The organism is Paenibacillus sp. UMB7766-LJ446 (assembly GCF_030226665.1).
GTDB classification, from domain to species: domain Bacteria; phylum Bacillota; class Bacilli; order Paenibacillales; family Paenibacillaceae; genus Paenibacillus; species Paenibacillus vandeheii.
The window spans coordinates 403,699-519,041 of record NZ_JASOYM010000003.1 but is presented as its reverse complement, the minus strand read 5'-3'; the positions used below and the strand labels follow the sequence as shown (position 1 = coordinate 519,041).

General features: G+C 47.6%; 101 protein-coding genes and 2 pseudogenes (2 of these 103 only partly in view). 75 read left to right on the top strand and 28 right to left on the bottom strand.

Annotated elements, in window-relative coordinates; genetic code table 11:
• Nucleotides 1-339 carry the 3' portion of a hypothetical protein gene (locus QP794_RS10365; RefSeq protein WP_285076202.1) on the top strand. It extends 243 nt beyond the left edge of the window, so 339 of the gene's 582 nt are visible here — the last part of the coding sequence; its start codon lies beyond the left edge, outside the window; it ends in the stop codon at nucleotides 337-339.
• A 219-nt stretch (nucleotides 340-558) separates the two neighbouring features.
• Here QP794_RS10365 and QP794_RS10360 read toward each other — a convergent pair whose 3' ends face one another.
• Entirely contained in the window at nucleotides 559-1,476 is a 918-nt protein-coding gene (locus tag QP794_RS10360) for a phosphatidate cytidylyltransferase (protein WP_079348210.1), read from the bottom strand.
• A gap of 97 nt (nucleotides 1,477-1,573) precedes the next feature.
• Here QP794_RS10360 and QP794_RS10355 point away from each other — a divergent pair, with 97 nt between their 5' ends.
• From QP794_RS10355 to QP794_RS10345, 3 genes are all read left to right on the top strand, one after another.
• On the top strand, nucleotides 1,574-2,134 hold the full coding sequence (locus QP794_RS10355; RefSeq protein ID WP_024629665.1) for a hypothetical protein: 561 nt from the start codon (nucleotides 1,574-1,576) through the stop codon (nucleotides 2,132-2,134).
• 360 nt (nucleotides 2,135-2,494) lie between these two features.
• The gene (locus QP794_RS10350) at nucleotides 2,495-3,790 is read left to right on the top strand and encodes a GntP family permease (RefSeq protein WP_285076200.1); all 1,296 of its coding nucleotides are present in this window, start codon (nucleotides 2,495-2,497) and stop codon (nucleotides 3,788-3,790) included.
• A gap of 23 nt (nucleotides 3,791-3,813) precedes the next feature.
• Nucleotides 3,814-4,962, top strand: a complete 1,149-nt coding sequence (locus QP794_RS10345) for a glycerate kinase family protein (RefSeq protein WP_285076198.1) — start codon at nucleotides 3,814-3,816, stop codon at nucleotides 4,960-4,962.
• A gap of 107 nt (nucleotides 4,963-5,069) precedes the next feature.
• Here the strand turns inward: QP794_RS10345 and QP794_RS10340 are convergent, their stop codons facing one another.
• Entirely contained in the window at nucleotides 5,070-6,116 is a 1,047-nt protein-coding gene (locus QP794_RS10340) for a CdaR family transcriptional regulator (RefSeq protein ID WP_285076196.1), read from the bottom strand.
• A 528-nt stretch (nucleotides 6,117-6,644) separates the two neighbouring features.
• Between QP794_RS10340 and QP794_RS10335 the strand changes: the two genes are divergently transcribed.
• Nucleotides 6,645-10,238 carry an S-layer homology domain-containing protein gene (locus QP794_RS10335; RefSeq protein ID WP_285076194.1) on the top strand — a complete coding sequence of 1,198 codons (3,594 nt, stop codon included), beginning with the start codon at nucleotides 6,645-6,647 and terminating at the stop codon, nucleotides 10,236-10,238.
• Nucleotides 10,239-10,484: 246 nt separating this feature from the next.
• Here QP794_RS10335 and QP794_RS10330 read toward each other — a convergent pair whose 3' ends face one another.
• Nucleotides 10,485-11,051, bottom strand: coding sequence for a GbsR/MarR family transcriptional regulator (locus QP794_RS10330; RefSeq protein ID WP_079348198.1), 567 nt, complete (start codon nucleotides 11,049-11,051; stop codon nucleotides 10,485-10,487).
• A gap of 194 nt (nucleotides 11,052-11,245) precedes the next feature.
• On the opposite strand from QP794_RS10330, the gene QP794_RS10325 reads away from it, so the two are divergent.
• The 7 genes from QP794_RS10325 (at nucleotide 11,246) to QP794_RS10295 (ending at nucleotide 18,466) form a co-directional block, all read left to right on the top strand.
• Nucleotides 11,246-12,121, top strand: a complete 876-nt coding sequence (locus QP794_RS10325) for a carbohydrate ABC transporter permease (protein WP_094937380.1) — start codon at nucleotides 11,246-11,248, stop codon at nucleotides 12,119-12,121.
• Nucleotides 12,121-13,035 (top strand): carbohydrate ABC transporter permease, encoded by a 915-nt coding sequence (locus QP794_RS10320; RefSeq protein ID WP_285076190.1) that lies wholly within the window; start codon nucleotides 12,121-12,123, stop codon nucleotides 13,033-13,035. Before QP794_RS10325 ends, QP794_RS10320 begins: the two co-directional genes overlap by 1 nt.
• Before the next feature lie 34 nt (nucleotides 13,036-13,069).
• A complete protein-coding gene (locus QP794_RS10315) occupies nucleotides 13,070-14,449 on the top strand; it encodes an ABC transporter substrate-binding protein (protein ID WP_079348194.1) in 1,380 nt (459 codons plus the stop codon).
• Between the two features lie 87 nt (nucleotides 14,450-14,536).
• Nucleotides 14,537-15,304 carry an HAD family hydrolase gene (locus QP794_RS10310; RefSeq protein ID WP_285076187.1) on the top strand — a complete coding sequence of 256 codons (768 nt, stop codon included), beginning with the start codon at nucleotides 14,537-14,539 and terminating at the stop codon, nucleotides 15,302-15,304.
• The gene (locus QP794_RS10305; protein ID WP_053782535.1) at nucleotides 15,301-15,636 is read left to right on the top strand and encodes a DMT family transporter; all 336 of its coding nucleotides are present in this window, start codon (nucleotides 15,301-15,303) and stop codon (nucleotides 15,634-15,636) included. The genes QP794_RS10310 and QP794_RS10305 overlap by 4 nt, the downstream gene beginning before the upstream one ends.
• Entirely contained in the window at nucleotides 15,636-16,643 is a 1,008-nt protein-coding gene (locus tag QP794_RS10300) for a metallophosphoesterase family protein (RefSeq protein WP_285076183.1), read from the top strand. The genes QP794_RS10305 and QP794_RS10300 overlap by 1 nt, the downstream gene beginning before the upstream one ends.
• A gap of 362 nt (nucleotides 16,644-17,005) precedes the next feature.
• Nucleotides 17,006-18,466: a carboxylesterase/lipase family protein gene (locus QP794_RS10295; protein WP_285076181.1), complete on the top strand. Its 1,461-nt coding sequence runs from the start codon at nucleotides 17,006-17,008 to the stop codon at nucleotides 18,464-18,466.
• 173 nt (nucleotides 18,467-18,639) lie between these two features.
• Here QP794_RS10295 and QP794_RS10290 read toward each other — a convergent pair whose 3' ends face one another.
• On the bottom strand, nucleotides 18,640-19,794 hold the full coding sequence (locus QP794_RS10290; protein WP_285076179.1) for a VanZ family protein: 1,155 nt from the start codon (nucleotides 19,792-19,794) through the stop codon (nucleotides 18,640-18,642).
• A 260-nt stretch (nucleotides 19,795-20,054) separates the two neighbouring features.
• On the opposite strand from QP794_RS10290, the gene QP794_RS10285 reads away from it, so the two are divergent.
• From QP794_RS10285 to QP794_RS10255, 7 genes are all read left to right on the top strand, one after another.
• Nucleotides 20,055-20,396 carry a zinc ribbon domain-containing protein YjdM gene (locus tag QP794_RS10285; RefSeq protein WP_285076177.1) on the top strand — a complete coding sequence of 114 codons (342 nt, stop codon included), beginning with the start codon at nucleotides 20,055-20,057 and terminating at the stop codon, nucleotides 20,394-20,396.
• Nucleotides 20,397-20,589: 193 nt separating this feature from the next.
• Entirely contained in the window at nucleotides 20,590-21,147 is a 558-nt protein-coding gene (locus tag QP794_RS10280) for an RNA polymerase sigma factor (protein WP_285076175.1), read from the top strand.
• Entirely contained in the window at nucleotides 21,104-22,765 is a 1,662-nt protein-coding gene (locus QP794_RS10275) for a DUF4179 domain-containing protein (RefSeq protein WP_285076174.1), read from the top strand. Before QP794_RS10280 ends, QP794_RS10275 begins: the two co-directional genes overlap by 44 nt.
• Nucleotides 22,766-23,258: 493 nt before the next feature.
• Nucleotides 23,259-24,071 (top strand): class I SAM-dependent methyltransferase, encoded by an 813-nt coding sequence (locus QP794_RS10270; RefSeq protein WP_285076172.1) that lies wholly within the window; start codon nucleotides 23,259-23,261, stop codon nucleotides 24,069-24,071.
• A 128-nt stretch (nucleotides 24,072-24,199) separates the two neighbouring features.
• Nucleotides 24,200-24,457, top strand: a complete 258-nt coding sequence (locus tag QP794_RS10265) for a hypothetical protein (RefSeq protein ID WP_079348175.1) — start codon at nucleotides 24,200-24,202, stop codon at nucleotides 24,455-24,457.
• Nucleotides 24,454-24,846 carry a retropepsin-like aspartic protease gene (locus QP794_RS10260; RefSeq protein WP_079348173.1) on the top strand — a complete coding sequence of 131 codons (393 nt, stop codon included), beginning with the start codon at nucleotides 24,454-24,456 and terminating at the stop codon, nucleotides 24,844-24,846. The genes QP794_RS10265 and QP794_RS10260 overlap by 4 nt, the downstream gene beginning before the upstream one ends.
• Before the next feature lie 145 nt (nucleotides 24,847-24,991).
• On the top strand, nucleotides 24,992-26,053 hold the full coding sequence (locus QP794_RS10255) for an LLM class flavin-dependent oxidoreductase (protein ID WP_285076168.1): 1,062 nt from the start codon (nucleotides 24,992-24,994) through the stop codon (nucleotides 26,051-26,053).
• A gap of 245 nt (nucleotides 26,054-26,298) precedes the next feature.
• On the opposite strand, the gene QP794_RS10250 is transcribed toward QP794_RS10255, so the two are convergent.
• Together QP794_RS10250 and QP794_RS10245 are read right to left on the bottom strand one after the other, a co-directional pair.
• Nucleotides 26,299-28,059 carry a cellulase family glycosylhydrolase gene (locus QP794_RS10250; protein WP_285076166.1) on the bottom strand — a complete coding sequence of 587 codons (1,761 nt, stop codon included), beginning with the start codon at nucleotides 28,057-28,059 and terminating at the stop codon, nucleotides 26,299-26,301.
• A 106-nt stretch (nucleotides 28,060-28,165) separates the two neighbouring features.
• Complete coding sequence (locus QP794_RS10245) at nucleotides 28,166-28,633, bottom strand: DUF4385 domain-containing protein (RefSeq protein ID WP_285076164.1); 468 nt, start codon at nucleotides 28,631-28,633, stop codon at nucleotides 28,166-28,168.
• A gap of 122 nt (nucleotides 28,634-28,755) precedes the next feature.
• Here QP794_RS10245 and QP794_RS10240 point away from each other — a divergent pair, with 122 nt between their 5' ends.
• From QP794_RS10240 to QP794_RS10225, 4 genes are all read left to right on the top strand, one after another.
• Nucleotides 28,756-29,004, top strand: coding sequence for a DUF1877 family protein (locus QP794_RS10240; protein ID WP_285076162.1), 249 nt, complete (start codon nucleotides 28,756-28,758; stop codon nucleotides 29,002-29,004).
• A 63-nt stretch (nucleotides 29,005-29,067) separates the two neighbouring features.
• Nucleotides 29,068-29,241 carry a hypothetical protein gene (locus QP794_RS10235; RefSeq protein ID WP_285076161.1) on the top strand — a complete coding sequence of 58 codons (174 nt, stop codon included), beginning with the start codon at nucleotides 29,068-29,070 and terminating at the stop codon, nucleotides 29,239-29,241.
• 217 nt (nucleotides 29,242-29,458) lie between these two features.
• Nucleotides 29,459-30,964 (top strand): copper amine oxidase N-terminal domain-containing protein, encoded by a 1,506-nt coding sequence (locus tag QP794_RS10230; protein WP_285076159.1) that lies wholly within the window; start codon nucleotides 29,459-29,461, stop codon nucleotides 30,962-30,964.
• Between the two features lie 243 nt (nucleotides 30,965-31,207).
• Nucleotides 31,208-32,128 carry a GNAT family N-acetyltransferase gene (locus QP794_RS10225; protein WP_285076156.1) on the top strand — a complete coding sequence of 307 codons (921 nt, stop codon included), beginning with the start codon at nucleotides 31,208-31,210 and terminating at the stop codon, nucleotides 32,126-32,128.
• Between the two features lie 120 nt (nucleotides 32,129-32,248).
• Here QP794_RS10225 and QP794_RS10220 read toward each other — a convergent pair whose 3' ends face one another.
• The 3 genes from QP794_RS10220 to pdxR are packed head-to-tail and all read right to left on the bottom strand — an operon-like array spanning nucleotide 32,249 to nucleotide 35,087.
• Nucleotides 32,249-32,707 (bottom strand): GNAT family N-acetyltransferase, encoded by a 459-nt coding sequence (locus QP794_RS10220; protein WP_285076154.1) that lies wholly within the window; start codon nucleotides 32,705-32,707, stop codon nucleotides 32,249-32,251.
• Nucleotides 32,704-33,624: a D-alanine--D-alanine ligase gene (locus QP794_RS10215; protein WP_285076153.1), complete on the bottom strand. Its 921-nt coding sequence runs from the start codon at nucleotides 33,622-33,624 to the stop codon at nucleotides 32,704-32,706. Before QP794_RS10215 ends, QP794_RS10220 begins: the two co-directional genes overlap by 4 nt.
• An 11-nt stretch (nucleotides 33,625-33,635) precedes the next feature.
• The gene (pdxR, locus tag QP794_RS10210; RefSeq protein WP_285076151.1) at nucleotides 33,636-35,087 is read right to left on the bottom strand and encodes a MocR-like pyridoxine biosynthesis transcription factor PdxR; all 1,452 of its coding nucleotides are present in this window, start codon (nucleotides 35,085-35,087) and stop codon (nucleotides 33,636-33,638) included.
• A gap of 673 nt (nucleotides 35,088-35,760) precedes the next feature.
• Between pdxR and QP794_RS10205 the strand changes: the two genes are divergently transcribed.
• The 12 genes from QP794_RS10205 (at nucleotide 35,761) to QP794_RS10150 (ending at nucleotide 54,876) form a co-directional block, all read left to right on the top strand.
• A complete protein-coding gene (locus QP794_RS10205) occupies nucleotides 35,761-36,117 on the top strand; it encodes a nucleotide excision repair endonuclease (protein WP_024629700.1) in 357 nt (118 codons plus the stop codon).
• A gap of 262 nt (nucleotides 36,118-36,379) precedes the next feature.
• A complete protein-coding gene (locus QP794_RS10200; protein ID WP_024629701.1) occupies nucleotides 36,380-37,129 on the top strand; it encodes a Bax inhibitor-1/YccA family protein in 750 nt (249 codons plus the stop codon).
• A 264-nt stretch (nucleotides 37,130-37,393) separates the two neighbouring features.
• A complete protein-coding gene (locus tag QP794_RS10195; protein WP_285076149.1) occupies nucleotides 37,394-38,611 on the top strand; it encodes a helix-turn-helix domain-containing protein in 1,218 nt (405 codons plus the stop codon).
• A gap of 49 nt (nucleotides 38,612-38,660) precedes the next feature.
• Nucleotides 38,661-39,713: an ABC transporter substrate-binding protein gene (locus QP794_RS10190; RefSeq protein ID WP_285076147.1), complete on the top strand. Its 1,053-nt coding sequence runs from the start codon at nucleotides 38,661-38,663 to the stop codon at nucleotides 39,711-39,713.
• Between the two features lie 307 nt (nucleotides 39,714-40,020).
• Nucleotides 40,021-40,881: an alpha/beta hydrolase gene (locus tag QP794_RS10185; RefSeq protein ID WP_285076146.1), complete on the top strand. Its 861-nt coding sequence runs from the start codon at nucleotides 40,021-40,023 to the stop codon at nucleotides 40,879-40,881.
• 162 nt (nucleotides 40,882-41,043) lie between these two features.
• Nucleotides 41,044-41,829: a 2,3-dihydro-2,3-dihydroxybenzoate dehydrogenase gene (locus tag QP794_RS10180; RefSeq protein WP_285076144.1), complete on the top strand. Its 786-nt coding sequence runs from the start codon at nucleotides 41,044-41,046 to the stop codon at nucleotides 41,827-41,829.
• Between the two features lie 23 nt (nucleotides 41,830-41,852).
• A complete protein-coding gene (gene dhbC, locus QP794_RS10175) occupies nucleotides 41,853-43,187 on the top strand; it encodes an isochorismate synthase DhbC (protein ID WP_285076143.1) in 1,335 nt (444 codons plus the stop codon).
• A 3-nt stretch (nucleotides 43,188-43,190) separates the two neighbouring features.
• On the top strand, nucleotides 43,191-44,804 hold the full coding sequence (locus QP794_RS10170) for a (2,3-dihydroxybenzoyl)adenylate synthase (RefSeq protein WP_285076141.1): 1,614 nt from the start codon (nucleotides 43,191-43,193) through the stop codon (nucleotides 44,802-44,804).
• 78 nt (nucleotides 44,805-44,882) lie between these two features.
• The gene (locus QP794_RS10165) at nucleotides 44,883-45,932 is read left to right on the top strand and encodes an isochorismatase family protein (protein WP_285076139.1); all 1,050 of its coding nucleotides are present in this window, start codon (nucleotides 44,883-44,885) and stop codon (nucleotides 45,930-45,932) included.
• Nucleotides 45,929-53,167 carry an amino acid adenylation domain-containing protein gene (locus QP794_RS10160; RefSeq protein WP_285076137.1) on the top strand — a complete coding sequence of 2,413 codons (7,239 nt, stop codon included), beginning with the start codon at nucleotides 45,929-45,931 and terminating at the stop codon, nucleotides 53,165-53,167. Before QP794_RS10165 ends, QP794_RS10160 begins: the two co-directional genes overlap by 4 nt.
• A 12-nt stretch (nucleotides 53,168-53,179) precedes the next feature.
• The gene (locus QP794_RS10155) at nucleotides 53,180-53,416 is read left to right on the top strand and encodes an MbtH family protein (protein WP_285076136.1); all 237 of its coding nucleotides are present in this window, start codon (nucleotides 53,180-53,182) and stop codon (nucleotides 53,414-53,416) included.
• Entirely contained in the window at nucleotides 53,413-54,876 is a 1,464-nt protein-coding gene (locus tag QP794_RS10150; protein WP_285076134.1) for an MDR family MFS transporter, read from the top strand. The genes QP794_RS10155 and QP794_RS10150 overlap by 4 nt, the downstream gene beginning before the upstream one ends.
• Nucleotides 54,877-54,971: 95 nt before the next feature.
• Here the strand turns inward: QP794_RS10150 and QP794_RS10145 are convergent, their stop codons facing one another.
• Both QP794_RS10145 and QP794_RS10140 read right to left on the bottom strand, forming a co-directional pair.
• Nucleotides 54,972-55,655 carry a 4'-phosphopantetheinyl transferase family protein gene (locus tag QP794_RS10145; RefSeq protein WP_483311897.1) on the bottom strand — a complete coding sequence of 228 codons (684 nt, stop codon included), beginning with the start codon at nucleotides 55,653-55,655 and terminating at the stop codon, nucleotides 54,972-54,974.
• An 83-nt stretch (nucleotides 55,656-55,738) separates the two neighbouring features.
• On the bottom strand, nucleotides 55,739-56,611 hold the full coding sequence (locus tag QP794_RS10140) for an arylamine N-acetyltransferase family protein (protein WP_285076131.1): 873 nt from the start codon (nucleotides 56,609-56,611) through the stop codon (nucleotides 55,739-55,741).
• Between the two features lie 242 nt (nucleotides 56,612-56,853).
• Here QP794_RS10140 and greA point away from each other — a divergent pair, with 242 nt between their 5' ends.
• A complete protein-coding gene (gene greA / locus QP794_RS10135) occupies nucleotides 56,854-57,330 on the top strand; it encodes a transcription elongation factor GreA (protein WP_024629715.1) in 477 nt (158 codons plus the stop codon).
• Nucleotides 57,331-57,405: 75 nt separating this feature from the next.
• Here greA and QP794_RS10130 read toward each other — a convergent pair whose 3' ends face one another.
• Entirely contained in the window at nucleotides 57,406-58,755 is a 1,350-nt protein-coding gene (locus tag QP794_RS10130) for a hypothetical protein (RefSeq protein ID WP_285076127.1), read from the bottom strand.
• A 400-nt stretch (nucleotides 58,756-59,155) separates the two neighbouring features.
• On the opposite strand from QP794_RS10130, the gene QP794_RS10125 reads away from it, so the two are divergent.
• From QP794_RS10125 to QP794_RS10080, 10 genes are all read left to right on the top strand, one after another.
• On the top strand, nucleotides 59,156-59,812 hold the full coding sequence (locus QP794_RS10125) for a response regulator transcription factor (RefSeq protein WP_285076125.1): 657 nt from the start codon (nucleotides 59,156-59,158) through the stop codon (nucleotides 59,810-59,812).
• Between the two features lie 3 nt (nucleotides 59,813-59,815).
• Nucleotides 59,816-61,258, top strand: a complete 1,443-nt coding sequence (locus tag QP794_RS10120) for a sensor histidine kinase (RefSeq protein ID WP_285076123.1) — start codon at nucleotides 59,816-59,818, stop codon at nucleotides 61,256-61,258.
• Between the two features lie 62 nt (nucleotides 61,259-61,320).
• Nucleotides 61,321-62,001 carry a hypothetical protein gene (locus QP794_RS10115; protein WP_285076122.1) on the top strand — a complete coding sequence of 227 codons (681 nt, stop codon included), beginning with the start codon at nucleotides 61,321-61,323 and terminating at the stop codon, nucleotides 61,999-62,001.
• A gap of 316 nt (nucleotides 62,002-62,317) precedes the next feature.
• A complete protein-coding gene (locus QP794_RS10110) occupies nucleotides 62,318-63,742 on the top strand; it encodes an ABC transporter substrate-binding protein (protein WP_285076121.1) in 1,425 nt (474 codons plus the stop codon).
• Between the two features lie 24 nt (nucleotides 63,743-63,766).
• A complete protein-coding gene (locus QP794_RS10105) occupies nucleotides 63,767-64,669 on the top strand; it encodes a carbohydrate ABC transporter permease (protein ID WP_285076118.1) in 903 nt (300 codons plus the stop codon).
• Nucleotides 64,670-64,687: 18 nt separating this feature from the next.
• Nucleotides 64,688-65,557, top strand: coding sequence for a carbohydrate ABC transporter permease (locus QP794_RS10100; RefSeq protein WP_285076117.1), 870 nt, complete (start codon nucleotides 64,688-64,690; stop codon nucleotides 65,555-65,557).
• 27 nt (nucleotides 65,558-65,584) lie between these two features.
• The gene (locus QP794_RS10095; protein WP_285076488.1) at nucleotides 65,585-66,697 is read left to right on the top strand and encodes an efflux RND transporter periplasmic adaptor subunit; all 1,113 of its coding nucleotides are present in this window, start codon (nucleotides 65,585-65,587) and stop codon (nucleotides 66,695-66,697) included.
• Nucleotides 66,698-67,120: 423 nt separating this feature from the next.
• Nucleotides 67,121-68,485 carry a sodium-dependent transporter gene (locus QP794_RS10090; protein WP_285076114.1) on the top strand — a complete coding sequence of 455 codons (1,365 nt, stop codon included), beginning with the start codon at nucleotides 67,121-67,123 and terminating at the stop codon, nucleotides 68,483-68,485.
• A gap of 178 nt (nucleotides 68,486-68,663) precedes the next feature.
• Nucleotides 68,664-69,758, top strand: a complete 1,095-nt coding sequence (rlmN, locus tag QP794_RS10085; RefSeq protein ID WP_285076112.1) for a dual-specificity RNA methyltransferase RlmN — start codon at nucleotides 68,664-68,666, stop codon at nucleotides 69,756-69,758.
• Between the two features lie 4 nt (nucleotides 69,759-69,762).
• Nucleotides 69,763-69,945, top strand: coding sequence for a hypothetical protein (locus QP794_RS10080; RefSeq protein WP_285076110.1), 183 nt, complete (start codon nucleotides 69,763-69,765; stop codon nucleotides 69,943-69,945).
• A gap of 155 nt (nucleotides 69,946-70,100) precedes the next feature.
• Here QP794_RS10080 and QP794_RS10075 read toward each other — a convergent pair whose 3' ends face one another.
• A complete protein-coding gene (locus QP794_RS10075; RefSeq protein ID WP_285076108.1) occupies nucleotides 70,101-70,541 on the bottom strand; it encodes a GNAT family N-acetyltransferase in 441 nt (146 codons plus the stop codon).
• Between the two features lie 208 nt (nucleotides 70,542-70,749).
• On the opposite strand from QP794_RS10075, the gene QP794_RS10070 reads away from it, so the two are divergent.
• The 3 genes from QP794_RS10070 to QP794_RS10060 all read left to right on the top strand — a co-directional run bounded on the left by QP794_RS10070 (nucleotide 70,750) and on the right by QP794_RS10060 (nucleotide 72,813).
• Nucleotides 70,750-71,190 (top strand): MarR family winged helix-turn-helix transcriptional regulator, encoded by a 441-nt coding sequence (locus tag QP794_RS10070; RefSeq protein ID WP_285076487.1) that lies wholly within the window; start codon nucleotides 70,750-70,752, stop codon nucleotides 71,188-71,190.
• 179 nt (nucleotides 71,191-71,369) lie between these two features.
• Nucleotides 71,370-71,918, top strand: coding sequence for a hypothetical protein (locus tag QP794_RS10065; protein WP_285076106.1), 549 nt, complete (start codon nucleotides 71,370-71,372; stop codon nucleotides 71,916-71,918).
• 166 nt (nucleotides 71,919-72,084) lie between these two features.
• Nucleotides 72,085-72,813 (top strand): class I SAM-dependent DNA methyltransferase, encoded by a 729-nt coding sequence (locus tag QP794_RS10060; RefSeq protein ID WP_285076104.1) that lies wholly within the window; start codon nucleotides 72,085-72,087, stop codon nucleotides 72,811-72,813.
• A gap of 306 nt (nucleotides 72,814-73,119) precedes the next feature.
• Here QP794_RS10060 and QP794_RS10055 read toward each other — a convergent pair whose 3' ends face one another.
• Nucleotides 73,120-73,899, bottom strand: a complete 780-nt coding sequence (locus QP794_RS10055) for an ABC transporter ATP-binding protein (protein WP_285076102.1) — start codon at nucleotides 73,897-73,899, stop codon at nucleotides 73,120-73,122.
• An 84-nt stretch (nucleotides 73,900-73,983) separates the two neighbouring features.
• Nucleotides 73,984-75,185: pseudogene (locus QP794_RS10050) on the bottom strand (MFS transporter).
• Nucleotides 75,186-75,326: 141 nt separating this feature from the next.
• On the opposite strand from QP794_RS10050, the gene QP794_RS10045 reads away from it, so the two are divergent.
• The 7 genes from QP794_RS10045 to QP794_RS10015 all read left to right on the top strand — a co-directional run bounded on the left by QP794_RS10045 (nucleotide 75,327) and on the right by QP794_RS10015 (nucleotide 82,895).
• Complete coding sequence (locus tag QP794_RS10045; protein WP_285076100.1) at nucleotides 75,327-76,220, top strand: helix-turn-helix domain-containing protein; 894 nt, start codon at nucleotides 75,327-75,329, stop codon at nucleotides 76,218-76,220.
• An 83-nt stretch (nucleotides 76,221-76,303) separates the two neighbouring features.
• On the top strand, nucleotides 76,304-76,456 hold the full coding sequence (locus QP794_RS10040) for a hypothetical protein (RefSeq protein ID WP_285076098.1): 153 nt from the start codon (nucleotides 76,304-76,306) through the stop codon (nucleotides 76,454-76,456).
• On the top strand, nucleotides 76,453-77,529 hold the full coding sequence (locus tag QP794_RS10035) for a pectinesterase family protein (RefSeq protein WP_285076097.1): 1,077 nt from the start codon (nucleotides 76,453-76,455) through the stop codon (nucleotides 77,527-77,529). The genes QP794_RS10040 and QP794_RS10035 overlap by 4 nt, the downstream gene beginning before the upstream one ends.
• 375 nt (nucleotides 77,530-77,904) lie before the next feature.
• Nucleotides 77,905-79,476, top strand: a complete 1,572-nt coding sequence (locus QP794_RS10030) for a chitinase (protein ID WP_285076095.1) — start codon at nucleotides 77,905-77,907, stop codon at nucleotides 79,474-79,476.
• Nucleotides 79,477-81,576: a glycosyl hydrolase family 18 protein gene (locus tag QP794_RS10025; RefSeq protein ID WP_285076093.1), complete on the top strand. Its 2,100-nt coding sequence runs from the start codon at nucleotides 79,477-79,479 to the stop codon at nucleotides 81,574-81,576.
• A gap of 274 nt (nucleotides 81,577-81,850) precedes the next feature.
• On the top strand, nucleotides 81,851-82,645 hold the full coding sequence (locus QP794_RS10020; protein WP_285076091.1) for a hypothetical protein: 795 nt from the start codon (nucleotides 81,851-81,853) through the stop codon (nucleotides 82,643-82,645).
• 40 nt (nucleotides 82,646-82,685) lie between these two features.
• The gene (locus QP794_RS10015) at nucleotides 82,686-82,895 is read left to right on the top strand and encodes a hypothetical protein (RefSeq protein WP_285076089.1); all 210 of its coding nucleotides are present in this window, start codon (nucleotides 82,686-82,688) and stop codon (nucleotides 82,893-82,895) included.
• Between the two features lie 215 nt (nucleotides 82,896-83,110).
• On the opposite strand, the gene QP794_RS10010 is transcribed toward QP794_RS10015, so the two are convergent.
• Both QP794_RS10010 and QP794_RS10005 read right to left on the bottom strand, forming a co-directional pair.
• Nucleotides 83,111-83,956 carry an aldo/keto reductase gene (locus tag QP794_RS10010; protein ID WP_285076087.1) on the bottom strand — a complete coding sequence of 282 codons (846 nt, stop codon included), beginning with the start codon at nucleotides 83,954-83,956 and terminating at the stop codon, nucleotides 83,111-83,113.
• Nucleotides 83,957-84,158: 202 nt separating this feature from the next.
• Entirely contained in the window at nucleotides 84,159-85,358 is a 1,200-nt protein-coding gene (locus QP794_RS10005; protein WP_024629738.1) for an MFS transporter, read from the bottom strand.
• A 161-nt stretch (nucleotides 85,359-85,519) separates the two neighbouring features.
• Between QP794_RS10005 and QP794_RS10000 the strand changes: the two genes are divergently transcribed.
• Genes QP794_RS10000 through QP794_RS09990 form a run of 3 tightly spaced genes read left to right on the top strand, consistent with a single transcriptional unit; the run spans nucleotide 85,520 to nucleotide 87,148 of the window.
• On the top strand, nucleotides 85,520-85,915 hold the full coding sequence (locus QP794_RS10000; RefSeq protein WP_024629739.1) for a winged helix-turn-helix transcriptional regulator: 396 nt from the start codon (nucleotides 85,520-85,522) through the stop codon (nucleotides 85,913-85,915).
• Nucleotides 85,912-86,589 carry a TIGR00266 family protein gene (locus tag QP794_RS09995; protein WP_024629740.1) on the top strand — a complete coding sequence of 226 codons (678 nt, stop codon included), beginning with the start codon at nucleotides 85,912-85,914 and terminating at the stop codon, nucleotides 86,587-86,589. The genes QP794_RS10000 and QP794_RS09995 overlap by 4 nt, the downstream gene beginning before the upstream one ends.
• Before the next feature lie 25 nt (nucleotides 86,590-86,614).
• On the top strand, nucleotides 86,615-87,148 hold the full coding sequence (locus tag QP794_RS09990) for a MarR family winged helix-turn-helix transcriptional regulator (protein WP_285076082.1): 534 nt from the start codon (nucleotides 86,615-86,617) through the stop codon (nucleotides 87,146-87,148).
• Between the two features lie 152 nt (nucleotides 87,149-87,300).
• On the opposite strand, the gene QP794_RS09985 is transcribed toward QP794_RS09990, so the two are convergent.
• Nucleotides 87,301-88,275, bottom strand: a complete 975-nt coding sequence (locus tag QP794_RS09985) for an aldo/keto reductase (RefSeq protein WP_285076080.1) — start codon at nucleotides 88,273-88,275, stop codon at nucleotides 87,301-87,303.
• Nucleotides 88,276-88,385: 110 nt separating this feature from the next.
• Here QP794_RS09985 and QP794_RS09980 point away from each other — a divergent pair, with 110 nt between their 5' ends.
• A complete protein-coding gene (locus tag QP794_RS09980) occupies nucleotides 88,386-89,426 on the top strand; it encodes an LCP family protein (RefSeq protein ID WP_350338857.1) in 1,041 nt (346 codons plus the stop codon).
• A gap of 106 nt (nucleotides 89,427-89,532) precedes the next feature.
• Here the strand turns inward: QP794_RS09980 and QP794_RS09975 are convergent, their stop codons facing one another.
• The gene (locus QP794_RS09975; protein WP_285076078.1) at nucleotides 89,533-90,153 is read right to left on the bottom strand and encodes a P-loop nucleotide/nucleoside kinase family protein; all 621 of its coding nucleotides are present in this window, start codon (nucleotides 90,151-90,153) and stop codon (nucleotides 89,533-89,535) included.
• Nucleotides 90,154-90,439: 286 nt separating this feature from the next.
• Between QP794_RS09975 and QP794_RS09970 the strand changes: the two genes are divergently transcribed.
• The 5 genes from QP794_RS09970 to QP794_RS09950 all read left to right on the top strand — a co-directional run bounded on the left by QP794_RS09970 (nucleotide 90,440) and on the right by QP794_RS09950 (nucleotide 96,544).
• Nucleotides 90,440-91,237 (top strand): IclR family transcriptional regulator, encoded by a 798-nt coding sequence (locus QP794_RS09970; protein ID WP_285076077.1) that lies wholly within the window; start codon nucleotides 90,440-90,442, stop codon nucleotides 91,235-91,237.
• A 48-nt stretch (nucleotides 91,238-91,285) separates the two neighbouring features.
• A complete protein-coding gene (locus tag QP794_RS09965) occupies nucleotides 91,286-91,930 on the top strand; it encodes a bifunctional 4-hydroxy-2-oxoglutarate aldolase/2-dehydro-3-deoxy-phosphogluconate aldolase (RefSeq protein ID WP_285076075.1) in 645 nt (214 codons plus the stop codon).
• Nucleotides 91,931-92,193: 263 nt separating this feature from the next.
• Nucleotides 92,194-93,510 carry an MFS transporter gene (locus QP794_RS09960; RefSeq protein ID WP_285076073.1) on the top strand — a complete coding sequence of 439 codons (1,317 nt, stop codon included), beginning with the start codon at nucleotides 92,194-92,196 and terminating at the stop codon, nucleotides 93,508-93,510.
• Between the two features lie 211 nt (nucleotides 93,511-93,721).
• Entirely contained in the window at nucleotides 93,722-96,310 is a 2,589-nt protein-coding gene (locus tag QP794_RS09955; RefSeq protein WP_285076071.1) for a DUF2339 domain-containing protein, read from the top strand.
• Between the two features lie 69 nt (nucleotides 96,311-96,379).
• Nucleotides 96,380-96,544: a hypothetical protein gene (locus QP794_RS09950; protein WP_285076070.1), complete on the top strand. Its 165-nt coding sequence runs from the start codon at nucleotides 96,380-96,382 to the stop codon at nucleotides 96,542-96,544.
• A gap of 158 nt (nucleotides 96,545-96,702) precedes the next feature.
• On the opposite strand, the gene QP794_RS09945 is transcribed toward QP794_RS09950, so the two are convergent.
• On the bottom strand, nucleotides 96,703-96,858 hold the full coding sequence (locus QP794_RS09945; protein ID WP_285076068.1) for a hypothetical protein: 156 nt from the start codon (nucleotides 96,856-96,858) through the stop codon (nucleotides 96,703-96,705).
• 221 nt (nucleotides 96,859-97,079) lie between these two features.
• Here QP794_RS09945 and QP794_RS09940 point away from each other — a divergent pair, with 221 nt between their 5' ends.
• The 3 genes from QP794_RS09940 (at nucleotide 97,080) to QP794_RS09930 (ending at nucleotide 99,388) form a co-directional block, all read left to right on the top strand.
• On the top strand, nucleotides 97,080-97,751 hold the full coding sequence (locus QP794_RS09940) for an FHA domain-containing protein (RefSeq protein ID WP_024629750.1): 672 nt from the start codon (nucleotides 97,080-97,082) through the stop codon (nucleotides 97,749-97,751).
• A 316-nt stretch (nucleotides 97,752-98,067) separates the two neighbouring features.
• A complete protein-coding gene (locus QP794_RS09935; protein WP_285076065.1) occupies nucleotides 98,068-98,643 on the top strand; it encodes a hypothetical protein in 576 nt (191 codons plus the stop codon).
• Between the two features lie 166 nt (nucleotides 98,644-98,809).
• Nucleotides 98,810-99,388, top strand: a complete 579-nt coding sequence (locus QP794_RS09930) for a class I SAM-dependent methyltransferase (RefSeq protein WP_285076063.1) — start codon at nucleotides 98,810-98,812, stop codon at nucleotides 99,386-99,388.
• A gap of 45 nt (nucleotides 99,389-99,433) precedes the next feature.
• Here QP794_RS09930 and QP794_RS09925 read toward each other — a convergent pair whose 3' ends face one another.
• Nucleotides 99,434-99,979 (bottom strand): TetR/AcrR family transcriptional regulator, encoded by a 546-nt coding sequence (locus QP794_RS09925; protein ID WP_094939008.1) that lies wholly within the window; start codon nucleotides 99,977-99,979, stop codon nucleotides 99,434-99,436.
• Nucleotides 99,980-100,203: 224 nt separating this feature from the next.
• On the opposite strand from QP794_RS09925, the gene QP794_RS09920 reads away from it, so the two are divergent.
• Nucleotides 100,204-101,109, top strand: coding sequence for an alpha/beta hydrolase (locus QP794_RS09920; RefSeq protein WP_285076061.1), 906 nt, complete (start codon nucleotides 100,204-100,206; stop codon nucleotides 101,107-101,109).
• Nucleotides 101,110-101,194: 85 nt separating this feature from the next.
• Here the strand turns inward: QP794_RS09920 and QP794_RS09915 are convergent, their stop codons facing one another.
• Genes QP794_RS09915 through QP794_RS09905 form a run of 3 tightly spaced genes read right to left on the bottom strand, consistent with a single transcriptional unit; the run spans nucleotide 101,195 to nucleotide 105,036 of the window.
• Nucleotides 101,195-103,519, bottom strand: a complete 2,325-nt coding sequence (locus QP794_RS09915) for a carbohydrate-binding domain-containing protein (RefSeq protein ID WP_285076059.1) — start codon at nucleotides 103,517-103,519, stop codon at nucleotides 101,195-101,197.
• Nucleotides 103,520-103,541: 22 nt separating this feature from the next.
• Nucleotides 103,542-104,225: a DUF4956 domain-containing protein gene (locus QP794_RS09910; protein WP_024629755.1), complete on the bottom strand. Its 684-nt coding sequence runs from the start codon at nucleotides 104,223-104,225 to the stop codon at nucleotides 103,542-103,544.
• Nucleotides 104,218-105,036 (bottom strand): polyphosphate polymerase domain-containing protein, encoded by an 819-nt coding sequence (locus QP794_RS09905; RefSeq protein WP_024629756.1) that lies wholly within the window; start codon nucleotides 105,034-105,036, stop codon nucleotides 104,218-104,220. The genes QP794_RS09910 and QP794_RS09905 overlap by 8 nt, the downstream gene beginning before the upstream one ends.
• Nucleotides 105,037-105,287: 251 nt before the next feature.
• Between QP794_RS09905 and QP794_RS09900 the strand changes: the two genes are divergently transcribed.
• From QP794_RS09900 to QP794_RS09890, 3 genes are all read left to right on the top strand, one after another.
• A complete protein-coding gene (locus tag QP794_RS09900) occupies nucleotides 105,288-105,965 on the top strand; it encodes a response regulator transcription factor (protein ID WP_094939004.1) in 678 nt (225 codons plus the stop codon).
• Nucleotides 105,965-107,266, top strand: a complete 1,302-nt coding sequence (locus tag QP794_RS09895) for a sensor histidine kinase (RefSeq protein ID WP_285076055.1) — start codon at nucleotides 105,965-105,967, stop codon at nucleotides 107,264-107,266. Before QP794_RS09900 ends, QP794_RS09895 begins: the two co-directional genes overlap by 1 nt.
• Before the next feature lie 117 nt (nucleotides 107,267-107,383).
• Nucleotides 107,384-107,635 carry a hypothetical protein gene (locus QP794_RS09890; protein WP_029880845.1) on the top strand — a complete coding sequence of 84 codons (252 nt, stop codon included), beginning with the start codon at nucleotides 107,384-107,386 and terminating at the stop codon, nucleotides 107,633-107,635.
• 158 nt (nucleotides 107,636-107,793) lie between these two features.
• Here the strand turns inward: QP794_RS09890 and QP794_RS09885 are convergent, their stop codons facing one another.
• Nucleotides 107,794-108,561 (bottom strand): SDR family NAD(P)-dependent oxidoreductase, encoded by a 768-nt coding sequence (locus QP794_RS09885; RefSeq protein ID WP_285076053.1) that lies wholly within the window; start codon nucleotides 108,559-108,561, stop codon nucleotides 107,794-107,796.
• A gap of 197 nt (nucleotides 108,562-108,758) precedes the next feature.
• Here QP794_RS09885 and QP794_RS09880 point away from each other — a divergent pair, with 197 nt between their 5' ends.
• Entirely contained in the window at nucleotides 108,759-109,397 is a 639-nt protein-coding gene (locus QP794_RS09880) for a TetR/AcrR family transcriptional regulator (protein WP_285076050.1), read from the top strand.
• 17 nt (nucleotides 109,398-109,414) lie between these two features.
• Here the strand turns inward: QP794_RS09880 and QP794_RS09875 are convergent.
• The 3 genes and pseudogenes from QP794_RS09875 to QP794_RS09865 all read right to left on the bottom strand — a co-directional run bounded on the left by QP794_RS09875 (nucleotide 109,415) and on the right by QP794_RS09865 (nucleotide 111,350).
• Nucleotides 109,415-109,904 (bottom strand): annotated as a pseudogene (locus tag QP794_RS09875) (acyl-CoA thioesterase).
• Nucleotides 109,905-110,074: 170 nt separating this feature from the next.
• A complete protein-coding gene (locus tag QP794_RS09870) occupies nucleotides 110,075-110,542 on the bottom strand; it encodes a hypothetical protein (protein WP_285076048.1) in 468 nt (155 codons plus the stop codon).
• Between the two features lie 184 nt (nucleotides 110,543-110,726).
• Nucleotides 110,727-111,350, bottom strand: a complete 624-nt coding sequence (locus QP794_RS09865) for an acetate uptake transporter (protein ID WP_024629763.1) — start codon at nucleotides 111,348-111,350, stop codon at nucleotides 110,727-110,729.
• Nucleotides 111,351-111,481: 131 nt separating this feature from the next.
• Here QP794_RS09865 and QP794_RS09860 point away from each other — a divergent pair, with 131 nt between their 5' ends.
• Together QP794_RS09860 and QP794_RS09855 are read left to right on the top strand one after the other, a co-directional pair.
• Nucleotides 111,482-111,676, top strand: coding sequence for a hypothetical protein (locus QP794_RS09860; protein ID WP_285076045.1), 195 nt, complete (start codon nucleotides 111,482-111,484; stop codon nucleotides 111,674-111,676).
• 36 nt (nucleotides 111,677-111,712) lie between these two features.
• Nucleotides 111,713-115,343, top strand: the 5' portion of a protein-coding gene (locus QP794_RS09855; RefSeq protein WP_285076043.1) for a rhamnogalacturonan lyase family protein. It continues 1,565 nt past the right edge of the window; 3,631 of the gene's 5,196 nt are visible here — the first part of the coding sequence; the start codon lies at nucleotides 111,713-111,715; its stop codon lies beyond the right edge, outside the window.

Below are 115,343 nucleotides of genomic sequence, written 5' to 3'. Positions count from 1 at the left end.
TCTGCTGATGCGGAAGGACAGGTCATGATCGTGATTGACCAGACGGACAAGCCGTCCGAAGGCAACAGCTTTGATTTTGCGATCAAACAAATTCCTGAGGGTTACGCTTTAACCGAGATGCGTTGGACGTCCAACACGGTAACGATTGTGAATTCTTATAAGGAAGCAATCGAACATGGCGCGAATGGGAAAGAAGGATTTTATATCAGTGGTGATGGGCAATTCTCCGGATTTATTTATTCGGATGAGATGAAGGGTGAACGCGGCAAAGCGACGTTTGTCTTTACCAATGATGAGGGGAAGGAAGTCACCTCGGAAAAAGAAATTAAATTAAAATAAGCAGGCGAATTATTGCTGTGTGCCACTTCTTCTTCTTCTTCTTCTTCTTCTTCTGTTGATCAAATGGAGAATGGAACCGGCGCACTGTGCGTGCGTCTTCAATTCAGCCCTGAAGATAAAAAGCAGCCTTCATGGCTGCTTTTTAGTGATTCCGTAATGTCATACCACATACTGGTCGATCGTGCGGCGTTCAACTTTGTGTCTTAGCGGGTGCTCCTCCTACATAAAGTCGAAGAAATAACGTACCACATGGAACATAACCGGAGAGGTGTACGTCAGGCTGTCGACTCGGCTCAGGTAGCTTTTTTTCAGCGCATCGAACTTATTGTCATCTCCGATTAACAAATCCCGTTTCAGAACAGAAACCGTAAGGCTCCCGAAGAACCCAGCCAGAGCGATTAACACACCGATGAACAGCGCGAAACGTGCATCAAACGGGGTCAGGTAGGGATGAATGTAATAAGAGGCAGCGGTGGTGACAACGAATGCACAGGCGAACCCTTCCCATGTCAAAAAAGGATTAGCGGTCGGCACCACTTTGCGTTTGCCCAGATAGAGCGAGGCCAGATAATGCACGACATCATTCAACTGGGTTAATACGACAAGGAACAGGACCAGCTTGGCGCCATATTCCGGTGTTGCAAACGGAAAGTAGGCCAGATGACTAAGTCCAAATACCATCAGCATCAAGCCCCACTGCGTCGAGCTGACACTGCGCAGGAAACCGACCGTGCCTTTATTAATCAAGCGTGGCAGAGGTAGTACAAGGAAGACATATAGCGGAATAAACACGATAAACATCCCATACCATCCAATATAGATCCAGTAGAACTGGACCGGAATCGCCAGATATGCCCATAGAAACAGCCTGCGGTCTGCTTTGCGGGTGCTGCGGATCATGGAGAAGTACTCCTTCAGCGCGAAAAAGGTAAGTACCATGAGGGAGATCAGGGAGACAACCGGATTGAAGAGAGTGGCGAGACAGAAGATGACAAGCATGCCCCACCAGGTTTTGATTTTGTTGCCAATGCCCGAATAATCCTTGTCCGGCTGAAGCTTCGTAATGATTTTATATACGATATGTATGACCAGTAAGGCGATGAAAATCAGTGTTAAAGTAAAGAGCGAACTGCTCATGTACAGACCACCTGCTTATCTAGAAGTGAGATTTCAATATAGGGTACCTATGTTATTATGAAGGAATAGTGCGAACTTGATAAGGGGAAATTTCGTTATGACAGCTGAACGCTCGATCTACATCCTGCTTACGAACACAGGAACATTGTTTACTAAGGTTATTCAGAGTTACACCAGAGCGCCATACAATCATGCCTCCATCTCATTTGACCGGGAACTATCCGAGCTGTACAGCTTTGGTCGCAAGCATCCGAGTAATCCGCTGAACGGCGGGTTCGTGAAGGAAGATATTCAGACAGGTACATACAGTAAATATCCAAATACCACATGTGTCATTTATGAGCTTCAGGTGACGGAGCGTGAAGTGGAAAAAATGAAACGGGTGCTGCATATCTTCATCCGCAGCCGCCAGAAATATATGTACAATCTGCTTGGTGTGATTGGCATTACGTTGAAGGAGCCAGTGGAGTTCAGCAACTCCTACTTTTGCTCACAATTTGTTGCCGAGATTCTGCAACGCTCAGGTATTAAGCTGTGGAACAAGCTGCCTGCGCTGGTGACCCCGGATGATTTTCGTCAAAGTGAACAGCTACAGCTGGTGTATGAAGGGAAGTTAAGTGCGTATAAGCCAGAAATTGAAGGGCAGAAAGAAGAGTAAAAGTAAGAGGCGTCTGAGACCTCTCTTGGCCCTGGTTTGGATCTCAAGAAATAAAACCATGAAGCAGCCTGCTGCCACGGATTTCCGAGCAACAGGCTGTTCTGTTTGTGTATTGTTAGATCAACGGAGTGGATGAACGGTCCAAATTAACCTCTTCAAGAAATTCGATTACTTCACCATTCGGACTATGCACTACCGCATTTCGAACCTGGAGCAGAGGCTCACCAAGTGAGATCCAATCGGGCTGAACATAAGGTTATGCATATGCACAATGAATTTCGTCTGTTCATCAATATTTATTTAGCTCGCCAGCAACTATAATGAAAGCGTGTTCAACAAGTGCATGGGGGGCAATGGACAATGGAACCTTTAACAATTAGCTGGATCGGCGCACTGGCAGGACTCGCAATTGCGATTATACTGATTCTGAAGAAGCTGAATCCGGTCTACTCTTTATTTCTGGGCGCAATTGTAGGCGCTTTAATTGGCGGAGCTAACCTGGAAGAGACCGTAAATATACTGGTGAACGGCACGCAAAGTGTCATGGGTACCGTGCTCCGCGTATTGGCTGCCGGGGTACTGGCCGGTGTCATGATGGAGTCGGGGGCGGCAGAGACGATTGCCCAGGCCATTGTGCGAAAATTTGGCGGCAGCAAGGCCATTCTGGCTTTGGCGCTGGCAACGATGATTATTACAGCCGTTGGGGTATTTATTCCCGTGGCCGTCCTGATCGTAGCGCCAATTGCGCTGTCTGTCGGTAACAAAATGGGCATATCCAAGCTGGCTCTTTTATTAGCTTTATCAGGTGGAGGCAAGGCGGGCAATATTATATCCCCGAATCCGAATACGATTGCTGCGGCGCGGGGGTTCGAGCTGGATCTCAGCAATGTCATGCTGGCTGGTGTGATTCCAGCCATCTGCGGATTAATTGTAACCGTTATCGTAGCTTCAATGCTCAAAAACAAGGGTGTAATGGTAACCGATCAGGAAGCAGAGCAGGGTGAAGTGGACACGTCACTATACCCACCACTGAAGAAGGCGATTGTGGCACCGTTGGTTGCGATCATCCTGCTGATGATTAATCCGATCGGCTCTATTACAGGTATCGAGGCATTGTCCACATTCAAAGTGGATGCGATGTACATTCTCCCGATTGCAGGTATTATCGGCATGCTGGCAATGGGCCAGGGCAAAAACATTGTGAAATACACGACTTCCGGATTAAATAAAATGACTGCCACCGTGCTCATTCTGATCGGTGCCGGAGGCATTGCAGGACTAATCTCTGCATCCGATCTGTCTGGTCAAGTTGTTGGACTTATTGAAGCGTCCGGGATATCCGGCACCTTCCTGGCACCGATTGCCGGGATTTTAATGGCAGCAGCGACGGCTTCCACCTCGACAGGGGTTATCCTTGCTACTGGTTCATTTGGCGATGCAATTCTGAACATGGGGACTGCGCCACTCGCAGCGGCTGTCATGGTGCACACGGGTGCGACAGTTATTGATTCCCTGCCACAAGGCAACTACTTCCACGTTTCAGCAGATAGCATGAAGATGACGATCAAGCAGCGGATGGGCGTTATTCCGTATGAAGCGATTGTGGGTGGAACGATGGCAATTGTAGCAACGTTAATCTATGGATTTATCCTTTAATAACACGGATGGGGTGGGAGAAGATGAGAGAGACGACATTTGTACTGGCACCGGATTCATTTAAAGAGAGCATGACAGCGAAAGAAGTATGTGTAGCTATGGAAAAAGGATTACGCAAAATCTACCCTACCGCGAGCTATATTCATGTACCGATGGCTGACGGAGGCGAAGGTACCGTGCAATCGCTGGTGGATGCTTCTGGCGGTGTGATTCACCAGAAAGAAGTGAGTGGGCCGCTGGGGCAGCCCGTAATTGCTCAATATGGCATTCTGGGTGATGGGGTAACGGCGGCAATTGAGATGGCATCGGCGAGCGGCATTCATTTGGTGACGAAGGAAACCAGAGATCCGCTTCGTACGACAACCTATGGTACGGGAGAGCTGATTCGGGCGTGTCTGGATCAGGGCATTCGCAAAATCATTATCGGAATCGGCGGCAGTGCGACCAATGATGGGGGTGCAGGCATGGCCGAGGCCCTTGGTGCAAAGTTTCTGGATGCAGACGGCCAACCACTTGCACGTGGAGGCGGAGCGCTTAATCAGTTGGCTCATATTGATGTCTCCAGCCTGGATGAACGATTGCAGGACGTAGAGCTCATTGTGGCCTGTGATGTAACGAATCCATTATGCGGAGAGCATGGCGCCTCACGGGTGTTTGGGCCGCAGAAGGGAGCTACACCGGAGACGGTGCAGCTACTGGATGCGAATCTATTCCATTATGCGGATGTGGTGAAGCAGCAGCTGCACAAGGATATACGTGATGTGCCGGGGGCAGGTGCAGCAGGTGGTCTGGGCGCAGGGCTTTTGATTTTTACACAGGCTGTGTTGCGCAAAGGCATTGAAATTGTCATTGAATATACAGGTCTGCGTGACAAGCTCGAACATGCGGATGTAGTGTTTACAGGCGAAGGTGGTATTGATTTTCAGACAAAATTTGGAAAGACACCATACGGAGTGGCGCGGGCAGCCAAGGAAGCAGGTAAACCGGTTATCGCCATCGCGGGGTGCGTTGGTGAAGGAATAGATACGTTGTACACGGAAGGCATTGATGCGGTGTTCGGGATTGTACCGGGTGCGGCTGAACTGGAACGACTTCTGGACGAAGGTCCACAGAATGTGGAACGTACAACCGAGAATATTGCAAGAGTGCTGAAATTGGGTCTGATTTCTTAAAATTCTGTTGATCCGATGATGAGGGAATCCGCAGCATAAAGAGACTGAATGGGACGCCGTCCGCATGGATAGGGGCATTCCTGTGCAGTCTCTTTTTGTATTGGGGTCTACTGATATGATGCGAGTAGTCCGTGGGTAAGTTCAATGAGCTCCAGCCAATTGTGTGGGTCCTTGCCTGTAAGGGTTTGGATCCGTTTGAGCCGATATTGCAGCGTATTGCGATGGATGTTGAGCTCTTCAGCAGTCGTTGACATGCTGCCATTGTGTTGAATGAAGCTGCGAAGGGTGTCCAGCAGATCTGCTGTGTCCTCCAACTTACTGACGATGTTGTTATGACGGGTAAGGTTGGTAGTGCTGAAGCGCACCAGAAACTGGACATCATCATAATGGATCAGTGGTGCAGCAGGGCGGAGCGCGAGCAAGATGTTCATCGCAGATCTCGCCTGTTCATAACAGACGGCAATGCTGGCTTCACGTTTGCTAACAGAGATGAAAGCTTGAGGCTGCTCCTGATGTACAAGCTGAGCTATTGAATCAACGTCCGATTCGCTTTGAATCAGAATGATCTGCGCAAGACCATCCTCCTCTACAGAGAAAGAAGGCAGCTGTAGTAATAACCGGCTAGTCTCAGGGCTGAATTCAGGGGATTCATGGGGAAAGCGGATGTATAGAAGAACCGCCGGCAGCTGCAGATCGATATGGTACTGCGCCGCTTCCTTCCTGATCTTCTGTGAATAGGAACCGGAGTGGGCAAGCAGCCGTTCCAAAAAGGCTTTTTTTCGAGAAGCCTCATGCGCCAGATTTTCCAATTGATTGCGTTGTTCGATCAGGAGAGATACGGTTGTGCTTACAATGTTGCAGAACGGACGAACTTCATCCGGATGCCCGGATATACCGATGACTCCGACATGCTGATGATTGATCCTGATCGGCTCGTTGGTGCCCATCTTCTCCAGTCTGCCATCCTGCCAGACTTCGACGCGGTCCCCGGTGGTCAGGGCACGGACTGCTCCCTGATGTACCGTACCTACGCGTTCCTTCTGTCCACTTCCAATGATAACGCCCTGCTCGTTCATGATGTTGATGTTGTAGGGAATGTCCTGCATCATTTTATCGACAATATCCTGTGCCTGTTTTTCCGAAAGCTGCAGCATTAGAGGTCCTCCTTCTTCGGCTGTTTCAACAAGGTGCAAGTATTTTGGTCTAATATGTCTGTTCAGTCTTGTCTATCCATTGTGCATCTGAACGAAATTATAGCTGACGCGCCTCTCTTAAACAAGTTTGTTAACTAAAGGGTGGAGGGGTTGCCGTATTGTTGTATTTTGCTTTCGCTTAGTTATGGAATTCCTCTATTAACTTATCCACATTATTCATCTGCTTGGTTCCGTTCAAGTATTCCAGATGCGCCTTGCCCCAGCAACAGATGCCATCCAAGGAGAATGGTGAAAGAGTGAAGCGAAGGTATAGGTATCTATCTTGAATTTTGTAAAATGTAGGTCTCTATAATTACTCGTACATGTAAAAATGATGAATTATGACGAAAAAAATTTGAGATCCGGCCTGTTTTTCACCTACAGGAAGGGTCTTTTTCCATTTTATAGAGCGATTGTTCAGAATTCGTTCAGAGTTGCGTAATACACTAGGCCTATATTTCGAGAAGCTAGATGAGGGAGGAAAGGTTAATGCAATACAGGAAATTAATTAGCATGTTGCTCATTTTGGTGTTGGTAGGTCCTTGGTTGGCAGCACCAGCAGGAAAGGTAAATGCAGGGGCATCGTATCCAGTACCGGGAAATAATGGTCTATTAACAATAAAGTATGTGGACGAGAAATCAATTGAATTACAATGGGTGTACGCACAATCCGAGTCCTCTTCCCCACCTGATGTAAATTACCAAATTTACATATCCAATGCTCCTGATATTGCAGACATGCAACAAATCAGCGGAACATCAGGTCATCCCTACGGTGATCCGATTAATGGTTTAGAAGCTTCAAATGGTACATTTTCAGAAATAATCACGGATCTTATCGAAGGAGATACGTACTATTTCAATGTAGTAGTTAAAGATAAATACTTGGAAACTGCGTATCAAATGCAATCTATTGAATTTACTGTGCAGCTGAGTGAGCTGGATCAGTTCAACGATATTAAAAAAAGAAATGAGCAGGGCGAGAACACTAATTTCATACCGGCAGTGATTGAGTTGCTTAGTAATGAACAATTCATAGCTGAGCCTAATTTCAAATCGTTGTCTGAAGAAGATCAGTCGGACATCGCAGCATATTTGCTGCGTATAGATCCACCGAAAACCGATGGATATGAGGACAAGAAACAAATTCAATTTCTGGTGCAATTAGCTCTCAAAGCCCTTGAAGTGACTCGCCAAATCGGAGGACAAAATGCATTAGCTACGCTTGATGACCTATATGCGAAGCAAGCAGAACGAGTGCAGTTTTTTGAGTATCCAGCCGCTGGAAGCCAATTCTATCAATTGGTTGATTTGTATCTTGAATCATCCGCAATTGAAAAACGTATGACAGCTTATTTATATGAGTTTAGACTCAAAAGAAGCCCTTCTATTTCACGTGTTCTGTCTTATATGGATACAGCAGTAATGGACACACCTTTAATTAATAAAAAGGCGGAGACGACAGAAGAAATGTTGTCATCGTTGGAGAATCTGCTTAAGCTTCAGGGGGATATCAAGTCATACAATACGGCTAACTCGGAAAACCCAATGGAGAGCTTGTCTCTAGATATCAGCAAAATGGATAACTTGACGCCAGAACAGAAGGAGCAGTTGGCTGATCATATGCTTACTGAAAGACCGATTGGTGGATATGCAAGTTTGGAAGACATTCAGACTGCATTTAACAAATTTTTCTCTGGTAATGAAGTTGATGCGTTGGCTGCTGTAAATGCTGCAAGGGTTGACAAAAATATAGACGCTATGCGTCTGGCTATGGAGAACCAGGAATTAGGCATTGATTTCCCAAATGAATACGGTTCTTTATCTAAAAACGTCAAAGATTATGTGGCTGGGTTCCTGATTGATAATATCAAGAAGAACTATGAAAGTAAGGAACAGGTTCAATATATGATTGAGCTTGCTGTCCAGGCTCAGTTGATCTGGGAGCAAAGGGAGCTGGGCGTACTTCAGGGCAAGCTGGACCTATTTGCTCAGAAACTGTCTGAAGGACCCGATCATTTTAAAGACCCTGAGACAGATATGCTTCGTCAAGTTGGAGATCATCATCTACAATTAAGCGAGGTAAATAAACCAATTTTCGCTTTTAAGTACCTGCATTTATTGGGAGTGGAACGAATTGCAAAACAGGCTCAAGTAGAGATTGCCGATCCGCGCTTTCTTCTGGGACTGCTATCAATGCCTTTCCAGCCTCTTGAGGAAGCCACCACTATAGATCAAATGGATCAGTGGCTTGAGACAACTATGAATGAACAGTTTAACGGACACAATTTCTTTGACCAATACAAATTCAATCTTTCAGGTGCCCTTGATTTGTCCAAAAGAGCAGAACTCAACCCGGAAGGCCGCAAGGAACTAGCTGAATGGGTGCTTAATGAACAAGACAGCTATGAAGATGTTGGAAATCTACAATATGTAATCAACCAATTCTTCACGGCCCCGAATGTAACGGGAAATGACATCAACAACACTATAACCGGCTTGGATGATACGATGGAGATCTCCTTTGATGGTAAACTGAACTGGCTTGATGTTGCCTCCATTCAGCGTCTTGATTTTAGCGGTGACAAAACCGTATGGGTTCGTTATAAAGCGATTAGTGATGAATTGCCAGGACGCGCCGTGAAGATTGTTTTTACAGCAAATGGCGATAGCAACAACGGCAATGGTTCAACTCCTAACCCGGGTGGAAGCACAGGGGGTGGATCGTCAGTGACTACACCTGTTACGACTACACCAACAACCAAGCAGGAACAAATCGTCGTGGATGTGAACGGGGTTAATGGAACTAATCTGACCAAAACGCCAATTACACGTACAACCGAGGCGAATGGTACGATTAAAGATCTGGTGAAGATGTCTGAGGCAATAGCCAAGGAATCGGTGGAAAAAGCAAAACAACTGGGTCTGAATACGGCACGTATTATCATCCCGGATGCTAAAGATGCCGTGTCAGAGACGCGCATTGAGTTGCCAAAAGCAGCGGTGAAACAGCTGAATGATGGTGAGCTTAATCTTGAAATTTCTACAGAGAACGCAGTCATCTCGGTTCCAACGAAGTCGATTGCCGGATTCGACCAAGACTTGTACTTCCGCATCGTACCAATGAAGCAGGAGTCGGAGCGCAAGGAAGTGGAAGAACGTGCGAAGAAGGAGCAACTTATCCAACAAATTGCTCCAAATACCAACGTAAAAGTACTGGCTCGTCCAGTTGAAATCGAAACAAATATGCAAAGCCATGAAGTCACACTGACATTGCCGCTGCGTGACAGCCTTCCAACCGATCCTGCTGCCCGCCAGCAAGCATTGGATAACTTGGCTGTTTACATTGAACACAGTGATGGCACAAAAGAGTTGATTCAAGGTAAACTCGTGAAGCTTAGCGACTCCAGTGAAAGCATCGAGTTTACAGTCAACAAATTCAGCACGTTCACCCTCGTTGTAGTGGATGGACTGAAAGCATCGCAAAGCTCGCACAACCCCTATATTAACGGCTTCGGTGCAGATTTCCGCCCGGATGCATTCGTAACCCGTGCGCAAATGGCAGCGATGCTGGCTCGTAATCTGACTGATGAAGCGGGAACCGACTCCGCAAATGGCGTCAGCTACGCCGACGTATCTGCAACCCATTGGGCAGTAAGCGATATTCAAAAAGCGCAATCCGCAGGCATCATGAATGGCATGAGCGCCACTCAATTTGCACCAGAGGGTTCGATTACGCGAGCACAAATGGCAACCATTGCGTACCGCTGGATGCAGCAGCAAAACGCAGACGTGACAAGCAACAACACATCGCAATCAACGGTTGGTGCTGTATTTACTGATGTATCTTCTGACCAATGGGCTTCCGATGCAATTGCCTACATGCAATCCGCTGGTCTGATGACCGGATACAATGACGGAACGTTCAAACCGGACAGCAAACTGACTCGTGCTGAAGCCGTGAAAGTACTGAACATATTGTTTAATCGCGCTCCATTAACAGGCGTAACCACGCCATTTTTTACAGACGTACCTGCAACACACTGGGCTTATGCAGACATTGAAGCTGCGGCACAGAAATAAGATAACAGTATCTATAACAACAAAGGGGAGCCCCAACCATGAAAACATGGTGGGGCTCCCCTTTTTGGTCTCTAAAATCAGCACAAGTCCTGCAACCATCGTCGCTCGCTGAGCTGGCTTTTTTAGTTTAACGAACGTAGTGAATACTATTCATAATAAGACGTATATGATTTCTTAACGAGCTGAACATAAGAATATAAGTGTTAAAGTGAAAATCCCTTTACAGCCTCGCAAACGTGCGATGCGTTAATCACTCTCATGTGGGGCATCTTTGTAAAATACACCATCCCGCAGTTGGTCTACAAATCCCTGCAACCACTCATAATACTGGTCGGCATGCTGAAGCTTATGCAGATCACGCAAAGCTTCCTCCCTCTCTTCCGGCGGAGTTGTTTTGGCAAGAATGATCTCCGATAACTCCGGAATGACCTCGCGAAGGCTTTCTTGCATCACATCAATCTCCCGTTGGAGTTTAGCCCCGAAGAAGTTCTGAAACGTAGTGAAAAAGTTGGTTTCTGCCAAATACAGATCCTGGCGTTCCCGCTTTTCCTCCAATTTATAAATCATCTGAGATTCGGTAAGAGAACGTACGGCGTAACTCATATTACTTTTGCTCATGTTCATGGACGTTTTCATCTCTTCCAGCGTCATGGGTTGATCCTCGAAATACATAATGCCATACAGTTGGCCAAATGAATGATTGACCCCGTATAAGTCCATTGTATTGGCAATCGCGTCAATTACTTTCTCCCTCAGCTCAGGCCGATAGGACAACGAAGAACGATTTTGGTCCTCGGCAGCTTCTTTTCCCACAATCTCACCTCTAGTATATGGATGGGACTCTCTGTTTCATATTTTACATGACATCCCGTTATTTTAACATAACCCGGAATTAGTTTTTTCAAATGTATTATACAATCATTTTTGTACGGAAGTGAAAAACAAATAGATTTAAGGGGATTATGCACTATCGTTAAAAAAAAATTGAACAATGAGGAGTGTGCGAATTGCGTGTGAAACTATGGAGGGAGACAGAAGCAGTTCTGTTCACCCTACCTGCCCTTATCCCATTACTCATTTTCTGGTTGGGTCCCTTGGGATACATTGTATATCTGAGTTTTACGGATTGGGACTTCATGAGTCCTGACAAATTGTTTGTTGGTTTGGACAACTACAGCTATCTGCTAACTAACTCGGAATTTTACCGTTCATTGAAAGTTACACTACTGTTCGGTCTTGGAAGTGTCGTGCCCACGATTGTTGGTGGATTGGCGCTGGCGCTGCTCATGAACAGCAAGATTAAATCGTCTGGTTTGTTTCGGACATTGCTGTTCTCACCATGGGTCACACCGACGGTTGCTGTCTCCATTGCATGGTCCTGGATTTTCGAGCCGGAAGTGGGGCTTGCCAATCTGTTGCTTGGCTGGGCTGGGATATCCCCGATTGGCTGGCTGAGAGATGCAAACTGGGCACTTGTGGCTGTTCTCATCGTTACGCTGTGGAAATCGATTGGCTGGTCCATGGTATTCTACCTGGTTGCCTTGCGCAACCTGCCATCCGACCTGCTTGAAGCAGCATCCATTGATGGTGCAGGCAGTTGGGACAAGTTCCGGAGTATTACGCTGCCGTTGATCTCACCAACCACGTTCTTCCTGTCCATTATCCTGACGATTCAGTCGCTTCAGGCCTATGACCAGATCAACGTGATGACCCAGGGGGGACCGGCTGGATCAACAAGGACGCTGCTCTATATGTATTATCAGTCTGCATTTGAATCCTTCAATGTGGGCGAGGCTTCTTCCATCGCCGTTGTTATTATTCTGATCTGCGTTCTGCTGTCAGGGGTATCCTTCCTGCTCGGCCGACGCCTGGTGCACTACTGATGAATATGACCGCTTTAAGTAAACAAACAAGAAAAGATAATAGTCGTGAGCAAGCACAAAAACGGAAGTTCCCTGGTGGAGGAAAAGGATTTGGTACCGCGCTCCGATATCTGCTGCTTGCCCTGATCAGTTTGACAATGGCATTTCCGTTCTATTGGATGGTTATCAGCGGTTTCAAGACCAATGACGAGATTTGGCAGTTTCCGCCAACCTTCTGGCCCAAAACGTTCCGCTGGAGCAACTATGTGGATGCGTGGCAGTCTGCACCATTTTTCCGCTACATTTTGAACAGTACAGGGGTAGCGGCAGCAATCTGTCTGATCCAGGTCATCAACTCCAGCATGATGGCTTATGCACTTACCCATATGCGTTTTCGTATGAAAGGGGTGCTCACCGGATTGATCCTGGTAGGCTACATGATTCCGAGTACCGCCGTTTATCTGCCCAGTTATTTGGTGCTCAGCGAGCTTAAATTACTGGATTCCTATACCGGACTAATCGTGTCCAACTGTGTCAGTGTGTTCTCCATCTTCCTGATCCGTCAGGCATTCATGCAGGTGTCTCACGAGCTGGTGGAGGCTGGGCAATTGGATGGAGCGTCACATTTCCGCATTCTGTGGACCATTATGACGCCGCTGGTTCGATCATCTTTTGCCGTGATGGTGCTGATTACATTCATCGACCAGTACAACAACTATTTCTGGCCGATGCTCATTACCAAAGACCCGAATCTGCAATTGGTATCGGCAGGCCTGCGCAGCTTTTTCGTGGAAGGTGGAGCCTATGGTCTGGCATGGCCGCAGATTATGGCCGCCAGTGCATTTACCATCGCACCGCTGCTCATTCTATTCCTGTTTACGCAGAAGACAATTATGCAGAGTGTAAACATTACTGCAGGCGTAAACAAAAACTAATTTTTACAACACACTTTATATGGGAGGAATCAAAATGAAATTGAGTCAAGCGAGTATGAAATGGCGGAACAAATTAAAGCTTAGGTGGAGAGGCGGCATGTCACTGGTACTGGCCGCAAGTTTTGCCCTGATCACAGCGTGTGGTTCCTCAGCAGATAGCGGCTCAGGCACAGGTTCAGACGCAGCTGCAGCCAATGGATCTGGTTCTGCGCCAAGTAGTCCAGTTGAAATTGAATTCTGGTATGGCCTGGGTGGGAATCTGGGAGATAACATGAAGAAAACGATTGATGCCTTCAATGCATCCCAGAGCGAAGTTGTTGTGAAAGGGATTGTACAAGCCGATTACACGGAAACCGAACAGAAACTGCAGGCAGCCATTGCCTCGAAAAAAGTACCAGCCGCTGTATTAAGCTCCAATATCGACTGGGCGCGCAAAGGGTATTATGCACCGCTCGATGAGCTGATCGCTGCGGATCAGGACTTTAATCAGGCAGATTACGTTCAGACCTTCCTGGAGCAGGGAAAAGTAGACGGCAAGCAGTATTTCTTGCCAATGTACGGAACAACTCAGATCATGTATTACCGTATGGATGCCCTTAAAGAGAATAATATCGATCCTGCTACTCTGACGACATGGGAGGCACTTGCTGAAGCGGCAGCGAAGATGAGCAAGCAGGAAAACGGCAAAACAACCTTCTATGGCTGGGAGCCAATGTGGGGTAGCGATAACATGATCGACGCCGTGCTTGGTAAAGGCGGGAAGATCCTGAGCGATGATGGTAAGACCGTAACGATTGATTCACCGGAATGGGTAGAGACATGGGAATTGTTCCGCAAGTGGATTAATGAGGACAAGACCATGGGTATTCATTTTGGCGGTCAAGGTTGGGAGTACTGGTATAAAACAATTGATGATGTCATGAAAAATAAAGCAGCTGGATACACCGGTTCGAGCGGTGACCAGGGCGATCTGGACTTTAGTATTGTCGCAGCGATGCAACAGCCTGGTTGGGAAGGCGTCGGTGAAGGCAAACCTGTAGCGAGCGCAATTATGGCAGGTATCCCTGCTGAAGCGAGCCCGGAACAGCAGCAAGCAGCCTATAAGTGGCTGACGTATTTCTCAGAAACTGCGAACACAGCAGCTTGGTCCATGAACACAGGTTACATTGCGGTTCGGCAATCTGCTCAGGAAGATCCTGCATTCAAAACGTTCAGTGAAAAGAACCCTCAGATCACGGTTCCACTGCAGCAGGCTTCCCATGCGTCGGCTCCATTCCAGGATCCGACTGGAGGCAAAATCAATGATGCGCTGAAGGATGCAGCAGATCAGGTACAGATTAATAACATTCCAGCGGCACAAGCGCTGAAAGAAGCCAAAGAAAAAGCCCAAAAAGAATTGGATCGCGTGAAATAACAAGTGAAACAAGCTGAACTTGGAGAAGCGGTGCAGTCATGTACCGCTTTTCTGACATAGTAATTCAGCAGACAAGGAGCGTAACCGATGCCTGAATTGAACCTGGGGAGCCTGTCTACCCCGATAGAGGCTATTTTGTTCGATAAGGATGGAACTTTGCTTGATTTTACGGCCATGTGGGGTTTCTGGACCCATTGTGTGATGGATAATTTTCGGGAGGAGCTTGCTGCCCGTGGCCTTCAGTTCAATGCTGCAGACATCCCTCATATCTGGGGAACATTCCATGATGAGCAGGGGCGAATGAACGGCTATGATGTGCGGGGGCCCCTCGCCATGGGGACGATGGAGGAAGTCTACGCCGTATTAACTTGGCATGGCTATCGTGCAGGATTAAGCTGGGCGGAAGCGAAAATTATCGTGAGGGAATGTTTGCTACAAGCAGAATACGCGATGAATAAGGAACGCCCTGCTCAGCCTCTCCCCGGCGTCCTTGCCTTTCTTGAGCAGTGTCGCAACAAGGGACTGAAAATGGGTGTCGTCACAGCAGATGAGACGGAAAATGCTCTAAGCCATCTAAAGTGGATGGGTATTGAATCCTTTTTCTCCGTAGTTGTAGGAACAGATCAGGTTGGAAGGGGAAAGCCGTTTCCTGACATGTTGTTGCTGGCGTGTGAGCGTCTGGGTGTACCTGCTGCAAGAGTTGTCGTAATCGGCGATACGGATGGTGATATGGAGATGGCTCGCGCTGCGGGGGCTGCCTGGAAGATTGCTGTCGGTGACCCTGCTCATATCAAGCTTGCGGATCTAACGGTGCGTTCGTTTCATGAATTGTTGGAAGTCGAGGTAACCCGATGACGAATCATTCGTATACCGGATGGATATTGCTTGCCCTAGCGATTGGATTAGAGCTGAGCGGTACGATTCTGATGAGGGTGTCGGATGGTTTTACCCGATTGTGGCCTTCCCTTTTTATGTTTCTTTGTTATGGAGCGAGCTTTACCCTGTTGAATTTTGCTGTGAAGTATATGCCACTGGGTGTTGCTTATGCCATCTGGTCGGGCGTAGGTATTACTTTGATTGGTATCGTGGGACATTACTTTTTGGGAGAACGTCTGAAGGCGATGTCGATCGTCTGGATGGGCTTTATTCTGATTGGCATTATTGGACTGAAATGGAGTGATTCCTGATGCAAAGTGAAAATAAATTTGAACAGCCGATAGTCAGCTTCCAGGTGATTACAGACACACATGTACGGGATCAGGCGGACCATATCCATAACCGTCATCTGGAGAAAGCGCTGGAAGACATGGCAACATATAGCCATGGCAGCAGCGGAATCATGCATGTAGGCGATGTTACCGATCGTGGTCTACCGCAAGAATATCAGGAGTTACAGCGTATATTGGAGGCTCAAGGCAATTCACTGCCTCAAATACGTTACACCGTAGGCAATCATGATATTGGAGCGATTCTATGGGGAGATCCACCGTTGAACTTGACCACAATGACCCAGCATGAGGTGGGTGAGGTGTTGGGGCATTCAGAGGATACGGGTCAAAGAGAAGCTCAAGATATCGAGAAACAGGAATCAGTTTCAATTGAGGAGTTATGGCAGAAGCGGTTAAACGATTTTACAGCAATCACAGGTATGAGCGGATCGTACCACGACCACTGGATCAACGGTTATCATTATATCTTCCTGGGTACGGAGCAGCCTCATCCGAAAGATTGTGATATGTCTGCCGAACAACTGGATTGGTTGGAAACGACACTGTCTGAACAAGCTTCTTCTGAGCAGCCCATTTTCGTCTTTCTCCATCAACCATTGATGGATACAGTGGCGGGTTCCATGAAGGAACAGGGCTGGTATGGCGTGAATCAGGACACCGCATTAAAGGCTATTCTGAGTCGTTATCCGCAGGCAATCCTCTTCTCCGGGCACACCCATTGGCAATTGGAGGCACAGCGCACCATATACGAAGGTGGCGGGCAGATGCCAACGATGTTTAATGCCTCCTCTGTGGCTTATCTCTGGACAGATGAGGATGAGCATCTGGAGGGCAGTGAGAGTTTACATGTAGATGTGTACCGTGACCGCGTTGTCGTTAAGGGTCGTAATCATGTGACGGGCAGCTGGATTGAAGGGGCAGAATATACGGTTCATTATCCGGTAAAAGTAAACGGCGCTGATTGATCCTGACATCGGGAAAAGTATTGATGGGATACAGGGAGCAAAGTGAAATGTCATCTTTTCTTTTCAGCGTTGGATATTTTATACACGGCAGAATAATAGACTTCGCTCGTTAATTGAAGCGGAGTCTTTATTATGGCTGTAAAAGTTCCACGTGAAACGTAGCTGTGGCGGGTGAATTTGGACAAACTTGTAAATGGGTCTTGCTGGGATTTATACTCAAATAAGTGGAAATGCGCCTACCATTACGTAACAAAAAGGCGTTGAAGCAGTACAAGTTATTTTTCGTGAAAGTTACATTCGGATCTGAGCAACACCAGTCGTAAGCTGGAACTATCGATCAGTAGAGAGGATGTATAGAACGCATGAGAGAACTTCAAGTGAACACCCGATTCGGTACGGTTCAAGGAGAGCTTCTGCATGGAGCGAGCGTATGGAAAGGTATCCCTTATGCCAAGCCCCCTGTGGGTGAATTGCGCTTCCAGGCTCCCGTTCCACCTGAGACTTGGGATGGAGTCAGAGAGGCGAAGCAATTCGGTCCTGAAAATATACAGCCAAGAAATCCCCAAACTGAGGCGATATCCGGACAGCCTCCGGTGGAATCGGAAGATAGCCTTTACCTGAATATCTGGGCTCCTGAACAAGAAAGCAGGGACCCACTTCCAGTTATGGTATGGATTCATGGCGGATCATTCGTATCAGGTGCTGGCAGCCAGCCGATGTACGATGGAACTCAACTCGTTCTCCGGGGAAACGTTATCGTCATAACGATCAATTACCGCCTGGGGCCACTTGGTTTCTTGCATATGGCTCCGCTGGGAGAGGGTTTTGCATCCAATGTAGGTTTACTGGATCAGATTGCTGCACTGCAATGGGTGCAGGACAACATAGAGGCTTTTGGCGGTGACTCGCGTAATATCACTGTTTTCGGAGAATCTGCGGGCAGTATGAGTATTGCGGCTTTGATGGCGATGCCGGCTGCCAAGGGATTGTTCCATCGGGCCATTATGCAAAGTGGAGCTTCACAAGTTGTGCCAGCAGAGCAGGCTTCGGCCATTCGTGATGGCATGCTGAAGGTTCTGGGTATATCGGCAGACGAGCTGCAAAAACTCAAAACCATTCCCGTAGAGCAAATCATTGCTGCTGGCGAGACGGTCAAACAACAAAGCGGAGCAGGCATGGCCTTGTTGTTCCAGCCGGTACTGGATGGAGTTACACTTCCGAAGGCACCACTTCAGGCGGTAGAAGAGGGTGCGGCACAGGACATCCCTGTACTTATCGGAACCACTTTACATGAAGGCTCGTTGTTCATTCAGCCTCATGTGCCTTACTCTGAAGAGATCAACATGGTGAAGGCTGTTGATTTTATGACACCTGATCTGGAGAACCGGGCTGCGATTGCGGACAGTTATCCCAAGACTGCAGATGGTCAAGCCCAAGTGATGACTGATCTGTTCTTCTGGCGCTCGGCAGTGCAATATGCGGCTGCGCAGCAGAAGCATGCACCTGTATGGATGTATCGGTTCGATTGGGTCATGCCGGAGCATCCACTGCTGCAAAAATCGATTCATAGCATTGATATTTTCTTTGCTTTTAATACATTGCCTGTGCTGAAATTTATGAATGCGGAACCAGATGCCGCAGCAGCAAAACTTGCGGGTAAGGTGCAGGATGCCTGGATTTCATTCGCCAAGCAGGGCAAGCCTGAAACGGCGGGAGTGAATTGGCCTGCCTACGAAGACGGTCGTGCTACGCTTATTTTCAATCATGAAGTGCAGTTGGTCCATGACCCGGAAGCTTCCAAACGTGAGCTGCTAGGGCTATAGTTTAATCCCATCGGATCTTCATTATTCAACAATTAAAAGGTGTGGCTCGTCATTGGATGACGAAGCTACACCTTTTTTTAAGATGAATCGAACCTGCCGACTTTAACGGCGATTTGCTATGGTACTATTTTTCGCCATTACCTGCTGTGTTGTAAGTGGTGTGAGTCCAGAGTTTATTTTCGAGATGCTCTTGTATTGGATACATCATCACAATAGAAGGCTCGCTTTCCTCGAGAGAACAGCACCAGCATGACATGAACGAACAATACCAAGAGAATAAGTCCATGCAGACCAAAGATTCCGACAGAGATCCATACCTTATAAGGTTCCAGCATCGCGTTTTCGTTCAGAAAGGCATAATTCGTTATGAGTTGAGCAAAGGTGAAAAAAAGCCAAGGGACGTAAAGTGCAAGTAACCTTTTGAAAAGGGATGTGCTGGAAGGTTCGCCAGTTTTCCGGTTAACATATCTGAATCGCATCAGAGCTGACCCTGGAGTCTTGCCATCTCGCAATGAGGGAATAAAGAAAAATACAAACAGCATGGCGATCATCGTATTTAGCGTGCTGATGATGGCATTCGTATTGCTCCAATTGAAAGTAGACATCAGATTGGATAGGAACACGACAACTACACCATCAATGATAAGCGCAATCAATTGAGGTACAGGATAGACCTTGTTTTGTTCCAAGATCTGCTCGCTCTTCGCCTGAATGCTCGCACGAGATGGGAATAAGGCAAGTATGATGGGTGCCGCGAAAAATCCAAGTACCGTTCCTGAAGTATTCAGCAGCAGGTCATCCACGTCAAACAGCCGATACGGGCAATCGTAATAACCGTAGAAGCCGGTGATTTGGGTAACCTCAAAGAACAGGGACAAGCCAAATCCGCTTAACAAAGCCTGTTTCCAGTAGGATCTTTTTTGCCAAAAATACCGGATATACACGCCAAGTGGCATGAGAAGCATGACGTTGAACAGAACCTGCAGAAAAGCTCTGCCCTGAATCATTCCAATATAGCTGGCAGGCTGAGACCACACGATCGGTGTTTCTTTCATAATATCTTTCACAAAGGTGAATGGAACAAGGTTGTAATATACGGTATCCGCTGCCTGCTGCGCACATGTGTTACGAGTGGTCGGGAAAGGAAGAATAACCAGACAATAAGCAGCCAGCAGGTAAAAAATAAATGAAAAGCTGACGGCAAATCGCGACCAGCTAAAAAATCCATCTTTCCGATATCCGTAGATTAACCAGGGCACCAGCAGAAACATGGCGATAATGACAAAAATCAGGAATGCCGTTTGGACAGGAAAAACATAGGGTGACATAGCAGAAACTCCTTTTATCGGAAATGTATATGTGTATGTGTACAATTCGTGTGAGATATGACTTTGAATCGTATTATTTTCGTGGTGATACTCCAGAATGTTTCTTCTTGAACTTAAGTATAAGGAGCTTTCCTTAAATCAGGGGGCGTCCTAATCTTAAATTTAGTTTAAATTCATTAACCTCTTCCTATGTGGAAGAATGGACTGTATTCCCGTATACTTGCGAGAAAGCCACAAAATGAATGGAGAGTTTAATACATATGTCTAATTTGCCTAACTGTCCCAAATGTAATTCCGAATATACTTACGAGGACGGTAATTTGTTGGTGTGTCCAGAGTGTGCGCACGAATGGGCGCCAGTGTCTCAACAAGAGCATGCGGAAGAAACGAAAGTAGTACGCGATTCGAACGGTAATGTCCTGAATGATGGCGATACCGTTACGGTCATTAAGGATCTGAAGGTGAAAGGCAGCTCGCTGGTGGTTAAGCAGGGCACCAAAGTCAAAAACATCCGTCTGATTGACGGTGACCATGACATCGACTGCAAAATCGACAGCCTGGGCGCGATGAAGCTGAAGTCCGAGTTTGTGAAAAAAATCTAGCAAATCTGGATTATGCAACGCTGGCTAGCAAGTTACGGCCTGATCTTAAGCCATAAAGAACGTTCATTTCTGCAATGCTGTGGAAGTGAAGGTTCTTTTTTGTTTTGTGGAGAAAGGGTAAGAATGAACCTTTGAAGGATCGGCTTTGTCTATAGATTTGAAAAGGCTGATGCAGAGAGAGGAGGTAAAGCTTTTGAACGAAAAGGAATTGTTTGAAATGTACAACAAGGATGTGTACCGAACCTGTTACTACATGCTCCATCATGCTCAGGATGCAGAAGATGTATGCCACGATGTCTTTATTACGGTATTTCGTCAGGATTGGCAGAAGGTTGAGTACATGAAGACATGGCTGATGAGAATTACGGTGAATCATTGTCTTAACTTTCTGAAGAAGGAACGCACAGCCAAGCAGCGGGAGAAAAAGCAGTTTATTCTCACTCCTCAACGAACCGCTGATCCGGTTGATACGTTAATCGAGCATGTCGAGGAGTCCGAAGTCTGGGCACAATGGGTTCATGAGCTGCCTGAGAAAATACGTTCAGCGATTCTGCTGCGTTATATGAATGAATTAAGTTTATCCGAAGCTGCAGAGATTCTGGGTGTACCACTGGGCACGGTGAAGTCAAGAGTTTATAAGGGAATTCGATTGCTTAGGAAAAAATGGGATCAAGCCAGAAAGCAACATCAGAAAGGGGAAATGTACAGTGAAGCATACGGAAAATCTGTTGTCTCGTCATCTGAAAAATGATGCGGATATTCGCTATCCCGATTTCGATGCCATGTGGGATCAGATTCGACAGGATCAGGAGCGTTGCCCTGAACTTCATGTATCAGAGGGTAAAGTACATGTGCCACAACACTTCAAATGGAAAAAGACTGCACTGATCGGAACCGCTGCAGTTATTCTCATGGCGACGCCGGTATATGCAGCAGTCCACTTTAATTGGGGTGATCTTTTAAATCACCGCAGTGGTATCCAGAATGCTCTGCATAAGGGACTTGGACAGAAACTGAATCAGTCCGTGACAGTAAAAGGGGTAACATTAACTCTGGATACAGCCTTTTCCGATGATAATCGCACGGTTATTTTGTATACCCTGAACCCTGGTAAGTTTGAAGGTGATACCGTAAGATTCCCTTCTATTGGCCTGCGGGATGAGAGCGGCAAGCTGATCGAAGGCAGGTACTATCATGTTCTTGATCAGACCGATGGAGAGTTTAAGGGTTATTTTGAGACAGAGTGGACACCATCAGGAAATGAAGCGAATGTTAACTTCACGGTAGGTGGAATCCAAATATTAGTTCCCGAAGAGAAAGAAATTACCTTAGATCTTTCTCAGCAGCATTCACAAGTTTTCAATATCAACAAGGATGGTTTGGATACACTTGTAGTGAGTGCATTCAACGAGAAAGAAAACAAGATGATGTTGTCTACATCATTAACCTTTGATCAGCCGGAGGTTCGTGACTATGCCTTTCCTTATTTAAAGATATACGATCAGAAAGGACAGACGTTGGAGGGGAATTCAGCGGGCATACATGGCAAGCCGGGAGAACATGGTGAATATATATCAGAACAGTTCTATAACCTGGAGACGTTGAAGCAACAAGCATCATCTTATGTATTGGCTTACAGTAAAGAAGAGGGCAAAATGGATCAATCGCTTGATATCGATATACGTCTGGATAAAACAGAGATGCTTAGTGGTACGAGTAAAAGAGTACTGAATATCCCTCTGGATCAGCAATCGGATAGAGTGATCGTTAAGGAAGCCATCATTACACCTACCCAAATCAGGTTGACCCTTGCTCATAATGAAAAGTTCTTGCAACTACCCTATTTGAGATACACACTTGATGTGAATGGCGCCCAGCTAGATGGAGGAGTATGGCTGTCAGAGGATTCGAAGCATGAAACGGAACTACGTTTTGAAGTGAGCGCTGGTCTGGAAATTAATCTAGATACACCAATGACCCTTTATGCCCATCATAAAGTCAATTATTTTGAGGGTGAATTCGAGCCAGTTACGTTATCAGCGATTAGTGAAAAACCACAGTACCTTGATTCAAATCTGGGCGGTTCTATAATCCATTGGACATATTACCGTAAGGACGGTGATTTGTACGTGGAGAGATATAGTGATGATCTGCATTTTGGTGGAATTAATCAGACTTATACGATCCAGAAAGGAAAACGAAGTTATGGTACTCCGGCCAAAACTCAATTTGCTGGTGACGGAAAAAACCTGGGTATTGATCGCTATGAGAAGTACACATCGGATACGGCAATCGTATATCCATGGATGTACAGCACAGAGGAACCTGAACGTGAAGTGGCTGTTCAACTGGAAGAGAAAAAGAAATAGAGCTGCTTGGCGTATTTGAGGCAAGAAAAGATCTGTAACTCATTGGAAAATAAGAATTGACAGGAAATATTTAGAAGTACTATACTAGTTAAAATTTAACAGTCAAACGCAATGATCAGGAGTAATAAGGCTCAAGGTTTGGTCCAGAGAACTGTCGCTATGGTGCAAGGCAGTCCAACCTTCCCCCAACTCACCTGTGAGCAGCAGGGTCGAATCGTAGTTACGTAAGTATCATCATTGTTCAGCGCACGAAGGGCTGGATGTTGAAAATGATGCTATATCTCTGACTTCGTGTAGATTCTGACGGTTAACCTCCGTCATCAGGTCCTGAGATGCTATGGCAGAATAGGTTGGAGAATGTTGTTTCCAACCCTGTTCATTGATCAAGAAGAGTGGTACCGCGAAGGTCAGACCTGTCGCCTCTTAGTTGAGGTGGCAGGTTTTTTGTTTTTTTATATGGCCTTTAATGTTGAGAAAAGGCAGGTGCAGAATCATGGAAAGATCGCGTGTGATTGACTATTATTCCAGATTTGACGAGTGGGGAAGGTTGGACCGGGAACCGCTGGAGTTCATCATTAACATGCATTATATCCGAGCGTCACTCCCGGCAACCGGACTTGTGCTGGACAACGGTGCAGGACCCGGAAAATATGCGATGGAACTTGCCAAACTCGGATACCGTGTCACGCTGTCAGACCTGACCCCTGGATCTGTTGATATAGCTCAGCAGAAGGCGAAGGAATTGGATCTGACAAAGCAGTTTGACGGATTTCACGTATTGGATGCGACCCATCTGAACGGTATTGCAGATGAGGCATATGATGCCTCTTTGATGCTGGGACCGTTATATCATTTGCAGGTGGAAGAAGAACGAGTGGCTGCGGTAAAGGAGCTGCATCGGGTTACCAAGCGTGGAGGAATCGTCTTTGTAGCGATGCAGAGCCGAACGCGAATGGGCATTACTTCTTTGCAATTCCCGCAGCAATGGAAACCACATGACCACATGGAAGCTATCCGGTCTTTTGTGGAAAAGGGGACGTTCGATCATCCGGATCAGGGACGGTTTACGGGGGCGTACTATTTTAACATTCAGGATATTAACCCATTTATGGAGCAGAACGGATTTGAGACGGTAGACCTGATTGGATCGTCCAGTCTGAGAGCTATGCTCACGGAAGAGCAGCAACAATATTGGAAAGAACGTGCGGAATACGATGAGCTGATCCAGTACATGATTGAGGCGGCCAAAGACCCGTCGATATTGGGAATCTCGTCGCATCTGCTGTACATCGGTAGAAGAAAATAATCATGAAATCATTGGATTTTGAGAAGAATGATTGCTCTTTATAAATGGAAAAGGGAGCGTACCATTTCAATTGGATTGATCATGGAACATGGTATAATGGGATCAAATAGCGTGCTGGAGGTGTCACTATGCAATGGAAGGAAGTTCAGGATCGATTCCCTAACGAATGGGTCGTTTTTGAGGCAACCAAGGCACATTCTAGGGAAGGCCAGCGTTATATTGAAGAGATGGCGGTTATTGATTCATTTGATGATTCCACACAAGCATTAAAACGATACAGTGAATTGCATCAGGAAGATCCGAGAAGGGAATATTGTTTTTTTCATACTTCTCGTCCAGAAGTTGTGGCGAGAGAGCGGTACGTTGGGATTAGAGGTCCCCGATGAAAATCTCGGAGATATATGGTCTGCCTTTTATAAGCTTACAGCTTACGTTTAGAGGAGAAGTGCTCTATTTAGAGAAAGTCCTGCTCGACACAGGATCAGCCAGTACATTACTAAATGCAGACATTGTCCAAGAAATAGGTATGGTTCCTGAAGAGAATGATGAGGTTGATATTATTAGAGGCGTAGGTGGAATAGAGTATGTTTACACCAAGTTACTGGACTCTATAACTGTGGATGGAACAACGCTTAGGGAATTTCAGATTGAAATTGGTAATATGGATTATGGTTTGGAGATTGATGGGATTTTGGGGTTTAATTTTATTAAACAGGCTGGCATTGTAATTAATGCGAATGTAATGGAACTAAGTATAGATAAAGAATATATTTAGAAAAATAGAAAGTGCCCTCTGGAAAACAGGGGGCACTTGTATTTTTCATCGAAATAGTTCAATATTAAGATAAATAACAAAAGGTGATCTACTTACAATAGGTTAGACGAACGACGGATCGCTTCATAATAGGGAGGAACAGACAATGGAAATCGGAATTAGTACTTTTGTAGAGACAAACCCGGATGTAAAAACAGGAGAACTTATAAGTCATGCGCAGCGTATTCGCGACGTCGTTGAGGAAATAGTTTTGGCAGATCAGGTGGGGCTGGATGTATATGGCGTGGGTGAGCATCACCGTTCTGACTATGCCGCTTCATCACCAGCGGTCATTCTGGCCGCAGCAGCTTCACAGACCAAACGCATTCGCCTAACCAGCGCTGTAACGGTGCTATCTTCGGCTGATCCGGTACGGGTATTTCAGGATTTTTCCACATTGGACGGCATTTCGAATGGGCGTGCGGAGATTATGGCAGGACGGGGGTCGTTTATTGAATCCTTCCCTTTGTTTGGTTACGATCTGAACGACTACGATGAACTATTCGACGAGAAATTGGAGCTGCTCCTGAAGCTGCGTGATTCGGAGAAAGTAACTTGGCAGGGTAAGCACCGCCCTTCCTTTAACAATCTGGGCATCTATCCTCGTCCGGTACAGGAGAAGCTGCCCGTATGGATCGGCAGTGGTGGTAACCAGGAATCGGTTGTCCGCGCGGGTCTGCTTGGATTACCGCTGGTACTCGCCATTATTGGTGGTCGCCCCGTCCAATTCGCACCATTGGTGGAGCTATACAAAAAAGCAGCGGCACATGCAGGGCACGACGCTTCCAAACTGACTGTGGCTTCCCATTCTCACGGGTTCATTGCGGATACAACCGATGAAGCGGTAGAGAAATTCTTCCCGCCAGCTCAGGCTACAATGAATATGTTGGGCCGGGAACGTGGTTGGGGACACTATAGCCGTGCCACCTTTGACGCGGCACGCAGTCTGGAAGGCGCACTGTATGTGGGTGATGTAGATACCGTTGCTCAGAAGATCATCTACTTGCGCAAAGAAGTCGGTATCACACGCTTCATGTTACACACTCCCCTGGGCACGATGCCGCATGAGGATGTAATGAGAGCCATTGAGTTGCTCGGCAAAGAGGTAGCGCCGAAAGTGCGTGCTGAAATTTCGCATTGGGAAGCTGAGAACGAAATCACGCGTTAATTGGTAATGTAAATCCATTATATATCTAATTAAAATAGGAGCAGGTCCCTCATCCGATCCGGTGAAGTGCCTGCTCCTTCTCACATTAAAGCTCAGTAAAGCTCAGGGCATGACTTTAAACAATCTTCAAACCATCATCAAACTATCTTCCATACTCCAAAGGTCACGTTGCATCCCGCAGCTCCGAATGCAATCCATTCAATTTCAACTTGGGGAATCCCTTCTAACTCTCACTCCATCCGTATCTAATCCTGTACTTCTCCACTCACTTGATTTCCGTTCTTAATCAGGGTGTAGCGAATGACCTCACCACTCCAGAAGTGAAAAGTCAGCTTAATCTGTCCATCATGCAATTCCTTGAGCCAATCCGGTTGCAGCTTAATTTCATTGATCTCATAGGAGGGCACAAATGTGGTCAAAAACTCTTTGAACGGTGTCCAGTCCTGTGGCGCTGTGTTCTCACCGGATGAATACACAGCCTCCATCGTGGCAAGCTGATCACCTTGGAATTGGGTGGGAATGGAGAAGGTGTCTATCGTACCTGTTGCACGGCCCAACTCGGGCTCCGTGGACACAATCACATTCCATTTCCATTCTGCGCCCTGATTGAACTTCGCTGTGAGTATCCCATTGTTCCCAAGCTTCTGAGTTGAGCTGATCATCCGGGATAACGCAGCGGATTTGACGGTTAACGTGTTGCCAATGAACGAATAATCCGTTCCAGTTCGAAGCATCTGCTCGTCCGCATACAGGGAAACCAGCTTGTTACCGTTTAACTTGATCTTCAATTGCCTGTCTTCCACAGGCGCACCTTGTCTGAAATAGAGCAGATCGCTTTCTCCTAAGGCAGAGCGACCCATCCAACTAGCTTGGATCATCCGCAACAAATCCGGGTCTGTCCACTGGAAGGTCTCGCGGTTCAGATGCTGACCGTTGTCCCACAACATGGATGCGATTTTCTTTTCCTTTACCAGATAGCCGATGAATTCAAAATATTTCAGCTTCTCTCCCTGTTCGATAACATCGGTATGTTTGTCAAAACCGAGCAGGCCATATTCGCCAAGAATAACGGGAATACCTTGAACAACCAACGTGTTGTACACATTATTAAACGTGCTGGCCGCATCATTTTTCGTATCCGTATCGAAGGTGGTATGCCCAGCAATATTGACGCTGAACGGCCAGTATCCGTAGTAATGCACCGTAGCAATCAGGTTGTGATCCTGCAGCTCAGAGATCGTCTGCTGCAAACTGTCCAGTCTCACCTGTGTTGGCGAACCTTCCAGCGTAGGCAGGACTAACGGGCGCTCGCTGTTATTTCCACCTGTTTGCCGCACCAGCTCCACAAATGCAATGTTCAATTCATACAAAAGCTCCAGCTGTCGCACCTCATCAATGTTGCTGCCTGAGCCCATGTCTTCGGCATTCGTTGCTCCACGATTAAATCGCGGTTCGTTAACACTTTCGAACAACAGCTTACGCGGTTCATCTTTGAACTGATTGGCAATCTGAGTCCATACGGCTTTGTACCGGGAAAGCACCTGATCGTGGTCATTGTCCAGTTGGCTGATCCACAGATAGGAATCATGATGAACGTTCACGACAACATAGAGATTGGCATCCAGCGCCCATCGGACAACCTCCTGAACACGTGCCATGTAGGCCGGATCAACAGTGTAGCCGGGTGCTTCCCCGATATTCCCATCCCATGTGACGGGAATGCGAATACTCCGAAATCCCAGGGCAGCAATCTGCTGTATCAGTTCGCGGGTTACTCGTGGGTTGCCCCAGTAGGTTTCATCAGGTCCGACCGTATCCAGGGAATTTCCGAGGTTCCATCCTGGCTGCATCCCGTCGACATCGCTTTGTAACGGACCAAAAGCCGTCGTTTCATGTTGCCTGGCAAGTTCAGACTTGGCTGCGGATGCAGGCAATGGAAGCAGAATAAACAGACATAAGGTGATGCAAACAAGCGCCAGGACGAATTGGTGGCTAGGTGGGTTCATGAGGACTCCTTTAGATAGGGATACATCGTTAATCTCGTGTGTGAAGCTTGATGTATTGCATTATATCAAAATGAACATCTGCATGAATCAAGTATTTTCACACATGTTACTGTGTGTTCTCCGACTCATACTTCTCCCGGTGCTCCTTCTTCATTTTCACATAGTCCGGGTCCGTTTTGGCGATCTCCCATTGGGCTTTAAAAATGGCTGCTGATTCAGCCTTTACCTCATCATTCTGATAAGGCAGGATGGAGCCGTCCTCTTTCGAATATTTGCGTCCACCTTTATGATTCGTATAACGCCTTGCCCGCGTGTAACCCATCTGCAGAAACTTGCGCGCCATATCCATACCGACAAAGTCACCCTTTTTCTTATACTCCAAAAATAATTCATAGATCTTCTGCGAGGATTCTGTCGCAATCTCGGGAGTTTTGAACGGCCAATGCGGTAAAATTTCGCTTTTGTAGGGCTCCACCAGTAATACGCCTTGCTCTCCCCGGCCAACGGTATACAGTTCAGGATGCTTGCGCAGATCAAGCTCATCGTAATTGAGGTTGTAATCAAACTTTTTCATGGAATACGTTCCTCCTTGAAGATTATTGTTCCTTTCCACCTCTTTACCCCGATTCTTGTACAACAAGCACGGTTAATGGGAAAGAAGGTGCGGGAGAACAATATTGGGGGAACTATTCTGATATGGATCTGTTTCTGTTGACCAATGAGCAGGTGCTTGAGGCGTACATGGCGTTAGAACAACTGACACCTGAGGAATTGAAGAAACAGTTTAGCCTGGAGCAAATGGTGGCTGAGGGCGTGTATCCTGTCATGGATGATTGGGACGCAGAGGAGACATTCCAGGAAATCGTGCAGACCCTGGACGATGTTCAGGCTTTATATCAGGCAGCTGCTGCAAGCGGGAACAGCATTATTTTTTATATTTTCTAAGCCTGCTTATCTTATGTTTAATTAGCCTGTATTCAGGTTATTGATAGAAACAAGGAACAGACCTTGCGTAAGAATATGGTAGAAGAGAGGGAACGCGATATGACACAGGATCAGAATGAAGAGAACAAAGCCATTCAGGACGACGAACCGGATCAATTCGAATCCCCTGCACGTACCGATGGGAAAGAATCGGATGAGGATAGTGACAACGAAGCAGAAGGCAAAGAACGGGAATAAACCACAGCTGTTTATGATTGGACTAAGCATAGTGTTATCGTATTGAAGCCAACCACACTAATGCTAAATTATACGTCATATCCGAGGTCGGACATTTGTTCGGCCTTTTTTTGGTATTTATTTATCGTTCCGGTTTACAACAATTACCTATAACCCTCATAATAGGAGTGAACCACATTTTTCCTAAGGAGGAGATCGTATCAAAAATCACAAGCTATTGAAGTGGATTGCCGTACCACTCGTTTTGATGATGGTTGCGCTTACGGGATGTCAGGCCGTAGGTGGTGTAGATATTGGCAAGGCCGTTATCAACAGTACAACCGTCAAGTCCGGTGAATCCAAACAGTCCATGCATATAAAAATCGAACCTACAGCAAACCTCGTCGAAGAGGATGCGCTTCAAATGATTGAACTCATTAATTCCATTTCATTGAATATTGAAGATGCCAAAGTGAAGGACTCCAGCACGGCGTCTGTCAAAGGTACACTGAGTATGCAAGGAAAGAAATTGCCTTTCCATCTGTCGATGGATAAATCGGAAATGGTTATTGATGTGGACGGAGCGCAGAAGCCTCTATACATATCTTTGGAGGATGACACACTTCCTATGCTAGATACAAAGGCGTTGGAGAAGCAGATCGAGGAGCTTTCCCCAAAAGTGCTGACCTTCGCGCTGAAGCATATGTCCAACCCGAAAAATATTTCCGTAACCCCGGTACAGGAATCGGTTAACGGTGAATCACTCAGCCTCTCCAAGCTGCATGTGGAGATCAGCGGTGAAGAGCTGCTTGCCATGGTTAAACCGTTTCTGACCAGTGTTGCTCAGGACGAGCAAGGGCTCAAGGACCTGATTGGAGATCTGTATGATGTGTTCTATCCAGTGCTCGAAGCAGTTAATGAGGTCGAGGATGCGGGTGATGACACTCTCACTTCCATGATACCTGAATCCAAAGAAGCTGCTGTTAAGTCGTTGTATGAAATGATTAAAGGTGGCCTTGACGAGATTCTTGCCAATTATGACAAGGAACTCAATAGTTTGTTGACCGAAACGCCTGAACTGAAGACGGTGTTCGGAACAGAGACCAAGCTCCAATTGGACTTTTATCTCGACAGCGCACTGAATATTCGCAAACAGAACTATGATTTCAAAGTAGCGTTGCCTGCCTCGGAAGATCTGCCGATCAAATCGGTCTCCGTATACGGTGACAGCGAACTGTGGAATATTGGTGGACCAGTGACTGTGGATGCCGTGGACAAAACGGGTGGCGTCATTGATCTGATGCAGGGAGATATCACGCCAGGTCAGATGTTGCGCAATTTCGATTCCAATTCACTTGTGTATCAATTGTTAAAAGATGAAGCAGGCATCACGCATAAAAATGTCATGCTGTATCCGGACGACGAATCCTATGGCGCAATCACCGTTAAAAATACGACCTTTGTTCCTCTGCGCTATCTGTCCGAGGAATTGGATGCAGAAGTGAAATGGACCAAAGGGTCGGAGAAAATCGTCGTCATCGACGATATCACCGGCAATGAGATTGTCCTGACTATAGGTTCCAAGAAGGCAACCGTTGCAGGCAAGGAAGTAACGATGGTTGAACCCGCTTATGTGGGCAAGAACGGTAAAACTTACGTACCGCTGCGCTTTATGGCAGAATCTCTTGGGGCATCTGTAGATAAAGAAAAAGAAACAGGCTGGATTTTCATCGACCGACCTTAAGTAAGATTTGTATGTAAGCCGTAAGTTGAGAGGGGATTTCAGAGTATGCCAGATTTCTCGTAATGTTCATGAAAGAACACCGAAAAAATTCCGTTAGACCATTAACGGGATACGTGTGTCCTTTTTGACCCATTACGAGGAGCTTCGGCGTTTCTGAAATGATGAAACGAACGAGGAGTGCCTCTAATTGGAGGTGCTCCTTTTTGTCGTGTCATCCCAAATAAATCCTCAGAGGTGTTACATATGAAAACTCAATTAAACATCCAATTACGGCGTGCTCAACAAGAAGATGCGGTTATGCTGGCAGGGATTTGCACCCGAGCCTTCGATCATGCGATTCAAGTCTGGGCTAAGGGAGTGGAAGATCTGGACAGCAACATTTGTCCACCCGGCTATTCTTCTGTTCGCATGCACAGTTACGTGATCCGCGAATGGGATTATTACGTTATAGAATGTGATGGTTGCGCCATTGGTGGAGTCAGTGTAAATGTGTTGGGGAGTAAGCATGTGAGGCTGGATAAAATCTTTATTGACCCCATCTGGCAGGGGCGGGGCATAGGATCACAGGTCATCCGGCTTGTTGAGGCTGAATTCCCGGAGATTGGGATATGGAAGCTGGAGACCTCGGGAAGACAACGGGATAACCATCATTTTTATGAGAAAATGGGTTATGTCTGTCTCTATGCGTCTGAAGATGAATATGGATATGAGAAAATCATAACAACAGAGTCTATAGTCCAGCTCCCATCTGAGAAATTATCCAATGTTAAAGGGGAGTCGGTTAATGAATTTTATCAGGCTGATTTGGATTCAGTTCGCTTCAGCACCAGCAATCTTCAGAATATCCGGATGACTGATTGCAACCTGAGTGGAGGCAAATTCACCAATCTGAATATGACTCACATATTATTGGCTGACTTGCGATTGACGGATAGCAAGATTGAGTTCTGTGCTTTGGACGGCGTTCATTTTGAGGATACACATCTCGGCCCAGACAGAGTACCCATGCGTTGGGGACATTGTGACCTCAAAGGCAGTCGTTTCAATAACTGTGATCTTTCTGGCGTACAGTTGGAACAGTGCGAGGTAGCAGGGATGAGGATCAATGGAGTGGCTGTAGAAGAATTGCTTGCTGCTTATGAGTCCATGAAAGCCAAAAGCTGAATTACTCGCATAGTAATATGAAAAGCCCGTTTCTCGCCTTTGTGCTGGAAATGGGCTTTTTGTTGTTACTTTATAAAGAAGGGTGAATTCCATCCGAAATCCGTCATGATGCCATCAGAGTCAGTTGTGCTGCAAAGCCTGAGGCTTTTTGCTAAACCCGGTACTTCCCGCGGTAAAGCCCATCTGTTGGTAGAATTCATGTGCAGCTTCACGATCTGGTCGATTGCCGCTGTTTAGGGACAATGAATCCACACCATGAGTGGCAGCCCAATGCTCCGCTGCCTCAATCAGCTGACGGCCTATGCCGGAGCCTCTGAACTGGTCATGTACGATCAAGGCCATGATGCGGCAGTGTCTTCCGTTTTTTTCATAAAGGTAAGATGTTTGCAGTCCTATTAATCCAACGACACGGCCACGGACTTCGGCAACCAACGTTGCAAAGTTTGAATCCGCAGCGATGTGTGAATAACGCTCCTTCATCTCGGCATACGTGGTTGGGTAACCGAGTTGATCCATAAGAATGACCATATCCTGCAGATCTTCATGGGAACTGTTACGAATCGTTACATTTAGGCTCATGAGCGTGTGGCCTCCTTTTGGCGTTCTTTTAACGAGAGATCAATGATGGAATCCAGCAAACTGGCAAAGGAAATACCCGCGGCGGCTGCACTTTTGGGCAGCAGGCTGTTCCGGGTAAGCCCCGGCAGCGTATTCACCTCAAGCACATAAGGCATGCCGTCCCGAATCATCATATCCACACGGGCATAGACACTGCATTTTAGCACCCGGTAACAGGTGAGTGCAGCAGCTTCTACTCGTTTATGCAAATCTGCAGGCAAATGAACGACCTGCTCCTCAGCGCCGCCGTCATTATATTTGGAGGTATAATCGAAAAAATCAGCATTTGAACGAATCGAGATAACAGGAAGCATCTTACCATCCAGAACAGCGCAGGTAATTTCTTCGCCCTCAATATATTGTTCGATCATAACAACTTCATCCCAGACGAGGGCCGCTTCTACAGCCTCATGGAGAGCTGACGGTTCCTGCACCACTTGCGTACCGATGCTGGAGCCACCCGAATTGGGCTTCACTACAACGGGATAGGTTAATTGCTGAACAGTGGCTGACGACAGTTCATCCAGACTGCTCACCTGAAGCCACTCGCCGGTAGGTACACCCGCATGCTGGATGAGTCGTTTGGACATATCTTTGTCCATGCATACGCTGCTCGCGAGTACACCACAGCCTGTATACGGAACACCAAGCGACTCCAACGTGCCCTGAATTGTACCATCCTCGCCGTATTTGCCGTGTAGAGCGAGCAGTGCCACATCCAATCCTGCGGCTTTCTCAATGAGATCACGTTTGCTGTTGATCTCCACTGGAATAACCTCATACTTCTGTATATCCAGATGGTTGATCATCTCCTGTCCGGTGAGCAGGGAAATATCCCGCTCCGAAGATGTGCCACCCATAATCACGCCAACTTTCATGTGTATCCTCCTCATTTCATTTGAGCAACCGTCTCGCCAATAATGCGAATACCTTTGCGAATATTCTCATCGCTAACTCGGGAGAAGCCCAAACGCATTGTATGTTGTCCCTGCCCCGGTTCAAGATAAAAGGTATCGCCTGGCATAAAGGTCACGCCTTTAGCCTTGCAGGCCGTCAGTAGCTCTCTCGTCCGGTATTCGGGTGGGAATTGTACGAACAGGTGAAGTCCACCTTCGCCGGAGACCCGGCACATCGGCAGATATTGCCGCAAGCAGCGGACGACGAGCTCATATTTTCGCTTGTATTCCATGCGAGCCCGCTTCAAATATTTCTCGAAATTGCCGTTGCTCAGATACTGATAGAGCAGGGACTGATCCAGGGTCGACGTATGAATGCTGCGCGCCCGTTTCATGCTTTCCAGATAATCAATCAAGGCTGCATCCGCAATGACCCAGCCTACGCGCAGACCTGGAAAAAGTACCTTCGAGAAGCTGCCCAGATATACCAGCCCGTTCCCTTTGCCCACACTGGCAATCAGAGGGGAGACGTGTGAACCGGAATAACGTAATTCCTCGTTAAAGCCGTCTTCAATAATGGGCACCTGGTGCTGGTTCATCAACCGAATGATCTCTGCCCGTTTGGCAGGTGATGTGACGATCCCGGTTGGATTATGATAAGAAGGTACGAGATAGGCCAGATCATATGGGTTTACTGCAAGTTCCCGTTCCAGCTGCTTTAGATCCAGACCATCTGGCTCCATATCTACACCGGTCAGGTGAAATTGATGAAGCCTCAAATTTTTGACGGCTGTATGATGTGTCGGGTTTTCACATAAGGCTCTACCGCTTTTTTTGCGCAATGCGCCCAATACCAGATCGAAGCCTTCCGTAAATCCATTTGTAATCAGAATATCTTTGCCGCTCAGATCGACACCCTTATTTTCCATATAACGCAACAAATACTTCATAAGAGGCCTATAGCCTTTCGCATATCCGTAATTCAGCAGCACTTCGCCTTCAAGCGACATCCGATCGAGGAAGGCTCTTTTAACGTTGTGCATGTCGAACAGCTTCTCATCCGGCGCGATGCTGGTAAAAGAAATCTCACCGCGCTCCGAACCGGAGCCATGCTTCATCAGATCATACTGCTCAGCCTGGATTGCGTAGTCGCTGACGCGTTCATTCCAGTCCAGCTGCCACCCGGATGTAGACTCAGGTGCATCAATGGTGGAGCTAACGTAATTGCCTTTGCCTTTGACCGCATAGATCAGGCCCTCCTCCTCAAGTTCAGCATAGGCCAGCAGAATCGTGCTTCGGCTTACCTTCATGAGTGTACTTAGTTCGCGGGTGGAAGGAAGTTTTTGTTTGGCTTGCAGGCCGCCTTTGAGCATCAATCGCTTCATATAATCTTTGACTTGTATATATACAGGGCGGTCCTCCGTCAATTGCAGATCGGAATACATCCCATCACTCCCTTATTTGCTATCTTGCCATATTATAACCCCAGCAGAAAGAACCACGATACCTCTGTTTCCCCGCGGGTGTGGTTGACTGTTTGCGCGCAAATGTAAAAAAGCCCTGGCAACATGCCGGGCTGGGGTGAAACGTGATCCATCTTGTATAGTGCTGCTGCAATAACTTTCTAGGTTGGCGTTGCTTGACTAGTCTCTCTAGGATCGATAGCTACCTGTCCTTCTACGTGTGTCTATTTACTCTCGTACGGCTATAATTGCATGCTTTCTAGGTGAATCCAATTCTATACTATCTTCGTAAAACTAGGCTCTTTCTACGTTTGCTTGCTGCAAGGGTCGAATAGATGATGAATCAAAATTCTATAAGGCTAGGTTCTTGCTAACTGTACTCTTGTCATGCGCGCGTAACAGAATTCAGTATGAAAAAGATGATCAATCATAGGGTACAATAGACTGAAGTAGATATAAAGACATATGTCTTAGTGCCCAAATTCTTCCTCATACCCCTATAGTACCACTTTGAATCAGGGAAGTTAACCTTTTTTTTGAAATATTTGTCGTAATAGTTGAAAAAAGCTTGAATCTTGCTTCTTATTAATGAAATGGTTTCCCTTTATAATATATGATAGGATGTAAACCTATAGATAATGAGGAAGTGAGCCTATTGATTAATATTACTGTGCCAACACCAGATGTCACCATCACGAAGCAGGCTGATCCACAGCTTAGCCACATTTATGGATTCACCGATTTCCACCTGATCACGCGGGAAAAAGGTGGTATTTTCATGTTTTACAATGCCGCTGGTGAGTTGTTATTTGTCGGGAAAGCACGAAAGTTAAGACCGCGCATCAAGAAACATTTTGAAGATACCGTATCACCAATGAAGGCACATCGTGAGGAAGTGACCACCATCGAAGTATGCGTTATTGAAGATCCGGTGGATCGCGAAATTTACGAGACCTATATCATCAACACGATGCGTGCGAAATACAATGTAGATAAAGTTCTGTACAAATAAGTATCTCGAATACACCCCAAGAGCGTTAAGATTCGAAATCAATGGATGGAATTCGCTGAAATAAAGTGTGAAGCATATTCCGTAAAGTTTGGGCCATATAGCCTATACCTTGCGTCAACAGACAAGGATGTGATCTGCGGATTGCATCCCAGGTCTGCTTGAAAGATTTAGAATTTTTCTGATATGTAATTCGTAGAATTGTCAATGTAGAACGTAGAGATGGTATTACAGGATGAACAAATACATAGAAGAGGTGATTGTTGTGATCGGTCGTAGCGGTAACCCCACACTCAAAGATAGTACGTTTGAAGACTCCAGAGGATATGGAGATGATCGCTATCAGAGTAGCATGACGATTAACGGCACGGTAAACAAGGCGTTTATTACGCTGGTGATCCTGCTGGGCAGTGCATTTGCATCCTGGATGATGTTTTTCAATGGGCAGGAAGTGCTTCCTCTTGCAATCGGAGGGGCCATTGCCGGATTCATTCTGGCCCTGATTATCTCATTTAAACCTGTGGCCGCGCCTTACCTTGTGCCAATCTATGCGGTGGCAGAAGGGATGTTCCTGGGTGCACTCTCGGCCTCGTATGAGTATTTGTATAATGGTATCACGCTGCAGGCAGCTTTGCTGACCATGGCGGTCTTTATTGCTCTGTTGATGGCATACAAGACAAGACTGATCAAAGCTACGGAGAACTTCAAGCTGGGGGTTGTGGCCGCAACCGGAGGCATTATGATCATGTATCTCCTCAGTTTCGTGCTTGGTTTCTTCGGAATAACCGTTCCCTATCTGCATGACAACAGTCTGATCGGCATCGGCATTTCTGTTGTCATCGTTATTGTGGCGGCGCTGAATCTGGTGCTTGATTTTGATTTTATTGAAAGTGGTGCCGACAACGGTGCTCCGAAATATATGGAGTGGTACGGTGCATTTGGATTAATGGTGACGCTGGTATGGCTGTATATTGAAATTATTCGTCTGCTCAGCAAGCTGCGGAGCCGGGATTAATTCGCTTCAACCTTTTCAAACCTAATCATGCAATTCGTCATCAAAAGCTAACTCGTGCTCAAACACGCAGTTAGCTTTTTCGACGTGTAGTGGATTTAACACCGAACTGTGCACTTTCTTCCATATATGGATTGACTGAATGGAAAAGAATGTGATATTTTAATTGATAATGATTATCATTTTCGTTAAGTTAATATGGTGCCAGCTTTATTGCACTGTACATTTCATATCAAACCGATCAAGCAGATCGAAAGGAGTGGCCTTATGTTACTGGAAAATGATTCGCAGACCTCTGCGCACTTGCCCGTTACCGGCCGCAGTCCCAAGACGGATCTTGCCAAGGTAAAAAGATATATGGACGAGCACTATGAAGAACCATTGTCTATTGCGGATCTCGCCCACAAAGCCAATATCAGTGCGAAATATTTCGTGGATCTGTTCAAGAAAACCTACGGACAGAGTGCAATGGAATATCTGACTGATCTTCGCATCAATCGTGCCAAACGATATCTGAAAGAAACAGGGTACAAACTTCGTGAAATCGCGCTGAGAGTAGGCTATAGCGATGAGTATTATTTTAGCCGCAAATTTAAAAAGGAAGTGGGCGTATCTCCTTCGGATTATGCCAAAAATGCAAGAAAACGCATCGCCACCTGCTCCTCCAGCATCATTGGACAGCTACTGGCGCTTAATGTCATGCCTGTCGCTGCGCCGATCGATCCCAAATGGACCGCTTATTATTATAACGCGCACCGTACCGAGATTCAGTCACACTTGAGACTGACAGACCCGTATACCAGTTTGAGATTTGAAGCCAACGTGGAAAGACTGATTCATATCCGGCCGGACGCTGTTGTGGGTACGGATCAGATCAGTGATCAGGATCAGGCCAAGCTGGCTGAGATTGCACCTTGTTGTTTTGTACCGAAGGATCACTTGGATTGGCGTGCGCAGTTACGTATGATCGCTGCTTTTCTGGAGAGGGAAGAACAGGCAGAGCAGTGGATTAGTGTATACAATCAGCGAGTTGAGAAGGCACGGAATTCCGTGCAGCAGAAGGTGGGCAGGGAGAAGGTCATCGTTGTCCGAGTGTATGGTCAGCACCTTTATCTGTATCGGAATCCGGGCATTGAAGAGGTCTTGTACAATAATGGTTTACAACTGGAGACCTTCCCCGATGTTCAGGCCAACACATGTTTAACATTAGAACAACTGGCTGCACTAAATCCGGATCGAATTCTCGTTATGGTGTGCCCTGAGGCCGCATCGCGAGCATACTGGCTCAGTCTGCAGCATTCACCCGTATGGCGTCAGCTTAAGGCAGTGGGGCAATATCAGATCCATCTGATTACAGGTGATCCCTGGTTTGATTACTCTGCCGTAGGTGTGATGCGCATGCTGGATGAAGCTTTGCTGATTTTCACGGGATATTGTCCAAATGTATATCTGGATAACGTCCATGGTGATTCCCGGGCTACATGACATATAATCCATCTATCTAAATGAGAATGTTTATCAAGGGGGATATATCATGTTTAAACAGAAAAAAGATAACGGACTCCGTTCCGTTCGTCCATTTCGTAGCGCCGGTATCTCGGCCATGCTCGTACTGATATTGATTACGGTTACGGGTCTGCTGTCTGCCTGTGGCTCAGCATCAGAAAATGCAGGAGAAGCACAGAAAGAGCAGCCAACGACAGAGGCAACGACCACGGCATCATCTGGAACGTCTGTGGCAGAAGAGGCACAGGTAGAAACCACAGGTGAACGAACGGTAAAAGACGATCTGGGACATGATGTCGTCGTTCCTGAGCATGCAGAGCGTGTGTTTGCACCGTATCTGGAAGACTCTCTGCTGACACTGGGTGTCAAGCCGGTAGCCCAATGGGCAAGCGGAACGCAAGGGCATGTTTATCTCCAAGATCAACTGAGCGGCGTACCTACCCTCGATTTCTCCAGTGGGCTGCCTTCTCCAGAAGCGCTGATGGCGTATAATCCGGATTTCATTATTTTACACACGGCCCAATATGCCGAGAACGGTGTATATGAGAGTTATTCCAAAATTGCACCAACCTACGTATTTACGAATGCTTCGGGTGATGTAGAGAAGTCTTTGCAGGTAATCGGCGATTTGCTGGGCAAAACGGCTGAGGCTGAAAAAGCCATCGAGACGTACCATGCGAAGGTAGATGACGCGAAAGCCAAGCTCGCAAAAGTGACCGAGGGCAAGAAAGCAGCCATTATTCGTTTTGCTCCTCGGGGGATCAGCATGATGGGCGGTAACTATTTCAGCGGTTATGTGGTTTATCAGCAATTGGGACTAGGCAAGCCCGCACTGGTGCAAACGGAGAACAGCGCAACGGTATCTACCGAGGTGCTGCCTGAGATTGATGCCGACTTTATTTTCACCGTGGAACAGGGTCCAGGGAGCATGAAGGAAATGACGGATACCAAAGTATGGAATAGCATGCCTGCAGTGAAAGCCGGACATGTGTACGCCGTGGAGCCAGCTCCGTGGCTGGGCGGTGGATTGATTGCTTATGGTCATGTCATTGACGACACGTTGAAGGCGTTAACGCAATAATTGAGGAAATTCATCCATATGTATTGATCGTAATATGAGAACTGTAGCTCCCCGCGGAGTACCAGAAACCGGACAAATTCCAGCGTTTCAGGTGCTCCGTGAGGGAGTTTTTTTTAATTTCACGGGTAACCAATTCAGTTACAGAAATGCGGAAATATGGAGATAATCAAAATCATTTCTGGATATCGTCCATGGGACAGCCGGATCGACTCTTCTATAATTGGTAATGAGAATCAATCTCATATAAATCATGTGTAGTTCAGTAATTAACTTATATACGCAGAACAACGAGGAGGAACCATCCGTAATGACGTTTCAGCCCAATCAACCCACATCTCGTACCCTTGAACATATCGCACGCAGTACCGTACAGATTCCACGTGCCGAACAGTGGACCATGAAATCACGCAACGGCAATCATGCCTATCAGATTATGGTGTTCCAACCAGCAGAAGCGCCACCGCCTTCGGGGTATCCGGTGATCTATCTGCTGGATGCCAACTCTGTGTTTGGAACGATGGTGGAAGCCGTTCGTGTACAGGGCCGCAGACCGGAGAAGACCGGAGCACTTCCGGCCATTGTTGTTGGCATTGGCTATCCAACGTCGGGCCCTTTTTCACCGCACCGATATTATGACTTTACCCCGCAGGCCACAACGGAATATACCCAGAAGTCGGATGGAACACCTTTGCCGGAACAGGGTGGGGCGGATGAGTTCTTGCAGTTTATTGAAGAAGAGCTGAAGCCGGATATGGAGCAGCAGTTCCGGATTGATCGGAACAGACAGGCCATTTTTGGACATTCTCTTGGTGGATTGTTCGTCCTGCACACGCTGTTCAAGAAACCGGAAGCCTTCCGTTATTACATTGCGGGCAGCCCGTCACTTCACTGGAATCAGACCGCCATGCAGGCAGAGGAACAGGAATTTGTCGCAAAGTTGGAGCAGCATCCCGTGAACGTCAAGGTGTGGATTGGTATGGGTGAACAGGAGAAGATGCATCCTGCGCGCAACAATGATAAAGCTTCGAGTCTTACAGAACGGTTATCCGCGCTGAAGCAGCCGGGTCTGGACATTAAATATACCGAGTTCGAAGAAGAAAACCATGTATCGGTACTGCCGTTTCTGATTAGTCGAACGATGCGGTTTGCCTGCAGCCCGGAGTCGTAGGAGGAAAGAGCCGACAGCATTTTTCAATCAGAGGTCTGGGGAGATTGGGCGAGAGACAGATGGATAGAAATGTTACAGATTTACGGATAATCCAATCGGGTTCAGCAGGATAACATATCTCTCCAACAGGAGAGGGAGCAGTAATGCAAGGGAGGAACAGGAGTGAGTTACACAGGAATTCATGGAAAAGTGGCCGTGGTCACCGGTGCTGCGCAAGGGATCGGTGAAGCCGTGACGAGATTGCTTGCCCAGCAGGGGGCTATTGTTGCTGCTGTTGATATGCGTGAAGATCAGTTGGACCGGTTGGTCACGGAACTGCGAAATCAGGGACATCAGGCAGCAGCCTGTCCTGTTGATATATCCAATCATCAATCCGTCGAAGATGCAGTGCAGCGTATTGAGGAGACATTAGGTCCCATTGGCATTCTGGTGAATGCAGCGGGTGTATTGTACACGGGGGCTGTAAGTGAACTCCGTGATGAAGAATGGACAAGAACTTTTGACGTGAATACGCATGGTGTATTTTACATGTCACGTGCTGTGGTACGAAACATGGCCGAACGTCAAGCGGGAGCGATCGTTACTGTAGGTTCTAACGCTTCAGGTGTGCCCCGGATGCACATGTCCGCCTACGTAGCATCCAAAGCAGCTTCAACCATGTTCACCAAATGTCTGGCGCTTGAATACGCCTCAGACCATATCCGCTGTAATATCGTATCTCCAGGTTCCACGGATACGGATATGCAGCGTACATTGTGGGCGGATGAACAGGGAGCAGAGGCAGTTATCGCGGGTTCCCCACAGGCATACCGTCTGGGCATTCCTCTGAACAGACTGGCGTTGCCGTCGGATATCGCGGATAGTGTGCTTTTTTTGGTATCAGATCAGGCTAGACATATTACGATGCATAACTTGTGTGTGGACGGAGGCGCCACGTTAGGTGCCTGAATCAAGATAAGGAGATGATAATCATGTCAAAAGCGGGTACGGTTGCTGCAACTTCCGCCTTACACCTTCTGGAACAATATCGGGAGGGGACGTCCTTTTTCTGGTCTTCACCGCAATATACCCTGTTAGCTCAAGGGGAACAGATTCGATGGTCTGCCATGGAGATATCGGAGGCCAGTACACGGGATTCCACGGGCGCGGTTAGTGTTACCGAACAAAAGCGTAATGAAGAAACGCAGCTTTTTATTAAACGGATGGAACAGCTGATGGAGAAGGCGAGAGCCTTGGGCCAAACGAAACCGATTGTGGTCGGCGCCATTCCATTTGATCCCATTCATTCTTCTGCGGAGCTATTCGTACCAGAGAAGATCCAATGGGCGGAACCTTTATCTCCGGATTCGAGGGCATTGGTGGAGAAGCATCCGGCCGCAGTGGGTTGTGAGGTGCGTGAAGTGCCTGCCGGAGCAGTATATCAACAAAGCGTAAACAACGTTTTGGTTGACCTGAATCAAGGCATTCTCCACAAAGTGGTGTTATCCCGTACACTGCATGTGACTTCACAGAGCTTTGTAGACACGCATCAGTTACTCCGTAATTTGTTCAGGGATAACACACACGGATATACATTTGCTGTTCCGATGACGAAGCTCCCTCTATTAAAAGGTAGTATAACAACGGATAAACGCAATATCATTGAGGTGGAAAAAGACACTCATCGGACATATATCGGAGCAAGTCCCGAATTGCTGATTACACGAAAAGGATCCAAAGTGAGAGCCAATCCACTTGCCGGGTCTGCTGCCCGGAGTGAGGATCCTGCGGAGGACCGCCGCCGTGCAGAAGCGCTGCTGGCTTCAGCCAAAGATCGCCATGAACATGCCGTAGTCATCGAGGCTGTGGCAGAGGCACTGCGTCCGCTGTGCAAGCAGCTATCAGTCCCGGTAGAACCTTCCTTAATCCAGACACGGACCATGTGGCACTTATCTACGGAAATTCATGGGGAGCTTGCTGATGTAAACACATCATCACTGGAACTTGCGTTTGCTCTTCATCCTACACCAGCAATATGTGGAACGCCTGTACAGGCCGCTCGGGAAGCCATTACGGAACAGGAGCCATTCGAACGGGGATTATTCACCGGTATGGTGGGCTGGTGTGACAGTGACGGTGATGGCGAGTGGGCTGTAACGATCCGATGTGCGGAAGTGGAGGGCAAAATACTTAAACTGTTTGCTGGAGCGGGGATTGTAGCAGGTTCTACAGCAGAAGCGGAGCTGGCAGAGACCTCAGCGAAGTTCAGAACAATGCTGCTCGCCATGGGTTTGGATTCATCTGTGTCCAGTATGAAGGAGGAATGAGTGATGCTGTCAGGATTTCAGGCCTGGCCTGAGGAGGTTGCTGATCGATATCGTCAGGAGGGCTGTTGGGAAGGAATTACGTTTGGAGAAATGCTTCGCCAGCGCGCTGATCTATATGGCAATCGGGTAGCCATTATCAGCGGTGAACAGCGATTAACCTATGCGGAGCTGAACGACCGGGTGGATCGTCTGGCCGCCGGTTTATATGCCAAGGGAATACGGCAGCATGATCGGGTGATTATCCAGCTGCCCAATATCCCGGCGTTTATCGAGGTATGTTTTGCTTTATTCCGCATCGGTGCACTGCCTGTATACGCATTACCCTTGCACCGGAAGAGCGAAATTACGTATTTTGCCCGGTTCTCTGAGGCCGTAGCTTATGTGATACCTGATCAGGATGGCGGATTTGATTACCGAATGCTGGCAGAAGAGGTTCAGGCAGAAGTTCCCGGACTTCAGCAAGTATTCGTGGCGGGAGAAGCGGGGCGGTTCACGGCTCTGGAAGATGTCTATGCAGATCCGATTAAACTGCCGGATGAGCCGGTTTCTTCCGACGTTGCTTTTCTACAGTTGTCTGGTGGAAGTACCGGGCTGTCCAAAATGATTCCCCGCACCCATGATGACTACATCTACAGTTTGCGGAGAAGTGTGGAGGTCTGCGGGCTCAGCCCGGAGAGTGTCTATCTGGCGGTACTGCCTATAGCACATAACTATCCAATGAGCTCACCCGGCTTTCTGGGCACGTTGTACGCGGGTGGAACCATTGTACTGTCACGCGGTTCCAGTCCGGATGAAGCTTTTCCACTCATTATGCGTCATCAGGTGACCATCACGGCTCTTGTACCACCACTCGCACTCATATGGTTGAACGCGGCGGCTACCCGGGGGACTAAGCTACCCTCACTTGAGGTGCTTCAAGTTGGCGGAGCCAAATTCAGTGCCGAGGTGGCTGCACGTGTCCAACCCGTCCTGGGCTGTACCTTGCAGCAAGTGTTCGGCATGGCCGAGGGTCTGGTGAATTACACCCGTTTGGATGATCCGTTGGATGTCATTGTTAACACTCAGGGCAAGCCGATGTCTCCGTATGACGAAGTGCGAATCGTGGATGACGAGGATGTTGAGGTGGAACAGGGGCAATCGGGACATTTACTGACGCGAGGTCCTTACACGATTCGTGGTTATTACAAGGCCGATGAACATAATGCCAGATCGTTTACCACGGACGGTTTCTATCGTACCGGAGACATTGCGAGTCTTACGGCGGATGGATATCTCGTTGTGGAAGGACGGGCGAAGGACCAGATTAACCGCGGTGGTGACAAAGTGGCTGCCGAGGAAGTGGAAAATCATTTGCTTGCCCATCCTGCCGTACATGATGCGGCATTGGTATCCATGCCGGATGAATATCTGGGTGAGCGTTCCTGTGCATTTATCGTGCCGAGCGGTGAAGCTCCGTCAGCTGCCGAAGTCAAATCTTTTCTGCGTAATCGGGGCCTGGCGAGCTATAAAATACCGGATCGGATTGAGTTTGTGCAGTCTTTTCCCAAAACTCAAGTTGGCAAGGTCAGCAAAAAAGCGCTGCGCGAGATGATTACAACTAAACAGCCCATATCCTGATCGTGATTTCTTATAGATAGCATTACAGCACAACGATGAACATGATTGTAATAAATAAAGCTGAAAAGAGGGATATTCATGGCACTTCCAAAGATTCAACCCTATGCAATGCCTGTAGAGTCGGAGCTTCCCGTCAACAAGGTAACGTGGACGCCGGATGCGAAGCGCTCGGTACTCCTGATTCACGATATGCAGCAATATTTTATGAACGCTTTTACGGCAGGGCATTCCCCTGTGGTGGAGCTGATCGATCATATTTCACAACTTCGTTCGAAGTGTCATGAGCTTGGCATTCCGGTGGTCTACTCCGCACAACCGGGTGGACAGACACCGGAGCAGCGCGGACTGCAGCTGGATTTTTGGGGCGTGGGGATTGATGGAGGACCTGTGCAAAAAGAAATCATTGAAGCACTCACACCCGCTCCGCAAGATACCTTCATGACCAAATGGCGATACAGCGCCTTCCAAAAGACAGAATTGTTTGAACTGATGCAGCAGCATGGTCGCGATCAACTGATCGTCTGCGGCATTTATGCTCATATCGGATGTCTGATGACCTCTTGCGAAGCCTTTATGAGAGATATTCAGGCGTTTCTGGTTGCTGATGCAGTGGCCGATTTTTCGGCGGAAAAACATCGCATGGCTCTGACGTATGCATCAGAACGGTGCGCGGTGACATTGACAACCGGGCGTCTGCTTGAGGTGCTAAATGTCACGGCAGAAGGCGGAATTGGAGGAGCCGTAACGTCCGAGGCAGGTGAGCAAGGTGAACAATCCTATGCTACACCCGCTCATGTAGCTGATTCAGAGACTGAGCAGCAAACGGCATCTGCTGCTGAGAAGTCCCAGAATGGTCGTGATGGCGTGAACCAAGCGACGCTGGAAGCATTGAGAAATCAGGTTGGAGAGATGCTGCAGGAGCAGCCTGCGAATATTGGGGAGCATGATGACCTGATTCAGAACTGGGGAATGGATTCCATTCGTATTATGAGTCTGGCTGAGCGCTTTCGTGTGGAAGGAGCGGGGGTAACTTTTGTGGATCTGGCGGAACTGCCTACATTGGCTGCATGGGCAGCATTGCTGGATAAGGCCTATACGAAAGTGCTCCCGAACGGAGACTACTTTTGAGCGGGGCCGTGCATACGTCACATAGTCGGAACACGGCTTGGCCCCTGTCTTCTGCCCAGTTCGGTATCTGGTTCGCTCAGCAGTTGAATCCGGACAATCCGATGTACAATACCGCCGAGTATGTGGTCATTCAGGGCAACGTAGACGCCAGACGATTCGAAGAGAGTGTGCGACAGACCGTTTCGGAAGCAGAATCGCTGAATATGGTTTATGGCGAAAATGAACAAGGTCCGTGGCAGTCTGTGAACAGCAAAAATGATCATTGGACATTCCATGTCATCGACGTGAGCAAGGAAGTGGAGCCCCATGCAGCAGCACTGGCTTGGATGAAAAGGGATCTGGCCCATCCCGTCAATCTGGCGACAGGGCCACTCTTCACGGAGGCATTGTTCCAGGTGAGCCATGAGTGTTATTACTGGTACCAGCGTGTTCATCATATTGCGATTGATGGATACGGCGTTTCGCTGATTACCCGCAGGGTAGCCAGCCTATACTCTGCAAGTGTAAGAGGAGAAGCAGCAGATCAAGTAAAGCAAGCAGCGTCGTTCGGATCGTTGACGGCCGTACTTCAGGAAGACGAGGCTTATCATGCCTCAGTAGACAAAGAACAGGATCGTCAGTTCTGGATGGAACGATACGCAGACGAACCGGATGTTGTCAGTCTGGGTGAACGGGCTCCGCGAACATCTACCTATTTCCTGCGTCAGAGCGGTCTGCTTACCCCGCCGCAGCGCGAGCAAATGCAGGCGGCAGCGGCAAGGTTCGGTGTGACCTGGCCGGATCTGTTCATAGCGGCAACTGCCATCTACGTACACCGGATGACAGGAGCGTCCGATGTTGTGCTGGCTCTGCCCGTGATGTGCCGTTTGGGATCAACATCCCTGCGGGTTCCGGGTATGGTCATGAACGTACTTCCGCTGCGTCTCCACGTCGATTCGGCTATGAACGTGTCAGAGCTGCTGAAACAGGTTGTGCAGGAGATTCGGGCGGTACGCAAGCATCAGCGTTATCGGCATCAGGATCTGCGGCGTGATCTCAAGCTGCTTGGAGAGAATCGTCGTCTGTTCGGACCGATGATTAATGTGATGCCATTCCACCATGAATTGAACTTTGCGGGGCAGAGCGGCATGATTCACAACCTGTCCACTGGTCCGGTGGACGATCTGTCCATTCATGTCGTGGACCAGGGTCATGGTCATGGGCTGAGTATTGATTTTGATGCTAATCCGTCCATCTACAGTGATTCCGAACTGCTGAACCATCAGTTGCGTTATATGCAACTTCTAAACCAGGTGATGCAGGAAGGGATGGAGACGGAAACGGTTGGAAATCTTGAAGTGCTGATCCCTGCCGAACGTGAGCAAGTATTGGTTACATGGAATGGAAAAGGAGAGGTGACGGGCTTAAGCAATTCGGCAGCACTGTTTGAACAGCAGGTCCGCCGAACGCCTTCAGGAGCGGCGCTGACATTCGAAGGGGAATCTCTGACGTACGCAGAGCTGAATGAACGGGCGAATAAGTTGGCCCATGAATTGATACAACGATATCAGGCAGGGCCGGAACAGATGATAGCCATCGCTCTGCCACGTTCACTGGAAGTGATCATTGCGATTGTGGCTATCCACAAAACGGGGGCCGCCTATCTGCCACTTGACCCTGACTATCCCGAAGACCGGCTGATCTACATGTTGGAGGATGCCAAGCCTGCTTGTGTAGTAACGGTGATGAACCATGTTTCCAGTCTGCCAACCACAGCCAGTGTACCCATTATGGTAATGGATGAATCGAGTACGGCTCTGGCAGTGAGCCGCCAGCCTGGAAGTAATCCCGAAGCTGATGACCTGACAAGTGAAGCTTCTCTGCTCAATCCTTCATATATTATCTACACCTCAGGTTCCACGGGTAAACCCAAAGGTGTAGCCGTAACCCATCTGGGGCTGGCAAATCTGCTTGAGGATATGAAGAGGAGATTACAAGTTGGTCCACAGGACCACTGGCTGTCGGTGACTACGATTGCTTTTGACATATCCGTACTGGAAGTATTCCTGCCACTCACGACGGGTGCGAGGCTGGATATTGCACGTAAAGAGACCATTCTTGATCCGGCAGCCCTGGCTGCGAAGATGAGGGAGCAGGGGACAACCATCATGCAGGCTACGCCTACATTATGGCAGTCCTTGGTGACGAGCCGCCCGGGCCAATTCGATGGACTAACCGTGATTACTGGAGGAGAGGCACTGACGGAGGAACTGAAGCTTTCTTTGCAGGAGCTGGGGTGTCAAGTCAATAACCAGTACGGTCCGACCGAGACGACCATCTATTCCACGGCTGCATCACTGGAGACAGGGGCGACGGGGAAACCGTCGATTGGTGGGCCGGTTCGCAACACGCAGCTATATGTGCTGGATCAAGGCCTGAAGCCAGTCCCTCCGGGTGTAGCAGGGGAATTGTACATCGCAGGCGAGGGGCTTGCGCGCGGGTATCTGGGCAGACCTGACCTGACCGCAGAACGTTTTGTAGCCAATCCTTTCGGTCAGCCAGGCAGTCGGATGTACCGTACAGGGGATCTGGCGAAATGGCTGCCGGATGGTTCCATCGATTATTTGGGTCGTGCAGATCACCAGATCAAAATTAGAGGCTTCCGGATTGAACTGGGTGAGATTGAATCAGTAATCTCCAGATATCCTGGTGTAGCTCAGGTCACGGTCATGGCTCGAGAAGATCAACCGGGAAACCAGCGACTGGCAGCGTATGTAGTGGCTGAGTCTGAACAGGAGAATCGTATGGATCTGGCAGAACTAAGAGCATTCGTGGCTGATGCATTGCCGGATTACATGGTGCCTTCTGCATTCATGCTGCTGCCCGAGATGCCGCTGACACCGAATAAAAAGATCGATCGCAAACGGCTTCCTGTACCCACTTTGCTGTCAAATGCCAATGGACGGGAGGCGCGCACACCACAGGAGGAAATCCTGTGCAGTCTGTTCGCTGAGATTCTGGGTGTTGGTCGCGTGGGCATTGACGATGATTTCTTTGAACTGGGTGGACACTCCCTGCTGGCCGGACGAATTACAGCACGTATCCGTGATGTGTTTGGTGCAGATCTGACCATTGGCAGTGTATTTGAAGCTCCAACCGCAGCAGGACTGGCCAAACGATTGGATCAGGCGAAATCGGTGAGACCTGTTATTCAGCCTGTTTCACGTCAGGGTGAGCTTCCGCTTTCCTTTGCCCAGCGGAGATTGTGGTTCATGTATTGTCTGGAAGGTGCCAATCCGACGTATAATATTCCGCTGGTTGCCCGGTTGGCCGGGATGCTGGATGCGGATGCTCTGGAGAACGCCCTGCAGGATATTGTTGACCGTCATGAAACATTACGAACGCTGTATCCGCCAGAAATGGGCTCTGCGAGCCAGCATATTCTGAATGCCGCTGACATCAAAGTGAAATTGAATGTAACCGCTGCTGCCGAGCAGGAGCTTCCCGAGCTTCTGACAGAAGCGTCACGCTACAGCTTCCAGCTCTCCACTGAACCGGGCATCCGTGCCGAGTTGTTCAGAACCAGCATGGATGAGCATGTGCTGTTGCTGCTTCTCCATCATATTGCCGGAGATGGATGGTCATTGTCGCCGCTCATCCGCGATCTGTCAGAAGCTTATACGGCACGCTTACAGGGTTCTGCCCCTGCTTGGGAGCCACTTCGGATTCAATATGCCGATTATGCGGTATGGCAGGAGAGATTGCTGGGGGATGAGAGGCAGCAGGACAGTCTGATTGCCAGACAGATGGAATTCTGGACCAACCAGCTGGCCCATTTACCGGAGCAGGTTACGTTCCCTGCTGACTACGCCCGTCCAGTCGCGTCCAGTTACCGCGGCGGGTCAGTTCCTTTTACGATCAGTCAACGTCTGCATGAGCAATTGATGGTAACCGCACGTGAGAATAAAGTCAGCCTGTTCATGGTGCTGCACTCGGCACTGTCCTTGCTGCTTACCCGAATGGGAGCAGGAACGGATATCGCGATCGGAACGCCGATTGCCGGACGGAGTGATGATGCGTTGGATGAAGTCGTTGGCATGTTCATTAACACCCTTGTGCTGCGTACCGACACTTCAGGTGATCCAACATTCCGCGAACTGCTGGCCCGTGTTCGGGAGGTCGATCTGGCTGCCTATGAACATCAGGATCTGCCCTTTGAACGATTGGTTGAAGTGTTGAATCCGCCTCGATCCCGTTCCAAACATCCACTCTTCCAAGTGATGCTTGTGCTGCAAAATACACCGGATATTCGTCTTGATCTGCCGGGTGTTACGGCGGAAACCCGCATGCATGGTGTGGGTTCATCCAAATTTGATCTGACGCTCGAGCTGACAGAGCAGCGTGAGCATAACGGATCTCCAGGCGGAATTGAAGGGGTGCTGGAATATAGTGCGGACCTCTTCCGTGAATCTACTGCAGGCGAACTCGTGGTCCGGTTGATGCAGGTGCTCGAGGATGCCGTGCAGCAGATGGATGAACCGATCAGCAGATTCCATGTCGTGACTCCGACAGAGCAGGCACAGCTTGAACAAGAATGGTCCCTTAAGCTAAGTGAAGATGCACATTTGACTATAGCTGAGCGCTTTGAAATACAAGCAGCAGCTCACCCGGAAGTGACTGCCTTAATCTGCGAGGATATCACTTTGAATTACAGGGAGCTGAATGCAAGAGCCAATCAGCTTGCCAGATTACTGATTGCTCAAGGCGTGGGACCGGAACAAATGGTAGCGCTGGCCTTGCCTCGCTCCGTTGAAATGGTTGTGGGCATTCTTGCTGTGCTAAAAGCAGGGGCTGCCTATCTGCCGCTGGACCCCAATTATCCGGCAGACCGCTTGACACATATGCTGACAGACGCAGCACCGAAAGTCATGGTAACGAGTACAGAGGTATACGCCTTGCTTCCGCAGGTAGCGGAAATTCAGTGTATTAATATGGACGATCCGCATACCCTGCAGCAATTGGGGATGATGGATGATAGAAACCCTGCGGATAGTGAACGCAATGGGCGTGTAACAGCTCTGAGCCCGGCTTACATGATCTATACCTCGGGTTCGACAGGCAAGCCCAAAGGGGTTGTTATTCCGAATGCCAATGTCATCCGTTTGTTGGATGCTACGCAGCACTGGTTCCATTTTGACGCGAGTGATGTGTGGACCTTGTTCCATTCCTATGCCTTTGATTTCTCGGTCTGGGAAATCTGGGGACCACTGCTGCATGGAGGACGACTGGTTGTTGTTCCTCATGAGATCAGCCGTTCACCGGGAGTGTTCCTGCAATTGCTCGCTGAACAAAAGGTAACCGTATTAAATCAGACACCATCCGCATTCTACCAACTTATGCAGGCTGATCGTGAAAATCCGTCCTGGGGGCAGCAGCTTGCGCTCCGTTATGTGATTTTTGGAGGAGAGGCTCTAGAGCTTGGCCGTTTGGATGATTGGTATGAACGCCATGCTGATGATGCGCCAAAACTCATCAATATGTATGGCATCACCGAGACGACGGTTCATGTCAGCTACCAGGAACTGCATGCAGGCAGTTCGACGGAAGGAGCGAGCAGTTGGATTGGATGCGCCATACCGGATCTACGGGTATATGTGCTGGATGATCACCTGAAGCCAGTACCGACAGGAGTAACCGGGGAGATGTATGTAGCCGGAGCGGGTTTGGCCCGTGGTTATTGGAATCGGCCTGATCTTACAGCTGAGCGGTTCGTTGCTGATCCATACGGTCCGGCAGGCACTCGCATGTACCGGACAGGAGATCTGGCGAAGCGTCTGCACGATGGCTCCCTCGATTACTTGGGCCGGGCGGATCAACAGGTGAAAATACGTGGATTCCGTATTGAGCTTGGCGAGATTGAAGCAGTGCTGGCAAAGCATTCAAGCGTGGCTCAGGCTGCTGTAATTGTCCGTGAGGACCAGCCGGGGGATAAGCGCCTTGTAGCATATATCGTTCCGGCTTCGGATACTGGAATGGTGCCCGATTCAGCTAGTTTGCGTCGTCATGCGTCCGCCAGTCTTCCTGATTATATGGTTCCATCTGCGGTTGTGGTGATGGAGATCCTGCCACTAACACCTAATGGCAAGCTGGATCGCAAGGCACTCCCAGCACCGGAGATGCAATTAACGACAGGTGGCAGAGCGCCTCGCAACCCGCAGGAGGAGATCCTCTGTGATTTGTTTGCTGAAGTATTAGGCATGCGGAGTGTAAGCATTGACGACAGCTTCTTCGAACTGGGTGGGCATTCGCTGCTCGCTGTGCGCCTGATGAGTCGCATCCGTGAAGCAATGGGCCGGGAGCCGGGCATCGGCATTTTGTTCGAAACAGCTACCGTAGCGGGACTAGCGGAGCGATTGGAGATGGATTCGGATTCCGGGAAAAGCTCGCTTCAGGTGTTATTGCCGCTCAGAACACATGGGGAGCATCTGCCTATATTCTGTGTCCATCCAGCAGGAGGGCTTAGCTGGTGTTATGCCGGTCTGATGAAACATCTGGGCATGGATTATCCGCTCTATGGATTACAGGCCAGAGGCATTGCCGAGGTTGAGGAGCTTCCAGCCACACTGGAAGATATGACGGCAGATTACATCCGTCATATCCGCTTGGTACAGCCTGAAGGACCTTACCGTCTGCTGGGCTGGTCTCTTGGTGGCAACGTTGCACAGGCTATGGCAGTGCAGCTGCAATCCGAAGGCGAGGAAGTAGAGTTTCTCGCCATGCTGGATGCGTATCCGAGTCATTATCTGCCGATTCGTGGAGAGCCGGATGAGGAAGAAGCATTAACCGCACTGCTTGCACTGGGTGGTTATGATCCGGACAGTATTGGGGATGGTCCGCTGGATATGGCAACAGCTATGCGCATACTGCGCAGTGAGGGCAGTGCGCTGGCGAGTCTGGATGAAGAGACGATCATGAAGCTGCGGAGGACCTATGAAAATTCCGTACGGATCTTGGGGGCCTACACGCCATCCCGATTCGAGGGCGATCTGATCTTCTTCCGTTCCACCATTATTCCTGATTGGTTCGACCCGATTGAACCGGAGATGTGGAATGCGTACATCGGAGGCCAGTTGGAGCGTCATGATATCGCTTGTCGTCACAAGGACCTTTGCCAGCCTGGGCCGCTGGAGGAAATCTGCCGAGCTCTAGCTGCCAAGCTGGAGGAGCTGAACAAGCGTAATATTCAACATAAATAGGAGGACAAGGCGATGAGCAACCCTTTTGAACATGAAGACAGCAATTATCTGGTGTTAATCAATGAAGAGGGACAGTACTCCCTCTGGCCTGCTTCCCTTACAGTACCCTTGGGTTGGACCTTAATGCTGGGCAAAGCCAAGCGTCGGATATGCCTTGATTACATCGCCGAGCAATGGACAGATCTGAAACCATTAAGCCTCTGTGATGAAGCTGACATGCCTGGAGCCATTCATGAGATTAGCAGATGAAAATCGGTCTGAATCCCAAGGTAATTGTCAGCATCGTCTACGTTCTGGCGATGTTTATGGTGGCCATGGATGGAACGGTCCTGAATGTAGCACTACGAACCATCAGTGAAGAGCTGGGGATTCCTCCGGCTGCTTCAAGTACATTGAATGTGGGGTATCTGGTGAGTTTGGCTGTATTCCTGCCTGTTGCGGGTTGGCTTGGTGATCGATGGGGCACGAAAAGGGTTTTCTTGTCCGCACTTGCACTGTTTACGGTATCTTCTGCACTCTGTGCAACGGCCGATCAATTAAGTACGCTGACGTTCTTCCGCATTTTGCAGGGAGCAGGGGGTGGTCTGCTTACTCCTGTAGCAATGGCGATGCTGTTTCGAACCTTTCCGCCTCAGGAACGGGCTAAAGTATCCCGAATGCTCATACTGCCCATTGCTCTGGCCCCGGCCCTGGGGCCGATTGTGAGCGGATTAATTGTGGACCAGCTCTCCTGGCGATGGATTTTCTATGTGAATCTTCCCGTCGGCATTCCAGCGGTAATCTTCGGAATGCTGTATCTGAAAGAGCATAGAGAGCAGGGAGCCGGCCGATTGGATGTACCGGGCTGGTTATTATCTGCCCCAGGACTCGCTCTGACGATGTACGCGCTTAGTCAGGGTCCACTGCGAGGGTGGACTTCACCTCTTATTATTGGAGCCGGCCTTGCAGGAATCATCCTATTAGTGTTGCTCGTAGTGGCTGAATTGCGCACGAAGCAGCCTTTGCTTGACCTACGTTTGCTGAAAGACCGCTTATTTCGCTATTCGGGACTGGTATCCGTATGCGGAGCAGCAGGTCTGCTGGGCATGTTGTATGTGTTTCCATTAATGTATCAAAATGTGCTAAACGCCACTGCGCTGGAGACAGGGCTAACCACATTCCCGGAAGCCTTGGGGCTAATGATTGCTTCCCAGCTTGTGCCCTGGACGTATCCGCGGCTGGGTCCGCGAAAGCTGATATCTATGGGTCTGATCTGCACGGTAGTGATTTTCATTACGCTTAGTCAGATCACAGTAGATACGAATCCATGGTTCATCCGTTCCTTATTGTTCGGCGTGGGTATCTTTCTGGGACAGACGGTAGGGGCGGTGCAGATTGCTTCGTTTGCCCAGATCCCGCCTTCTTCCATGGGACGAGCCTCCACCTGGTTCACGGTGCAAAATCGGCTGGGTTCAGCGGTTGGAATGGCGTTATTGTCTGCTGTTCTGGCTGGCGTGGGGACAACGACAGTATCTGCTGCTGGAACGATGGAGCCGAATATGCTGGCTTACCGTCTGGCTTTACTGGGGGCTGCTGCGTTTTTGTTAATTGGTCTATGCTTTGCCTTGAAAATCAGCGATGCTGATGCGGCTGAAACGATACGGAAGAACAGTGGCCAGGGTCTCTTTCGGAGGCAAAAGAAATCTCCATCATTGACGCAGGAATCATAATAATTCCATACTTCAAAAACATCCCTGGCGGGCTCGCCAGGGATGTTTAAGCATGATTTGATATCTGAAGAGAGGATTCGTTCGTAACCCCTCCTTCATAATAAAGCCTGATACAGCTCTTCGATTGTGATGAAATCCGGCTGGGCAGGCAAACCTTCGCCTGCGGAACAAGCTGCTAACATATGCCCGGGATCCAGTCGCATGCTGAGGAATGGATAAGAGGCTGCTTCCGGCGAGTGCCAGTGCCCATCAGCATTGCGGATCATGGAGAATGAATCAAGCGGCATAGACAGGCCCATGCCGACGGCCTTGATGTAGCTCTCCTTTAGCGTCCATAGACGGTAGAAGGTCTCCAGCTGTATCTCAGCGGGTTCCGCAGCCAGAAATTGGCTCTCCGTCATAGAGAAGAAGCGCTCCGCAATCTTCATGTCGGTGGGCGATATTTTTTCCACATCCACGCCCAGATCAGTATCACCACCAGAGATTAGAGCAATCCAATCGCCGGAGTGCGAGACATTAAATTGAACATCAGCATCGTTGCTGAGCGAAGGTTTGCCGTATTGGTTACGGGTAAACGAAAGCTCTCCCGGGTTTAGGCCAGTCAACTTACTCAGCGTCACACGGGTCAACACTTCACCCAGAACGGAGCGATATGCGTCCGCCAGGTGCACAAAGCGTGAAGCTTGTGCTCGTCTTTCCTCAGATACGTGCGAAAGAAAATGGTTCCAGTATGCCTCTGGCAATTCTGTCGGAACTTGTAGAACATGAATCGTTATCATCATTTATCACCTGACGATGTATTCGGCATCCATTGCAGACTTTCCTTTATATTCATCGGTTTCTCGGGTCTTCCCATACCGCTTCATGCCTGCTGTGTTCTTTTCCATTCCTCATGTGCGGCCTGTACCCGATCCCATATCTCTTTACGTTCTTGTTCCGTGTAATTCATCAACGGTTCATGGAACCGCTCGGCTAATACGTCTTTCCAATCGGTGTAGGTTTGTATCTCCGTTTTGCGGATACCATCGCGGTCATGCGTCCGGAGCATACATCCACGCAGCTCGGTGCTTTGAAGAGCATCCCTCTGACGGAGCAAAAACGCGTTATGCCAAGGTGAATCGGCTGACTGGCTGTAGAATTCATGCTTCGGAATGAACTCTTCCAGACTGGTAAGCACTTCGGGAGCATAGTCGACTCCTTCACTTGGCCCGTTGGGCTCATATTCAAGTCTCCATCCGCCAGGGGCAACGGATGAAGGCATTAATGTATATGTGAACGGTGCTGATCCATAGGTTCCATAACGAAGAGGAAGCGGTTCGAAGGGCATGCCACCCAGACCGACATCCACAATCCAACGTACCGCATTGGGGTCTGTATCTGGCAAAGAGACCGACAGACCGAGATGGAACGAGTTCACACGTGGCTGTTCACCATGTGGCTGAACTCCAGCACGATGCCAATGCACTGTATATCCCAGAGAGTGAAGCAGAACGCTGAATGCGCCATTTAGATGAAAACAGTAACCACTGCGCCCTTGCAAGATAAGCTGAATCGATTCTTGAAGATCGATGCCTGCAGGCCGACCCGCAAAAATATCAACCGTCTGCCAGGATAGATGCTGTACGTGTGCCTGCTGGATTTCGGACAGGAATTCCAGTGTGGGTTTCTTGATATCGTTAATGCCTATCCGTTGCAGGTAGGCCTGTATTTCAGATGGAGTCAATATAACATTCATCCAGATCACCTCGAGTCATGTAGTGGGCGTGTTATATACTGCTGCTGCCCTGAATTCATTGTAAAAGTGATCGACTGAAATGAATATACAAGTTTGCTTCAATTGTACCGGTACAATTAAGAGAGACACATACACATCTTTCCATGATTGGGAGCGTTATTTCTTTTTCTTGGTATGTTAACCGTTTGGAGTGGATATAGGTTAGAATATAGATAGAAAGCAGGATTAGGAGAGATGGAAAAATGGCTAATGATGAAGTGATTTTGACACAGGAAGGCTTGGAAAAGCTGGAGGACGAACTGAGGGATTTAAAGACGGTGAAGCGTAAGGAACTAGCGGCGCGTCTGAAACTCGCGATCAGTTACGGTGACCTGAAGGAAAATAGTGAGTATCATTCAGCCAAAGATGATCAGGCTTTTATGGAAACCCGCATTTTGATTCTGGAGAAAATGCTGACCAAAGCAAGAGTCATCACTTCGGACAATATCGACTCGAACAAAGTAAGCATTGGCTCAACCATTCTGCTTAATGATATTGAGTTTGCCGAGAAAATTGAATACATGCTGGTTGGTCCGGCCGAGGCAGATGTTGCTGATAACAAAATATCCTACGAAAGCCCGCTTGGCAAGGAACTGATGGGCAAAGAAGTAGGCAGCGTCATTCATGTCAATGCGCCAATGGGCGTTATCAAATATGAGTTGCTTGAAATTAAAGTTTAATCGGAATAGAGGTGTTTCGACAACCATGGGAATGGCTGTTGCAGCACCTCTTTTTTTGTCCGTATAGGTTGATATTCAGCTGCGTTTCTTCCGTCCATTCAGAACCTCAAAGGTCATGACATACACGACCCAGAACAGGATCACGATATGGATCATCGCAATGGAGATGCCGATGCCGTAAATCCAGCCGTTGGTCAATCCAGATCCGTGCATGTTAAAGCCTTCTCCATGTCCTCCGCCAAAACCCCCATGCCCGCTACCCATAAGGGATTGTCCTTCCTCTGCGCCAACGTCACCGCCAGAACCTGTGCTCATGATCATGGCAATATTTACGTAGGTAGTCAGGGAGAAGGCGATTGCTGCGCACATCCATTTACGTTCAAAGAACGGGACCAGAACAAAGAATAGCAAAGCAGGTATGCTGTAACGCTCATGAATTTCCGTTGGCAGCATAAAGAAGGCGAGATTCACCGCTGCACCTGCAATGAGCAGAGATGAGATACGAATTTCCTTGATTAACAACAGATAGGCTGATACGCCAACCACAGCAATAGCAAGCAGCAGCAGCCCCAACATTTTGTACGTCACTATGCCAAATAACACCGTTGCATCGTTTGTTGCCGGATCACCTAGCAGGTGATACCAGATATTCATGGCATTCAGGGAAAGCTGCGGGTACATATTAACGGCGCTTCCGTATGCATTGTTCAGCATGGCACTGAGAGTTCCGTTTGCTGCAAAATAGAGAAACACAGGCAGGGTAGCAATCATTAATCCTGCTGCAAATAGAAGCATGCCGCGAAATTGCCTGTGATAAAGCTGGCGTAGTAATACAATACCGATGACCGGGGCAATGACGATTGCCTGTAACTTCGCCAGCAGGGCAACGGAGAATATTACACCCGCCAAGAGAGGATTACTTAGAAGCAGAACGGTGGATAATACCATCAATGTACTGTGCAGGATGTCGATCTGTCCCCACATGGCGCTGTCGACCAACAGACCGGGGTTGAAGGAAAGGACTGCAAGCAGCAATAAACATGCGCCAGAGCCCAGTCGTTTGAAGGTGAGGGTTAAGGCAGCCATGGACAGGACGTCGAAGGCGATAGGCAGTATTTTCATGGACAGATTGCCGGCTGAGGCGGTTATGCCGAGGCCATCGAGTATCCAGCGGTACAACCCCAGAATGACGATAAACAAGGGGGGATAGTTCTGATCTTTGCCAAACAGGTATGATTCGCGAATACCGTACTGGTGAACAGCATTCATCCAATCGACGAACAGGGACTGATCTCCGACATAACCCCTGAATTGTGTTCCAAGGTACAACCGAAGCAGCAGACCTCCGGTGAAAATTAGAACGGCATACAGCCAGAAACGCCTGTTCCATCGGGTTTTTGGATCTGTGTAGCTCAGTGTATTCATGATTCTCCTCCTCAGCATGGGCGATTGAGATTGGTGCAAGTATAGGCGACCAAGATGAGAGCGGCATTAATTTTCGACCGTATGTGTGTGGTACGAAGCTTAAAGTTTGCTGAATGCCCATGATTTGAAAAGATGTTCTATGCAATAGACCAAGGGAGGGCCCTGTGAAACAGGACCCTCCCTCTTGATGTTTTTCTTTGGCAATTGCCGTTAATGTTTTTCCGTTCTTCAGTTGGGTAGCCGAGATCATGATCCAGTGGGTCACATCAAAATTCCACTCGCGATTGAAAAGGGACTTATTGGATAGCCCCTTGTTGCTATGCAATTGCGTTCCTAATTATATATAATTACAAAATCATTAAGAATTACGACGATATGATTGTTCAGGAGAATGATGCGGATGAATAAGAAGATACTGATCGTTGAAGACGATGTTCATATATCTAAAATCATCAAGATGAATCTGAACCTCATGAATTATGCCACCACCGAGGTGTATGATGGTCTGGCGGCATTCGAGATGCTCAAGAGGGAGAAGTTCGATCTTATTTTGCTTGATGTGATGGTCCCCCGTCTGAACGGGTTTGAGTTGATGGAGAGAATTAAGCCTTACGGCACCCCTGTAATCTTTTTGACGGCGAAAAACTCGGTCTACGATAAAGTAAACGGTCTGAAGCTGGGTGCTGATGATTATATGGTCAAGCCCTTTGAAGCGATTGAGCTACTGGCTCGTATAGAGACAGTGCTGCGCAGATATGGTCATGAAGACAGGGTGTTGGAATTTCAGCATGTCCAAGTGGATCTTGATAAAAGAGAAGTCGTGATTCAAGGAGCGCCAGTGGAGCTGACGCCGAAGGAGTATGATCTGCTGGTGGTCCTTCTCAAGAACAAGAATATCGCCCTGACGAGGGAACAATTCCTGGATAAAGTATGGGGCGGCGATTATTACGGAGAGACCCGAACGGTAGACATGCATATCAAATCGCTGCGCAAGAAGCTAGGTTTGCAGGAGCAGATCAAGACGATTTACAAAATCGGGTACCGGCTGGAGGACTGATAGATGAAATTTTGGCAGAAAATATATCTGTTCTCGATTCTCGTATTTGTCATTATCTTTAACATTGCTTCCATTTTGGTAATTGAACGCAGCCACAACAAGATGCTGGGCCAGGCAATTAACGTGGCTCTAAGCCAGAACATAAGCATTCATTCCAGCGTGGATGCCATCGTGCCGATTCTGAGAATCTATGATTCGATTGATTATGAGAAGACGGTCCTGACGCGTATTGCGAATGAATTTGTGGATAAGAACAGTGATCAGTTGGTTTATATGGATATTACGGATGATTCGCAGCGTACGGTATTTAATAACTCCGATTTCCCAATGCCCGTGGCGCGGAGCGAACTGGATAATCTGGAAGAGGACAGCATTCATTCTATTCTGCGGGAGATTGGCGCCCGGACGATTCTGTTTACCTCGAACATTACAGATATTAATCATAAAAAATATGTATTCACCTACATGAAAGATGTTACCGCGGTATATCAGGACCGGATAGACCAGTACAGCTTTTTTGCCAAAGTCGATCTGGCGGCCTGTCTTTTGTTTATGGTGATGATGTTCTTCGTGAGCAGAGGGCTGACAAGATCCATTGACCGCCTGAACCGCACAGCGAAAGTCATTGCCCAAGGGGATTTCTCGGAGCGCGTCACTCTGAAATCAAAGGATGAGATCGGTATTCTGGGGTCCAATTTCAATGAGATGGCGGAGGTTGTCGAAGATAAAATCAACGAGTTGGAGCGTAATAACGAGGAAAAGCAACGGTTTATCAATAATTTTACGCATGAGCTAAAAACGCCACTGACCTCGATTATCGGGTATGCCAATTTTTTGCGGACGACCAAATACAACGAAGAGCTGTTCGTGGACGGTCTGAATATAATTTATTCCGAAGGGAAGCGGCTGGAGTCGCTGTCACTGAAGCTGATGGATTTGATTTTGTTGCAGAAGGAACAGTTTCAGATGGAGTTGCAGGATCTCGGCGAGATGATTACGGAGATAAAGCCAGCGCTAGAGATCATGGCTAAGGAGAAGAACGTGGCGATAGTGCTGGATTGTGAAAAAGGGGAGCTGCCCCTGGAGCGCGATCTAATCAAGGTGCTGATTTTCAATCTCGTGGATAATGCGCTCAAAGCCTCTTCGCCGGAACAGACGATTGCACTGCGTACGTATTGGCAGGGCGGGAATTATATTCTAGCCGTTATTGATCAGGGTATCGGAATTGGCGTGGAGGATCAGGACAAAATATTCGAGCCCTTCTTTATGGCGGATAAATCCAGGACACGAAGCAGTAACGGCGCAGGCCTGGGTCTGGCGATATGTCAAAATGTTGCCGGTATACACGGTGCTGTCATAAGGGTAAACAGTGTTGTGCAGCAAGGGACAACGGTGGAAGTTGTCTTTGCGTCGAACCATGCTGCGGAAAGCGAGTTACGTACATGAGAAAATATAGGATGCTTTTGCTGTACTCAGCTATACTGGTGCTTGCGACAGGATGCCAAGGCTTGTTCAACAGTATTCCCAAGGATACCGTGATGATCAAAAAAATAGTACAGGAGCATAAGAACAGTGAGATCGAGTACGAAGGGGTTCTGTCCCAGGATGCGGTGAAGACACTGAGCGTACAAGCGGTGGACAAATTTTTGAACATAAAGCTGGCTCTGGATCATGCGCAGTTCGAGATTATGACTGTGGATCAGAACAAGCTCAAGGAGCTGCTGAAAGAGACCAGTCAGATTGCCGGGCAGGTAACCTTGGAAGGCATGTCCCAGCAAAGAATGCAGTTCACCAGCGATATCCAAGCGATTACCGGCGGGCTGTATTATGTAACATTGACGTCGTCGGAGGTTCCTGAGGAGTCTTATGATATTGTATTAAATGCCAAGGATGGCGACGTGTTGAAGATTTTGCGTTCCTACCGGGGAAGCAGAGCTATGCCGCGTAATTCGGAAGAAAAGGTATTTGATCTTGCCGATCGGTTTGTAGAAGAACATGGAAGCTATCCGTTGACTGAGTTAACCCCGCAGCTCGATATGACCCGCTGGGGTTCTAATGTGGAGCTGTATTATACGAGCAAGGATAACAAGACCCTGAAGTATTGTGTCGTGGTTAATTTCAGCAGTAATAAAGTCGTAGGCTTCAGCAAGGATATCATGGCGCTGCTAAGTTATAATTCCAAACGGTAGAGGGATTAAACTTAATCTATATAGAAGGTTGGTTCAAAGTCATGAATATGGCTTGGAATCAACCTTTTGTGCATTTGGCGGCGCAATCGACTAAGGAGTGAAAGGAGCCGGATGCGATGACCCCACCGGATCTGTGAGAGGCCCATGCAATTGCGCATGGGCCTACTCGATTTTGCGTACTGCCACCTGCACTCCAAACTTTACAACTTCTATATAACTCTATCTCACTTATGATATATCCGTTCTCTATACTGTTAAAGTACCCGGCAAAGGGGAGCCAAGAATACGATCAAAGAACCTAAAGGGAGATTACATTATGAAAAAATTCATGCTGATGATATTGGCAGCGATGTTCGTATTAACCATTTCTGCTTGCAGTGCGGGTACTGGAAACAGTAACGCCGGCGGCGCTGTTGAAGTGAAGACGGGCCAGCAGCCAACGGATCAATCGGCGTCTACATCAGGTCAGCCGGGAGGCTTGGGCGCACCCTCCACTACGGAGAAGAAAACCGTGGTGTTCTCTACCTTTTTCCCGAGTGATTACTTTAAAGAAGCTAAGAAAAAATATGAAGCCATGCACCCTAACATTACAATTGATCTGAGATCAGTTGAGACGGATGATGCACATTTGGAAGAGAACCTGGAGAAATTTGTGAAAACAACGGGCACGGCGATGCTCTCTGGACAAGGTCCCGATTTAATCGAGATGGATCAGCTGCCGTCTGGCGACTATGTGAAGCAAAAGATGCTGGCCAATCTTGGCGACATCATGGCCCATGACCCTGATTTTAAACAAGAACAGTATTTTACTAACATTCTGGAAGGGATGAAAGTTAACGGTGGAATGTATGGCGTGCCAATCGGGTTCTTTATCTATGGTCTGGTAGGCAATGAAGATGCGATTAAGAAGAGTGGCGTGACATTCGATGACAGCAAGTGGAACTGGGAGCAGTTCATCACGACAGCCCAGGCTATAACGAAAGGAGCCGACAAGGACCACCAGTATGCTTTGGGCAGAAGCGTGCCAGAGTATATGACCACGCAATTTGTGAATGAACGATATGCAACCTTCGTCAATCAGGAGCAGAAGAGCGCCAATTTTGTATCCAGCGATTTTACTGACCTGCTTCAACTGGTAAAAACGTTGTTCGATAAAAAAGTAGTCGGTACAGATGCACGCTTCCCATTGTTCAACACCGCCCAGATCAACTCACCATCGGATTATATCCGGGAGTTGCGGATCAGTGAATTCATTCCTGATGGCAATGCCTATACCTCGAAGCTTTATTTGAGTCCAAATGCCGATCCGCAGCATCCGGGTGGTTCCTTCCGAACCTATCAGACGATTGGGCTGAATGAGCGTTCAGCAGTAAAAGCCGAGGCGTGGGATTTTATGAAGTTTCTGCTCTCAGATGAAATGCAGAGCACACCCGACGGTACCGGATTTCCGCTGAATAAAGCCTCTTATGCGAAAAAAGCGCAAGCGTTGGTTCAAAAAGGGTCCATCCAGTCTGATCAACCGATCGGGCCGTTGAAAGGCAAGAGCTTCAAAATCACACAGCAGGATATTGATGATTTGGACAAATTCCTGAACGGGGCGACGTACCCGCTACAATTCAAGCCCTCCAAGATTGACGAGATCATCACCGCAGAGGCACAGGCTTTTTTCACCGGTCAGAAGTCGGCTGACGAAGTAGCCAAGCTCATTCAGAACAGGGTAACTACGTATCTGAATGAGTAGCAGCAAGGGAAGGAGGAGTGACAGATGACAGGAAAGCATGAAGGGATCAAGAGTTTCAGAGGAATCAGGATGCTACGTAAAGAGTGGATGGCTGCGGTACTTTTCCTGGCACCTAGCTTGATCGGATTTTCTGTATTTTATCTCATTCCGTTTGCCGTGGGGCTGCTCTATTCCTTCCAGGATAATACCATCGACGGTACGTTTGTAGGCCTCGACAACTATCAGGCGGTGCTCTCCAGCGGCTCGTTCCGCAATGCAGCCGCCAACACGCTGCTCTTTACGGGAGTAAGCGTTCCGCTCATTATTGCACTATCCCTATGCTTTGCGCATTTGCTCAACCGGAGATTGTTTATTCGGAACTGGCTCCAGACTGCGTTTGTACTGCCGCTGGTGGTTCCGGTAGCCTCGATCGTGATGATGTGGCAAATCCTGTTCGATTGGAATGGAACCCTGAATGTGTGGCTGCAGCATTTGCATATGGGACGGGTGGATTGGATGAAGTCGGGGTGGTCCATGGTGGTATTGGTGGTGGTGTATGTATGGAAGAACATCGGCTACAACATTATTTTATTTCTCGCAGGCCTGCAAAGTATTCCGAAGGATTATTATGAGACTGCGGATATAGAAGGGGCGAATGGGCTGCATAAGTGGCTGCACATCACATGGGTCTATTTGACGCCAACGATGTTCATTGTGGTACTGATGTCGATCATTAACTCCTTCAAAGTGTTCCGGGAGACGTACCTGATTGCTGGCGATTATCCGTATGATCGCATTTATATGCTTCAGCATTATATGAACAACATGTTCATGTCACTGGATGTACAAAAGCTGACGGCGGCAGCTGCGCTCATGGTAGCTAGTATCCTCCTCTTCGTAAGCTTCATGCTGATGATAGAACGCCGCTTCCGGAGCTTTATGGAATAAGGAAGGACCGTGGGCATAATGGCTTTATTTCGCAAAGTAGTGTTGACCGTAGTAATGAGTATCTTGGCGTTGGCCATGCTATTTCCAATCCTAATCACATTCTCAAACTCTTTCATGACGGAGAGCGAAATTGACTATAATTATCATCTTATTGGGAAAATGGTCAACGTTGCTGGAGGGGAGAAGAACGGTTTTATTAACTTGAAACTGATTCCCGACTGGGTTTCTTTCAACCAATATGGGGAAGTGCTGTTGCATAAACCTCTCTTCCTGCACATGTTCTGGAATTCTGTCTTTATCGTGCTGCCGATCATCATTGGGCAGGTGGTTGTAGCTTCACTGGCAGCCTATGCCTTTGCCAAGCTCCGCTTCTGGGGAAGGGAGAAGCTGTTCGTCGTATACTTAATGACGATGCTGATGCCGTTTCAGGTGACGCTTGTCCCCAACTACATTATTGCGGACAAGCTGGGGCTGATGAATAGCACATCTGCGATCATTTTGCCCGGAATATTCAGTGCGTTCGGTGTGTTTATGCTGAGGCAGTCCATGCTGCATATTCCATATTCTTACCTTGAGGCAGCCAAGATGGACGGGGCCGGACAGTTGAGGATTTTCTACTCGATCATGCTTCCGCTTATCAAGCCGGGCATGGCGGCCTTGACGGTACTGCTGTTCGTGGATAACTGGAATATGGTGGAGCAGCCGCTGATCTTTTTAGAGGATGCCTTCAAACAGCCGTTGTCCTTATACTTGTCACGAATTAATGAGGGGGCCCGCGGTGTGGCGTTCGCTGCATCGGCGTTGTATATGGCTCCCATGGTATTGCTGTTTTTATATGCGGAGTCGTATTTTATTGAAGGTATTCAATTATCGGGCATTAAAGGGTAGTTAATTCACGGGGTGATCACATTGGAAGTGCAACATGCAGGGCGCAAGAAAACAATCGCTGTAATCGCAGGCGTGTTTCTCGGGCTGCTGATATTATTCACCTTGTTCAGCAATACGTTAATGTCGTTAACCTTGCCGAAGGTAGCGCTTGTCACGGTGAGCCGCGGCGTGCTGAGTCATGAATTTCAGAGCATTGGCGTTCTGAAATGGAAAGCGGAGACTGAAGTAAGCAGTACCTCTGGCTGGAAAGTGAAGAAGGTGGCGGTCAAGAAAGGCGATGTGGTGCAAAAAGGACAGACGCTGATCACTTATGACAGCAAGGACATCAAACTGCAGATTCAGGATGAACAAGGAAGCCTCGCCAAATTAAAGCTGTCCACGGGCGGTTTGCAATATGCCTTAATGGAGGCTATGCAAGGTGGGGATAAAAAAATAATCAATGACGCAACAACCGCCTATAAAAGTCATGAGATTGATATCGAGACCCAGCAGCGGCACATTCAGAAACTGCAGGACAGCCTAAAGGAGAATTCGAAGCTGGTCGCCCCCTTTGCGGGAATAGTAACCAAAGTTAACGCAATGGAAGGTTTTCCTTCAAGCGGACCGGATGTGATGATTTCTAATCGGGATCTGGGCTTGATGTTAGAGCTATCATTGCCAGCTCCGGCAGTTGCCCTGCTCAAGGCCGGGGATGAGCTGGATGTGCAAGTGAATGGCAAGGAAGCCAAACAAATGAAGGGGCAGATCGAGAGCATTCAGGATGGTGATCCTGTGAATTCAGATATCGGGGAAAGTGCGACTGGGAATTCCACGGTTCCCATGAGGAAGCTCATCCTCTCCATTCAAGACCCTGCTGCTAAGGAAGGTGATATAGCTCAGGTTGATCTGACCCAAACGCTGGAGGATGTGGTGCTTGTACCGAATGTTGCCATTCATGATGAAGGTGGCAAGAAATATGTATTTGGCATTGAGCAAAAGGACGGACCGCTCGGCAACGCCTTTTATGTTCGTAAAGTTTATATCACGGTTGATGATGCCAATGCGTCGTTATCTGCCGTCACCGGCGGGCTGTTTGATCAGGAATCTATCATTATAGAGAGCAGTGAACCCTTGCAGGAGGGCAACAAGATTCGTATGTAGACATTCTGGAACAACATGTTTTGGTAGTCACCGTACCACCCGTTGAACGGGTGGTACGGTGACTTATTTTTTTCTGGAATTATGTCTTATCAAATGGGGGATAATGTAATTTTAGTAGATTTTGGTATAGTAGAGCAGGCATCAGCCCAGAGGATGTGGATCGGATCTTCGTCGCTTTTATCGTGCAATAAATCACGTACACGCGGTCAGGGAGGACACGGTCTGTGCTTGCGATTGCGATGTGGATTGTCGAGGCGCATCATGGTCGGATTGCTTTGTTAAGCGAAGAAGGCAGGGGAGTACATTTTAGTGTAGATATTCCTGTAAATAAATAACATTTCGATTAATTTCGATTTTCGAATGACCTGAGTGGATGACTGTTATATAATAACGGAAAAACTTAGAACAGATGGAGTAGATATAATGAATTTTAGTAAGTCCAATGATTCCAATTTGAATCAAGACGGTCCAAACAAAGGGGAACGCTTCTCACAAGCCGGATTCATTATGGCTGCCATTGGCAGCTCGGTCGGTCTGGGCAACATGTGGAAGTTTCCTTATATTACGGGAGAGAACGGGGGCGCTGCCTTTTTCCTGCTCTTTATCGTTTGTCTCTTGTTGATTGGTCTGCCCGTATTGCTGGCCGAACTTGCGATTGGCCGCAGCGGCAGAGGAAGCGCAGCAACGGCTTTTATTAAAGCAGGTGGACAAAAGGGATGGCTTGCGGCTGGATTGCTACAAGTACTGACGCCGTTTATCATTCTTTCCTTTTATGTCATCATTGCAGGCTGGACGCTGCAATATGCAGTGACGTCCTTCAGCGGTACATTGTATAACAATACCGACTTTGCCGGACAATTCGGTAATTTTGTGGGCGGTTATATGCCTTTGGTGTGGCAAGTGGTTGCAGTCCTGATCACAGGCCTGATCGTAGTCAAAGGAGTCTCCAACGGCATTGAGAGGTTTAACAAGATCCTTATACCGGCGATGCTGGTGCTGCTTGTGATTCTGATGATTCGTGCGGTAACTTTACCGGGAGCTGGAGCGGGAGTATCCTTTTTCCTGAACCCCGACTTCTCACAGCTTACGACCGAATCTGCCCTGGTTGCGCTTGGACATGCCTTCTTCTCCCTGTCGCTTGGTATGGGTATTCTCGTGACATACGGTTCATATGTTGATAAAAATCAATCGCTCGGTGCAGCAACCGTTGCTGTCGGCGCGGGTGATCTGATTTATGCGTTCATTGCCGGTCTGATCATATTCCCAACGACATTCTCCTTCGGGATTGCACCGGATCAGGGTCCGTCGTTGATATTTGTAGCACTGCCTGCTGCGTTCTCGGCCATGCCGCTCGGATTCCTGTTCGGCGGATTGTTCTTCGTGCTTCTGGCGATAGCGGCATTAACTTCAGCTGTATCCTTGCTGGAGGTTCCGGTGAAGTATTTCATGGAGCGATTGTCCTGGAGCCGTAGTCGTGCGGTATGGGTCATTTCACTTGCTGTCTTCCTCGTGGGTCTTCCTTCGGCACTTTCCTTGGGGTTGATGCCTGATCTGAAAATTGGCTCCAAAAATGTGTTTGACTGGATGGATTTTGTGGCGTCCAACATCATGCTTCCCGTTGGTGGATTGCTGGTTACTATTTTTGCCGGATACTTCTGGAAAAAGGCTGCCGAAGCATCCGGCCTGCGTGCAGGATGGTTCCGGGTATGGCTGTTCATGTTGCGTTACGTAGCGCCTATCCTGGTGCTTCTGGTTCTGCTGCACACCTCCGGTATTATTCACTTCTAAACGGTTGGGAATGGAAATGAAGAAGTAAGGTACTGTGCAGATTTGCCATTGATAAAACCTCTTGGAAGAAATGCAAAAGCCCTTGTGTTCCCTCGTCAATTTTGGGACAATACAGAGTAGAGGTTTTTTGGGTAGGACCGATGAGCCATATGCTTTTTTGCGAAAAGAGGACAATAACATGATTAAATCATCCATATATGGATTAACATTAGAGCAATTACGTACCTGGCTGCCGGAGCATGGGCAGAAGAAATCCCGTGCTTCCCGCATCTGGGAATGGTTATATCAGGAACGTGTGAACGATTTTACCGAGATGACGGATGTCCGTCAGGAATGTCTGGATGTTATTTCCGAACATTTTACAATGAACTCGCTGAGTGAACATGTGAAGCAGGAATCAGCAGACGGCACGGTGAAATTTCTGCTGCGTATGCAGGACGGCAATCTGATTGAAACCGTCTTAATGCGACAAAAATACGGTCTCACTGTATGTGTAACCACTCAAGTAGGATGTAACATTGGCTGCAGCTTCTGCGCGAGCGGGCTGATCAAGAAGAGCCGTGATCTGTCCGGTGGCGAAATTGTAGAACAGATTATACATGTACAACAGTATCTTGATGCAGCTGGCCAAGGCGAGCGGGTAACTAATGTGGTCGTGATGGGAATTGGCGAGCCGTTTGACAATTTCCAGAACATGACGGACTTCATCGAAGTGATTAAGGATCGTAAAGGATTGGCGCTTGCGGCCAAGCGGATCACCGTATCCACGAGCGGGCTGCCTGACAAGATCAAGGAATTCGCCGACAGTAATCTGCAAGTCAATTTGGCGATTTCGCTGCATGCACCGAATAATGAACTGCGTACACAGATTATGAAGATCAACCGCGCCTTCCCGATTGAGCAATTGATGGACGCGGTGGATTATTACCTGACGACAACGAACAAACGCATTATGTTTGAATATATTTTGCTTCGGGACGTCAACGATCAGCGGGAGCATGCCGCCGAACTGGCTGAACTACTTTCGAGCCGGAAGAGCATGGTCAGCGTCAATCTGATTCCGTACAATCCGGTGGATGAGCATAGCCAGTATCAGCGGAGTACCGAAGAGTCCATTCTGGGCTTTTATGATACTTTGAAAAAGAATAATATCAACGCCACTGTTCGCATGGAGCATGGTACCGATATCGATGCCGCCTGCGGACAACTGCGTAGTAAACAGATGAAAAATAATGCCGATGAATCGCAGCCAGGTCGTCTGGCTTTGGGATAAAGAGGTGAGAGAAGAAGTCAGGTTAACGCCTGACTTCTTTGTCATGATCATGCTAATTAACGCTCCTAAGTGGAGCGCTCCTAACGAACACACCACACCTTATTGTGGCAAATTACATGAATTAGAAATGCTAACGAATCTCAGCCACTTTATTACGGTAAAAACCGCAGAAAAAGGTGCATTGTAGGCTGCAAAACAGTAAATAAGCTGTATACGATTCATTACATTCTCAAAATGGCTGAATCTCCCATAAGATAACACTTGCTGGGTTCCTTAGAACCCAAAAAGAGCATCCAAAGTCTTGTTCTTGACCTTTGAGGATGCTCTTTGTTCTTTTTGTAGTTATTTCAGTTTTTTGGTCATCAGCAGATGAGGAATGCCATCTTCCATAAATACGTCCGAGGCAGCTGTGTATCCGAGACGTTCGTAGAACCCGGAGGCTTGTACCTGTGCGTGCAGCTTGGCTTTCTCCAGCCCTTGGTCGAGGGCCATCTGTTCCAGCTTATCGATTAGTACACGACCGAGGCCATGTTTACGGAAATCGAGCATCACACAGATTCGCTCCAATTTGGCAACATTTTCGACTACACGCAGTCTGGAAGAGGCAGCTGGCGCACCGTCCACGTAAAGAAGGATATGACGAGCTTCTGTATCCAGTGCATCGTAAGCGTCGAATTCATCCTCCGCAGGCACCCCTTGCTCTTCAACAAAGATGGCGGTACGTATGGCGAAGCAGGCGTCGAGCAAATCTTGGCGATTAGCTTCAACAATAGTTGTATTCATGAAATTTTCCCCTTTAGTCAATAGTAATCCTATCCTGACATGGTAAACTGGTACATAGTATGAACGTGTACCTGTCCCATGTGTTATCATGGTTAAAATTTGAACTGATTCAATTTAGTTATATCATCAATTATGTTGCGAATGCAACAATTATAGATGGAGAGTGGATACATTGACTGAAAAAAAAGAAGTGCTGCGTGAAATTGGCATGATTGCCCGCTGTCTGGATTCAATCAGCAACGTGGAATTCCAGCATCTAAACCTGTCTCGTGGACAGTATTTGTATCTTTATCGCATATGCGAGAATCCCGGCATTATTCCCAACCAGCTGGCTGAACTAATCAAAGTCGACCGTACCACGGCAGCCAGAGCTATCAGCAAACTGGAAGCGGACGGATTTATTGTCAAACAATCCGCATTAGATAATAAGAAGAATAAGCTGTTATATCCGACAGAGGCTGGTCTTGAAGCCTGGGAGTTTATCCGCAGAGAAGGAGTTCACTCGGACCAGGTGACGCTTCAAGGCTTGACGGAAGAGGAGATTGAGACAGCCGTGAACCTCTTGCGCCGAATGCGTCATAATATCGAGGTGGATTGGAAATTCGTCAAAAAAGGCGGCCGCCGGCCTTATATGGATCAATCTGAATAAATCCTATCTCTGTCCTTGATTGCTATAATCCATTTCATTTACACCTGAGTGTCCTATTATACGTATGGCTTCTTTGAAGCATGTCGATAAACGCTTTTCTTAGTAAATTCACAGAAAGTGATGCTATACTTCTTCTCATCAGGAATAACCCATTCATTATGGAGGGGGGGACAACGATCATGAACAAAGCAGCCGTAAAGAAGAAATCGTATATACCGAAGAAAGACCGTAAATGGTTATTGCTCAGTCTGGTGGTGACAGCAGTTATTTTGGCTTACGGCCTGTGGAGTATGCTGCATCTATATAACAGTACGACGAACTGGAACGACCACCACATCAGCGAGGCTTATAAGGGTTATGGCTCTCAGGCCCAGATATTGCTCTTTATCGTGCTGGCTTATTACGTGATCCTGTTTGTGATGAAACGTAAATGGCTTGACGCCTGGGCGCAAATCAGGAAACTAGCTATAAAGCTGCTGGGCATAGCCCGTCGTGTACACGTCCCGATAGCCATTGTTGCAATGGGATTGATTGCCCTTCATGTGATTGGAGCTTTTTTGTTTAACTTCAAGCTGGATTTTAATCATATTACGGGATTGCTCGCTGGGATTGCTCTGCTTCCTGTTCCGATTGCCGGGATTTTCCGTTACAAGAAGCTAGATCGGCAGTGGCATCTGAGATCGGGTCTCGCTTTTGCTGTATTGTTCCTGATCCATGCTTTTCTATAAAAAAGAAGTACAGTGAAGCGCCAAGATGGTGCTCGCTGTACTTTTTTGGTTTTAGGTTTGCCGAGGTTGAATCAAGCAAGGGTTCCAACTATAGCTTCCAAAGGTGTATAATCTTTCAGGCTGAATAGGAGAGCTGAACTTCATCCTAGGACCGGAGGGGTACGCAATGAACGAACGTGGATCTGATTTTTACGAAGATGAAGCTAATTTTGAGAAGTATATGGAACGCCGGCAGTGGCAGGAAAATGCCAATGATACGTTGGAGAAGCCTGTGATGCTGGAGCTGATCGGAGACGTTGGGGGCAAGAGCATATTGGATCTCGGCTGTGGGGATGCGAGGTTCGGAGCAGAACTGCTGGGTCCTGGCAACCTTGGTGGGAGTTACACAGGAATTGAAGGTTCAGTGAATATGATTCAGGCTGCCAATGAAACGATAAAGGGCCAGAACGCACAGATTGAGCAAGCTTATATGGAAGACTGGAGCTATCCCGCGGATACATATGATCTGGTCATTTCCAGACTGGCGATTCATTATATTGAAGATGTGAATAGCTTGTTCCGCAAGATATACCACACGTTAAAAGAGAATGGCAATTTCGTATTTTCGGTAGAACATCCTGTGATTACGTCGACGTTACAGCCTTCGGGGACCCGAACCAACTGGGTGGTTGATCAGTATTTTGTGGAGGGATTCCGGGAGCAGCAATGGCTTGGAGGTACGGTGAAAAAAATGCATCGCTCCATTGAATCCTACTATATGGCATTACAGCAGGCAGGATTTCAAGTACAGCAGCTGCGGGAATCGACGCCTCAGCGTCCGTATTTTGTGAACGAGGAGACGTACCTGCGCAGACAGCGCATTCCGTTGTTTTTATTCCTGTCTGCCCGCAAATAATACACAGAAGACTGTGGATAATTCATAAGATAACCAAACAGCCCAAAAACCTGTCCACATGTGGATAAGAGTTTGGGCTGCTTCGACTGTTCTGACTGTGAATAGATAAATTGAACTAAAGAATATTTACACTTGCCACTCCGATGACAGAACAACCTTCCGATCGCTGTTATCCCCAGATTTCTTTGATTCCCTTCTCTAAAGGGAAAATCCGGTGATAAAGGCGAACGCTCCGCATCTTCAGGTTATTTCTGTCCTCTCCGTTATCGTGTAAATGTTTAGTTCAATTTATATAGATACAGAATATTATTTTTCCGATGCTCTTACATAGACACGTTCTCCATGCCGATCCACATCCACAGGGGATTCAAAAAAGTTACTCAGTACGTCTCTGTTCATCAACTCGCTGGTTAATCCGCTATTCACGATCTCGCCCCGACGAAGCAGCAGGCTGTGACTGAACACAGGCAATATTTCCTCCGTATGATGAGTTACATAGATGAGCGAAGGGGTATCCGGCTTCTGCGTCAGCTCGTTGATACTTTCCAGCAGCCGCTCTCTGGAGAACAAATCAAGCCCATTGCAGGGTTCGTCCAGAATGAGAACACGGGGGTTAGCCATCAGGGCTCTGGCGATGAGCAGCTTCTGCTTCTCCCCCTGGGAACAGGTGCGATATTCGCGATCCCACAAATGCTGACAGCCGAGCGTACCCATCAATTCCCGTGCTTGATCCAGATCCTCGTCTGACAGTTTATCGTAGAGTCCGATGGTGGCGTGTTTGCCGCTGATGACAACATACTGTGTGCGATCGGTACCATATAATTTCTCCTGAAGGGAGGAGCTGACCCAGCCGATCGACTTCCGCAGCTCGCGCAGATCTACATCCCCATAACGGTGTCCAAGCACGGATATCGTACCTTCTGTCGGCCAGAGATATCCGGTGATCATGTTCAGGAGGGTGGTTTTGCCGGAACCATTCAGGCCAAGCAGTGCCCAATGTTCGCCTTCGTTTACACGCCAGCTGACATCGTTCAGCAGGGTGATCGGTCCCCTTTTCCAAGTAACATGTTGTACATCAATGATCATGCGTTTTTCCTTCCTTCTGTTAGCCTCTGTCTCAATTATCCTGATCTTATTGTAGTCACAAAATGACTGACGTTTCAATGCATATTAGGCGTTTCGTGGCCGATCCCGGCGCAGGAATACAGCACACACCCCGAGCAGCGGCAAAAAAGAACACAGCTTGATGACGAATGAAATGCTGGTCACATCAATCAGGGAACCGAGCACAACCGATCCAAGTCCTGCCATACCAAATGACAGACCGAAGAACAATCCCGATACCGTCCCAATATGACGCGGCAGCAATTCCTGCGCATACACTATGATGACGCTGAATCCTGACATCAGAATCAGTCCGATGATGCCGCACAGCACCATAGATAGAGCAGGTCCCGCATAAGGCAGCAATAGTGAAAATGGTGCAGTACCCGCAATGGAGAACCAGATCATCGGTTTACGTCCATAACGGTCAGCCAATGGGCCGCCGAGCAAGGTGCCAACCATGCCTGCAAATTGCAGAACGAACAAGCAGATCTGAGCTTGCGAAAGAGGCAGGTTATACGCATCGGCGTAATAAAAAGCATAGTACCCGGTCATGCCAGCAATATATACGAATTTGGAAAACAGCAGCAGGATGAGAATACCCATTGTAAAAGCGATAGATCCCCGACTTACAGGCTGGACAGCAGGCTGTACAATGCCGTTTGCCTGTACAGGCTGTTGCTGACGGCTGCGATTGTCCGCCAATTTGTCTCTATACCAGCGGCTAACGGAAGACTGGATAAAGATCCCGATCAGGGCAAAGGCCATCAGCCACAGAAAACTAAGCTGCCCATGCGGGAGCAGGATAAAGGCAACGAGCAATGGGGCGAGAGCCTGACCGGTATTACCACCGACCTGGAAGATGGACTGTGCCATTCCGCGACCGCGACCAGCGGCCAGATGGGCGACACGTGAGGATTCGGGATGAATAATGGATGAGCCTATGCCGATCAATGCTGCGGAGACAAGCAGCATCCATAACTCGGAAGACAAGGCAAAGCCGAGAACACCAATCAGGGAGAATAACATGCCGCCGGGCAGCAGGATCGGCATCGGCTTGCGATCAGACATATAACCGACCAGCGGCTGAAGGACCGATGCGGTAATATTCAATGTGAAGGCAATCCAGCCCATCTGGGCGAAACTGAGCTGCATGGTTTGCTGGAACAGCGGGAAAGCAGACGGAACAACGGTCTGCATCGCATCATTCAGCAGAAGGCGAAGCTGACCCCGGCAAGCGCCCAATTGGCGGAGTGATTGATTTGCATTTTGCTTACAGCGGCTTGAGCCACGGGAGATCACCTCGAATTATTTTTTACCATGATAAAAGATACAGGCCGCTATTGTCTTTGTGAAAAGTGCTTGGAAAGTGAGCACGATTTGCTATAATGTCAGCAGGTGAGGAAACGATGGAATTAAACATGATGCTGAATGGATTGGAATTGTGGAAAGCTTCTGGCGGATTCGCCAATGAACCCCATGTGCACGATGACTGGTATCAGGTAACGATGCCTGTAAAAGGCGAGTGTCATCTGGTGCAGGAACAGCAGACATATCCTCTGCAAGCAGGATTGGGGATTATTGCCCATCCCCGGATGGAGCACTTTTTCGAGATTGGTGCGGATTCCGCGGTTATCGTTATCAAGTTTCGCAATCCGCCAGTTGGCGGCTTGGAGGATTCAGATCAACAAGGAGCGCAGACTGAGTTTCGGACCACACAAACCTTCGATCCGGCTGAGATCAGCAGACTGTTTCGAGGCTGGAACGCCATTTTGCTGGACGATGCGCCCGAACCATTGCAGATACAGGAAACGGAGCTTGCGGTAGAGACATATCTTGGACGGATGCTGTCTGCTCAACCAAATGGGAGTAATCTGAAGCTGGCAAACACAGGAATGGGTGGGGTAGTGAGTGCGGGCGGGAGCCTGGTTTACGGGCAGCTTCAGAATCTGCTTCAGCGAACAAGCGGCAACGGCGGCGCGTTCATCGACCCCCATCTACGGCGCGTGCTGGAGTATATACACAGTGACTATACAAGTCCAATGGACATCGAATCCATGGCGGCGGTTGCGCACCAGAGCAGATATCATTTTATGCGTTCCTTTAAGGCACTGACAGGTTCAACGCCGTATCAGTACGTGCTGAATTTGCGTGTGGAGGAAGCGACCCGACGACTGCGCCATACAACAGATTCGGTGACCACCATCAGCTTTGGGTTGGGGTTCTCCAATGTCAGTCAATTCTACAGGGCGTTTCAGCGAGTGACAGGTGTAACACCGATGGAGTATCGGAACCAGATGTAGAAATCCGAAGACGTTGGGCTATAAGTACACGTTTCAAAAATAAAACAATCCTGCGCTGCGCCAGAACGCTGGCGGAGGAAGGCGTGAAGCTGAACGCGATTTGTCGCAGGGCAGGACTGAGTCTGGATCAGGATGGTTCGTACAGTTATTATGTCAGCGAGCAGATTGTGAGTGACTCGTTCATGGGCGTGGCACCGCTACTGCTGGCTGCGCTGGAAATGGAGGAATTGCTATGAACAAACCTCTGTCACAAGGAGCGAATCTGGATCTGTACCGGAATGGTTACCGGGTTGCTGCGGACGGTAGTGGCGATTTTCCCACTATTCAGGCTGCGATTGATGCGATTCCGGTCGACTGCACTGAAAAGTATACGATTCGTATAAAGCCAGGCACCTATGTTGAAAAACTGCACATCGAGAAGCCGATGGTCCACCTCGTTGGTGCGGGAGCCGATCAGACCATCATCACGTATGATGATTACGCGCTCAAGAAGTTCCCGAACGGGGAGTTGTATCATACCTTTCATTCCTACACGGTCTTTATCGGTGAAGATGATTTTACCGCAGAAGGGCTTTCTTTCGTAAACTCGGCTGGACCTGGTGGTGAGGTTGGTCAGGCATTGGCCGTCTACGTGGATGGGGATCGGGCAGCCTTCCGGCATTGCCGATTTATAGGTCACCAGGACACGATCTTTACCGGGCCGCTGCCTGAGCAGCCGATGGACCGGAGTTTCTTCGGGGGGCCACGTGACGGGGCGGAGCGGCGGAAGCTGCGCCAATATTATGAGGACTGTTACATCGAGGGCGATGTGGATTTTATTTTTGGCTCGGCTACGGCGGTGTTCCAGGGGTGTGAGATCTTTGCAAAGAACCGTTTATCCGACTCAGCGGCGGCGGAGGGAGATGTGAACGGCTGGATTACCGCTGCCTCTACACCCGAGGATGTACGTTATGGCTATGTGTTTATCGATTGTGACCTAACCAGCAATGCCCCCGCCCAGTCCGTATATCTGGGCAGACCGTGGCGTAATCATGCCAAAGTCTGCTTCCTGAACTGTTGGATGGGCGCACATGTGAAGCAGGAGGGCTGGCACAATTGGAACAAGACCGATGCGGAAGCGACGGTTGCGTACGTTGAATATCATAGTGCGGGGCCTGGGGCCGGAAGTGTGATGGGGAGAGTTCCATGGGCGAAAATACTCAGTGAGCAGGAAGCGGCCGAATACACTGTGCCTGTTATTTTATCCGGCGAGGATGGGTGGCAGCCTTTCGAAGGTATGCTGTCATTTGAACAGCTTCCTCGAAATTAAAATAAACGTGGTAATACATCCGTTACTTTAAAATAAAAAAAGGCCGTCTATCACGTCTCTTAATGACGTGGTAGGCGGCCTTTTTGTGCGGTATATTACATTTTTCGCCCCCCATAGAAATAATTTATCCCTTAACTCAATTGCATTTTACTGATTAAATACAGGGTGAGGATCTGTAAATTCCCTGTAAAATTTGGTTGATGCCTGCAAAAAGAGAAAACGAGAGGGAAGGTCCATTTTGATAAGGAAAGGGAGTGAAGCGACGCTCATCGTAAGACGGTTTTACATGCTCTATAGATCGCGGATCACATGTAAGTGCACCAGTGAAGCATGGTTTGCAAGGTGAAAATAACCTGAATACAGGAGGGATTTTGCTTGAATCAAGCTGTTCGATTCCGCCCGGTCATTACATTCGCTTTGGCATTTATTCTGATTATTACGTGGTTTGCACCAAGAGCAGACGCCGCTGCCCAGTGGCAGGCAGGCACCGCATACAAAAAAGGAGATCTAGTAACCTATTTAAATAAAGATTATGAATGTATTCAGCCCCATACGGCTTTGACCGGATGGGAGCCCTCAAATGTGCCTGCATTGTGGAAATACGTCGGGGAAGGTACTGGAGGGGGGACTCCAACTCCGGATACGACACCACCTTCCGTTCCTGCAGGTTTAACCTCATCCTTCGTCACGGATACATCGGTCAATCTTACCTGGAACGCATCCACGGACAATGTGGGTGTAACCGGATATGAAGTGTACCGGAACGGTACTCTCGCGGCGAACACTTCAACAACTACGGCTGTAGTAACAGGACTGACGGCCGGCACCACATATGTTTTTACAGTCAAAGCAAAAGATGCGGCAGGCAATCTTTCCGCTGCAAGTACCTCACTCAGCGTTACGACTCCCACCGGACCTTCGAATCCTGGGCCAACCGGCAGTAAATGGCTGATCGGCTACTGGCACAATTTCGACAATGGCTCTACCAATATTAAACTTCGCAACGTGTCAACAGCCTATGACGTTATTAATGTCTCCTTTGCCGAGCCAATCTCACCCGGCAGCGGAACGCTTACTTTTACGCCGTATAACGCTACGGTAGAAGAGTTCAAGTCGGATATTGCATACCTTCAGAGCCAAGGGAAAAAGGTACTGATTTCTATGGGAGGAGCCAATGGCACAATTGAGCTCACGGATGCGACCAAGAGACAACAGTTCGAGGATTCTCTAAAATCCATTATTTCGACTTACGGATTCAATGGCCTCGACATCGATCTTGAAGGAAGCTCCTTGTCTCTAAATGCGGGGGATACCGATTTCCGTAGTCCGACGACTCCGAAGATCGTTAACCTGATTAACGGCGTGAAAGCGCTTAAATCACATTTCGGTGCCAATTTCGTTCTAACTGCTGCACCGGAAACGGCCTACGTTCAGGGCGGATATCTGAACTATGGTGGTCCTTGGGGAGCGTATCTTCCAGTGATTCATGCCTTGCGCAATGACCTGACCCTACTGCATGTGCAGCACTATAACACCGGTTCGATGGTGGGGCTGGATGGGCGCTCTTACGCTCAAGGGACAGCCGATTTCCATGTCGCCATGGCCGAAATGCTGCTTCAAGGCTTTAACGTAGGCGGAAGCTCTGGTCCATTCTTTAGTCCTTTGCGACCGGACCAGATTGCGATTGGTGTACCTGCTTCCCAGCAGGCGGCTGGAGGCGGCTATACGGCGCCAGCTGAGCTGCAAAAGGCATTGAATTATCTGATCAAAGGAGTATCATACGGCGGTTCCTATACATTGCGCCAGCCTGCGGGCTATGCCGGTCTCAAGGGCATTATGACCTGGTCAATCAACTGGGACGCGTATACGAATAACCAGTTCTCGAACGCACATCGTCCATTCCTGAATGGACTTAGCACGCAAAAGACAGAGGAGGTTGTGTATTAAATGATAAATTTAAATAAACACACTGCTTTTAAGAAGACTGCAAAGTTTTTCCTTGGTCTTTCCCTGCTTTTATCCGTTATTGTTCCTTCTTTTGCACTCCAACCTGCTACGGCCGAAGCAGCAGATTCTTATAAAATTGTTGGTTACTATCCGTCCTGGGCTGCGTATGGCAGAAACTATAATGTAGCCGATATCGATCCGACCAAAGTGACGCATATCAACTATGCGTTTGCCGATATTTGCTGGAACGGCATTCATGGAAATCCAGACCCTTCAGGACCCAATCCTGTAACCTGGACCTGCCAGAATGAAAAAAGCCAAACGATCAATGTTCCGAACGGAACGATTGTGCTCGGCGATCCATGGATCGATACGGGCAAGACCTTTGCAGGGGATACGTGGGATCAGCCCATTGCAGGCAATATCAATCAGCTGAACAAGCTGAAACAAACCAATCCTAACCTGAAAACCATTATCTCCGTCGGAGGATGGACGTGGTCCAACCGCTTCTCTGATGTAGCTGCGACTGCTGCAACTCGAGAGGTCTTTGCGAACTCTGCCGTCGACTTCCTGCGGAAGTACAATTTTGACGGGGTAGATCTGGACTGGGAGTACCCGGTATCCGGCGGACTTGATGGTAACAGCAAACGTCCTGAAGATAAGCAAAACTACACATTACTCCTGAGCAAAATCCGTGAAAAACTCGATGCAGCGGGAGCTGTGGACGGCAAGAAGTATCTGCTTACGATTGCAAGCGGTGCGTCTGCGACCTATGCTGCCAATACGGAGCTTGCAAAAATTGCTGCCATCGTCGACTGGATTAACATTATGACATACGATTTTAACGGGGCTTGGCAGAAAATCAGCGCACATAATGCGCCATTGAACTATGATCCTGCGGCTTCAGCCGCTGGCGTGCCAGATGCCAATACATTTAATGTGGCTGCCGGAGCACAAGGGCATCTGGATGCAGGCGTACCGGCTGCTAAACTCGTGCTTGGTGTTCCATTCTACGGCCGTGGCTGGGATGGATGTGCACAGGCAGGCAACGGCCAGTATCAGACGTGCACGGGTGGTTCTTCCGTTGGAACATGGGAAGCAGGCTCCTTTGACTTCTATGATCTGGAAGCCAATTACATCAACAAAAACGGATACACACGTTACTGGAATGACACGGCCAAAGTGCCATATCTCTATAATGCGTCCAACAAACGCTTTATCAGTTATGACGATGCAGAGTCCGTTGGATATAAAACGGCTTATATCAAGAGCAAAGGGCTCGGCGGAGCGATGTTCTGGGAGCTCAGCGGTGACCGTAACAAAACACTCCAAAACAAACTGAAAGCCGATCTGCCTACCGGAGGTACAGTGCCACCAGTAGATACGACGGCACCAAGCGTACCAGGGAATGCCCGTTCGACAGGCGTGACGGCAAACTCGGTGACGCTGGCATGGAATGCTTCAACAGATAATGTAGGCGTGACAGGCTATAACGTCTATAATGGCACTAATCTTGCGACAACAGTAACCGGAACGACCGCAACGATCAGCGGACTTACAGCGGGTACGTCATATACCTTCACGGTAAAAGCAAAAGATGCGGCAGGTAATCTGTCTGCAGCCAGTAATGCAGTAACCGTAAGCACAACAGCTCAGCCGGGAGGCGATACACAAGCGCCAACTGCACCGACAAACCTTGCTTCCACCGCGCAAACGTCCTCCAGCATAACGCTTAGCTGGACGGCATCCACAGATAACGTGGGTGTAACGGGTTATGACGTTTACAACGGGACAACACTGGCGACAACAGTAACCGGAACGACGGCAACAATCAGCGGGCTTGCGGCCGATACCTCGTATACGTTTACAGTAAAAGCAAAGGACGCAGCAGGCAATGTGTCTGCTGCGAGCAACTCGGTGAGCGTGAAAACCTCGGCAGGAACGACGAATCCCGGCGTTTCCGCTTGGCAGGCCAACACAGCTTACACTGCAGGACAACTGGTCACATATAACGGTAAGACTTATAAATGTTTGCAGCCCCACACGTCCTTGACAGGTTGGGAACCATCCAATGTGCCTGCCTTGTGGCAGCTTCAATAGTTAAAATTTTAATTACAACATTTTGAATTGAAACGGGTATTAGACAAGAAAAACCACCGATCTTTGATCCGGTGGTTTTTCGCTCATATGAATGAAATTCTCGCCGTGGTTAGTATCCGGAAATTTGTCTGGAACGTTGTGATACCAAGGAGTTTCTGCTTTGCTAATCGGATGATGGAGTTGAATAAAATGTTACGTAAATATCAACAAATAAAATACATTTTTTAAACTTGTTGGATAAATAGGTTGGTATAATGATAGGGGAAATCTGTATATGAAAGCGGGGGTTACAATTAAAAAATATATTTTGATGTTAGCTCCATCGGTATTACTGCTCAGCGTACTCCTTGCCTGTAACAATCAACAAGACGCTGGAGCGACTACACCTGGCAATAATATAAATCAACAAACCACTAATCATTCATCTACATCTACATCTACATCTACTCTAGAACAAAATTCTTCAGTTGTTATATCTAGTTTATTTTCTAAGTCTTCATTATCAGATTCAATTGTCATTGATTCTATTAATGAAGACCGTTCTATTCGGGCAGAACAACAAACAGATAAGGGAACACTGCTTATGGTTTCCAATGGTAAGGAAGAAAGAGGACATTTAAACGTATCAAGTACGCAGGGACAAGAGGGAGATCAGTCCTTCCAGAGTAATTATTCCATTATTTATAAATATGATGGTCAGGATAAAGTTTTATTTGAATTACCAGCTTATATATTTATCCAACCATCAGAAAAAAAATTAAAATTTGTAAAAGTGAGTTTTAAAGATGCTGATGTTTATGCCCTCACCCCACAATATAAAACGGGGCATGGATTGGAAGCCTATGTACTCGCAATCGACAAACAAAGTGGGGACGCATTCCCATTAGAGATCGTTAAAGATGGCCATGTTTTTAAGAGACTTCTGTATTCTGAATCTGAACCCGTACTTAATGTTGAAAACAATAGTTTAGTTGTCCATTCGCCCATAGGTGCTGGAACCCCTAAAGAAGATGCAAAAGACGTTCTTTATAAACTCAATTTGAGTACTAAGCAACTCATCTCTGAATAAAATGAAATCCTTAATAATAATCGCAATGGAGGATATATTCTTGAAAAAAATTATAATTGCCACAATGGCAGGATCTATTTTATGGTCCGGATGTGGTGCAAGTAATCACTCTTCGATTCCGATAAAGATTGATGAAAACGCGTCCAAAGAAAGTGCTGCAACACCAGCTAAATCAACTCTTAATACACTACTATCCAAGACTTCAGATAAGAGAATTACTGTTTATGGTGTTCAATTCAGATTTCAATAGGTCATTATCTAGGTGATGCAATCGTTAGATATGCATTTGTTAATGGAAGAATCGAACCGTCTAAAATAGAGTTTACAAAAGAAGGCGCTGGAGTGTCCTTCTTCAATGTGAATCTACATCAAAAATCCTCCAACTTTCGTATATAACGAGAGTTGGAGGATTTGCGCTACTTATTTTATCTAAAAATTTAAAACGGACTAATCAGAAACCTTCAATTAGAAATCAAAGTTGTCCGGGTCAGGTCCAACGCGAACGTCTTCGTTCAGGGCGCTAATGCGCTCCATTTCATCATTGGACAATTCAAAGTCGAAGATGGAAGAGTTCTCTACAATGCGTTTTTCTTTGGTGGACTTCGGAATGGTGATGACACCGTTCTGCAAGTCCCAACGCAGGATGACTTGTGCTACCGATTTACCTTTCGCAGTGGCAATCTCAGTCAGGACTGGGTTGTCCAGAAGTTGACCCTGCATCAGCGGGGACCATGCTTCGAACTGAATTCCATTGTTTTCACAGAACGCTCTAAGATCAACTTGAGTCAGACGAGGGTGGTACTCCACCTGATTAATCACTGGTTTCACTTCGGCATCCTGCATCAGATCTTCAAGGTGATGGATCTGGAAATTGCTGACGCCAATGGCTTTGACGCGGCCTGCTTTGTACAGCTCCTCCATCGCTTTCCATGCACCTTTATATTTACCTGCCTTTGGCCAGTGAATCAGATACAGGTCCAGGTATTCCAGTCCCAGTTTGTTCAGTGATGTCTCATAAGCAGCAAGCGTCTCCTCGTATCCGAGGTCTTCGTTCCACACTTTGGATGTGACGAACAGATCTTCACGCTTCAAATTATTTTCTTTTAGCGCCTCGGCAATCGCTTGACCTACACCCGATTCGTTGCCATAGATAGCGGCTGTATCAATGCTGCGGTAACCGTGAGCAATGGCTTGTTTAACAGCCTCGATTAATTCGGCTCCTTCTTCTACCTTAAATACGCCAAGTCCGAACCAAGGCATATGAACACCGTTATTTAAAGCTACTGTGGATTGTAAATGTTGTGCTGTCATGTGAAGTCCTCCTCATAGTATGAACCAAAATAGTAGTAATGAGTAAAACGATAAATCCTGTTGTCCTTCATTAAGTCATAGTAGATTAAATTCGAATTAACGTATTATACTAGATTTACAATAAAGGGGAAACCGGTTCCGGATGATTGCTTTAACACTGGAATGATGCATGGTTTAGCCTGTTGCTCTGACTGAACCTGTCTTACGTCTCGGATGGAGAATAGGGATCTTTACGATCAAGCGCTCTTGCCCAACCCGTCAGAAGAACGGCAACCAGGACCATAATTGCACCCACCCATGTGGTATGAATCAGACCGATGGAGTCCGTGATTACACCGCCCAAATAGGCACCGATGGCGATCCCTGCGTTAAATGCCGCGATGTTGAAGGCGGACGCCACGTCTTTGGCCTGCGGTGCATAACGTTCTGCTAGCGTCACGACGTACATCTGAAGCCCTGGCACATTCATGAAGGCAAGCAGACCCATCCCTAGAATGGTGATTAATGCTGCAAACTTGAATGGAACGGTGAAATACAGGATGCCCAGAATGATGGTCTGAATGATAAACATATAGAACAGTGCTCGGAGCGGATTGCGGTTGGCCGCTTTTCCTCCGATAATATTACCGATCGCAATGGCGATTCCGTACAGCAGCAGAATTCCCGCAACTGTTTTGTCGGAATAACCGCTGATGTCATGCAAAAGTGGGGACAGGTAGGTAAACACAACAAACGTTCCGCCATATCCCACAGCGGTAATGGCTAAAGCCAGCAGCAACCGTCCGCCTGTCACCAGCTTCAACTGTTCGCGGAATGCAGTCCGCTTTCCGCGTTGCAGCGTGGACGGTACAAGAATCATGTTACCGATGAAGGCAATAACACCGACGACAACGATAAGAATGAAAGCTGCACGCCAGCCCCAGTTCTGACCGATGAGTGTTCCCAGGGGTACACCGGTTACCGTAGCGATGGTCAAGCCGGAGAACATAATGGCAATGGCGCTCGCCCGGCGATTTGCAGGAACCAGGTCTGCCGCAATGGTGGAACCAATGGACATGAATACGCCGTGTGCCAGAGCGGAGACAATTCGCGCAATGAGCAGCATGGTAATTCCGCTCGATAGCGCAGCCATGGTGTTACCCGCGATAAAAACGACCATAATGGCAAGCAGCAGTGTCTTGCGTGACACTGTTGACGTTAGTGAGGTTAGAATCGGTGCCCCGAAGGTTACACCTAATGCATATAAAGTAACGGTCAGTCCCGCCGTCGTTACGGAAATACCCAGGTCATCTGCAATAAGGGGCAGTAATCCAACACTGATAAATTCAGTGGTGCCGATGGCAAACGCACTGATTGCCAGCGCCAGCAGTGCCCAGGTACTGCGTTTTGAGTCTTGAATCATTTTTTGTTCAACTCCTAGAATGTAGATTTACTTACCGGCAAATGCTATTATGAGTTATTCGACATAAAATGAATAGTACGTACTTTTTAGTACTCTACGTACTTTTTAGTGCCTATATAGCATTTGTTTTTATAAATTAGAATTCCGGGAGGATATTCAGCATGATCAGAAAGAAATATAATATTTCCGTTGAAGCGACGCTTGAAGTCATCGGTGGCAAGTGGAAATGCGTCATTCTCTGCCATCTGACACACGGGAAGAAACGGACCAGTGATCTGAAGCGTATTATGCCCGCAATTACGCAGAAAATGTTAACGCAGCAGCTTAGGGAGCTTGAGGATGACGGGATCGTGAACCGTATTGTCTATAACCAGGTTCCTCCCAAAGTGGAGTATGAACTGAGTGAATATGGCCGAAGTTTGGAACCGATTCTGAACGCCCTATGTAACTGGGGAGATCAGCATATTATTAAGGAATACGGAGACAAATCCTCCGTGTTGGAGGATAATGGGCTAAATGATTTTAACACGGACAACAAGGAGCTGATGAAGCCATGAACTATGAAATTCTATATGATGGTGCATTTGCGATGCTTAAGGTGCAATTGCAACGGGGAGAACGGTTCAAGGCGGAAAGCGGTGCAATGGTATCCATGACACCAACCGTTGATTTGAAGGGATCTGCTGAAGGCGGCATGTTTGGCGGAATCGGACGGATGCTCAGCGGCGAGAAATTCTTTTTTCAGGAATTGACGGCTGCAGGGGGATCTGCAGAAATTCTGCTCTCGCCGTCCAGCATGGGAGATGTGGAGGCGGTTGAACTGGATGGTTCCTATTCGCTCTACGTACAGAAGGATGGATTTCTGGCTGGAACGGAAGGCATTCAGGTGAATACCAAAATGCAGAACCTGAAGAAAGGTCTCTTCTCTGGAGAAGGTTTCTTTATTATAGAAATCAGTGGTCGAGGAACCGTGTTCCTGTCTTCCTATGGTGCCATCCATGCCATCAATCTGGCTGCGGGTGAAGAAGTCATCGTGGATAATGCTCACTTGGTCGCATGGCCGAGTTATGTGGATTATCGCATTGAGAAAGCATCCCAAGGCTGGTTATCCAGCGTGACGAGTGGAGAGGGATTGGTATGCCGATTCCGGGGTGAAGGTACCGTTCTAATTCAGAGTCGTAATCCGCATGGATTTGGCCAATGGGTGAAACAATTTATTCCTTCACGCTAATGTTTCCCATTACAAATGTACAACGTTGAAACACATCGGTTCCAACATTCGTTATAAGATAGATGAAGCTCAAGGTGTAATGATGGAGGTATATGAAATGGAAAGCTCACGGTATAAAAATGCTCAGGAAAGCCCGGGGTATCTGCTATGGCAGGTGACTACGATGTGGCAAAAGGAAATACGCAAGGTGCTGGAGCCTCTGGAATTAACCCAACCCCAATTTGTATTATTGCATGCCTGTGTGTGGCTCAATGAACGCGACACTGAGGGCAAGGGAGTAACCCAGGTCCAGCTAGCGCATTTTGCCAATGTGGATGTTAATGTTACTTCTCAAGTTCTCCGTGCTCTTGAAAAGAGAGAGTTGATTACTCGCAAGCGTCATCTTACAGATACCCGTGCGAATATTATTACAACCACGCCGGAAGGAACCCGCTTGGCGCTTGAAGGTATTCATCTAGTTGAAGCCGCCGACAAGGTGTTCTTTGATGTGTTAAGTGGTCGCAAGGACGAATACATGGAAATCATGCAGGAATTTATCCGACATAAAACAGATGTTTAGTTCATAGAACAATATTTTCTTATGCTTTATTAGACTACAGTGTGTAGTGAAGTTGGAAGTTGTCATGTTAATCTAATTCTGATTTTCTTATACAAAAGTTGAAATAACCTCCCTGGCTTTTTAGCCGGGAGGTTATTCCTGTTGCTTCAATTTCAATCTATCCGATATGTGGCAAACGGCTTACCATAGCGAAATGAGTCGCTGAGTTGATCGAGCTCGGTGATCATGTCATCGCTTAGTTTCATGTCCAGACTAGCCAGATTATGCTCCAGCTGTTCGGGGCGGGTAGCGCCGACAATTACGGTTGAAACGGCAGGTCGTGCCAGCAGCCAGGCGAGTGAAAGTACACTCGGGGAGCATCCGAATTCGGCTGCTTTCTGGCTCACTTGTTCACCTAAGTTAATGTTACGCTCAAGCAGGAATCGGTTGAAGGCGGGATCGGTATCCGCCCTGGAACCGGAAGGTATGCCTGCTTGACCATTGTATTTGCCCGTCAGAATGCCACCAGCCAGCGGGAAATACGGGATGATGCCAACGCCCTGATCAAGGCACATCGGTACAAGTTCAAGCTCAGGTGTGCGATCAGCCAGAGAGTAGCTGGTTTGGGTCGAGATATAACGTACATATCCTTTCAGCTCGCTGGTGCCAAGAGCTTTCATCAGCTCCCAGGCTGCATAGTTGGAGGCCCCGATATAGCGGACTTTGCCGGAAGTGACCATATCATCCAGTGTGCGCAGCGTCTCATCCAGCGGTGTGTACGGATCAAAAGTATGGATCTGATACAGATCCACATAGTCCGTCTGCAGACGCCGCAGGCTATGTTCAAGCTCTTGCTGCAAATGATAGCGAGAGGAACCGCGCCCATGGGGACCGTCATGCCGGGGGAGTCCGGCTTTGGTAGCAAGCACAGCGTTTTCCCGTCGACCTGTAAGGGCCTGTCCGATAATCCGCTCCGATTCCGTTCCGGCGTAGATGTTGGCGGTATCGATAAAATTAATTCCCTGATCCAGTGCCGCATGAATAATGCGGATCGAAGTCGGGTCGTCCGCCCGTTTACCAAAGGCATTGGTGCCAAGTCCAAGTGCGGAAACGCGTAGACCGCTGCTTCCCAAACGTCGATATTCCATCGTTCATCGCTCCTTCTGTGTCATTTCTTGTATAGCAGATTATAACGTAATCTATTGAAAACGTGTTATTAATATAGTTAAATGATTCTAAGACCGTTATTAAAGGAGATATGATGGAAAACAGTGCCGCACATTTAACTAGACGGAAGCCGAAGAAACCGAAGAAGAGATGGAAGAAACCTTTAATTATCATCCTGAGCACGCTCATTGTGCTGGGGGGACTCGGATTTATCTATCAAAAGCAACTCGTCGTGTTTGCATTTAACCTGTTTGCTTCGGATACGGTAAAGGAAACGCTCGATGAATCCTTCAAGCCGGTTGGCGATAAGGATGCACCCGTTGTAGAACACACCGATCCATTCTCGCTGTTGTTGCTAGGGATTGACCAACGGGATAACGAACCAAGCCGTTCGGATACCATGATCTATTCTGTCGTTCGTCCGGAAGAAAATAAAGTGCTGCTGCTGTCCATTCCGCGTGACTCTTATACCGATATTGTCGGCCGGGATGTGAAATCGAAGATTAATTCAGCCTATGCGCATGGTGAAGCCAAGATGGCGATGGATACTGTGGAGCATCTGTTGGAAAACAAAGTTGATTTCTATGCCGCGATTAATTTTAACGGACTCAAGGATATTGTTGATGCGGTTGGCGGTGTTGAATTGCCAATCAAGAAAAATATTGAGAATAAGATGAAAGCGCATGAGAAGCTGTTTGTGGAAGCGAACAAACCAATCTATAGCGGCGAAGAAGCGCTGGGCTATGTGCGTTACCGGGAAGACTCCGATTTCAATCGGACGATGCGTCACCGTCTTTTCCTCAGTGCATTCATGAATCGTGCGCTTGAGGTCAAAAATCTGACAAAGATCCCGGACGTGATCCAGATTGCCGGATCGAATTTTACAACCAACATGAACTCGGATTTCATCGTAAAGTTTGCCGAGTCTCTATATATGAAAGACACCACACCAACAATCAGCAATTATATGCTGAAGGGTGAGGGCGCAACGCGCAGCGGAACATGGTACTATGATTTGTCAGAGAGTGATCTGCAATATGTGCGGACCTTGCTTGCTAACTGGCTGGACCCGGATGCCACCGAAATTATGGAGCCTGAATCTGCTGAAGCAACTGAAGTGGATAAAACATAGAGTAGAAGCACTACTAAAGTGATTCACTGTTGCTGCCAATAAAACACAACGAAGTGCACGGGAGCCTAGGCTTCCCGTGCACTTTTTAGTATTGTTCAATATGAGTTTATTTGATTCCAATGCCTTCAGTCTTTTGCGGCCCTGAAGACGGTTTAGTAGACACGGGCAGCAGAGCAGTCAGTCGATCCAGATCGAATTCCTCTGAGCTGTTGTCCACGGAAATGACCTCGATATTCTCCCACATGCATACATTGGCTTGAAGTCCCTGAACAAAGGTTTCCCAGTGCTCCAGCTTCCATTGGTCCCGCTCCAGGCCGCGGTTCTGCAACCGCTGATGAAGAACATTAATACTCACATCCACCTGCAATACGATTGGAATGACGGCTTCCCACTGATATTTGCATATCAAATATTGAATGTAATCGCTTTTAGAAAAATAACCGACAAAAGGTGCATCCAGGATGACGGATCTGCCCAACTGAAGATTGTCATTCGCCACGTTTAACAAAGTTTCGTATTCGAGCGGCATAACAGTATCACGATAATAGGCATTGGCGTCACGAGCATGAGGGGAATACCCTTGCGCTTCCAATAACTCTCCCGTAAATGTGTTGCACAAGACATCTTTATCCAGATAACAAAAGTGATGTGCAGAAGCAAGTTTTTTGCCTATGGTCGATTTGCCCGAGCCGGCAGACCCGATCAAAAAAATCAGGATAGGCTTCATAGATGTTCCCCCTCTATATGATATCCAGATCGAATAGATAATCGGTGTGTTAATTCAGTTGGTTCGTATATGCGAACTGTATTCGCATAAGTGAACACTTGCTATTAGAGTATAACGTTTTCAAAATAAATTCAATCCTTTTTGGAGAAAAATTTTATCCTGAAAAAGTTTTGAGAAAGCGGTTGATCTTCTCGGTAGGGCTGATCTATAATGAGGGCATCGTTCGGTGATGTGAAATAAGTTCACATATACGAACTTCGACGTCGAAGATTTAAAGGGGACAAATATGGACAATATTCGCATGAATAAATCTGCTGAACGAGTCGCGGATTTACTCGTTTTATTTGCCAAAAGTGGTACTCCGTTAACACTGAATGAGATTTGTAAACAAATGAGTTTGCCCAAGAGCAGCGGGTTTGAACTGGTACAGACTTTGCTGCACAAGGGATTTATCGAAATGGACGATGCACGTCTCAAAACCTACCGACTTGGCATTGCTGTGTTTGAGACAGGCATGGCTTACCTTTCTAATATGGGTATTCCCCATATGGCAAGACCTTTGCTTCAAGAATTGAACCGTCAGACCGGAAGCACTGCTTTTCTAGGAATTGAGGATAAGGGACGGATTGTATATCTGGACAAGGCTGAGAGCTATTCGGTCATGAGACCGACAGCGAAGCTGGGTTCTCGCCGGTACATGCATACTACCGGGCTTGGTAAAGCGTTGCTGGCAGCACTGCCGATCGGCAAGGTACTGGAGATTGTGGGCAGCGGCGATATTCCGGCGCGTACGTCCTTCTCTAAAGTAACCATTCCTGATATTTTGCAGGATATGCAGGAAATCCGTGAACGTGGTTATTCCATCGACGATCGGGAGGATCATCTGGAGATGTACTGTATCGGCTCCGCGGTCTATGACCAGTGGGACGAGCCTGTAGCTGCGATTAGTGTCGCCAGCATGTATTCCACTATGACCCCGGAACGCGAGGAGAATATTGTGAAAATGGTGAAAGAAGCTGCCTGGAAACTTTCAGGCCAACTAGGATATAGCGGGGATCGATTGTATCCCATGCCAGAAGAGTAAGCTGGGATCATCAGATCACAGACGAGATAGAATGAGGAGGGTATGGAGATGTGGAGAAAACTGGAGAATATGAAAATTATTAATGAGACCGGTATCGTACTCATTATTCGCTCTGACAATGAGGAGGAAGCAATATCCGTGGCGGAGGCAGCGATTGCGGGGGGCATTCGGGCTCTCGAAATTACGATGAGTGTTCCAGGAGCTCTTGATGTCATCAAGGTACTGTCTCGCAAATATGCTCCCCAAGGTATTCTAATAGGAGCAGGGACGATCCTCGACGGGGAAACGGCGCGAGCAGCCATATTAGCAGGAGCAGAGATGCTTGTTAGTCCCCAGCTTAATCCCGACATGATCAAGGTGGCTAATCGCTATCAAGCGGTTACAGTCAGTGGTGCGTTCACGGCTAAAGAAATCGTGGAGAGCCTGGAAGCAGGTGCAGATATCGTCAAGCTGTTTCCAGCAGAAGCGGTAGGACCGCAGTATGTAAAAGCAATCTCTGCTCCGCTACCGCAGGCCGCGATTGCCCCTACTGGCGGCGTGACGCCGCAAAATGTGCATGAATGGCTGGATGCAGGCTGTGTGGGGGTCGGTGTTGGCAGCTATATTACGAAAGCAGCGAAAGAAGATGGCGATTACGGACGAGTGACCAAGGCCGCTGAAGAATTTTTGCAGGCTGTAGCCTCAGCGCGCTGATCTTTCCGATTAAGGCTGACCGTGCAAGTGACGTTCACAGCGATAGATGGATTGGTAGTATCGTTGTGAACCAACGTTGCGCGTAGCAAGTATCACTTTGTTATGAATAAAAGAAGGATGAGAACAAGTTTTGAAAACGCATACTTTATAAGCGTATGTCCAAATGTCAGGACAGTGGTTCTTCATAGCGTCTTTAAATTACCATAATTATTCATATTATATAATTATATCTATATTCATATGTGTTGAGGAGAGTGAGTTACATGGCAACGTTAAAAACATCGCCGTCCCCTGCATCGGTCCCTCAGACCCCAAAAGTAGGTTTAAGGTGGGGAATTATTTTGATACTGCTGTTGGGTGCAATTGTTAACTATCTGGACAGATCGAACCTGAGTATTGCAAATACAACCATCGCAGCCGAATTTGGACTTTCCTCCACGCAAATGGGACTGCTCCTGTCCGCCTTTCTATGGCCTTATGCTCTTGCCAATCTACCAGCCGGATGGCTGGTTGACCGATTTGGTCCCAAAAAAATGTTTACCTGGGCTTCAGGACTTTGGTCTGTTGCTACCATTCTCAGTGCGTTTGTCAATTCATATTCCCTGTTATATGCCATGCGAATGCTGCTGGGTGTGTCCGAGTCTCCCTTCTTCACCTCCGGGCTGAAGGTGACGGAACGGTGGTTTGCGAAAAATGAACGCGGGTTGCCAACCTCCATTATCAATACCGGCTCGCAGATCGCCAACGCCATTGCACCGCCCCTGTTGACCATTCTGATGTTAACGATGACGTGGAGAGGCATGTTTATTTTTGTTGGCGTCATCGGACTGATCATCATGCTTATCTGGCTCAAAGTGTATCGTGATCCGACATTTGCCGAAAAGCAGATGATTAAAGGGCCTGATGCTGTGGCAGAGCAGACTGTGGATGCGAAAACGGCTGCGGATGCAGATGCACCAAAAGCCAACTGGGGATCGCTGTTCAAGCATAAAAGCACCTGGTTTATGATTATCGGTAATTTTGGCATCATGTTTACCATTTGGGTATACCTGACCTGGCTTCCAAGCTATCTGGAAAAAGAGCAGGGCTTCACATTGAAAGAGACAGGCTGGATCGCCTCCATTCCGTTTGTAGCCGGTATTATCGGTGTTCTGCTAGGCGGGTTTATCTCGGACTTCTTCATTCGGCGAGGCGTCAATGCGGTCACTTCACGGAAGGTTCCTATTGTGGGCGGGGCTATTCTGGCAGCGGCTTCGGTAGCGCCGATTCCGTTCATTGACAGTACGGTGGTGAGTATTGTACTGCTATCTGTAGGTTACTTTGCCTCTCAACTGCCCTCGGGAGTTATCTGGACTCTGGCAGCAGACATTGCGCCAGGTGAACAGGTGGCGTCATTGGGGGCCATCCAGAACTTTGGCGGATTTCTGGGTGCAGCGCTTGCCCCGATTGTAACCGGATACATTCTGGATACGACGGGCAGCTTCAATAATGTATTCCTGCTGGGGGCGGGACTGCTGCTCTTAGGAGCTGTCTCCTATGGTGTATTTCTGAAAAAACCGATTCCGAAAACAAGTCACTAAAAAAGAAAAACCATAGGTTAACTTATAAAAATGAAGCATCAGCATTTCCTTGCGTTTTTGATTATAAAAACCGGGAAGATGCTGATGTTTTTTAGCTTGTTACATGTTTAATTGTACGATCTCCTTTGCTTGATGAAGTAAACCCCATTTTATGGCATACATATAGTAAAATATAGGAAATAGATTAAACATCAACCAACGGAGGAAGCTCATGAACGAGTTCAAGGATCGGCTTCACCAGGTTCAGGTGCAGCAGAAGCAGCTGGTAAAGGAATACAATGCGCTGCTCCAGGAGTATCAATCCGATGATCTGATCGTGCAGAATGAACAACTGCGAGCGCAATATGAAGCACATCAACTCAAGCTGCAGGAGCTTGAAGCACGCACACGCAAGATGGAGGAAGAGAATGCCCGTCTTCGCATGGCGTTGTCCGAACAGATGCTGGATGAGAAATTGAATCTCATTCGTGTATCCCAGGAGAAGATGGAGACCTATTTTCGAGGAAAGACGAGTGTACATAATGATCGGCTGGCGGCGCATGAACATCGTGCCAAAGTGAATTTGAATGCCATATTCAACAGGGCTTCAGAGGAACTTCAGAGCGACGCCACCGAGATTAAGGAGAGAATTGATTATCTGGCTGCTGAGGTGCAGGAACGGATTGAGCAGCACAGACAGACCCTGTGGGAGAGAGAAGAGGCACTGCGCGGGCAGATGCAGCAGGGATACGAGCATATGGCGGAAGAAGGCTTAAGCGAAGAGACCATTCAGCGGCGTATTCGCCAGAACCGGATGGAGATGAAGATTGGCCTAAGCTGGATCAACAAGGTCGCCATTCTGCTTATCATTCTTGGCGTTGGAGCGGCGTTTCAGTACTCCTACGCTACCTGGTTCAACGATGAGATGAAAGGTGGAGCATTCTTCCTGCTCGGTGCACTTATGCTTGCCGGGGGTGAATGGCTATTCCGGCGCAAACGGCAGACGTTCGCGATGGGGCTCCTTGGAGGCGGGATTTCTGTTCTGTTTGGCTCGATCTTCTATAGTTACTTCTTACTGCATATTATCGGGTTATATACGGGACTTGCCTTGTCGGTGTTGGTTTCAGCCATATCCGTGCTGTTATCGTTGAGGTATAAGTCCAGAACAATCTGCTCACTTGGGTTGGTTGGAGGGTATCTGCCGTTAATCTCCTACATGGCCTATTTCGGCCTTCAAGGTTCGGCTGTATATGTTGCGATGATCTATCTGCTGCTCTTAAACGGGATTATTGTATGGATTTCATTTGGCAAACGGTGGCCGATTGTGCATTATATCAGTTTTCTGTTCAACACACCGTCCATGCTCATCCTGTTATGGCTCTCGCCAAGTGAGAAGATCGGCATGGTGTATTCCATTGTGACATTTGCATTATATCTCGGCATTACACTGGCGTATCCCTTCAGACATCGGGTGAAATTAACGTGGTGGGACTTCGCACTGCTGGCCATGAATACAAGCATCAGCTGTCTGATGTTATATGTATTGTTCGATGCAGCGGGATGGAATGACGCACAGGGCTTGCTTGCTCTGATTTTCGCTCTGGTTTATCTCGGGCTCGCCCGATTTGTACAGCAGAGGATGCCGCAGGAGAAACAGACTCTTCTATTGTTCTACGTGACTTCCCTGACCTTTGCCATTCTGATTATACCGTTCCAATTTGGGGCAAAGTGGCTGTCCATGGGCTGGCTGATTGAAGGGGTTCTGCTGGTTACGCTCGGACATCTGAAGCGATTTAAGCTGGTGGAGCGTGCCGGATGGGGCATCGTGCTGCTGTGCATGTTTACCTTTGTGTACTATGATGTGCTGGTGCTGTTCATTATGGGGGAGCAATCGTATTTCATGCTAAAATACTCCTGCATCACGCTGGGCGCGCTGCTCATTACACTGTATTACGCCTTGGATCGCAATGGCTCCTTGTCGCAGAAGAAACACCACTATGGCCTGACAGAACTGGGTTTTCTGAATGCATTCAAGTACGTCACACTGGCGAATCTGTGGTTATACGTGCTGTACGAGTCGAATGAATTGTATATGAAAGCCGTCGATGACTCATTCCTGTTATACCTGTTCTACAAGTGGCTGATGTTCGCTGCACTGACCATTGCCATGGCCTATGGGCTGAGCAAAGTGAAGCTGCTGCTTGACCGGATCGTACAGTATTATGTCACCTTCCTGCATGCGGTGGGCTGTTGTATTGCATTGGCGGTAACGTTATCCATGCCGGCACTTCAGCCGGAGGTTCAGCAGCATACAGCGGCTGAAATCGTAGGTCTGCTGGTGTTGATTATCTTTAACGTGGGTGTGTTCTTTGCAGGAAGGGATCTGCTGATCGCGGCAATCCGCGGGCAGTTTAAGAGCATTGAGTGGTATCCGGTTATCGCAGGGGTCTATCTGCTGGGAGTCATTACTGTGTTCTTGACGATTCAGTTCCACTGGGGAGATGTAGGGCTGCTGTTCAGCCTGATCTATCTGCTGCTTGCGATCCTGTACATTGCCTATGGGTTCCGAAGAAAATATGTAATGATTCGGCGCCTTGGTCTGGGCCTGACGTTGTTCTCCACCGGGAAGATGGTGTTCTATGATGTCGGATTGCTCACATCGGGCAGCAAAATCATTGCCTATTTCAGCTTTGGTGTACTGCTGCTGGGCATTTCCTACCTGTATCAGAAGGTGTCGAGCCGGATGGAGGAAATACAGGCCAGAGAAACCGAACTGCCTAATGAACCGGATCTGCCGGAGGATGAAAAGAACCAATTTTAGGATAGTCGACGCAGCATTTACCATCTTTTGGGGAGGGTACAATATGGGATTTGACCTGAGTATCTTGTTATGGCAGTTGGTATGGATTGCTGGTCCTATAGCTCTCATTGTGTATGGCTGGAGGAAATTTGGCATCAGGAAAAAGCGCCGCTGAAGACAGGTAATTCCGCAGCAACATCACTTTTGAAAGTAGACATGATCCGGTTAGCTTATCAGTATGCATATCATAAATAAGCATTGAAATGAGGCTCTTGAGCGCTACTTCATAGCGTCCAGGGGCCTTATTCTGATGAATGGATTAGGATCTAATCCTCATCTAACATGGCATGACCCAGCATAAGATGACATTCGTGAAACGTTTTTTGTGGTGATCACGTTATAATAGGGTATACTTACGGCTGGGTGTTCAGTTGCAACCATGAAGTTTCGGTTGTGGTGGTTCCTTTAAGTGACTGTTCGGGATTATCATTGATGCGGGAGAGCACTGTTAATGTAATGGACAGGGTGAAGGCGAGCAGCACATATATGAAAATGTTTTTTTTATTCATGGTGAGGTACCTCTCTTGTTGTTGGGCTAAGGCGTGCATACGACGGTTATGAGAAAAAAGGCACAACGTCTGGTATAGTAGAGAAAAGCATATAACGATGCCTGTATACACTATATAAATTATTATGACTGCAAACAATGGAACAAATCTGATGAATTTATCATTATTTATGAACGGAACGCTCATAGAGATCGAGTGATATTTGAAGGTGGGAGAATAACATGCGGGAGACGGCAAAAATCGTCATTCGTACGCCAGGGCAGGAAAGTGACGGTTCGTTCGCTTATGTCAGCCAGGGGCGCTCCATTACAGTGGGGCGTTATACGGGTGGAGATGAATTGGACTTGTCTGTCTACAATCAGTTGATATCGAAGCGGCATTGTCGCATTCATTATGATGAGCAGCATCAGCTGTGGATTGAGGATCTGGATAGCAAAAATGGAACCGAATTGAACGGACAGCGCCTCGTTCCCTATGAGAAATACCCTTTTGCCGAGGGAGACAGCCTGACTCTGGTCAACGGCTTGATCCAGCTTCGCACAGAGGGAGATCTTGAAGAAACGAGAGAATATCGGATATCCGATCTGCTAGGCGAGGGTGTGCGTTTGCAGGATCACCTGCAAACCGTGCAGATTGGTGAGGTGGAGATTCCACTGTCCAAGAAGGAGTACCAGCTGTTCAAGCTGCTCTACAGTCAGTTGGACCACTTTGTGACCCGGGAGCAGATTGTCGGGCAAGTGTGGCCGGAGCGAAGCATGCTGGAGAGTGAGTCGGTAGGCATTGACGAGATTAACTCGCTGATCTACCGGACGAATCGCAAGCTGGGGGTTCATTTTACAATCAAGTCGGTGTACAAAAAAGGGGTATACATGAAGTCCCATGTACCGGATTGAATGAGTTAGAATAGGTTAAGATTCTTTGAAGCTTTCTTAGGTTCATTGAACTTCTGGAAGCTTCTTTTTGTATGTAAGGACATTAGAGTTGTTTGTGCGTCGTACTGCCTCAGTAAGTAGTCTCTTTAAGCATTTGTTGTAGGAAAAGATAAGAAATCAGCATTTTATTACTAAAGTATTACATATTTTAATCATTGGACTTGTCTAGCTAGTAACTTGAGGAATATAGCTCCGATTAGGTAGATGGAAACAATCTTATTTCATCTTCCCTTTAATATGGGCTCTTTAATCAATCTATAAGAAAGAGAGTGAATTTGTGACAAGAAGAAACCGAACACAACGAATAAAGGTCATTAGAAGAGCTTATAGTGAGAAAAGTAATACTGAACAGTCTATATGGAAAAAAATTCTAACCCCCTTTTTTACAGGAATTGTGACACTGTCAATAGGTTCTTTTTTGGGATCATATTTAACCCAGATTAACTGGGAGAAGCAATATGCTACAGATATAAAATATCAAGAACGAAATGTGGTTATACAAAAAAGAGTTGAAATGATTGATACCATTTCAAAATTAATATCTGACAATAGATTTTTAAAATTAGATCATGAAAAATTACTGTCTCAACTAGAACTTAATATTGAAAGAGTATCTGCGAATCTAGAAGTTGAAGATCTTGATTCCCGTATCAAGGAGACGTATGAACGGTTGTATTCCTTTAGGAGGAATTTATTCAGCGCTATGCAGCTAAGTACAATGTACTTTGGCCCGAAAACAAATGAAACAGTGATGAGTTTTAACAATAAATCTGAATTGTGGCTCACAGAGCAAGAAGAACAAAATCTATTAGATGCTCTTTTAAGTGAAATAAACTACTTCCCAAATGAATAATGAAGGCTCACTGAGAGTCAAATGCAATACCCTTCGAACCTTCAGCTAGATATATAATTGATATGAATAAAAGAATTAGTAATAATAATTAGCGATTGATATACCAGATATTTTCTGATGTAGGAGGGAAGGAAATCATTCTGTATAAAATTAAAGGGATGAAGTCATGTTCATCGTTTACCTGATTCCATGGCTGATTGCTGTGGTGACACTTATATCTGTGATATCTATCGTACTGGTCAGTTGGAAAAACGGAATCTCGCCGATGCCGACTTCCCGCCTCGTCAGGCAAACGGTCATCCGGGAGGTTAATCGTATTCCAGGCTACGGCGATGTTATTGAAGCGGGCTCCGGGTGGGGAACGTTGGCACTGGACGTGGTTAGGCACTGCCCTGGTAAACGGCTTACGGGTATTGAGAATTCAATCGTTCCCTTGTGGGTTTCCCAACTGTTTGTTTTTCTAAGTGTCCGCTTGTGGAGAGTGAAGGGAAAACGCCATTCTCTGGAGGGAAGGCTGCGATTTGTTCGTGGCAACATCTATACCCGTTCATATGAACATGCAGATTGCGTTATCTGTTACTTATTCCCTGGTGCGATGGATCGGCTCGTGGACAAATTCAGCCGTGAGCTGCCGCCAGGAGCAAAGGTAATTAGTGTCTGTTTTGCACTTCCAGGCAAGGTGCCCCTACGGACAATCACGTGCCGCGATACGCTGCGGACCAAGGTGTATGTGTATACGTTCTGAGTGCTAACGGGCCAGAACAAAGACACTCGGTTAGAGGTGAATATGTTAAATATTATTTTTAACTAATAGCCCAACTTGGATTGCTACTGTTTCAGTACTTCCTGTTAATTCTTCCAAAACAAAAGATTCCATAACCCCAACAACAGCCATGCCTAAAAATTTCAAAACAATATTTTTATCGATTTGTTTATTCTCAGTGGATGAAGCATCTAGCCTTTTTTCAATATCATTCATAACAAACTTTAAAAGTTTTTTTCTAAAAGAAAAGGTACTCGTGCTTTTAAAGAGCGATGCAAAGAAATTTTTATGTGTTTCAAAATATTCAAACCATGTAACCGAACCTTTATAAAAATCAACATTCTGCTTATATTCACATATCTCCTCGAGTTCTTTCAAATGACAATCTACAATGTGGTCTAATAAGTCATATTTGTCTACATAGTGTAAATAGAACGTTTTTCTACCCAGATCAGCTTTCTCTGCAATATCTTTAACGGTAATATCATCAAACCCTATTTCGATTAACATTTCTAAAAAGGCTGATTGAATAGCTTTTTGTGATTTTAGTTTTCTACGATCTATTGTACTCATAAATAAAACTCCCTTTATTTAATACACAGTTTTTATATCGTGTGTATTAAAACTCATAGTTGAGAATGTGGTCATTGATGTTTTCAATTATGCACCTTAATATTATACATGTGGTCATTAATACACACAAGAGTAACAGTGGTAGTAACAGAAAAACAATAGATAAGTAAGGGCATCCAACAAAATATAATTTCCAATATTATTTTACAAAAAGGAGAAAAAACATGAAAAAATCAGTAGCTTTTAAAAATGGTCAGTTAAACATGGCGGGTAACCTTTACTTGCCAGAAGGATTCGATGAAAGTAAAAAATATTCTGGGATTGTTGTTGTACACCCTGGTGGAGGAGTAAAAGAGCAAACGGCAGGTCTATATGCACAAAAACTTTCTGAGAAAGGTTATGTTGCATTAGCATATGATGCATCTCATCAGGGAGAAAGCGAAGGAGAACCACGTTTGCTTGAAGACCCGTATGTCCGAGTGGAAGATGTACGCTCTGCTGTGGATTATGTAACAACCCTTCCGTTTGTCGACCAAGAAAAGATTGGAGCACTTGGTATTTGTGCCGGTGGCGGTTATGCCGTAGTTGCAGCCGAAACTGAACGTCGCATCAAAGCATTAGCAACGGTTAGTGCAGTTGATATCGGTGCTATGTTCCGGGAAGAAACAGGCAGCATTGAAGCACAATTGCAAACACTTGAAGCGGTTGCGAAGCAGCGTACTGCAGAAGCAAATGGAGCAGAATCCGTGTTCCAGAATTATGTGCCCGATTCCCCTGAAGCATTTGATGAACATACACCATCGTATTTACGGGAACGTTATGAATACTACAGAACACCAAGAGCCCAGCATCCCAACTCAAGTAATCGATTTTTATTAACTAGCGTTGACAAAATATTGTCATTTTCTGCAATAGACGTAAAAATCAGTAATTTCTTAACACAGCCGCTTTTGATAATCGCAGGTACGGAGGCAGAAGACACACGAGATTACAGTAAACAGGTTTTTGAATTATCGAACGGATCAAAAGAATTGTTCTGGGTTGAGGGTGCGACACATATCTCTCTGTACGATAAAGATGTGGATCGAGCTGTACCGAAGTTAACAGAGTTCTTTGGCAATAATCTTTAAGGGCTTACTATTACAGAACATATAAAATGAAGAAACCCAGCAATCTTCGCATGAAGGTAGCTGGGTTTTTGACTGAAGTTTTAACTTACTTCGCGGTATCCGTAGTGCCCGTTGTTCCTGTGGTATCGGTCGTTGTGCCCGATGTACCGGACTCTGTTCTGTTTCTTCCGCCTCCGAAACCACCTTGGCCACGACCTCCTCCTGGACCACCCATACCTGAGTTGGCAGTTGTTACACCAGATTCATTCACCCAAGTTACGTTGCTTGTGGATTGGAAGGCAACGACTTTGGTTCCGCCACTATACGTTCCGTCTGTATAGAGTCCATCCACTGCTTTGCCAGTCGATGTTCCGCCGGAGTAGATCACATAAGAACCGTCTTTTTTCAGATCCGGGGAGCTAATAACTACCGTTTGATAATCTTTCGCTGGAGCAAAGGTCAGGATATTGTTGCCTTCGCTATCTTCCACATGCACCAGTGTTCCTGCTTTTAGCGTTTCAGGGAACGTCATGGCAATGGTATTTTGAGTGGATGCTTCAGATGTTGCCTGAGCCATGCCTGAGCTTCCCGCTGCGACAAGATATCCGCCGCTCAGCTCGAAGTTACCGTCATAATCCAGTGCTCCGTTGCCATTGTCTGTTGGACCATTCACGATGACGGTTCCGTCTGTCATATAGATGGAGCCATTTGAATCCAGTCCATCGCCACCAGCATTGACGGTGAGGGAACCGCCGTTGATATGAAGCTCACTGCTGCTGGCAGATTCACCCGGCATACCACCTGGAGCACCGCCTTGTGGGCGAGTGTTGTTATTCGCGTCTGTACTTTGATCTGCTTGATTCGTAGTTGATGTTGTGCCAGTCGTCTCTGTAACAGAAATGTTGGAGACTGCAGTTGTATCGGCTGCTTGAGTGCTATCATCTGCAGTGGTTGCTGCATCCGCATCAGCGTCAGTTGCAGTTATTTCACCGGAAGCATTCACGCCATCATCGGATGCAGTTACATCCACATCCCCATCGTTCAGGGTGATGATTGCACCTTCAAGGCCTTCATAACTCTTGGCAATCACGATCGTTCCGCCGTTAATGGTAAGCGCCTGATCTGCATGAATGCCGTCATCCCCTGATTCAATGCTGAACTTGCCGTCATTAACCGTCACATTGTTGTTGCTGTGCAGGGAATCATCCATGGAATCGATCGTATACGTACCGCCATTGACGGTGAGGTCAGCCCCGGCTTTAAGTGCTTTGGCACTCGTTGTTTCTTCTTCTGTTGTTGTTGCGCTTGTGTCTGCATCTGCATTGGAATCAACAGGTGCTGTTGCATTGGTCGAGCTGGATGGAGCTGCGCCTGTTGCGTTCGTTCCATCATTGCTTGGCATACCGGCAGGTGGTTCTCCATCCGGTGGTGTGCCCATATCGGTTGGAGGTGTACCGCCACCCCATCCGCCACCGCCGCCAAATGACCCTTCTTCTACTTTGGCCGGTGCATTGGCACTGCCGCCTCCGGTTACGATGTTATATGTGCCGCCATCGGTAACCAATGCGGTCTCCGCTTGAATGCCGTCGCTACCGCTGTTGATGTTGAATGTACCTCCAGCAATGGCAACGAAGCCCTTGGTCGTATCCGTATCGTTTGTGGATTTGATGCCGTCACCTTCTGAATCAACGGTAATCGTACCGGCTTGAATCGCTACCATATCTTTACCTTTGATGCCGTCATCGGCAGATTTGACGTTGATTGTGCCACTGATGATTTTCAAATCATCCTTGCTCGTAATACCTTCATTGTAATTACCTGTAACCGTCAGCTTGCCTGTACCATTGAACGTCAGATCTGCCTTGCTGAAGATGGCTGCATCCGGCTCATCCGTTGTATCGTCGGCATATACGTATGTCTTGCCATCGGAGACAGCATTCTCGGTTCCTTCCTCCAGCGTAATGATGGCTTTGCCCGCTTTCTGGATATAGATGGCTGCACTGTCGTTATCATTGATGGTTGCCCCGTTTAATACCAGATGTACGGTACCCTTATCTGCAACATTGACTACAATCTGTCCATCCGTCAGCTTGCCGCTAAGGACATAGGTACCTGCTGCGGAGATGGTTACCGATCCGTTTGCTGCTTTTGCACCTGATCCTGTGATGGAAGCGGTCGTACCGTTCAACTTGATCGTTGTGGAATCCGTTGCACTCCAGCTAACATTGGTATCGTCTGCATCCAGAGTGACCAGATCGGCATACTTCACCGAGGTTTGTTCACTAACGGATACGGTTTTGGTTGTCCCTGTCGTTGACACTGCGGCATTTGCGGTGCTGCTGGTTGCTGCAGGAGAGCTGCATGCTGTAACCATAGCCGTAATCATCGCGACGGACCACAGTTTGCTGCCAGTTATAATTTTCTTTTTCATATTATATCGTTCCCTTCGAATTTTAATATTCAGTGGTTGTTGGACTCATGGTTAACGAGATATCCAGATTACCGTTACGGGTACGGATCATATCGAGAAATTCTTTTTGATTGACACTTTCATGAATGTTGACGTTGTAGACCAGCTCGTACAGACTGCCAAGCTCGGTTGTTCTGATTTTTTTGAGCTCATGCACGACATTGAATTTGTGGAATACCTCGTCGAGCGCTTCTTCGTAACTCAGATTCTCGGGAATGGTCACTTTCAATGTTTTTTGCTGGCTTTTCTTCGCTCCGAAGTTGAAGCGGCTCAGGACAAACATCAGTACACACAGGATGATGGTAAACAGTACGGCATAACCGAATGCGCCTACACCGCAGGCAAGACCGGAAGCCATGGTGAACAAAACGTAAGCAATGTCTTTCGGGTCGCCAGGCGCACTTCTGAATCGGATGATGGAGAAGGCACCGGCCAGGCTGAATGCACGGGCAATGTTGCTGCCGATCAGAAGAATGATAATGGCTACGATGACGGGCAACACAACCATCGTTAGCGTAAAGCTCTGGGAGTATGTGCTTTGATTCGTCTTCATGTATGTCAGGCTGATAATGGCCCCCATAATGATGGCAAGTCCGATGGTAACGATGGCATTGCTGAAGGTCAGAGTTGTATCGGTTAGTGCGGAACTAAAGATGGAATCAAGCATACAGGACACGCTCTCTTTCTGTGATTGTTTTTTCTTGTTGGATGGATGGGTTGAAATCGGTACCCGGCAGCAATTCTCGTTCAGTCTGGTAGTTCAGATTGGTTGTTCTGGCCAGATGTCTGTACTCATTGCCATACTTCGAGAAGCCGGTGCGATAAAGACCGTGTTCGGACAACAGTTGGGAGAGCCACATCGGAACGGTTTTCTCGGCTTTGACTTCCATCAGCCAGCGCCCGTCTTTCACCAGCGGCTCACCGTAATCTCCCTGCTCCAGCTTCAGATCGTATCTGCGACTGCGGATGTTGGTATCAAAGGTGATGCGGAGATCGCGGCTGTTCTTATCGAACAGAGCCTTGCGTTCATACGCCAGATATACCTTCGGTTCGAGATCGTACAGCCGTAGGAAGTATTTGATCTCTTCGAGGACCTGTTTGTTCATGTAATCCGCCAGATCAGGTGCCTTGCCCGTCTGAACGAATTCGTATGCCTCGTCCAGCTTCAGGGCAGTTCGGCGTTTGTTCACCAGGCCAAACACTTTCTTTTTGATCTCCAGATAGACCTTCGCATTTTCTTCAGGTACTCCGTATGCCCGCAGTCTCAGCTTCTCCTTGTATTTGGGTTTGGAGAGACTGGCGCGGATCAGTGAATCCTGCGGAGTGTCGAAGTACAGGTTGCTAATGGAGTAGAACTCGTGTTTCTTGTTAAAGGCGTCCAGCTCCATATATTTCAGCAGGTCGGTGTAAAAGTTCTCGTATTGCTCATCTGTCAGGAGATACTTGCTCTCATATCGGTTGAATACTTCAATTGCCATTGGGATTCAGTCCTTTCAACCATGTTTTGTATGTTTTGTTTCCTCGTGTATTGCTTCCATGTCTGTATCTTAGAGCGCCAACCTTGAATGAATCTTAAATGATTTTACATTCCGTTGATCTTTTTTTACTTTCCTTTAATAGTCCGTGAAAAAAGTTGAATTAAGATTGATTCAAGGTTCGGTTGCTACAATCGTTGGTATAATAGATTGACATATATCGAAACCAATTCATGCAGAGGAATGAAGAACCGATGAGAATACTTATTGCGGAAGATGAGGTTCATTTGGCAGAAGCCGTATCGCAAATATTGAAAAAACACAATTACTCTGTAGACATGGTGCATGACGGGAGGTCGGGTCTGGATTATGCGTTGAGCGGAATCTATGATCTATTACTGCTTGACATCATGATGCCGGAAATGGACGGGATTACCGTGCTGAAGGAACTGCGCAGCGAAGGCAATCATACGCCTGTCATTCTGCTCACAGCCAAAGGAGAAATTTCAGATAAAGTGACCGGGCTGGATTATGGAGCCGATGATTATATAGCGAAGCCCTTTGCGACGGAGGAATTGCTCGCCCGGATTCGAGCCGCACTGAGAAGAAAGGGAGAAGTTGTTCCGGAGGATGGACTGAAGTTCGGTGACATCGAACTGAATACGACGCAGCTGAAGCTGAGTGTGCAAGGCAAGGAAATCAAGCTGAATCTGAAGGAAAATGAGCTGCTGGAACTGCTGATTACGCGCAAACAGGCCATTACCTCCAAAGAGCAGATTATTGAGAAGTTATGGGGTTTCGATTCGGAAGTGGAGTATAACAATGTGGAGGTGTACATCTCGTTTTTGCGCAAAAAATTAACCTTCCTGAACTCTTCGGTCCGCATCAATACGATTCGGGGTGTGGGGTACGTACTTGAGGTGACGTCCTAATGTTCAAGAAACTCAGAAACCGATTTCTGATCGTGAACCTGGTATCCATCTCGATTATGATGCTGGTTGCCTTTGCCACGATCTACATGATTACGTACCAGAATGTGCAGCGGGAAACCAATATGGAGCTGTTCAAAGTATCGGATTTCTATCATGGTCCGTACAATTCCACCAAAATGCAGCGTGGAGAAGATCGGGATTCGGGAACGGGGTCCCCCCCATCGGATTCTATAGAAAACGGAGCTCCAGGGAGTGATCCGAATTCACCGCCAGGGCGTTCCGTGTCGTTCATGATCAAGACAGACACTGCATGGACAATTACGGATACGCACTCCAGATTTGATATGGACGACACGTTCTATACCGAAGCATTGCAAAAGGTGAATAAAGTCGATAATCTGGACCGGAAGACCGGTCAGTTTACGCTGAATGGGACGGACTGGGCGTATGTAATCGATCCGAGCAGCACCGGGCACATGATTGTGTTCATGGATGTGACGGCCCAACAGGGCATCCTTACGAATCTGATCTATACGTTTGCCATCGTAGGATTGATCATGCTGATCGTCATCTACTTCCTGAGCCGTTATTTCGCCAATCGTTCCATTACTCCGGTTAAAGAAGCGTTCGAGAAACAAAAGCAGTTTATAGCGGATGCTTCGCATGAACTGAAAACGCCACTGGCTATCATTAATACCAACACGGATGTGCTGCTCGCGAACCGGGAGGATACAATTGAGAATCAGGCCAAATGGCTGCTTTATATCAAATCGGAAACGGAACGCATGTCGGGACTAACGAATGATCTGTTATATCTGACTCAAATTGACGATTCGCGATCATCGATGATTCATGCCAAGTTCAATATGAGCGATGCGGTAGAGACGATCATTTTGACAATGGAAGCGGTAATTTTCGAGAAAAATATATCTCTGGACTACAGCATTGAGCCGCAGCTCATGGTCCATGGCAACAGCGAACAGATCAAACAGGTCATTCTCATCCTGCTTGATAATGCCGTGAAATACTCCAGAGCCAAAGGCTCGGTCAACGTATCGTTGAAGAAACAGAACAACGACGTTGTGCTGGCCGTTTCCAACACGGGAGAGGGCATCGCGCCTGAACATCTGGACCGAATCTTCGATCGCTTCTATCGGACTGATGCCTCCAGAGCACGGAAACATGGTGGACATGGATTGGGGCTTGCGATTGCAAGGTCGATCGTGGAACAGCACAAAGGCGAGATATATGCACGCAGTGTGGTGGGGGAAGGCGCAACATTCTACGTTCGTTTATCCTAGGGATAAGGTATAAGGCATGTCTGTTGTGGGTTAACCTATGCTACAATGGCAACAGTATGTATGAATCAAGGAGCTGACTATAACGTGACTGAAGCAAACTCAATTAATGAACAGGAAATGAAGGCATATATTGCAGAGAAGACGAAGGCAAGCGAAGCAAATATCGCTCTGGTCCTGAAGCATGAGCAGGCGTATATTAACAAGGCGCATGAAAATGCCAAAGGCGACGTGGATATCGACGGTGATGATCTGGCCGACTACATTCTGAGCCGTAAAGATGTAAAGCTCGATGAGCTCACCGTTGAAGGCATTTTGGATGCCGAAATGGACTATTTGATGGAAAAAGGTCTCGCAGGCTACGTGGATTAACACGTTTTAGTTTTTGCGGTTGTGGACCCGGTGTTTGATATCAAAGAAATGACCTCAGCTTCCACGTTATGGTGGATGTTGAGGTCATTTTTGACATTCATCGAGGCAAGCCTTATAGGTAAGCCCCGTTACTAAGCACTCTTTTTCCAACTAACTGCTTATTGACCCATCATACCGCCATCGACAGTATAGAGCGAAGCAGTGACATAAGAAGCTTCTTCCGATAACAGGAAGTTCATGATTGCCGCAACTTCTTCCGGCTCACCATAGCGGCCCATCGGAATGCTGGCTACGGTAGCGGATTGATAATCTTCCACGTTACCGGAATTTGCCTCGATTTGGCGCATCATGCGGGTATTAATGGTGCCTGGCAATACCGCGTTGACCCGGATACCATGAGGCGCGAGTTCATTCGCTGCTGTGCGAGTGAGACCAATAACAGCATGTTTGGACATAATATAGGGAGAGACAGCTGGAGCTCCCATCAGACCTGCAAGGGAAGAGGTATTCAGAATCGCGCCTGATTTTTGTTTTTTCATGACAGGGATAACGTTCTGAAGACCAAGGAAGACTCCGCGTACATTGACGTTATATACGAGGTCGAGTGCTTCAACACTAAGGTCTTCAATAAGCCCAGTTGGACCTTCAATCCCGGCATTGTTGGCAAAATAATCGATTCGGCCAAACGCATCAAGTGCTTGCTGCACATAGTTTTTCACATCGGCTTCCTGAGATACGTTGGCTTTCACCGCAATGACGTGCTCCTTGTCGAGTTGCAGATCCGTAATGGTTTGCTGGATGGCTTCCTCGTTCAGATCAACCAGTACCAGATTAATTTTGCGTTCAGTAAGGCGACGTGCCAATTCTTTACCGATGCCTCCGGCTGCTCCTGTAATAACGGCAGTTTGGGTATAGGATGTACTCATGAATGTTCCGCTCCTTCTATTATTAAGATCAGGTGAACTGTAAAAAAAACAGTAAACCTGTCGTCTATCGTTCCTATCTCAATGTTAAGATATACATAGAAATGTGACAATCATCATTGACAGCGCATATGTCAGCTATCGGACAGAGATGTAAGCGGTGTTCATTTAGATTACAATAATGGACAGAGGAGGTGGAAATGTTGATTATCGAACACCCTCAGGATCGGAGAGCACGAAGAACGCAGGATGCTATCATTGCTGCGGCAGTTTCTTTGATATTGGAAAAGGGAGCTGAAGCCGTCACGATTCGTGATATTACGGAGCGGGCGGATTATAACCGGGGAACGTTCTATTTACATTTTCCCGGCAAGCCCGAGCTGCTGCAATTTATTCTGGATGATTTCATGCAGGGAGTAGGACAAGCGTATGCTTCACCTTATGCGGAGTTAAAAGAAGTGGATATGACGGCATTGCTGCCATCAACAATGCCTGTGTTTAAATATATTGAAGCGCACCAGGACATCTTTCGAGCCTTGATGACGATGAATGGTGATATGGGAACCAGACTCTGCAATATGTTCAGAACCTACTTAACCGAGGATTTTGTACTGGTGACCGAAGACAGCGACTACGCCATTAATTATGACATTATGCTGAGTTATCTGGTATCTGCCACCGTTGGTGTGATTATGCACTGGGCAGAGATTGGGTTCAAGTATTCTTCCCATTACATGGGGGAGCAGCTGACTGCACTGATAAACATTAAACCGACCCGACTCCTGATTGAACCAGGGCAGAAGGGTCGGACCATTCACGAACACAAGCTGCAGGACTGAATACGTGTTCAGTTTTCTTATTCCCAGGGATAACTAACGGTGAGGAAGTCGGCGAAATTCTTACTTTCTTCCCGCCGTTGTTTCCGCATGGCCGCCCGAGCTGGAGCAGTCTCATATAATTTCTTCTCTTCCTCCGTCTCCGGAATAATGCGAGGAACGATAAGTTTGCGGGTTATTTTCATCCAATGCAACAAAGGTGAGGAATGCAGTCGCCGCAATCTTTTTCTCCCCCGTCTTCAGATCCTCACGGATTACCTTCACAAAAATCTCCATCGAACTTCGTCCCGTCCAGGATGCGAAGGATTCCAATGTCACCGAATCCGTCGGATTAATCGGATACAAGAAATCGACCGAATCGGTGGAAGCTGTGACGGTATTGACCCGGCACAACTTGGATGCTGCAATCGATGCGATGTCATCGATGTAGGACATGAGTTTGCCGCCGAACAATGTATTATGGTTATTTACATCGGTTGGAAACTGCTTGAGTCCTGCTCGTTCACCGATATTATCGGAAGCTAGGGCGCTTCTAGCGTCGACGACATGCCGTCTGATGTACCAATATAATAGACTGTCATACACTGTTACATTTCGAATACACAAAAAAGGATTCGAGCTGCCGATAATGGCCTCGAATCCTTTTTTGTGAATAATCAGTCGTAACGGATTTTAATGTTTTATCCGTTAGCTTCAGTGACGCTATTGGAAGCGAATGCAGACCACTTTACATTTACACCACTGGAACAATGGAATGAGATGGTATAATCACCACCGCGCATACCTTGCGGATAATCCGCCGTGCTTCTCCAAGTATATGCTGCTCCCGGCTTAACAGTAGCTGCAATATACTCTAATCCTGATGAGTGTGTCATCGTAACAGTTAGATTGCTTGTTCCATTGTTTAGGAAGTAGAATTTACCATGTCCGTAACCAGCTGGAACCGAGAAATAAGCGGGGGCGATAGAAGTAGTAGCGCTCACAGTTGTGAGCGGCTGTTGGTTACCAACAGAGAACGGAGTAACAATTGGTGGCGTTGTCTCATCTGCCGGATTTAGCTGGACGCTATCAGCTCTAACTACTGCTGGAATCGCCAAAGTTGCGGCTAGTGCTAAGGATAAAACTGCGGATCTTGCTTTGTTTCTCATTTGTTATAAACCCCCTCACCTAGTAGAATGTTGTATATGACATGTTAATATTATACTTTTTTTCAGAAAAAGTAATGAAAAAAATGGTAAAAAGTAAAAAAAAGGCTGTATCCCTATTCAAGTGAAGCATGATTCAAAAAAACCGCCAGGCGGGACCGGCGCCCTGGCGGTTTGATGCTGTATATTAAGCCTTGGCTTTGAAAATGCCAGACGGTCCGCCAACAGGCAGGAACGTGTAGCCAAAATGAGCATTCAGTACAGAAGCGCCTGTGCCGTACAACGACACGATTCCGATTCCCATTTCAGCATAAGCAGCAATGGTATGGAAGATATGAGGAGCTACGCCGAAAGCGTCAAAGGTCAGGCCAAGGAACAGGAAGTCAATGAGAATAAAAATGATGAGCAATACTTTGTTGGCTTCAACGGCACCCAGTGTCATAAACAGGGTGAACACGAGGTATCCGGCAAAAGCAAATCCGAGCTGCTTGCCATCTGCCTGTTCCGCAAGAGTGGAGCCAAACACGCCCATTTTGATCAACCAGTTGGCACCCATGGCGAACCAGAAGAATGCGTATGCGCCGAAGGCAGTTGTACCAAAGGTATTGTTGCGTTTGGAATCTTGAATGCAAGCGAACAGCTGGGCAAAGGCACCGAGGAAAATCGCCCAAGGAATGGCGTAACTAAGGCCATCTGTAATGCCAAGCTTTTGGGAGGAAGCGACCAGAGTAACGATAGCCAACCCAAATAATCCCATCGCGCTGGGATCGGCGTTTATGATTTTAACTTTAGTCTGTGAATCAGTTTGCATGGTGTTGATGAGCCTCCAAATAATCAAATCAGGATGATCCGCTAGAAGCTGAACCGTCCTCTATATTTCTTAATTCGCATCCGCCTGGTCCGGACACACACATCGCCCTATTGTACCTGAATGAATTACGTATGAAAAGGGATTTTATTACCTTTTGGATCATTATCCGATCCATTGTAAGGCTTGTGGTAGAGATCAAAAATGAAGAGATCGGTTTATTGGTGGAAAAAGACGGAAAATTGCATGTTCATTCCCTGGAAGAAGGGATAGTATCGAGTGGTAATGTAACCGCTTACTTAAAAGTGGTACCATCGTTCTGGCTGTAATCATTCATTGATGAGGAAACGAAAGGATGGGTGTTCATGATCGCGAAGACGCGGCAAGTTGGCTTGGTTTTGCTCCTATGGGTATTTACCATTTCGAGTCTGGGGTGGGGGAGCCTGTTTGGCACACCAACAGCAAGTGCAGCCGTATCGGCTGATGAAGCTGCGGGAGGAGGCACTTATAAATTCGACTTTGGTTCAGGAGCTGTTGCGAATGGATATACAGGCGTGGACGCAGCGTCTTCATATTCCAAGGAACTTGGCTATGGATTTACCGATGTGTCCAAGGTAACGGTGCAGGATCGGGGTACAAGTGATCCGATCAAATCGGATTTTGCCACCGTTGCTGATGGGAGTGGATTTAAGGTAGATCTGCCGAACGGTGACTACACCGTCTCCCTTGTCGCTGGTGACAGTGCAGGCAGCACGGATATTGCAATCAAAGTGGAGAGCATGAGCAAGGTTCAGCAGAACACCAAGCAAGCAGGTGAATATCTGGAGATGAGCTTCGATATTGCACTTGTGGATGGGCAGATGAACTTTGAATTCTCCGGAACGGCCGCCAATATCAATGCACTTGTGATCACCAAACAGCAGGAACGCGAAGCAGGTAACAAACCTGCTGTGTACCTTACAGGTGACTCCACGATGCAGACCTATAACCCATATTGGGAGCCCCAAGCGGGTTGGGGGCAAATGTTCCCGTCCTTTTTCAGTGATGCCGTGGAGATTAAAAACCATTCCATTGGTGGACGCAGTTCCAAATCCTTTATTTTTGAAGGCCGATTGGATGAAATTCTGCGCCTCATTCGTCCGGGAGATTATCTGTTCGTGCAGTTCGGACACAATGATGCAACGATCAGTGTTCCTGACCGCTATGCTTCACCCGCCGATTACAAAAACTATCTGAAAACCTACATAGACGGCGTGCAGCAGCGGGGAGCTACGCCAATTCTGGTAACGCCAATGGGTCGCAGGGACTTTAACGCAGACACAGGCAAGTTCAATGTATCCTTCCCTGAATATGTGCAGGCGATGAAGGAAGTAGCTTCGGAGAAAAATGTGATGCTGATCGATCTGAGCGCACTCAGCATTGCGTACTATGATTCCATTGGACCGGAAGCGACATTGTCTGTCTTCCTCCATGTATCACCAGGTATCTATCAGGCGTTCCCGAATGGGGCAACGGATAATACCCACTTCCAGGAATACGGAGCGATTCAGATCGCCCGTCTGGTTGCAGGTGCGGTTCGCGATCTGGACCTGCCTTTATCGGAAGCGGTCCAGGATGCCGAAGTTCCGGCTGAATTGCCAGCCAAACCTGCTGGATTGAAGGCAGGCAGCATCAGCAACGCCGGAGCAGTACTGAAATGGACGGCCGATGACACCGCAGACATCTACAAAGTGTACCGCAAACTTTTAACAGAGCCGGAATCTGCCTACAAGCTGGCAGGAACGGCAACCGTACCGACTTTAACGCTGAGCGGATTGGTCGAAGGAAAGTCGTACACGGTTCGAGTAACCGCTGTGAATGGTCGCGGCGAATCCAATCCTTCGGATGAAGTCAGCTTCACCACCAAATCGGCAGCGTATCGATATGACTTTGGCCCGGTAGGTTCTCCGGTTGCTGAAGGGTATACGGAAGTCAATCGGAACACGCTGTACACGCCTGAACGCGGTTATGGATTAACGTCTTCCGCCAATATGGCCGATCGGGATCGTGGCAGTGCGACGGATAACCTGCGTCGTGACTTCGTGATCTATTTTAACGGCTCGTATGAATTCAAAATCGATCTGCCGAATGGTACCTATTCGGTCAAGACGTACACGGGGGACTGGATTGGTTCGGCGCGGACGAACATCAATATTGAAGGCAAAGATTATGGAACGGTATCTTCCGGCGCTCAAAATATAGCCGAAAAAGTGATCAACCAGATAAACGTTCAGGATGGACAGATGAATCTGATCTTCAGTGGGCAAACGGCCCATCTCAACGGGCTTGAGATTACACCAGTATTGGTGGCCCCTTCCAATCTGAAGCTGGATGGACTGGATCTGGAGAGTGATCCGATCACTGCTGCATTGTCATGGGACGCTATTGGAGATGACGTGCAGTATAAGGTATACCGTCAGTCAACTGGAGCGGCCAAGGCCGAGTTGCTGGCAACCACCGATACAACAACCTATATCGACAACAAGGTCGACCTGGGCATGAATTATGTATATACGGTAACGGCTGCGGATCATACAGGAACAGAATCGGTAGCATCCAATGCATTGCCTGTATCGACGATTGATTCATCTGTAGACAAGGCAGAGATTCCCTCAGGCCTGTCGTTACAAAGCATCAACAAAAATGATGTTTCCTTCAGCTGGACGGAAGCAGCAGGTGCACGGGCATATCAAATCTATCGCGCTGTGAAGCAGGATGGGCCGTATGATCTAATTGCTCGTACCAAGGAGAAAGTATACACAGACTCCACCATTCTCAGCACCATTCCTTATTTCTATAAAGTGGCGTCTGTGAATGCGGGTGGGGTATCCGAACTTTCGGGTGCACTTGAAACACCGGTAGCAACGACGCTGAATCGCGAAATGGAATATTTGGACCGTGCTCCGGTCGCTGTAAAAACGGAAATTGGCAACTATATCGGCTGGCGCATGCTGGGGCTGGATGCCGAGACCATTGCCTTTAATCTGTATCGGGATGGCGTGAAGCTTAACGATGAACCGATAACGGGAAGCACCAACTTTACGGATGCCGAAGGAACGGATGCGTCCAAATACCGGGTCATGACCGTACAAAACGGCATTGAAAAAGCAGCAACGAAGGAATTTGGCGTTTGGCAGGAGCAGTATCTGTCTGTACCTCTTCAAAAACCTGCGGATGCGTATACGAAAGACGGACAGCCGTATTCGTATTATGCGGGTGATGCCAGTGTTGGCGATGTCGATGGTGATGGTGAATATGAGATTGTCCTGATGTGGTCGCCCAACAACGGCAAGGATAATTCCCAATCCGGATATACCGGCATTGTCTATATGGATGCCTACAAGCTGGATGGAACAAGACTCTGGCGCATCAATATGGGGCCGAATATCCGAGCGGGTGCGCACTACTCTCCATTCCTGGTCTATGACTTCGACGGTGACGGCAGAGCGGAACTGATGATGCGTACCGCTGATGGTACCGTCGATGGACTAGGAAAAGTCATTGGTGACGCTAATGTAGACCACCGGAACAGTTCGGGTTACGTTCTGCTTGGGGATGAATTCCTGACGGTGTTTGATGGTGAAACCGGAGCAGCACTGGATACGGTAGAATATGATCCACCGCGTGGAGATGTGGCTTCATGGGGCGATGGCTATGGAAACCGGGTGGACCGTTTCCTCGCAGCGGTGGCGTATCTGGACGGTGAACATCCAAGTGCGATGTTCAGCCGTGGATATTATACGCGTACCGTGCTCGCGTCCTACAATTTCCGTGATGGCAAGCTGAGCAAAGTGTGGCGTTTTGACTCCAACGATGATGGCTACGGCGAGTACGCAGGCCAAGGAAACCATAACCTCTCGGTTGCAGATGTGGATGGCGATGGCAAGGATGAGATTACATTTGGCGCAATGGCCATCGATGATGATGGCAAACCGTTATACAATACGAAGCTTGGTC

What these genes read in the sequence shown, in the direction of transcription:
- QP794_RS10360 (WP_079348210.1), bottom strand. Translation starts at nt 1,476, where the DNA reads ATGAGCAGTTCGCTCTTTACTTTAACACTGATTTTCATCGCCTTACTG.
- QP794_RS10355 (WP_024629665.1), top strand. Translation starts at nt 1,574, where the DNA reads ATGACAGCTGAACGCTCGATCTACATCCTGCTTACGAACACAGGAACA.
- QP794_RS10350 (WP_285076200.1), top strand. Translation starts at nt 2,495, where the DNA reads ATGGAACCTTTAACAATTAGCTGGATCGGCGCACTGGCAGGACTCGCA.
- QP794_RS10345 (WP_285076198.1), top strand. Translation starts at nt 3,814, where the DNA reads ATGAGAGAGACGACATTTGTACTGGCACCGGATTCATTTAAAGAGAGC.
- QP794_RS10340 (WP_285076196.1), bottom strand. Translation starts at nt 6,116, where the DNA reads ATGCTGCAGCTTTCGGAAAAACAGGCACAGGATATTGTCGATAAAATG.
- QP794_RS10335 (WP_285076194.1), top strand. Translation starts at nt 6,645, where the DNA reads ATGCAATACAGGAAATTAATTAGCATGTTGCTCATTTTGGTGTTGGTA.
- QP794_RS10320 (WP_285076190.1), top strand. Translation starts at nt 12,121, where the DNA reads ATGAATATGACCGCTTTAAGTAAACAAACAAGAAAAGATAATAGTCGT.
- QP794_RS10315 (WP_079348194.1), top strand. Translation starts at nt 13,070, where the DNA reads ATGAAATTGAGTCAAGCGAGTATGAAATGGCGGAACAAATTAAAGCTT.
- QP794_RS10310 (WP_285076187.1), top strand. Translation starts at nt 14,537, where the DNA reads ATGCCTGAATTGAACCTGGGGAGCCTGTCTACCCCGATAGAGGCTATT.
- QP794_RS10305 (WP_053782535.1), top strand. Translation starts at nt 15,301, where the DNA reads ATGACGAATCATTCGTATACCGGATGGATATTGCTTGCCCTAGCGATT.
- QP794_RS10300 (WP_285076183.1), top strand. Translation starts at nt 15,636, where the DNA reads ATGCAAAGTGAAAATAAATTTGAACAGCCGATAGTCAGCTTCCAGGTG.
- QP794_RS10295 (WP_285076181.1), top strand. Translation starts at nt 17,006, where the DNA reads ATGAGAGAACTTCAAGTGAACACCCGATTCGGTACGGTTCAAGGAGAG.
- QP794_RS10290 (WP_285076179.1), bottom strand. Translation starts at nt 19,794, where the DNA reads ATGTCACCCTATGTTTTTCCTGTCCAAACGGCATTCCTGATTTTTGTC.
- QP794_RS10285 (WP_285076177.1), top strand. Translation starts at nt 20,055, where the DNA reads ATGTCTAATTTGCCTAACTGTCCCAAATGTAATTCCGAATATACTTAC.
- QP794_RS10270 (WP_285076172.1), top strand. Translation starts at nt 23,259, where the DNA reads ATGGAAAGATCGCGTGTGATTGACTATTATTCCAGATTTGACGAGTGG.
- QP794_RS10265 (WP_079348175.1), top strand. Translation starts at nt 24,200, where the DNA reads ATGCAATGGAAGGAAGTTCAGGATCGATTCCCTAACGAATGGGTCGTT.
- QP794_RS10260 (WP_079348173.1), top strand. Translation starts at nt 24,454, where the DNA reads ATGAAAATCTCGGAGATATATGGTCTGCCTTTTATAAGCTTACAGCTT.
- QP794_RS10255 (WP_285076168.1), top strand. Translation starts at nt 24,992, where the DNA reads ATGGAAATCGGAATTAGTACTTTTGTAGAGACAAACCCGGATGTAAAA.
- QP794_RS10250 (WP_285076166.1), bottom strand. Translation starts at nt 28,059, where the DNA reads ATGAACCCACCTAGCCACCAATTCGTCCTGGCGCTTGTTTGCATCACC.
- QP794_RS10245 (WP_285076164.1), bottom strand. Translation starts at nt 28,633, where the DNA reads ATGAAAAAGTTTGATTACAACCTCAATTACGATGAGCTTGATCTGCGC.
- QP794_RS10240 (WP_285076162.1), top strand. Translation starts at nt 28,756, where the DNA reads ATGGATCTGTTTCTGTTGACCAATGAGCAGGTGCTTGAGGCGTACATG.
- QP794_RS10225 (WP_285076156.1), top strand. Translation starts at nt 31,208, where the DNA reads ATGAAAACTCAATTAAACATCCAATTACGGCGTGCTCAACAAGAAGAT.
- QP794_RS10220 (WP_285076154.1), bottom strand. Translation starts at nt 32,707, where the DNA reads ATGAGCCTAAATGTAACGATTCGTAACAGTTCCCATGAAGATCTGCAG.
- QP794_RS10215 (WP_285076153.1), bottom strand. Translation starts at nt 33,624, where the DNA reads ATGAAAGTTGGCGTGATTATGGGTGGCACATCTTCGGAGCGGGATATT.
- pdxR (WP_285076151.1), bottom strand. Translation starts at nt 35,087, where the DNA reads ATGTATTCCGATCTGCAATTGACGGAGGACCGCCCTGTATATATACAA.
- QP794_RS10195 (WP_285076149.1), top strand. Translation starts at nt 37,394, where the DNA reads ATGTTACTGGAAAATGATTCGCAGACCTCTGCGCACTTGCCCGTTACC.
- QP794_RS10190 (WP_285076147.1), top strand. Translation starts at nt 38,661, where the DNA reads ATGTTTAAACAGAAAAAAGATAACGGACTCCGTTCCGTTCGTCCATTT.
- QP794_RS10185 (WP_285076146.1), top strand. Translation starts at nt 40,021, where the DNA reads ATGACGTTTCAGCCCAATCAACCCACATCTCGTACCCTTGAACATATC.
- dhbC (WP_285076143.1), top strand. Translation starts at nt 41,853, where the DNA reads ATGTCAAAAGCGGGTACGGTTGCTGCAACTTCCGCCTTACACCTTCTG.
- QP794_RS10170 (WP_285076141.1), top strand. Translation starts at nt 43,191, where the DNA reads ATGCTGTCAGGATTTCAGGCCTGGCCTGAGGAGGTTGCTGATCGATAT.
- QP794_RS10165 (WP_285076139.1), top strand. Translation starts at nt 44,883, where the DNA reads ATGGCACTTCCAAAGATTCAACCCTATGCAATGCCTGTAGAGTCGGAG.
- QP794_RS10155 (WP_285076136.1), top strand. Translation starts at nt 53,180, where the DNA reads ATGAGCAACCCTTTTGAACATGAAGACAGCAATTATCTGGTGTTAATC.
- QP794_RS10150 (WP_285076134.1), top strand. Translation starts at nt 53,413, where the DNA reads ATGAAAATCGGTCTGAATCCCAAGGTAATTGTCAGCATCGTCTACGTT.
- QP794_RS10145 (WP_483311897.1), bottom strand. Translation starts at nt 55,655, where the DNA reads ATGATAACGATTCATGTTCTACAAGTTCCGACAGAATTGCCAGAGGCA.
- QP794_RS10140 (WP_285076131.1), bottom strand. Translation starts at nt 56,611, where the DNA reads ATGAATGTTATATTGACTCCATCTGAAATACAGGCCTACCTGCAACGG.
- greA (WP_024629715.1), top strand. Translation starts at nt 56,854, where the DNA reads ATGGCTAATGATGAAGTGATTTTGACACAGGAAGGCTTGGAAAAGCTG.
- QP794_RS10130 (WP_285076127.1), bottom strand. Translation starts at nt 58,755, where the DNA reads ATGAATACACTGAGCTACACAGATCCAAAAACCCGATGGAACAGGCGT.
- QP794_RS10125 (WP_285076125.1), top strand. Translation starts at nt 59,156, where the DNA reads ATGAATAAGAAGATACTGATCGTTGAAGACGATGTTCATATATCTAAA.
- QP794_RS10120 (WP_285076123.1), top strand. Translation starts at nt 59,816, where the DNA reads ATGAAATTTTGGCAGAAAATATATCTGTTCTCGATTCTCGTATTTGTC.
- QP794_RS10110 (WP_285076121.1), top strand. Translation starts at nt 62,318, where the DNA reads ATGAAAAAATTCATGCTGATGATATTGGCAGCGATGTTCGTATTAACC.
- QP794_RS10105 (WP_285076118.1), top strand. Translation starts at nt 63,767, where the DNA reads ATGACAGGAAAGCATGAAGGGATCAAGAGTTTCAGAGGAATCAGGATG.
- QP794_RS10100 (WP_285076117.1), top strand. Translation starts at nt 64,688, where the DNA reads ATGGCTTTATTTCGCAAAGTAGTGTTGACCGTAGTAATGAGTATCTTG.
- QP794_RS10090 (WP_285076114.1), top strand. Translation starts at nt 67,121, where the DNA reads ATGAATTTTAGTAAGTCCAATGATTCCAATTTGAATCAAGACGGTCCA.
- rlmN (WP_285076112.1), top strand. Translation starts at nt 68,664, where the DNA reads ATGATTAAATCATCCATATATGGATTAACATTAGAGCAATTACGTACC.
- QP794_RS10075 (WP_285076108.1), bottom strand. Translation starts at nt 70,541, where the DNA reads ATGAATACAACTATTGTTGAAGCTAATCGCCAAGATTTGCTCGACGCC.
- QP794_RS10070 (WP_285076487.1), top strand. Translation starts at nt 70,750, where the DNA reads ATGATTGCCCGCTGTCTGGATTCAATCAGCAACGTGGAATTCCAGCAT.
- QP794_RS10065 (WP_285076106.1), top strand. Translation starts at nt 71,370, where the DNA reads ATGAACAAAGCAGCCGTAAAGAAGAAATCGTATATACCGAAGAAAGAC.
- QP794_RS10060 (WP_285076104.1), top strand. Translation starts at nt 72,085, where the DNA reads ATGAACGAACGTGGATCTGATTTTTACGAAGATGAAGCTAATTTTGAG.
- QP794_RS10055 (WP_285076102.1), bottom strand. Translation starts at nt 73,899, where the DNA reads ATGATCATTGATGTACAACATGTTACTTGGAAAAGGGGACCGATCACC.
- QP794_RS10045 (WP_285076100.1), top strand. Translation starts at nt 75,327, where the DNA reads ATGGAATTAAACATGATGCTGAATGGATTGGAATTGTGGAAAGCTTCT.
- QP794_RS10035 (WP_285076097.1), top strand. Translation starts at nt 76,453, where the DNA reads ATGAACAAACCTCTGTCACAAGGAGCGAATCTGGATCTGTACCGGAAT.
- QP794_RS10025 (WP_285076093.1), top strand. Translation starts at nt 79,477, where the DNA reads ATGATAAATTTAAATAAACACACTGCTTTTAAGAAGACTGCAAAGTTT.
- QP794_RS10020 (WP_285076091.1), top strand. Translation starts at nt 81,851, where the DNA reads ATGAAAGCGGGGGTTACAATTAAAAAATATATTTTGATGTTAGCTCCA.
- QP794_RS10010 (WP_285076087.1), bottom strand. Translation starts at nt 83,956, where the DNA reads ATGACAGCACAACATTTACAATCCACAGTAGCTTTAAATAACGGTGTT.
- QP794_RS10005 (WP_024629738.1), bottom strand. Translation starts at nt 85,358, where the DNA reads ATGATTCAAGACTCAAAACGCAGTACCTGGGCACTGCTGGCGCTGGCA.
- QP794_RS10000 (WP_024629739.1), top strand. Translation starts at nt 85,520, where the DNA reads ATGATCAGAAAGAAATATAATATTTCCGTTGAAGCGACGCTTGAAGTC.
- QP794_RS09995 (WP_024629740.1), top strand. Translation starts at nt 85,912, where the DNA reads ATGAACTATGAAATTCTATATGATGGTGCATTTGCGATGCTTAAGGTG.
- QP794_RS09985 (WP_285076080.1), bottom strand. Translation starts at nt 88,275, where the DNA reads ATGGAATATCGACGTTTGGGAAGCAGCGGTCTACGCGTTTCCGCACTT.
- QP794_RS09980 (WP_350338857.1), top strand. Translation starts at nt 88,386, where the DNA reads ATGATGGAAAACAGTGCCGCACATTTAACTAGACGGAAGCCGAAGAAA.
- QP794_RS09975 (WP_285076078.1), bottom strand. Translation starts at nt 90,153, where the DNA reads ATGAAGCCTATCCTGATTTTTTTGATCGGGTCTGCCGGCTCGGGCAAA.
- QP794_RS09970 (WP_285076077.1), top strand. Translation starts at nt 90,440, where the DNA reads ATGGACAATATTCGCATGAATAAATCTGCTGAACGAGTCGCGGATTTA.
- QP794_RS09965 (WP_285076075.1), top strand. Translation starts at nt 91,286, where the DNA reads ATGTGGAGAAAACTGGAGAATATGAAAATTATTAATGAGACCGGTATC.
- QP794_RS09960 (WP_285076073.1), top strand. Translation starts at nt 92,194, where the DNA reads ATGGCAACGTTAAAAACATCGCCGTCCCCTGCATCGGTCCCTCAGACC.
- QP794_RS09955 (WP_285076071.1), top strand. Translation starts at nt 93,722, where the DNA reads ATGAACGAGTTCAAGGATCGGCTTCACCAGGTTCAGGTGCAGCAGAAG.
- QP794_RS09950 (WP_285076070.1), top strand. Translation starts at nt 96,380, where the DNA reads ATGGCAGTTGGTATGGATTGCTGGTCCTATAGCTCTCATTGTGTATGG.
- QP794_RS09945 (WP_285076068.1), bottom strand. Translation starts at nt 96,858, where the DNA reads ATGAATAAAAAAAACATTTTCATATATGTGCTGCTCGCCTTCACCCTG.
- QP794_RS09940 (WP_024629750.1), top strand. Translation starts at nt 97,080, where the DNA reads ATGCGGGAGACGGCAAAAATCGTCATTCGTACGCCAGGGCAGGAAAGT.
- QP794_RS09930 (WP_285076063.1), top strand. Translation starts at nt 98,810, where the DNA reads ATGTTCATCGTTTACCTGATTCCATGGCTGATTGCTGTGGTGACACTT.
- QP794_RS09925 (WP_094939008.1), bottom strand. Translation starts at nt 99,979, where the DNA reads ATGAGTACAATAGATCGTAGAAAACTAAAATCACAAAAAGCTATTCAA.
- QP794_RS09920 (WP_285076061.1), top strand. Translation starts at nt 100,204, where the DNA reads ATGAAAAAATCAGTAGCTTTTAAAAATGGTCAGTTAAACATGGCGGGT.
- QP794_RS09915 (WP_285076059.1), bottom strand. Translation starts at nt 103,519, where the DNA reads ATGAAAAAGAAAATTATAACTGGCAGCAAACTGTGGTCCGTCGCGATG.
- QP794_RS09910 (WP_024629755.1), bottom strand. Translation starts at nt 104,225, where the DNA reads ATGCTTGATTCCATCTTTAGTTCCGCACTAACCGATACAACTCTGACC.
- QP794_RS09905 (WP_024629756.1), bottom strand. Translation starts at nt 105,036, where the DNA reads ATGGCAATTGAAGTATTCAACCGATATGAGAGCAAGTATCTCCTGACA.
- QP794_RS09900 (WP_094939004.1), top strand. Translation starts at nt 105,288, where the DNA reads ATGAGAATACTTATTGCGGAAGATGAGGTTCATTTGGCAGAAGCCGTA.
- QP794_RS09895 (WP_285076055.1), top strand. Translation starts at nt 105,965, where the DNA reads ATGTTCAAGAAACTCAGAAACCGATTTCTGATCGTGAACCTGGTATCC.
- QP794_RS09890 (WP_029880845.1), top strand. Translation starts at nt 107,384, where the DNA reads ATGAAGGCATATATTGCAGAGAAGACGAAGGCAAGCGAAGCAAATATC.
- QP794_RS09885 (WP_285076053.1), bottom strand. Translation starts at nt 108,561, where the DNA reads ATGAGTACATCCTATACCCAAACTGCCGTTATTACAGGAGCAGCCGGA.
- QP794_RS09880 (WP_285076050.1), top strand. Translation starts at nt 108,759, where the DNA reads ATGTTGATTATCGAACACCCTCAGGATCGGAGAGCACGAAGAACGCAG.
- QP794_RS09870 (WP_285076048.1), bottom strand. Translation starts at nt 110,542, where the DNA reads ATGAGAAACAAAGCAAGATCCGCAGTTTTATCCTTAGCACTAGCCGCA.
- QP794_RS09865 (WP_024629763.1), bottom strand. Translation starts at nt 111,350, where the DNA reads ATGCAAACTGATTCACAGACTAAAGTTAAAATCATAAACGCCGATCCC.
- QP794_RS09860 (WP_285076045.1), top strand. Translation starts at nt 111,482, where the DNA reads ATGAAAAGGGATTTTATTACCTTTTGGATCATTATCCGATCCATTGTA.